At 63.1% G+C, this 101487-nt stretch carries 102 protein-coding genes and 1 tRNA gene (1 of these 103 cut by a window edge); 70 read left to right on the top strand and 33 right to left on the bottom strand.

Features of this window, described 5'->3' with window-relative positions:
- Positions 1 to 240: 240 nt before the first annotated feature.
- The 6 genes from ACIQTZ_RS14305 (at position 241) to ACIQTZ_RS14280 (ending at position 5495) form a co-directional block, all read left to right on the top strand.
- Entirely contained in the window at positions 241 to 837 is a 597-nt protein-coding gene (locus tag ACIQTZ_RS14305) for an RNA polymerase sigma factor (protein WP_402981801.1), read from the top strand.
- Entirely contained in the window at positions 834 to 1574 is a 741-nt protein-coding gene (locus tag ACIQTZ_RS14300) for a hypothetical protein (protein ID WP_402981799.1), read from the top strand. The genes ACIQTZ_RS14305 and ACIQTZ_RS14300 overlap by 4 nt, the downstream gene beginning before the upstream one ends.
- A 186-nt stretch (positions 1575 to 1760) precedes the next feature.
- A complete protein-coding gene (locus tag ACIQTZ_RS14295) occupies positions 1761 to 2183 on the top strand; it encodes a hypothetical protein (RefSeq protein ID WP_402946646.1) in 423 nt (140 codons plus the stop codon).
- 10 nt (positions 2184 to 2193) lie between these two features.
- Entirely contained in the window at positions 2194 to 2670 is a 477-nt protein-coding gene (locus tag ACIQTZ_RS14290; protein ID WP_402981797.1) for a hypothetical protein, read from the top strand.
- A gap of 223 nt (positions 2671 to 2893) precedes the next feature.
- Positions 2894 to 3847 (top strand): DUF808 domain-containing protein, encoded by a 954-nt coding sequence (locus ACIQTZ_RS14285; protein WP_402981795.1) that lies wholly within the window; start codon positions 2894 to 2896, stop codon positions 3845 to 3847.
- Positions 3848 to 3905: 58 nt separating this feature from the next.
- Positions 3906 to 5495, top strand: a complete 1590-nt coding sequence (locus ACIQTZ_RS14280; protein ID WP_402981793.1) for a molybdopterin-dependent oxidoreductase — start codon at positions 3906 to 3908, stop codon at positions 5493 to 5495.
- Here ACIQTZ_RS14280 and ACIQTZ_RS14275 read toward each other — a convergent pair.
- The gene (locus ACIQTZ_RS14275) at positions 5381 to 7246 is read right to left on the bottom strand and encodes a 2-isopropylmalate synthase (protein ID WP_402981791.1); all 1866 of its coding nucleotides are present in this window, start codon (positions 7244 to 7246) and stop codon (positions 5381 to 5383) included. The two genes, ACIQTZ_RS14280 and ACIQTZ_RS14275, sit on opposite strands and share 115 nt — an antisense overlap.
- A gap of 173 nt (positions 7247 to 7419) precedes the next feature.
- Between ACIQTZ_RS14275 and ACIQTZ_RS14270 the strand changes: the two genes are divergently transcribed.
- Positions 7420 to 8088, top strand: coding sequence for a FadR/GntR family transcriptional regulator (locus tag ACIQTZ_RS14270; protein ID WP_402981789.1), 669 nt, complete (start codon positions 7420 to 7422; stop codon positions 8086 to 8088).
- Positions 8089 to 8261: 173 nt separating this feature from the next.
- The gene (locus ACIQTZ_RS14265) at positions 8262 to 8693 is read left to right on the top strand and encodes a ChaB family protein (RefSeq protein WP_402981787.1); all 432 of its coding nucleotides are present in this window, start codon (positions 8262 to 8264) and stop codon (positions 8691 to 8693) included.
- A gap of 47 nt (positions 8694 to 8740) precedes the next feature.
- Here ACIQTZ_RS14265 and ACIQTZ_RS14260 read toward each other — a convergent pair whose 3' ends face one another.
- Positions 8741 to 9403, bottom strand: coding sequence for a TetR/AcrR family transcriptional regulator (locus ACIQTZ_RS14260; RefSeq protein WP_402981785.1), 663 nt, complete (start codon positions 9401 to 9403; stop codon positions 8741 to 8743).
- A gap of 149 nt (positions 9404 to 9552) precedes the next feature.
- On the opposite strand from ACIQTZ_RS14260, the gene ACIQTZ_RS14255 reads away from it, so the two are divergent.
- The 10 genes from ACIQTZ_RS14255 to ACIQTZ_RS14210 all read left to right on the top strand — a co-directional run bounded on the left by ACIQTZ_RS14255 (position 9553) and on the right by ACIQTZ_RS14210 (position 23802).
- The gene (locus ACIQTZ_RS14255; protein ID WP_402981783.1) at positions 9553 to 9780 is read left to right on the top strand and encodes a hypothetical protein; all 228 of its coding nucleotides are present in this window, start codon (positions 9553 to 9555) and stop codon (positions 9778 to 9780) included.
- 26 nt (positions 9781 to 9806) lie between these two features.
- On the top strand, positions 9807 to 11603 hold the full coding sequence (locus tag ACIQTZ_RS14250) for a sigma-54-dependent Fis family transcriptional regulator (RefSeq protein ID WP_402981781.1): 1797 nt from the start codon (positions 9807 to 9809) through the stop codon (positions 11601 to 11603).
- A gap of 316 nt (positions 11604 to 11919) precedes the next feature.
- Positions 11920 to 12867 (top strand): C-terminal binding protein, encoded by a 948-nt coding sequence (locus ACIQTZ_RS14245; RefSeq protein ID WP_402981779.1) that lies wholly within the window; start codon positions 11920 to 11922, stop codon positions 12865 to 12867.
- A gap of 54 nt (positions 12868 to 12921) precedes the next feature.
- Positions 12922 to 14217, top strand: a complete 1296-nt coding sequence (locus tag ACIQTZ_RS14240; RefSeq protein WP_402981777.1) for an aspartate aminotransferase family protein — start codon at positions 12922 to 12924, stop codon at positions 14215 to 14217.
- A 2-nt stretch (positions 14218 to 14219) separates the two neighbouring features.
- Positions 14220 to 15119: a fumarylacetoacetate hydrolase family protein gene (locus ACIQTZ_RS14235; RefSeq protein WP_402981775.1), complete on the top strand. Its 900-nt coding sequence runs from the start codon at positions 14220 to 14222 to the stop codon at positions 15117 to 15119.
- 33 nt (positions 15120 to 15152) lie between these two features.
- Positions 15153 to 17243, top strand: a complete 2091-nt coding sequence (locus tag ACIQTZ_RS14230) for a hydantoinase/oxoprolinase family protein (RefSeq protein WP_402981773.1) — start codon at positions 15153 to 15155, stop codon at positions 17241 to 17243.
- 2 nt (positions 17244 to 17245) lie between these two features.
- Entirely contained in the window at positions 17246 to 19006 is a 1761-nt protein-coding gene (locus ACIQTZ_RS14225) for a hydantoinase B/oxoprolinase family protein (RefSeq protein WP_402981771.1), read from the top strand.
- Between the two features lie 79 nt (positions 19007 to 19085).
- On the top strand, positions 19086 to 20219 hold the full coding sequence (locus tag ACIQTZ_RS14220) for a Gfo/Idh/MocA family protein (RefSeq protein WP_402981769.1): 1134 nt from the start codon (positions 19086 to 19088) through the stop codon (positions 20217 to 20219).
- A gap of 187 nt (positions 20220 to 20406) precedes the next feature.
- Positions 20407 to 22368 carry a 3D-(3,5/4)-trihydroxycyclohexane-1,2-dione acylhydrolase (decyclizing) gene (gene iolD, locus ACIQTZ_RS14215; RefSeq protein WP_402981767.1) on the top strand — a complete coding sequence of 654 codons (1962 nt, stop codon included), beginning with the start codon at positions 20407 to 20409 and terminating at the stop codon, positions 22366 to 22368.
- Between the two features lie 78 nt (positions 22369 to 22446).
- The gene (locus ACIQTZ_RS14210) at positions 22447 to 23802 is read left to right on the top strand and encodes an aldehyde dehydrogenase family protein (protein ID WP_402981765.1); all 1356 of its coding nucleotides are present in this window, start codon (positions 22447 to 22449) and stop codon (positions 23800 to 23802) included.
- Positions 23803 to 23862: 60 nt separating this feature from the next.
- Here ACIQTZ_RS14210 and ACIQTZ_RS14205 read toward each other — a convergent pair whose 3' ends face one another.
- The gene (locus ACIQTZ_RS14205) at positions 23863 to 25047 is read right to left on the bottom strand and encodes a Gfo/Idh/MocA family protein (protein ID WP_402981763.1); all 1185 of its coding nucleotides are present in this window, start codon (positions 25045 to 25047) and stop codon (positions 23863 to 23865) included.
- Between the two features lie 188 nt (positions 25048 to 25235).
- On the opposite strand from ACIQTZ_RS14205, the gene ACIQTZ_RS14200 reads away from it, so the two are divergent.
- The 16 genes from ACIQTZ_RS14200 (at position 25236) to ACIQTZ_RS14125 (ending at position 43505) form a co-directional block, all read left to right on the top strand.
- Positions 25236 to 26003, top strand: a complete 768-nt coding sequence (locus tag ACIQTZ_RS14200) for an SDR family NAD(P)-dependent oxidoreductase (protein WP_402981761.1) — start codon at positions 25236 to 25238, stop codon at positions 26001 to 26003.
- Positions 26004 to 26056: 53 nt separating this feature from the next.
- The gene (locus ACIQTZ_RS14195) at positions 26057 to 27814 is read left to right on the top strand and encodes an IlvD/Edd family dehydratase (RefSeq protein ID WP_402981759.1); all 1758 of its coding nucleotides are present in this window, start codon (positions 26057 to 26059) and stop codon (positions 27812 to 27814) included.
- A 9-nt stretch (positions 27815 to 27823) separates the two neighbouring features.
- Positions 27824 to 28870, top strand: a complete 1047-nt coding sequence (locus ACIQTZ_RS14190) for a D-2-hydroxyacid dehydrogenase (protein WP_402981757.1) — start codon at positions 27824 to 27826, stop codon at positions 28868 to 28870.
- Positions 28871 to 28902: 32 nt separating this feature from the next.
- A complete protein-coding gene (locus ACIQTZ_RS14185; RefSeq protein WP_402981755.1) occupies positions 28903 to 30363 on the top strand; it encodes an APC family permease in 1461 nt (486 codons plus the stop codon).
- A 26-nt stretch (positions 30364 to 30389) separates the two neighbouring features.
- Positions 30390 to 31400, top strand: coding sequence for an inositol 2-dehydrogenase (gene iolG, locus ACIQTZ_RS14180; RefSeq protein ID WP_402981753.1), 1011 nt, complete (start codon positions 30390 to 30392; stop codon positions 31398 to 31400).
- Between the two features lie 408 nt (positions 31401 to 31808).
- On the top strand, positions 31809 to 32624 hold the full coding sequence (locus ACIQTZ_RS14175; RefSeq protein ID WP_402981751.1) for an ATP-binding cassette domain-containing protein: 816 nt from the start codon (positions 31809 to 31811) through the stop codon (positions 32622 to 32624).
- A complete protein-coding gene (locus ACIQTZ_RS14170) occupies positions 32621 to 33619 on the top strand; it encodes an ABC transporter permease (RefSeq protein ID WP_402981749.1) in 999 nt (332 codons plus the stop codon). The genes ACIQTZ_RS14175 and ACIQTZ_RS14170 overlap by 4 nt, the downstream gene beginning before the upstream one ends.
- Positions 33620 to 33679: 60 nt before the next feature.
- Positions 33680 to 34648 (top strand): sugar ABC transporter substrate-binding protein, encoded by a 969-nt coding sequence (locus tag ACIQTZ_RS14165; protein WP_402946696.1) that lies wholly within the window; start codon positions 33680 to 33682, stop codon positions 34646 to 34648.
- Between the two features lie 126 nt (positions 34649 to 34774).
- The gene (locus ACIQTZ_RS14160) at positions 34775 to 37711 is read left to right on the top strand and encodes an FAD-binding and (Fe-S)-binding domain-containing protein (RefSeq protein WP_402981747.1); all 2937 of its coding nucleotides are present in this window, start codon (positions 34775 to 34777) and stop codon (positions 37709 to 37711) included.
- Positions 37712 to 37909, top strand: coding sequence for a hypothetical protein (locus ACIQTZ_RS14155; protein WP_402946700.1), 198 nt, complete (start codon positions 37712 to 37714; stop codon positions 37907 to 37909).
- A gap of 130 nt (positions 37910 to 38039) precedes the next feature.
- On the top strand, positions 38040 to 38237 hold the full coding sequence (locus tag ACIQTZ_RS14150) for a hypothetical protein (protein WP_144663148.1): 198 nt from the start codon (positions 38040 to 38042) through the stop codon (positions 38235 to 38237).
- 84 nt (positions 38238 to 38321) lie between these two features.
- Positions 38322 to 38783 carry a hypothetical protein gene (locus tag ACIQTZ_RS14145; protein WP_402946702.1) on the top strand — a complete coding sequence of 154 codons (462 nt, stop codon included), beginning with the start codon at positions 38322 to 38324 and terminating at the stop codon, positions 38781 to 38783.
- A gap of 35 nt (positions 38784 to 38818) precedes the next feature.
- Entirely contained in the window at positions 38819 to 39484 is a 666-nt protein-coding gene (locus ACIQTZ_RS14140) for a TetR/AcrR family transcriptional regulator (protein WP_402946704.1), read from the top strand.
- Positions 39485 to 39586: 102 nt separating this feature from the next.
- The gene (locus ACIQTZ_RS14135) at positions 39587 to 41050 is read left to right on the top strand and encodes an APC family permease (RefSeq protein WP_402946706.1); all 1464 of its coding nucleotides are present in this window, start codon (positions 39587 to 39589) and stop codon (positions 41048 to 41050) included.
- Positions 41051 to 41881: 831 nt separating this feature from the next.
- The gene (locus tag ACIQTZ_RS14130; RefSeq protein WP_402981745.1) at positions 41882 to 42475 is read left to right on the top strand and encodes an RNA polymerase sigma factor; all 594 of its coding nucleotides are present in this window, start codon (positions 41882 to 41884) and stop codon (positions 42473 to 42475) included.
- On the top strand, positions 42441 to 43505 hold the full coding sequence (locus tag ACIQTZ_RS14125) for a CU044_5270 family protein (protein ID WP_402946710.1): 1065 nt from the start codon (positions 42441 to 42443) through the stop codon (positions 43503 to 43505). Before ACIQTZ_RS14130 ends, ACIQTZ_RS14125 begins: the two co-directional genes overlap by 35 nt.
- A gap of 357 nt (positions 43506 to 43862) precedes the next feature.
- Here the strand turns inward: ACIQTZ_RS14125 and ACIQTZ_RS14120 are convergent, their stop codons facing one another.
- Both ACIQTZ_RS14120 and ACIQTZ_RS14115 read right to left on the bottom strand, forming a co-directional pair.
- A complete protein-coding gene (locus tag ACIQTZ_RS14120) occupies positions 43863 to 44588 on the bottom strand; it encodes a hypothetical protein (RefSeq protein WP_402981743.1) in 726 nt (241 codons plus the stop codon).
- Positions 44579 to 44944: a hypothetical protein gene (locus ACIQTZ_RS14115; RefSeq protein ID WP_402946714.1), complete on the bottom strand. Its 366-nt coding sequence runs from the start codon at positions 44942 to 44944 to the stop codon at positions 44579 to 44581. Before ACIQTZ_RS14115 ends, ACIQTZ_RS14120 begins: the two co-directional genes overlap by 10 nt.
- A 488-nt stretch (positions 44945 to 45432) precedes the next feature.
- Here ACIQTZ_RS14115 and ACIQTZ_RS14110 point away from each other — a divergent pair, with 488 nt between their 5' ends.
- Both ACIQTZ_RS14110 and ACIQTZ_RS14105 read left to right on the top strand, forming a co-directional pair.
- A complete protein-coding gene (locus ACIQTZ_RS14110) occupies positions 45433 to 45987 on the top strand; it encodes a recombinase family protein (protein WP_402946716.1) in 555 nt (184 codons plus the stop codon).
- Between the two features lie 531 nt (positions 45988 to 46518).
- Positions 46519 to 47040 (top strand): hypothetical protein, encoded by a 522-nt coding sequence (locus tag ACIQTZ_RS14105; RefSeq protein ID WP_402946718.1) that lies wholly within the window; start codon positions 46519 to 46521, stop codon positions 47038 to 47040.
- On the opposite strand, the gene ACIQTZ_RS14100 is transcribed toward ACIQTZ_RS14105, so the two are convergent.
- The 4 genes from ACIQTZ_RS14100 to ACIQTZ_RS14085 all read right to left on the bottom strand — a co-directional run bounded on the left by ACIQTZ_RS14100 (position 47037) and on the right by ACIQTZ_RS14085 (position 49032).
- Positions 47037 to 47180, bottom strand: a complete 144-nt coding sequence (locus ACIQTZ_RS14100; protein ID WP_402946720.1) for a hypothetical protein — start codon at positions 47178 to 47180, stop codon at positions 47037 to 47039. The two genes, ACIQTZ_RS14105 and ACIQTZ_RS14100, sit on opposite strands and share 4 nt — an antisense overlap.
- 316 nt (positions 47181 to 47496) lie before the next feature.
- Complete coding sequence (locus tag ACIQTZ_RS14095) at positions 47497 to 47964, bottom strand: hypothetical protein (protein ID WP_402981741.1); 468 nt, start codon at positions 47962 to 47964, stop codon at positions 47497 to 47499.
- 98 nt (positions 47965 to 48062) lie between these two features.
- Positions 48063 to 48434 (bottom strand): hypothetical protein, encoded by a 372-nt coding sequence (locus tag ACIQTZ_RS14090; RefSeq protein WP_402946724.1) that lies wholly within the window; start codon positions 48432 to 48434, stop codon positions 48063 to 48065.
- Between the two features lie 79 nt (positions 48435 to 48513).
- Positions 48514 to 49032, bottom strand: a complete 519-nt coding sequence (locus ACIQTZ_RS14085; RefSeq protein ID WP_402981739.1) for a hypothetical protein — start codon at positions 49030 to 49032, stop codon at positions 48514 to 48516.
- A 188-nt stretch (positions 49033 to 49220) separates the two neighbouring features.
- Between ACIQTZ_RS14085 and ACIQTZ_RS14080 the strand changes: the two genes are divergently transcribed.
- Entirely contained in the window at positions 49221 to 50033 is an 813-nt protein-coding gene (locus ACIQTZ_RS14080; protein WP_402946728.1) for a hypothetical protein, read from the top strand.
- Between the two features lie 108 nt (positions 50034 to 50141).
- Here the strand turns inward: ACIQTZ_RS14080 and ACIQTZ_RS14075 are convergent, their stop codons facing one another.
- From ACIQTZ_RS14075 to ACIQTZ_RS14055, 5 genes are all read right to left on the bottom strand, one after another.
- On the bottom strand, positions 50142 to 51098 hold the full coding sequence (locus ACIQTZ_RS14075; RefSeq protein WP_402981737.1) for a hypothetical protein: 957 nt from the start codon (positions 51096 to 51098) through the stop codon (positions 50142 to 50144).
- A 9-nt stretch (positions 51099 to 51107) separates the two neighbouring features.
- The gene (locus ACIQTZ_RS14070) at positions 51108 to 51506 is read right to left on the bottom strand and encodes a hypothetical protein (RefSeq protein WP_402946732.1); all 399 of its coding nucleotides are present in this window, start codon (positions 51504 to 51506) and stop codon (positions 51108 to 51110) included.
- Positions 51506 to 51796, bottom strand: coding sequence for a hypothetical protein (locus ACIQTZ_RS14065; protein ID WP_402981735.1), 291 nt, complete (start codon positions 51794 to 51796; stop codon positions 51506 to 51508). Before ACIQTZ_RS14065 ends, ACIQTZ_RS14070 begins: the two co-directional genes overlap by 1 nt.
- A gap of 163 nt (positions 51797 to 51959) precedes the next feature.
- Positions 51960 to 52199 carry a hypothetical protein gene (locus tag ACIQTZ_RS14060; RefSeq protein WP_402946734.1) on the bottom strand — a complete coding sequence of 80 codons (240 nt, stop codon included), beginning with the start codon at positions 52197 to 52199 and terminating at the stop codon, positions 51960 to 51962.
- An 891-nt stretch (positions 52200 to 53090) separates the two neighbouring features.
- Positions 53091 to 53477, bottom strand: coding sequence for a hypothetical protein (locus ACIQTZ_RS14055; RefSeq protein WP_402946736.1), 387 nt, complete (start codon positions 53475 to 53477; stop codon positions 53091 to 53093).
- 727 nt (positions 53478 to 54204) lie between these two features.
- Between ACIQTZ_RS14055 and ACIQTZ_RS14050 the strand changes: the two genes are divergently transcribed.
- The 3 genes from ACIQTZ_RS14050 to ACIQTZ_RS14040 all read left to right on the top strand — a co-directional run bounded on the left by ACIQTZ_RS14050 (position 54205) and on the right by ACIQTZ_RS14040 (position 55951).
- Entirely contained in the window at positions 54205 to 54555 is a 351-nt protein-coding gene (locus ACIQTZ_RS14050) for a hypothetical protein (RefSeq protein ID WP_402946738.1), read from the top strand.
- Between the two features lie 79 nt (positions 54556 to 54634).
- Positions 54635 to 55618: a DUF4192 domain-containing protein gene (locus tag ACIQTZ_RS14045; RefSeq protein ID WP_402981733.1), complete on the top strand. Its 984-nt coding sequence runs from the start codon at positions 54635 to 54637 to the stop codon at positions 55616 to 55618.
- 183 nt (positions 55619 to 55801) lie between these two features.
- Complete coding sequence (locus ACIQTZ_RS14040; RefSeq protein ID WP_402946742.1) at positions 55802 to 55951, top strand: hypothetical protein; 150 nt, start codon at positions 55802 to 55804, stop codon at positions 55949 to 55951.
- Positions 55952 to 56445: 494 nt separating this feature from the next.
- Here the strand turns inward: ACIQTZ_RS14040 and ACIQTZ_RS14035 are convergent, their stop codons facing one another.
- On the bottom strand, positions 56446 to 57411 hold the full coding sequence (locus ACIQTZ_RS14035; protein ID WP_402946744.1) for a matrixin family metalloprotease: 966 nt from the start codon (positions 57409 to 57411) through the stop codon (positions 56446 to 56448).
- 646 nt (positions 57412 to 58057) lie between these two features.
- On the opposite strand from ACIQTZ_RS14035, the gene ACIQTZ_RS14030 reads away from it, so the two are divergent.
- Together ACIQTZ_RS14030 and ACIQTZ_RS14025 are read left to right on the top strand one after the other, a co-directional pair.
- The gene (locus ACIQTZ_RS14030; protein WP_402981731.1) at positions 58058 to 59419 is read left to right on the top strand and encodes a ParB/RepB/Spo0J family partition protein; all 1362 of its coding nucleotides are present in this window, start codon (positions 58058 to 58060) and stop codon (positions 59417 to 59419) included.
- A gap of 279 nt (positions 59420 to 59698) precedes the next feature.
- A complete protein-coding gene (locus tag ACIQTZ_RS14025) occupies positions 59699 to 59944 on the top strand; it encodes a hypothetical protein (protein WP_402981729.1) in 246 nt (81 codons plus the stop codon).
- 483 nt (positions 59945 to 60427) lie between these two features.
- On the opposite strand, the gene ACIQTZ_RS14020 is transcribed toward ACIQTZ_RS14025, so the two are convergent.
- Positions 60428 to 60910, bottom strand: a complete 483-nt coding sequence (locus ACIQTZ_RS14020) for a hypothetical protein (protein ID WP_402981727.1) — start codon at positions 60908 to 60910, stop codon at positions 60428 to 60430.
- Between the two features lie 24 nt (positions 60911 to 60934).
- Entirely contained in the window at positions 60935 to 61885 is a 951-nt protein-coding gene (locus ACIQTZ_RS14015; RefSeq protein ID WP_402981725.1) for an A/G-specific adenine glycosylase, read from the bottom strand.
- A gap of 127 nt (positions 61886 to 62012) precedes the next feature.
- Here ACIQTZ_RS14015 and ACIQTZ_RS14010 point away from each other — a divergent pair, with 127 nt between their 5' ends.
- Positions 62013 to 62681 (top strand): hypothetical protein, encoded by a 669-nt coding sequence (locus ACIQTZ_RS14010; RefSeq protein ID WP_402946754.1) that lies wholly within the window; start codon positions 62013 to 62015, stop codon positions 62679 to 62681.
- A gap of 37 nt (positions 62682 to 62718) precedes the next feature.
- Here ACIQTZ_RS14010 and disA read toward each other — a convergent pair whose 3' ends face one another.
- A complete protein-coding gene (disA, locus tag ACIQTZ_RS14005; RefSeq protein ID WP_400335212.1) occupies positions 62719 to 63795 on the bottom strand; it encodes a DNA integrity scanning diadenylate cyclase DisA in 1077 nt (358 codons plus the stop codon).
- A 360-nt stretch (positions 63796 to 64155) separates the two neighbouring features.
- Between disA and ACIQTZ_RS14000 the strand changes: the two genes are divergently transcribed.
- Positions 64156 to 64779: a hypothetical protein gene (locus tag ACIQTZ_RS14000; protein ID WP_402981723.1), complete on the top strand. Its 624-nt coding sequence runs from the start codon at positions 64156 to 64158 to the stop codon at positions 64777 to 64779.
- A gap of 9 nt (positions 64780 to 64788) precedes the next feature.
- Here ACIQTZ_RS14000 and ACIQTZ_RS13995 read toward each other — a convergent pair whose 3' ends face one another.
- The 6 genes from ACIQTZ_RS13995 to ACIQTZ_RS13970 form a co-directional block, all read right to left on the bottom strand.
- Complete coding sequence (locus ACIQTZ_RS13995; protein WP_400335214.1) at positions 64789 to 65412, bottom strand: Pr6Pr family membrane protein; 624 nt, start codon at positions 65410 to 65412, stop codon at positions 64789 to 64791.
- A gap of 55 nt (positions 65413 to 65467) precedes the next feature.
- Positions 65468 to 66715: a glycoside hydrolase family 26 protein gene (locus tag ACIQTZ_RS13990; protein WP_402981721.1), complete on the bottom strand. Its 1248-nt coding sequence runs from the start codon at positions 66713 to 66715 to the stop codon at positions 65468 to 65470.
- A gap of 78 nt (positions 66716 to 66793) precedes the next feature.
- Positions 66794 to 68167: a DNA repair protein RadA gene (gene radA / locus ACIQTZ_RS13985; protein ID WP_402981719.1), complete on the bottom strand. Its 1374-nt coding sequence runs from the start codon at positions 68165 to 68167 to the stop codon at positions 66794 to 66796.
- Positions 68168 to 68257: 90 nt separating this feature from the next.
- The gene (locus tag ACIQTZ_RS13980) at positions 68258 to 69520 is read right to left on the bottom strand and encodes a choice-of-anchor P family protein (protein ID WP_400335218.1); all 1263 of its coding nucleotides are present in this window, start codon (positions 69518 to 69520) and stop codon (positions 68258 to 68260) included.
- 126 nt (positions 69521 to 69646) lie between these two features.
- Positions 69647 to 70354: a phosphatase PAP2 family protein gene (locus tag ACIQTZ_RS13975; RefSeq protein ID WP_402981716.1), complete on the bottom strand. Its 708-nt coding sequence runs from the start codon at positions 70352 to 70354 to the stop codon at positions 69647 to 69649.
- 44 nt (positions 70355 to 70398) lie between these two features.
- On the bottom strand, positions 70399 to 71526 hold the full coding sequence (locus tag ACIQTZ_RS13970; RefSeq protein ID WP_402981713.1) for an aromatic acid exporter family protein: 1128 nt from the start codon (positions 71524 to 71526) through the stop codon (positions 70399 to 70401).
- Between the two features lie 278 nt (positions 71527 to 71804).
- On the opposite strand from ACIQTZ_RS13970, the gene pstS reads away from it, so the two are divergent.
- The 4 genes from pstS to pstB all read left to right on the top strand — a co-directional run bounded on the left by pstS (position 71805) and on the right by pstB (position 75948).
- Positions 71805 to 72926 carry a phosphate ABC transporter substrate-binding protein PstS gene (gene pstS / locus ACIQTZ_RS13965; RefSeq protein WP_400335225.1) on the top strand — a complete coding sequence of 374 codons (1122 nt, stop codon included), beginning with the start codon at positions 71805 to 71807 and terminating at the stop codon, positions 72924 to 72926.
- Between the two features lie 139 nt (positions 72927 to 73065).
- Entirely contained in the window at positions 73066 to 73998 is a 933-nt protein-coding gene (gene pstC, locus ACIQTZ_RS13960) for a phosphate ABC transporter permease subunit PstC (protein WP_397325382.1), read from the top strand.
- Positions 73999 to 75102, top strand: a complete 1104-nt coding sequence (gene pstA / locus ACIQTZ_RS13955) for a phosphate ABC transporter permease PstA (RefSeq protein WP_400335228.1) — start codon at positions 73999 to 74001, stop codon at positions 75100 to 75102.
- Between the two features lie 66 nt (positions 75103 to 75168).
- Positions 75169 to 75948: a phosphate ABC transporter ATP-binding protein PstB gene (pstB, locus tag ACIQTZ_RS13950; protein ID WP_387438981.1), complete on the top strand. Its 780-nt coding sequence runs from the start codon at positions 75169 to 75171 to the stop codon at positions 75946 to 75948.
- 165 nt (positions 75949 to 76113) lie between these two features.
- Here pstB and ACIQTZ_RS13945 read toward each other — a convergent pair whose 3' ends face one another.
- Both ACIQTZ_RS13945 and ACIQTZ_RS13940 read right to left on the bottom strand, forming a co-directional pair.
- The gene (locus ACIQTZ_RS13945; protein WP_402981710.1) at positions 76114 to 77130 is read right to left on the bottom strand and encodes an anion permease; all 1017 of its coding nucleotides are present in this window, start codon (positions 77128 to 77130) and stop codon (positions 76114 to 76116) included.
- Between the two features lies 1 nt (position 77131).
- On the bottom strand, positions 77132 to 77749 hold the full coding sequence (locus tag ACIQTZ_RS13940) for a DUF47 domain-containing protein (RefSeq protein ID WP_400335232.1): 618 nt from the start codon (positions 77747 to 77749) through the stop codon (positions 77132 to 77134).
- A 209-nt stretch (positions 77750 to 77958) separates the two neighbouring features.
- Here ACIQTZ_RS13940 and ACIQTZ_RS13935 point away from each other — a divergent pair, with 209 nt between their 5' ends.
- Positions 77959 to 78675, top strand: coding sequence for a hypothetical protein (locus ACIQTZ_RS13935; protein ID WP_402981707.1), 717 nt, complete (start codon positions 77959 to 77961; stop codon positions 78673 to 78675).
- 189 nt (positions 78676 to 78864) lie between these two features.
- Here ACIQTZ_RS13935 and ACIQTZ_RS13930 read toward each other — a convergent pair whose 3' ends face one another.
- A complete protein-coding gene (locus tag ACIQTZ_RS13930; protein WP_400269924.1) occupies positions 78865 to 79524 on the bottom strand; it encodes a hypothetical protein in 660 nt (219 codons plus the stop codon).
- Positions 79525 to 80138: 614 nt separating this feature from the next.
- Between ACIQTZ_RS13930 and ACIQTZ_RS13925 the strand changes: the two genes are divergently transcribed.
- Positions 80139 to 80211 (top strand) — tRNA-Lys (locus tag ACIQTZ_RS13925).
- A gap of 154 nt (positions 80212 to 80365) precedes the next feature.
- Positions 80366 to 81889: an alpha-N-arabinofuranosidase gene (locus ACIQTZ_RS13920; protein WP_402981704.1), complete on the top strand. Its 1524-nt coding sequence runs from the start codon at positions 80366 to 80368 to the stop codon at positions 81887 to 81889.
- A gap of 7 nt (positions 81890 to 81896) precedes the next feature.
- Here ACIQTZ_RS13920 and ACIQTZ_RS13915 read toward each other — a convergent pair whose 3' ends face one another.
- Together ACIQTZ_RS13915 and ACIQTZ_RS13910 are read right to left on the bottom strand one after the other, a co-directional pair.
- Entirely contained in the window at positions 81897 to 82268 is a 372-nt protein-coding gene (locus ACIQTZ_RS13915; protein ID WP_400335238.1) for a hypothetical protein, read from the bottom strand.
- Positions 82269 to 82362: 94 nt separating this feature from the next.
- Positions 82363 to 82650, bottom strand: coding sequence for a hypothetical protein (locus ACIQTZ_RS13910; RefSeq protein WP_402946767.1), 288 nt, complete (start codon positions 82648 to 82650; stop codon positions 82363 to 82365).
- Positions 82651 to 82808: 158 nt separating this feature from the next.
- Between ACIQTZ_RS13910 and ACIQTZ_RS13905 the strand changes: the two genes are divergently transcribed.
- Together ACIQTZ_RS13905 and ACIQTZ_RS13900 are read left to right on the top strand one after the other, a co-directional pair.
- Positions 82809 to 83807: a LacI family DNA-binding transcriptional regulator gene (locus ACIQTZ_RS13905; RefSeq protein ID WP_402981701.1), complete on the top strand. Its 999-nt coding sequence runs from the start codon at positions 82809 to 82811 to the stop codon at positions 83805 to 83807.
- A gap of 16 nt (positions 83808 to 83823) precedes the next feature.
- Complete coding sequence (locus ACIQTZ_RS13900; RefSeq protein WP_402981698.1) at positions 83824 to 84927, top strand: D-TA family PLP-dependent enzyme; 1104 nt, start codon at positions 83824 to 83826, stop codon at positions 84925 to 84927.
- On the opposite strand, the gene ACIQTZ_RS13895 is transcribed toward ACIQTZ_RS13900, so the two are convergent.
- On the bottom strand, positions 84924 to 85145 hold the full coding sequence (locus tag ACIQTZ_RS13895; protein ID WP_400335246.1) for a hypothetical protein: 222 nt from the start codon (positions 85143 to 85145) through the stop codon (positions 84924 to 84926). The two genes, ACIQTZ_RS13900 and ACIQTZ_RS13895, sit on opposite strands and share 4 nt — an antisense overlap.
- A gap of 622 nt (positions 85146 to 85767) precedes the next feature.
- On the opposite strand from ACIQTZ_RS13895, the gene ACIQTZ_RS13890 reads away from it, so the two are divergent.
- The 5 genes from ACIQTZ_RS13890 (at position 85768) to ACIQTZ_RS13870 (ending at position 88961) form a co-directional block, all read left to right on the top strand.
- On the top strand, positions 85768 to 86109 hold the full coding sequence (locus tag ACIQTZ_RS13890; RefSeq protein WP_402946770.1) for a hypothetical protein: 342 nt from the start codon (positions 85768 to 85770) through the stop codon (positions 86107 to 86109).
- A gap of 71 nt (positions 86110 to 86180) precedes the next feature.
- On the top strand, positions 86181 to 86906 hold the full coding sequence (locus ACIQTZ_RS13885; RefSeq protein WP_402946772.1) for a CPBP family intramembrane glutamic endopeptidase: 726 nt from the start codon (positions 86181 to 86183) through the stop codon (positions 86904 to 86906).
- Positions 86903 to 87823, top strand: a complete 921-nt coding sequence (locus tag ACIQTZ_RS13880) for an ABC transporter ATP-binding protein (RefSeq protein ID WP_402946773.1) — start codon at positions 86903 to 86905, stop codon at positions 87821 to 87823. Before ACIQTZ_RS13885 ends, ACIQTZ_RS13880 begins: the two co-directional genes overlap by 4 nt.
- Positions 87820 to 88566 (top strand): hypothetical protein, encoded by a 747-nt coding sequence (locus ACIQTZ_RS13875; protein WP_402946775.1) that lies wholly within the window; start codon positions 87820 to 87822, stop codon positions 88564 to 88566. The genes ACIQTZ_RS13880 and ACIQTZ_RS13875 overlap by 4 nt, the downstream gene beginning before the upstream one ends.
- Positions 88567 to 88595: 29 nt before the next feature.
- Positions 88596 to 88961 (top strand): hypothetical protein, encoded by a 366-nt coding sequence (locus ACIQTZ_RS13870; RefSeq protein WP_402946777.1) that lies wholly within the window; start codon positions 88596 to 88598, stop codon positions 88959 to 88961.
- Positions 88962 to 89038: 77 nt separating this feature from the next.
- Here the strand turns inward: ACIQTZ_RS13870 and ACIQTZ_RS13865 are convergent, their stop codons facing one another.
- Together ACIQTZ_RS13865 and ACIQTZ_RS13860 are read right to left on the bottom strand one after the other, a co-directional pair.
- Positions 89039 to 89998, bottom strand: coding sequence for a 2-hydroxyacid dehydrogenase (locus ACIQTZ_RS13865; protein WP_402981695.1), 960 nt, complete (start codon positions 89996 to 89998; stop codon positions 89039 to 89041).
- Positions 89995 to 91194: a pyridoxal phosphate-dependent aminotransferase gene (locus ACIQTZ_RS13860; protein ID WP_402981692.1), complete on the bottom strand. Its 1200-nt coding sequence runs from the start codon at positions 91192 to 91194 to the stop codon at positions 89995 to 89997. The genes ACIQTZ_RS13865 and ACIQTZ_RS13860 overlap by 4 nt, the downstream gene beginning before the upstream one ends.
- 156 nt (positions 91195 to 91350) lie before the next feature.
- On the opposite strand from ACIQTZ_RS13860, the gene ACIQTZ_RS13855 reads away from it, so the two are divergent.
- The 9 genes from ACIQTZ_RS13855 (at position 91351) to ACIQTZ_RS13815 (ending at position 98410) form a co-directional block, all read left to right on the top strand.
- Positions 91351 to 91980: a DedA family protein gene (locus tag ACIQTZ_RS13855; RefSeq protein ID WP_402981689.1), complete on the top strand. Its 630-nt coding sequence runs from the start codon at positions 91351 to 91353 to the stop codon at positions 91978 to 91980.
- Between the two features lie 179 nt (positions 91981 to 92159).
- Complete coding sequence (locus ACIQTZ_RS13850) at positions 92160 to 92462, top strand: urease subunit gamma (RefSeq protein ID WP_284977070.1); 303 nt, start codon at positions 92160 to 92162, stop codon at positions 92460 to 92462.
- Positions 92463 to 92471: 9 nt separating this feature from the next.
- Entirely contained in the window at positions 92472 to 92825 is a 354-nt protein-coding gene (locus ACIQTZ_RS13845; RefSeq protein ID WP_402981686.1) for an urease subunit beta, read from the top strand.
- Complete coding sequence (ureC, locus tag ACIQTZ_RS13840) at positions 92822 to 94552, top strand: urease subunit alpha (protein ID WP_402981683.1); 1731 nt, start codon at positions 92822 to 92824, stop codon at positions 94550 to 94552. The genes ACIQTZ_RS13845 and ureC overlap by 4 nt, the downstream gene beginning before the upstream one ends.
- 7 nt (positions 94553 to 94559) lie before the next feature.
- Positions 94560 to 95036: an urease accessory protein UreE gene (gene ureE / locus ACIQTZ_RS13835; RefSeq protein ID WP_402981680.1), complete on the top strand. Its 477-nt coding sequence runs from the start codon at positions 94560 to 94562 to the stop codon at positions 95034 to 95036.
- On the top strand, positions 95017 to 95697 hold the full coding sequence (locus tag ACIQTZ_RS13830; RefSeq protein WP_402981677.1) for an urease accessory protein UreF: 681 nt from the start codon (positions 95017 to 95019) through the stop codon (positions 95695 to 95697). Before ureE ends, ACIQTZ_RS13830 begins: the two co-directional genes overlap by 20 nt.
- Before the next feature lie 13 nt (positions 95698 to 95710).
- On the top strand, positions 95711 to 96328 hold the full coding sequence (gene ureG / locus ACIQTZ_RS13825) for an urease accessory protein UreG (RefSeq protein ID WP_400335265.1): 618 nt from the start codon (positions 95711 to 95713) through the stop codon (positions 96326 to 96328).
- A gap of 337 nt (positions 96329 to 96665) precedes the next feature.
- Positions 96666 to 97367, top strand: coding sequence for an urease accessory protein UreD (locus ACIQTZ_RS13820; protein WP_402981674.1), 702 nt, complete (start codon positions 96666 to 96668; stop codon positions 97365 to 97367).
- A complete protein-coding gene (locus ACIQTZ_RS13815; RefSeq protein ID WP_402981671.1) occupies positions 97367 to 98410 on the top strand; it encodes a HoxN/HupN/NixA family nickel/cobalt transporter in 1044 nt (347 codons plus the stop codon). The genes ACIQTZ_RS13820 and ACIQTZ_RS13815 overlap by 1 nt, the downstream gene beginning before the upstream one ends.
- Positions 98411 to 98432: 22 nt before the next feature.
- On the opposite strand, the gene ACIQTZ_RS13810 is transcribed toward ACIQTZ_RS13815, so the two are convergent.
- Positions 98433 to 99410: a serine hydrolase domain-containing protein gene (locus ACIQTZ_RS13810; RefSeq protein WP_402981668.1), complete on the bottom strand. Its 978-nt coding sequence runs from the start codon at positions 99408 to 99410 to the stop codon at positions 98433 to 98435.
- Positions 99411 to 99611: 201 nt separating this feature from the next.
- Here ACIQTZ_RS13810 and ACIQTZ_RS13805 point away from each other — a divergent pair, with 201 nt between their 5' ends.
- From ACIQTZ_RS13805 to ACIQTZ_RS13795, 3 genes are all read left to right on the top strand, one after another.
- Positions 99612 to 100121, top strand: coding sequence for an RNA polymerase sigma factor (locus ACIQTZ_RS13805; protein ID WP_402981665.1), 510 nt, complete (start codon positions 99612 to 99614; stop codon positions 100119 to 100121).
- 2 nt (positions 100122 to 100123) lie between these two features.
- Entirely contained in the window at positions 100124 to 101143 is a 1020-nt protein-coding gene (locus tag ACIQTZ_RS13800) for a hypothetical protein (RefSeq protein ID WP_402981662.1), read from the top strand.
- 206 nt (positions 101144 to 101349) lie between these two features.
- On the top strand, positions 101350 to 101487 hold the 5' portion of the coding sequence (locus tag ACIQTZ_RS13795) for a hypothetical protein (protein ID WP_397325095.1). It continues 60 nt past the right edge of the window; the window shows 138 of its 198 coding nt (coding positions 1-138); it begins with the start codon at positions 101350 to 101352; its stop codon lies off the right edge, out of view.

The raw sequence follows: 101487 nt of genomic DNA, 5'->3' as shown, positions 1-101487 counted from the left end.
CTGGCTGACAAGAAATACTCTGACGGCCCCACCTCAAGACAGAACGCTGCAAACCCACAGCACCGCGTCAGGAAAACCTCAAGACTTCCTCAAGCCCCATCAGTCACAGTCGCCACACAACGCACAGGTATCCGGGCGTCGCAAGACCCGCGACTGGTACAACGTTCGTGGTGCAGAAGAGTTTCGAGAAAAATTTCTTCCGATCTGTAACTATCCGGGGTGTCCCGGACAATACAGGGCATGGAGGACGTTCAGCCGGGGGATGGCATCCTTTGGGCGGAGAGCCTGAAGGGTGACGCGGAGGCGTTCGGTCTGTTGTATGACCGGCACCGTGACCGCGTCTTTCGTCATGCCTATCGCCTGGCGGGCGGGTCTCAGGACGCCGAGGACACGACGGCGTCCGCTTTCCTCGAGTTGTGGCGGCGCCGGGAGAGCGTGAAACTCGTTGACGGCTCGATCCTGCCGTGGTTGTTGGTGACCACGACGAACACGGCGAGGAACCTTCAGCGGGCCAAGGCCCGCCATCGAAGGCTGCTGGCCGCGATTCCCCGCCGCAGTGAAGCCGACGCACATCTGGACCCGGCGCATTCGAGCCTCGCCTCTTCCATGAATGAGGAAGTCGCCCAGGCGTTGGCGGTCTTGAAGCCACTGGACCTGAAGCTGGTCAGTCTTGTCGTCTTCGAAGAATTGCCGCTGCCGGCGGCAGCTGAGGCGCTTGGTCTTTCCCATGGGGCGGCCAGGGTCCGGATGCACCGTGCCCGCCAGAAGCTGAAGGCTGCCCTGCCGGGCTCTCTTCACACTGCTTATGCATCAGCACTGAAAGGAGATCCGTCATGAACGATGTGCGCATTGATCCGCAGTTCGACCGGGCGCTCCGGGAAGTACTCCTTGAACAGGTTCGCAACAGCTCCCAACAGAAACCCCGCAAACGCTGGGCTCTGTTGCTCGCCGGCGCCTTGGCCGGAGCAGGAATGCTCGGTGGTGTGGGCGCGGCCGCCGCTGGATTCTTCAGCCTGCCTGGCGTGCCCGCCACCACGGTCCTGGCGTCCCCTTCGACCGCTGTTTACAGTGGCACGGCAACGGCTGATTTGGGACCGGCGCCCGAAGGAGCGACGGGTATTGAGGTGGAACTGACCTGCCTCACCGCCGGTACATTCATTTTCCCTGATGGCGCCAACGTTTCCTGCACGGCAGCCGACCTGGGAACGCACGGCGCCTGGTCCAAGTACGTGGTATCGGTCGACCCGTCCACGCGCGGGGTGACCATCACCACCGATCCGGGAAACAAGTGGCAGATCACCGGGACCTACATCTCCCAGGTGCCCACGGAGTGGAAGGTCAACGCGAAGGGCGAGACCTACGGCGTTGAGGTGCCAGGGCGTGGAGCACCTGACCTGATCGCCGTCATCGCCACCAACGGAGCCGCCGGGTACGCCTACACGAACCAGATGAAAGGGACCGATCCGGCAAGCCCGGAGGAAGCAGCCAAGAACCTGCCCAAACCCCAACGGGAAATCCCCGTGTACCTCAGCGATGGCACCACCCAGGTAGGTGTATTCATGGCCCCCGGATGATACGGACGAGCAATGTGTAACATTCAGAAAATTACCCGTCCTGGATATTTAGTGATAGCCAATCAACAGTCTTGACTATAGGCTGGCGTCGTCATTTTTAGTATCTATCAGGCGGGGGAAATGAATAACTCCAAGAGGGTTGGCAATCGTCGCTTTTCTGCGCAATTATGCAAGCGCATAGCGATAATGATCGCGACTTTTGTTGCCGCATTTTCTGTGATGTTCGGAGCCCAGGCGGCCTTCGCCTACGGTGCCGTGAACGGCTCCATGGCCCAGTACTACGTGGCAGGTCACTGGTACGACACGTATCCCACGGTCTACACGCAGCCCGCCTCATATGCGTTGGCCAGTACCCGGAGTTCCTTCACCGGTGGGGGTACGTATGCTGGGTGGGCTGGAGCCAGGGGGCGTCTTTTTACCTCGGATAACTATCTGAGCTGCGAAGGCGTGAATTCCTACAACCCCTCGCAGGGGAGCCTGGCTGAATCCTATTCGTGCTACAGGTACCAGCCCTATAACTGGTACAGCTGGGGCGTAGCCCGGGGCTGGAACGGCTCCGGCTACAACGATTTCTACACATCCGCGACCATTCTTCAAGGAAATTACTAAAGGGGGGATCATGAAATTCCAAACAATGTCCACCCGGGCCTTCGTCGTGGCCGTGGGTTTATGCGCAGTGCTCGGGCTGGGGGCCGGTGCTTCCATGGCGGCCGCCGCGGCAGGCGGTTTGGTCCCCTCCAGTGCGGCATCCCCGACGAAGCCCGCACCGGAGTATTCGAAGAACGCCGCGGGCAACACCTACGGTTCCGTCGTTGATTCCGTCTCGCCGGAAACGGAGCCGGACCTCATCGCCGCTGTCACGGCGGACGGCACGAAAGGCTACGTGTCCAAAGCCGAACTCGACATCGCCAACGGCACATCAGCTTCACGACATTTCAGGACTCCCGAGGACGCCATCACATGGATGGAAACCGAGGGACGCGCTGACCGGTCAATCCCCGTCTACGAAGCAGACGGGACCACGGTGATTGGCGAGTTCACCGTGGTGGGCCTCGATACACAGAGGGCCACCCGGGAACTCATCAACTCCCGTTGACCGGAAAGCCATTGGGGGGGTGGCGGGTGTGGGCCTTCTCCACACCCGCCATTTATCTATTGAGGCACGTGTCCGTGCCAGCCGGGCACCTGAACAACCCACCAGCGAACGGCATCTGCCTGCTCCCGACCAGGAGACCGTAGACTTTCAGCATGCCAATCGTGCTCCCCGCCCCGGACAATCACGCCTGCCTGCACCTACCCGTGCGGGATGGAGGTGAACTGTGAGCGGAGGCCTCGTAGCGCTGTTGGATGATGTCGCTGCCCTTGCTCGACTGGCGGCAGCGTCTGTCGATGATGTGGCGGCCGGTGCCGCGAAAGCGGGTGCCAAGGCTGCCGGCGTCGTCATCGATGACGCCGCGGTGACCCCGCAGTATGTGTCCGGAGCGGACCCGTCCCGGGAACTGCCCATGATCCGGAAGATCTTTTGGGGGTCGCTGAGGAACAAGCTGCTGGTCATCCTGCCGGCGCTGCTGTTGGTGAGCACTTTTGTCCCAGGGATCATTCCGGTGATCCTCCTGCTGGGTGGCACCTACCTTTGTTATGAGGGTGCCGAGAAGGTCTGGCACAAGCTTCGGGGACACTCCGAGGAGGGTCACGGCCCGGCCGTGGACCGAGGACCCGAAGCGGAAGCCAAGGTCACGCGAGGCGCAATCACCACCGACTTCATCCTCTCCTGCGAGATCATGGTCATCGCGTTGAATGAAGTAGCCAGCGAGTCCTTGTGGGTCCGGGCGTTCATCCTGGTTGTCGTCGCCATCATTATCACCGCGGCTGTGTACGGGGCCGTGGCACTCATCGTCAAGATGGACGATATAGGGCTTCACCTGACCACCAAAGACTCTCCGGCAACGCAGAGGACCGGGCGACTGCTGGTCGCCGCCATGCCGAAAGTGCTCTCCGTGATCACCGTCGTCGGGACGATCGCGATGCTCTGGGTAGGTGGCCATATCCTGCTGCAGGCCGCCCACGACCTTGGCTGGCACCTGCCTTATGACCTTGTCCATGCGCTGGAATCACCCATTGCGGGAATCCCGGCCGTGGGCGGCGCGCTGGCGTGGTTGGTCAATACGCTGTGCTCGGCCGTACTCGGCATCATTTGGGGTTCGGCCGTCATGGTTGTAGTCCAAGCGGTGTCGCGCGTGCTGCCGTCCGGAAAGAAGAAAGCAGCGCACTAAGGACGGGCTTGAGCCAAGTCTGACCGATCCCTCCACCGGGTGGCTCCGAATCATCTACATGATGAAGCACAGCCGCAGTACCAAGGGCACCAAGGTCATGGCAGCGTTGGCTGGGGTGGTCTCGGCAGCCGTCGTACTCGCCGTCGCGGAGTTGGCGGGCGCGTTCTTCACCGCCAGGGCAACGCCCTTTTTTGCCCTGGGATCTACGTTCATTGATTTCACGCCGCCATGGTTGAAGGACTTCGCGATCGCGACGTTCGGTACGAACGACAAGGCTGCCCTCTTCGTCGGGATGGGCTTGACCATCGCGGTCCTTGCCTGCGTGCTCGGCGTCGTCGCTTACCGGAAGTGGGCTCTCGGCGTCCTGGGCGTGCTGCTCATGGGTGCGGTGATTGTCGCTTGTGTCCTGACCCGGGCCGGCGTGCGACCCCTGGACGCCATCCCGTCGGTGGTGGGAACAGTGGCCGGGCTGGTGGTGCTGCGCCTGCTTCTCCGGCCGTTGTGGCGGTTGAAGGCCTGGCCGGAGGTCCCTGCGGACATGGCAGCCGACGCCGACGGGACGGATGAGCCGGCCGTCACCAGCCGCCGTCGTTTCTTTGCCGCCGCCGGAATGGCTGCCGTCGCGGCTGGTATCGCCGCCACCGGTGGCCGGTTGCTGAGTGCGGCCCGGAACAACATCGCCCAGGCCCGGGACGCACTCAAGCTTCCGGCCCCTCGCAGGGCTGCGGCCGCGGTACCCGCGGATGTGCAGTCCCCGGTGAAGGGCGTCTATCCGTGGCTGACGCCAAACAAGGATTTCTACCGGATCGACACGGCGTTGAGTGTTCCCGAGGTCAACATCGAAGACTGGAAACTACGGGTCCATGGAATGGTCGAAGAAGAAATCACGCTGACTTTCCAGGATCTGCTCGACGCCGATCTGATCGAATCGCATGTCACCCTCACCTGTGTCTCCAACCCTGTGGGCGGAAAACTGGTAGGCAACGCGAAGTGGCTGGGTATGCCCCTGCGAGATGTCTTGGCCAAAGCCCGGCCAAAAGACGGCGCTGACATGGTCCTCTCCCGCTCCATCGACGGTTTCAGCGCCTCCACTCCCTTGGACGTCCTCCAGGAGGATGACCGGGACGCCATGTTGGCCATCGGCATGAATGGCGAACCCTTGCCGGTAGAGCACGGCTATCCGGTACGCATGGTGGTTCCCGGACTGTACGGTTTTGTCTCGGCTACCAAGTGGGTGGTTGACCTGGAGGTGACGCGCTTCGCGGACAGCAAGGCGTACTGGACCGAGCGGGGCTGGTCCGAGCGTGGACCCATCAAGACCATGGCAAGGGTAGACGTCCCGGCATCCTTCGCGAAGCTACCGGCAGGAAAGGTCGCTGTTGGCGGTTCCGCCTGGGCCCAGACCCGAGGGATCACCAAGGTCGAAGTACAGATCGACGACGGCGACTGGGTAGAAGCGACGCTGTCCGCCGAAGCGTCCACCATCACCTGGCGGCAATGGTCCTACGAGTGGGACGCCACCCCAGGCATCCATTACGTCAAGGCCCGCGCGACGGACGGCACCGGCGAGGTGCAGACCGACAAACGCGCCGATCCCGTACCCGACGGAGCCTCCGGCTGGCCTTCAGTCATGGTCACCGTCGAGTAGCTGCCGGCGGCGTTTATTACTGCTGCCATGCTCGCCGCCAACACTGATCCTGCGCGGCCGGCCGCCCATGAGACGTCTCCGTCGAGGCGGTATTCGATGATCGTGAGCGCTTCGCTGTCGTTGCCATGTCCGAGGCTCGTCTGGTGCAGGTTGAGGATTTCGATGTGGATGTCCTCCGCCGCCAGCGCCGCAGTCAGGGCTTCGACGGGGCCAACTCCAGTGTGGGTGCTTGTGTGCTCATCACCTCGGATACGGAGGCTGAGGCGGGTGGTGCCCTCGCCGGCGGTCTCGGAGGTGTCGTAGCCGCAGAGCTCGACGGCGGAGGTGCTGAGGTAGCTGCGCTGGAAGATCTCCCAGATTTCGGGGGCGGTCATCTCGGCGCCGGAATCGTCGGTGTGCTGCTGGACGAGTCGGGCGAAGTCGATTTGCAGGCGCCTGGGCAGTTCAATCCCGTATTCGGTTTCGAGCAGGTAGGCGATGCCGCCTTTGCCGGACTGGGAGTTCACGCGGATCACGGCGTCGTAACTGCGGCCAAGATCGGCCGGGTCGATTGGCAGGTAGGGAACCTGCCATGCGATGTCCGATTCAGCCCGCCCTTCGGCCTTGGCTCGTGCACGGTGTTCGGCGAAGCCCTTTTTGATGGCGTCCTGGTGGGTACCGCTGAACGCCGTGTGCACCAGGTCGCCGACGTATGGATGCCTGGGGTGCACGTCGATTCGGTTGCAGTATTCCACCGTGCGACGGATCTCGTCGATGTCTGAGAAGTCGATCATGGGGTCGATGCCTTGTGCGTGCATGTTCAAAGCCAATGTAGCGATGTCAACATTGCCGGTGCGTTCTCCGTTTCCGAAGATGCAGCCTTCGACGCGCTGGGCGCCGGCAAGCACTGCCAGCTCTGCGCACGCGATCCCCGTGCCGCGGTCGTTGTGGGGGTGCACGGAAAGGATGACGCTGTCGCGCCGGGCGAGGTTCTTGTGCATGTACTCGATCTGGTCCGCATACACGTTGGGTGTCGCGATCTCGACCGTTGCAGGCAGGTTGAGGATCACGGGACGCTCCGGTCGGGCGTCCCAAAGCTCGGTCATCGCGTTGCAGACATCCAGCACGTAGTGGGGCTCGGTGAGGTTGAAGACCTCGGGTGAGAACTCAAACCTGACATTCGGCATATCGCCGGCGGCTTCGAGGAGGTCCCGGCCACCGCTGAGGATGAGTTCTTTCAAGTCAGCGGGGTTGTATCCGAGCACCATGTTCCGCCAGGCCGGTGCGGTCGCGGTGTACATATGGATAACGACGTCGTTGCGGATGCCCCTGATCGATTCAACGGTTCGTTTGATGAGGTCGCGCCGGGCAGGCGTGAAGACCACGATGGTGACATCCTCCGGGGCGATGTCCGTGTCAGCAATCAGGCGCACGAAGTCATAATCGGTCTGGGAAGCTGAGGGGTAGCCGACCTCGATTTCCTTGTAACCCATCGCGACCATCAGCTCGAAGAAGCGGCGCTTGCGTGCAGGGTTCATCGGCTCCGCAAGGGCCTGGTTGCCATCCCGCAGATCAACCGGAACCCACAGCGGTGCGGCCGTCAATCGTTTAGTCGGCCAGTCACGTTCGGTGAGCGGCACGTCGACCCGCGAATACACATCGGAGTAGCGGTGGGAAGGCATCTGGGAGTGACGCTGCCGGTTCCACGTTGGGGAAGAACCGGGCATGGTGCCTGCGGGAGTAGAGATGCGGGGGAAAGCTGAAGCTGTCATCGGTCGGTTTCCTTCGTGTTCAAGTCAAGGGACCGGCGCATGCTTCAGCTCCACGGAGGGGAGCCGGTCTTGGTCAGGCCCCGCCGTGGCAGCGAAGAAGAAGGAACTCGATGGAGAACATGGGTAGACTGTAACACAACACCTCAGACAAGCTGAGTAGTAAGGAAACTTTTATGGCGCAGGTCAAGCGCGTGTCGCTGGCAGATCAGGCCGCAGAAATCCTCCTTGAACGGGTGAAATCGGGGGAGTGGAAGCTCGGCGAGAGGCTGCCCGGAGAAACGACCCTCGCCCCGCAACTCGGCGTCGGGCGTTCCACGGTCCGCGAGGCCATCCGTCAACTGGCGGGGCGTGGCGTGCTCGACTCACGGCAGGGCGCGGGCGTTTTCGTCACCGCGCTGGATGTCTCGGACGAGTGGGATGAGGTGCTTCGCCGTGCCGATATCGTCGCAGTGGTGGAAGCCCGCATTGCCATCGAGACGGAAGCTGCAGCACTGGCAGCAGAACGCCGTACCCCGGCCGATCTATCCGCGATCCGTCGCGCCCTTGCCCTCCGTGATCAGCAACGCGATGACCCGGTGCAGCTTGTTGATGCGGACACCGCCTTTCACCGCGCGATCGTCGCAGCTGCCCACAACCCGATCCTCACCGAATTGTTCGACGGGTTCACTCCGCGGCTCCGGCGCGCGATGATTGAACTGCTCCACATCAGAAAGAATCACGCTGACGACGCAGACCACAAGGTGCACGCAGACCTGTTGCAAGCAATAACCGAGCGCAACGCCCCTGATGCAGTTCACGAGAGCCGGGCCCACTTGCTGAAAATCAAGGCCGCGCTCACCTGACGGTCTCGCGCGAACGCGCCTTCCGTTGCCTACGGTGCCAAACGCCGGACTTGGCGAAACGCGCGAACGCACCTGCCGCCGTCGTGGTCTTTCCTACCGCAGGACCGGAGGCTCGTGCGCATCGGAGGGCGCGCCTAGACTGGCGGACATACCGATCCAAGGAGGGGAGTCCGATGCCAAAGACCAGTAAGGCCGGGCACGCGCTCAAGGGCGAGTTGCCGTCGACGATCCGTCGCTCGGACCAGAAGGCCCAAGACACGTTCGCGAAGACGTACGACGCTGCGATGGAAACTTACGACGGCGACCAGCGCCGGGCGGCGCAGACGGCCTTCTCGTCGTTGAAGCACAGCTATGAGAAGGTGGGGGACCACTGGGAACCGAAGGAGGACCGCGGCCCCTCGGATGCCCGGGCGGCGGGCGGACCTGACACCCCGGCGCCGACGGCCGGTGGAGTGGATGCGAACGCAAGCAAGGCGCATCTGTACCAGCGGGCCAAGGAGTTGGACATCAAAGGCCGCTCCACCATGGACAAAGAGCAACTGGTTCAAGCACTGCAGAAGGCCAACGAACGGGCCACCCGGAAGGCGCGGGAAGAAGAAAGCTAGGGTCACGCGGCGGTGGCCCGCCGACGCCTACGGTGGCCCGCCGACGCCTACTTACTTGCGCGCTGGAAATCCACTGCCAGGATCGCCCGTGAAAGAGTGACGGCGCGGTCCGCCAACACGTCCAGTTCGGCGTCGTCGCAATCGGCTGGAGCCCACCGCGTGGCGCCCTCGAGCAGGGTCATGACCACCCGGACGTGTTCCTCGGCGTCGGGGCAGCCCATGTCCCGCGCCGCCGCAATGTACATCTCCTCGTGCAGGGTGACCCAGTCATCAACCTGGGCTCGCAGGTCCTTGGGCAGGACTCCCGCCATCCTGTCCGTGGCAACCAGGAGATCCCACAGATTGCTCTCCGGGAGCCTTACCTGCCTGGTGAAGTGGAGTTTGACCATGGCATCCCAGAACTCCTCCGCATTATCCGCCGGAGCAACGGCTTCGAGCAGGGCGACGCCGAACCGGTGGAAGTGCCAGCGCAGTGATTCGGCAACGATCTCGTCCCGGCCGTCCGGGAAGTGCGAGTAGAGGCTCGGCGGCTTGATGTTGACGGCGTTGGCGATGGTCCGCATGGAAACGGAATTGAATCCGTTGGCTATGGCGAGCTCCAGGAACGCTTCAAGGATGTTCTGCCGGCCCGCCCTTTGGCCCGTCCAGTTCCATTCCTTCAGTTGCGATTCGAAGGCGCGGGAGGCGGATTCGTAGGACCTGTCGCTCATAATGGGCCATCCTAACAGTCGTTAGCTTTTGTCCGCTCGAAGCCAGGAAAACTCTTCCCTAACGTCTGTTAGTTAGGTACGCTGGAAATGGCATCAGGCAGTACCGCTGCCGGTGCATCTCAAAGCGTTTGAGCGGGAAGAGAAAAGCAATGGTCACCGAAAATACGAGCCTGGGGGCCACTCGGAACAGCAACGTCATCCTCGGAAGCGGTCTTTCCGGAATGGTTGCCGCGTACATCGGCGCACGGGCGCTGGAAGACAACGCCGCGCAGGATGAGGCTTGGCAGGCGCAACTCGCGTTCCATCCCAAGCCCTCCCGGCGGCTGCGCCACAGAAAGACCACATCGGGCGGACCTGGCCCGGCACTGGCATCCTGAACCGCCAACCCAGAGAGAACCCACCCATGTCTGCAGAAGTACTGTCACCGTGGCCCTCCGAGACCCCACGCGAAACCAACAGGGTCCGTGAGCTCTTCCTGATGCAACCCCATGCCGACCTCAGCGGTATCCGTCCCATGGTGGCCCGCTCGTGGTACCGAAGCCGTGCCGCGGGCGTCGATGCCTTCGCCGACCGCGGGTTCTACGACGAAGGGCGGGTAGACGAGTACACGATCGCTGCGGCCGGCCCGCACCTGCAGAAACTGGATGAAGTCGCTGCCGATCTGGGCGGCTACGTCAACATCACCGCCCCGAACGGGGTGCTGGTCAAGGCCAACTTCCTGCGCGATGACGGGTTCCCCGCCGGGTACTCCCTGCTTGAGGAGAGCTGCGGAAGCAACGGCGAAGGCCTGGCTTTGGAAGAGGGGCGCGGCGTCTGGCTGGCCCCGGAAGAACACTTCCGTGAGGACATGCGCGGCAACTGGTGCTTTGCTTCCTTGGTCCGGGACCCGTTCCATAACCGCGTGCGGGCCGTGATCGGGCTGACGCTCCCGGCAAACCGGGTCAGCACTCTGGAACCATCGTCCACCCTGCTCATGTTGGAGGGCGTTGCCTCCCGGATTGAGCGGGACATTGAGGTCCGTACGTCATCCAAGGAGCGGGCACTCCTCAGCGAGTACCTCAGGATTTCGCGCAGGCGGGGCAACCGGGCAGTGATCGCGGTCGACGGCAAGAACTCGCTCCAGAACGCCTCGGCGACGGCGACGCTGGTGGACAGTGATTTCTCGATCGTCTCCGGCTACGCCAAGGCTGTGATGTCCTCCGGTCGCGAGATGAACTGTGAAGTCATGCTCCAAGGGCCAGGCTTGTCCACGTTGGAGATTTCCCCTGTGACGCTGTCCGCGGCGAACGTCGGGGCCATCGTCGTGGTCCGGCCCCATGCCCCGGCCAAGGACCGCGCCGTCACCCCCTCAAGCGCGCCACTCCAGTTGGCCTCTGCTCCGCAAGGGACCGCGGAACGGCTGCTGAAGCACGTTGACGGCACCAGCACGGAGTTCAAACGCACCCTCAACCTGGCCCGGAAAGCCGTGGACCAGGACAGGTCCGTGGTGATGATCGGTGAGCTCGGCAGCGGGAAGCTGCGGCTCGCCGGTGCCATCGCGTCCTTGCGCGGCGGGCAGATGGTGGTGGATGCCCGCAACGGAGACCTTAGGAACGCCAGCTTCAGGGATGTCCTGCACCGGGCGGCCACCGAGCTTCCCGCGACGCTGATTGTTGAACACGCCGATGAGCTCTCCCAGAACGAAGCCAGCGAGCTTGCCCGCAACCTCCGCGGCAACGCCACCACCAAGCTGATCTTTACCGTCACCCGCCCCACGGACGCCACCCTCCTGCTTTCGGAGGCCTTCGATGTCCTCGAGGTCTCCGTGGCGCCCTTGCGCAACAGGCGCGAGGACATCCCCCAACTGGCCAACGCCATCGCTGGAGAACTGGGGGAGCGGCGCTTGTCCCGGAGGCTCATCACTACCCTGACCCATGCCGACTGGCCCCGGAACATCGACCAGTTGCGCGCGGTGGTCTCCAACGCCGTCGAACGTGCCGAAGGTGCCGAAGTGACAGTCGACGACCTTCCCCAGGGATTCCATCGTGTCCTGACGAAGGGCCGGCTGTCCCGTCTGGAAGACGCCGAACTCAGCGAACTGCGAACTGCCCTCCAGGAAGCAAAGGGCAACCGCAGCCTGGCCGCGGAAACCCTGCAGATCGGGCGCTCTACCCTGTACCGGCGCATGGATTACTTCCGCAGCCGCGGCTTCGACCTCTGATTCCACGCGTCACGCAGCAGCCGGGCTCCTAAGGGGCCGGCTGCTGCGCGCTGCCCAAAAACGAAAGCCCGACGGCGGGTGGCCGCCTGTGTTGCCCGGCGAACCTCGGGCGGAGGAAGGCCCGACGGCGGGTGGCCGCTTTGCGCGCCCGGCGGCCCGGCCCCAGCCGCTGGGACAGTGTCCCACCGAGGTGTCTCGATCTGGCACGGATGGCCTCACCGATATCGCGTTGTACTGGAAATCACCCGACACCGGCACCCGTCCAAGGAGTGTCCGGCAGCGACCGAGGGTACCAACACGAACAGGACGACTGACTATGACCCGCGATGCCCAGGGAACCATTCTTGTGGCCCCTCACCATTTCCCGGACCTGGACCGTGAGCACGCGCTCGCGGAGGAGTTCGGTTACACACTCAACCCCGCGGCAGACACTGACGCCTTCCGCGACGGGCTGGCCGAAGCCGACATTGTGATGATCACGCCCTACGCCAAGCTCACTGCGGCGGACTTCCCGCTGATGGCCAAGTGCCGTGCAGTGATCAGGTACGGAATCGGCTACGACAACATCGACGTTGCCGCGGCCACCGAAGCGGGCATCCCGGTCTCGATCGTTCCCGGCACGGCGTCGGAGGAAGTTGCCTCCCACGCCTTCGCGATGGGCCTGGCGCTGGCCCGCCGCCTGCCCGCCGGCAACGCAGCGATCGACAACCTCGGCTGGGCCGGAACCATCGGCTACGACACCCCTGTCCTTTCCGAACTGGAGGTCGGCGTCCTGGGCATGGGACGCATCGGCCAGCACGTGGCCCGCATGTACTCGGCCGTGGGCGCCCGGGTCCGCGCCTACGATCCCTTCGTCACGGACAGCTTCGTGGAGATGGCCGGCCTGGAAGACATCCTGGAGAATTCCGACGTCGTTTCCCTCCACCTGCCGCTGAACGACGAGACGGCGAACCTCATCTCCACCGGCGTCCTCGCCACGATGCGCAAGGGCACCGTGATCGTCAACGTGTCCCGCGGCGGGCTTATCGATGAGGCCGCGCTCGCCGAGGCCTTGGTCTCCGGACACATCGCTGGCGCCGGCATCGACACCTTCGCGCAGGAGCCGCTCGCTGCTGAGCACCCCCTGCGCACGGCGCCGAACGCCATCCTCACACCGCACATTGCCTGGCGTTCCAACCGGTCGACGGGCGCACTGCAGGACGGCGCAGTGGAACGGGTCCGCCTTGCGCTCACCGACCAGCCACTCATCGACCTCGTCAACTGAAAAGACGCGTGAACTGAAACGACTTGTGACCTGAAAAGACTGGAGAACCCCGACTTGGCTACCACCAACCATCTTGAAGACCTCGCTGCGTTGCAGAACCCCGTGGAGGATCCGCACCTGCGCCGTGGGCCGCGTGGCTTCCCGCTGCTGCCCGGCGGTTACGGCCGGTCCACGTACTACACCGGCGCTCCCAGCCCCTACGCCATCAAGGGCGAGGGCTACCGGGTGTGGGATGACCGCGGCCGTGAACTGATCGACGCGAACAACAACTTCACTTCCTTGATCCACGGCAACGCCCACCCGGAAATCACCGAGGCCGCCACCAAGGCCCTCACCACCGGGGCGAGCTGGGGCATCCCGAACCTTTGCGAATGGGAACTTGCCGAACTCCTGCTCGGCCGCCTTCCCGAACTGGACCAGGTCCGCTTCGCGAATTCCGGCACCGAGGCCGTCATGTCCGCGATCCGCATCGCCCGGGCCAGCACCGGCCGTGAACGCGTCATTGTCACCAAGGGCGGCTACCACGGAACGTCCGAGGTTGCCCTGGTTCCCGGCGGACCGTCCTACCAGCGCGGCGTGACCCGCGGCGTGATCGACGACGTCACCGCGGTGCCGCTGAACGACGTCGACTTCCTGCGCCAGGCGGTTGAAGCCGCTCCGGACGCGTACGCCGCCATCATCCTGGACCTGCTGCCCAACCGTGCCGGCCTCCTCACGATCAATAAGGAGTTCGTCCGGACCGCCCGGGAACTGGCTACCCGCTACGGCATTGTGCTGATCATCGACGAGGTCATCAGCCTCCGTCTTGGCTACAGCGGCTTCAGCGGTGAGTATGGAGTTTCCCCGGACCTGCTGACCACGGGAAAGCTCATCGGCGGCGGTTTCCCCGTTGGTGCTGTTTGCGGCAAGGCCGAGCTCATGGCCGAGGTGGACCCCACCCGTCCGGGCAGCCTGCCGCACGGCGGAACGTTCTCCGGCAACCCGGTGAGCATGGCCGCCGGTTCCGTGGCCCTGCGCCTCTACACCGAAGAAGAAGTCACGCGCCTGAACCAGTTGGGTGACACCGCCCGCGAAACGGTCAACGCCAGGATTGCCGACGCCGGCTGGGAGATCCGCGGCCGCGGCTCGCTCCTCCGCGCGGTTCCTGCCGGTGCGGAGAAAGTGGACGAGCACACCCAGCACAAGTTGTGGTGGGCCTCCTACGAGCGCGGCCTGCTCGGCTCCCCGGCCAACCTGCTGTCCCTGTCCACGCCCATGGACGAAAAGGTGGTGGCCGATATTACCGACCGCCTGGCCGACGCCGTCCTGGCAGTCGCCTCGGATGCTCCCACTACGGAAGGTGCCAAGTAACCATGAAGATCGTTTCCTACGAACACGAATCCGGGATCCGCGGCGGCGTCCTGATTGATGACACCGTCTACGACTTGGAACTGCTCCTTCAAAGCTCCAAAGAGGCAGTGCACGGAGCCACCACGTCCGTCCGGGAATTCCTGGAACTCTACGGCGACCGGCTGGGGGCCATCTCCGCCGAGGTCAGCGCCTTGGCCGGCCAGGATCCGGAAGCCCACGTGGGTGCCCGGGCCGATGTCCGCCTGACCACGCCGGTGCCCGACCCCTCGAAGGTGCTCTGCATCGGCCTGAACTACAAGGACCACGTAGCCGAGACCGGCCGCGCGTTCCCGGAGTACCCGGACGTCTTCGCCAAGTTCGCCTCCACCATGGTGGGACCCGAAGAAGAGATCGGCGGCGCGAAGGTCAGCGAAAACCTCGACTTCGAGGGCGAACTGGCAGTAGTCATCGGGCGCAAGGCCAGCGAAGTCACCGAAGAAGAAGCGCTGAACTACGTTGCCGCGCTTGCCCCGCTCAACGATGTCACTGCCCGCGACCTTCAACACCGCGGCACCCAGTGGCTGGCAGGCAAGGCCGTTGACGGGTCAACGCCGTGGGGCCCGGCCTTGGTCACCCTGGACGAAGTGGGCGATCCCCAGAACCTGGACCTCACCACCCGCGTGAACGGCATCGAAGTGCAGCGTTCCAACACCAGCTACCAGATCTTCCCGATCGCGCGGATCGTCTCCTACCTCTCAAGCTTCCTCACCCTGGAACCCGGCGACGTCATCGCCACAGGAACCCCGCAGGGCATCGGTGCCAAGCGGAACCCGCCTGTCTGGCTGGAACCGGGAGACACGGTGGAAATCGACATCGACAAGGTAGGCCTGCTCCGCAACACCGTGGGCAAGCCCCAGCTCTAACCCCCTGCAAGCTCTACGAAAGTAATGAAGACCATGAGTGATGTACAAACAAAACCAGGCGAGGCCCGGTACCGCATCGCCGTCGACACCGGCGGTACCTTTACCGACGTCGTGGTCGGTTCCAACAGCGGTGACATGGCAGTCGGCAAGGCGCTGACCACCTACGACCGCGTGTTCACCGGCTTCGAAGCCTCGGTTCGCCGCGCGGCCGAGTCCGTTGGCTGGAGCGGCGACGACGTCCTGCGCAACGCTGACGTCATTGTCTACGGCACCACCCACGCCACCAACGCAGTGCTCACCGGCAAGGTCGCCAAAACAGCGCTGCTGACCACGGACGGTTTCGCCGATACCCTGCTGCTCCGCGAAGGTGGCCGCCGCGACGCCTTCGATTCCAAGGCTGCCTACCCGCCGCCCTACGTTCCCCGCCAGCTGACCTTCGAAATTACCGAGCGCATCTCCGCCGAGGGCGACGTCCTGGTGGAGCTGGACGAAGAGCAGGTCCGCGAAGTCCTCGGTTCCTTCAAGGAACAGGGCATCGAAGCCGTTGCCGTTTCCTTCCTTTGGTCCATCATCAACGACGCCCACGAGAAGCGGGTTGCCGAGCTGATCAAGGAAATCCTCCCTGGCGTTCCCTACACGCTCTCCAACGCGGCCAACCCCACCATCCGCGAATACCGCCGCTCCTCGGCAGCCTCGATCGACGCTTCCCTGAAGCCGCTCATGGCCGACCACCTGGGCAAGCTCCGCTCGGACCTCCAGGAATATGGCTTCGCGGGCGACCTCCTGGTAGTGACGTCCGAAGGTGCCGTCCTCGATGTCGCCGATGTCCTGGACCGTCCCGTCCTGCTGCTGAACTCCGGCCCGTCCATGGCACCGCTGGTGGGCGCGGCGGCGGCTCCAGACCACGACACCGTGGTTGTCTGCGACATGGGCGGCACCACCTTCGATGTGTCCCTGGTGGAGAATGGCGTGGTCCGCCACACCCGCGAAGCCTGGCTGGGCGAACCGTTCGTCGGTCACCTCACCGGCCTGTCTTCCGTCGCCGTGTCCAGCATCGGCGCCGGTGGCGGCAGCATCGCATGGATCGACGGCGGTGGCCTCCTTCGCGTGGGACCGCAGAGTGCGCGCAGTACTCCCGGTCCGGCAGCCTACGGCCGCGGCGGCGAAGAACCAACCGTCACCGACGCCTGCGTGGCGCTCGGCTACCTCGACACAGAGGGCTTCGAAGGTGGCTTCACCCTGAACCGCGAGGCCGCCATCAAGGCCATCGACACCCGCATCGCCGGGCCGTTGAAGATGGACACCCTGCAGGCCGCCCAGGCCATCCTGGATGTCTCCGCCAACCACATGGCCACTGCCATCCGCCAGTCTGCCCTCGAACAGGGCGTCGACCCCCGGGGCGCGCTCATTGTTGCCGGCGGTGGCGCAGGCGCCATGGTCGCAGCGATCATCGGCAGGCTCCTGGAAGCCGACACCGTACTCATCCCGGCGACTGCCGGCGTTTTGGCCGCCTACGGCGCCCACCGCGCCCCGATCGCCACCGAGTTCCTCTCCCCGCTGCACAACGACACCCGCAGTTTCGACGCCGGTTCGGCCTCCCGCGCTGTGGAGGACCTGACGGCCAAGGCTGAGCTCTTCGTGAAGCGCTTCGACGGTGTTGGCGAGGCGCCCAAGGTCACCTACTTTGTGGATGCCCGGTACCCGGGCCAGGCCTGGGACCTCCGCGTCTACCTCGACGCCGCCCCGGACACCTCCGGCGACGCGGCAGGCATCATTGAGCGCGCCTTCCACGAAGAGCACGACCGCCGCAACGGCACCCACGATCCGGACAGCCGCGTGGAGATCATCACCTGGGGTGTCCGCGTGGAGATCCCGCGTCCGGAGCACACCAAGTCCGAAAGCGAACTCAGCCGCACCGCGGAAATCCACCGCACGGACAGCATCGTCTTCGGTGGCGAACCCTTCAGCACCCAGCGCTACCGCGGCGTCACGCTCGCTCCGCGCGACAAGATCGTGGGACCGGCCGTCATCGACCAGCCCACCACCACCATCGTCGTACCGCCGGAATGGGACGCCACGCTCGATGAACGATCCAACATCTACCTCACCCGTAAGGAGGCGTAACCGTGACCCGCGAATTCGATCCCGTAAAGCTCTCGGTCCTTGCCAACGCATTCGACGGCATTGTCCGCGAGATGACCAGCGGCCTGCTCCGCTCCGCCCGCTCGTCCGTGATCAACACGGCCCGCGACTTCTCCTGTGCCGTGCTGACCGCGGACAACCAGCTGCTCGCCGCGGCCGAAGGTGTGCCGGTGCACGTCTTCGGTGCCGGCCCGCTGGGCGAGGACATGGTGGAACTGCACAAGGACATCCGCGAAGGCGACGCGTTCCTGCACAACGATCCCTACATGGGTAACTCCCACGCAGCGGACCATGTGATCCTGGTGCCCATCTTCATCCAGGGCCGCCACCTCTTCACCGCCGTGACCAAGGCCCACCAGGCCGACTGCGGCAACTCGCTTCCCACCACGTTCTTCGCCACCGCGCGGGACGTTTACGAGGAAGGCGCGTTGATCTTCCCGTGCGTGCGGATCCAGCGCGACTACACGGACATCGACGACATCATCCGCATGTGCCGGTCCCGCATCCGTGTTCCGGACCAGTGGTACGGCGACTACCTGGCCTCCGTCGGCGCCTCGCGCATCGCCGAGCGCCGCATCCACGAACTCGCTGAAAAGTTCGGCGTGGATGACCTGGTGGACTTCGTGGATGCCTGGTTCGACTACTCCGAACGCCTCACCGCCAGCGCGATCGAGAAGCTGCCCGAATACGTCCTCCACGGCACCTCCGCCCACGATCCGTTCCCCGGAACCGGCCCGGAGGGCGTGCAGCTTCAGGCAACCCTCGAGGTGAAGCCCAAGCAGGGCAAGGTGGTGATCGACCTGCGCGACAACCCGGACAACCTCCCCAACGGCCTGAACCTCACCAAGGCAACGGCCACGGGTGCCGCGCTGGCCGGCATCCTCTCCGGCATCCCGGAGAACCTGCCGAGCAACGCCGGAACCTTCCGCCGCGTCGAGGTGCTGTTGCGCGACGGCTGCGCCGTCGGTGTTCCCAAGCACCCGTACTCCTGCTCTTCCGGCACCACGAACCTCGCGGACCGCGTGGTCAACATCGTCCAGGCCGCTTTCTCCCAGATCGACGACGGCTACGGCACCGCCGAGGGCGCGGCCGGCCAGGCACCCGCCAAGTCGGTCATCTCCGGTACGGACGAACGCAACGGCAACCCCTACGTCAACCAGATCCTGGTGGGCGGCGTCGGCGGCCCGGCAACCCCGTACGTTGACGGCTGGCCCACCTACCAGCGCCCCGTGTGCGGCGCCCTGCTGTACCACGACAGCGTGGAAGTGGACGAGCAGCGCTACCCGATCCTGGTCCACGAACGCACCCTGGTGGCCGACTCCGGCGGAGCCGGACGCCAGCGCGGCGGACTCGCCACTCGCGTCACCATGGAGCCCCGCGGCGAGAGCGTCACCCTCACCTACGGCATCGAGGGCAAGATCAACCCGCCGAAGGGTGTCCGCGGCGGCCACGACGGCGCAGAGCCCGCTGCCTGGGTGGAAGACCTCAAGACCGGCGAACGTCGTGAAATTCCCGTGGTGGGCCGCTACGACCTGCAGTCGGGCGAAAAGGTTGTGTCCATCACCCCCGGCGGTGGCGGCTACGGCGACCCGCTGGAACGCGACGTCCTGGCAGTGCTCGACGACTACCGGGAGTCACGGGTGACCCTCGAAGCAGCGGCCGCACATTACGGCGTGGTCATTACCGACGGTGCCATCGACGAGGCAGCCACGGCGAAGACCCGCGAGGAACGCCTGGCCGGCTAAACGACAGCTATCGCACCACGTCCCGGGGCGAGGTATCCTCGCCCCGGGATGTTCCAACCATCATTAGACGGAGATTCACATGGAACCCATTCGAGTCGGCATCATCGGCGTCGGAAACGTCCTCAACCAATACCTGGACAAGATCGGCGTCCACCCTGACGTCGACATCGTGGCGCTCGCGGATGTGAACCCCGAGGCCGTGCGGAAGCGCGCCGCCGAGTACGACGTTCCCAAAGCCCTCACCCCCGACGAGTTGCTGGCGGACCAGGATGTGGAACTCGTCCTCAACCTCACGCCGCCCAAGCTGCATGCCCCGGTGACCCTGCAGGCCATCGCGGCCGGCAAGCACGTCCTCTCCGAGAAGCCGTTCGCCACATCCCTTGAGGAAGCGAAGCAGATCCTGGACGCGGCACGGGAAGCGGGCGTCAAGGTTGGCTCCGCGCCCACCACCTTCCTGGGCTCCGGCATGCAGACCAGCCGCAAGCTCATCGACGACGGCTGGATCGGTGAGCCTGTTGCGGCTTTCGCCTCCTTCGCCTGCCGCGGTTACGAGCACTGGCACCCGAACGTGGACCCCTTCTACAGCCCTGGAGCGGGTCCCATGCTGGACATCGGACCGTACCTCATCACCAACCTGGTGAACTTCTTCGGCCCCGTTTCCCGCGTCTCCGCGACCACGCCGCGTTCGTCCGAGACCCGTCCCCGCCCGGGCAAGGACGGTGAAGTCATCCAGATCCAGACCCCCACGCATGTCACTGGCACCCTCGATTTCGAGTCCGGCGCCACAGCTACGGTGATCGTCAGCTGGGACATCTGGAACCACAACCTGCCGCATCTGGAGATCTATGGCACCGGTGGTTCCCTGGCGGCACCGAACCCGGACCACTTCTCCGGCGCTCCCGTGCTGCGCCGCGGCGAGCCGGGCGACCTCGCGCTGGACATGACGCCGCCCGGCGGTGGCGACTGGCGCGAAACGCCCATCACCCACCGGGACGACGCTTACCGCGGCATCGGCCTGGCCGAATTCGGCTACGCCATCCGCAACGGCGTGGAACCCCGCACGGGCGGCGACTTCGCCTACCACGTCCTGGAAGTCCTCCTCGCTTTCGAGGCATCCTCGGAGCAGGGCAAGCACATCGCGATCGAAAGCACCTGCGAGCGGCCCCGGCCGCTGCCCTCCGTGGGACCGCAGGAGCCTTACCGCTTCGACTAAGACAAGCGAAAACCAACAGCAGCCGACGGCGGTACGCACGTACCGCCGTCGGCTGCTGTTTTTGCGTGTCCGGGCAGGTGTGCCGCGTCCCAAACTGGGACACTACTTTGCCTCTCCCCGGTGAAAACCTGATGTTCGGGCGAATCGGTTTGCAAATGCCGACGCACCTACGAATTTAGGAGAACGCATGACTAGCACAGCCGCTGCTGATATCGGCACCGAGGTCAATATCGCAGCCGATAAAAAGGCCGTCCGCCGCCGCACTGTCGCACAAGCGATCATCGAGTATTTGCAGGTCCAGTACAGCGAACTCGACGGCGAACAACGCCGCCTGATCGCCGGCATGTACGGCATCTTCGGGCACGGCAACTCCGTGGGCCTGGCCCAGGGCATCGACGAGTACGGCGTGGACTTCCCGCACTACCAGGGCAAGAACGAGCAATCCATGGTCCATGCGGCCATCGGCTTCGCCAAGGCCTCCAACCGTGCCGCCACCCTGGCTTGCACGGCCTCCGCCGGCCCGGGATCCACCAACATGGTCTCCGGTGCCGCCACGGCCACTACCAACCGCCTCCCCGTGCTGCTTTTCCCGGCCGACATCATCAACAACCGGTTCGGTGACCCGGTGCTGCAGCAGATCGAGCACCCGGTGGAACGCGACGTGTCCGCCAACGACTGCTTCCGTCCGGTGAGCCGCTACTTCGACCGCATCACGCACCCTGCGCAGTTGCTGTCCACGCTCCCGGAGGCCATGCGCGTCCTCACCGACCCCGTGGAAACCGGCGCCGTGGTGGTTTGCCTGCCGCAGGACATCCAGGGTACGGAGTTCGACTTCCCGGAGTCCTTCTTCACCCCGCGCGTCTGGCATATCCGCCGTCGTCCGGCTGTTGAGGACGAGCTCCGCGACGCCGCAGAAATCATCCGCAACGCCAAGCGCCCGCTGTTGATCGCCGGTGGCGGCGTCCGCTACTCCAAGGCGCAGGAAGAACTGGCACGGTTCAGCTCCGAGTTCGGCATCCCGGTCTCCGAGACCTACGCGGGCAAGGGCAGTGGGCCCCTCACCGACCTCAACCTCGGTGCGCTGGGCGTGACCGGAACCGTGGGCGCCAACGAGATCGCCGATGGTGCCGACTGCGTCATCACCGTGGGCTCGCGCCTGCAGGACTTCATCACTGCCTCGCACTCGCTGTTCCAGAACCCGGACGTGAAATTCGTGAACCTCAACGTGGGCTCGTTCGACGCCCACAAGATGGGCTCGTTCCCGGTGATCGGCGACGCCAAGCTTAACCTGGCCGCCCTGGGGGAGCGGCTCGCCGCCGTCGGATACTCGACGTCGGACGAGTTCCGCAGTGACATCGCGGACGCACGCAAGGCCACGCTGGAAGTGCGCAAGCACGACCTCCAGGATTTCGCCGGCGAACTGATGAGTCAGGCGCAGGTGATCGACGTCCTCAACAAACGCACCACCAGCGACGACGCCCTGATCCTTGGTTCCGGCGGTGTGGTCGAAGGCATCCACAAGGCCTGGGACCCGTCCAACGGCACCGAGATCCACTTCGAGTACGCCAACTCCTGCATGGGCCACGAAATCCCCGCAGGCCTGGGTTACCGGATTGCCCGCGATGACGCGCCCGGCGAGGTGTACGTCCTGATTGGTGACGGCACCTACTTCATGCAACCCACTGAACTGGTCACGGCCGTCCAGGAACGCAAGAAGATCATCACGATCGTCATCGACAACCGCGGCCACCAGTGCATTTGGCCGCTGCAGGTTGCCAAGGGCGGTCCGGGCCGCGAATTCGGCACACAGTACCGGGAACGCAGCAAGGAGTCCGGCCGCTTGGACGGGGCGGTACTCGAGTTCGACATCGCCGCCAACGCGGCCAGCATGGGCTGCGCAGCCTGGTCCACGACGACGGTCGAGGAGTTCTCTGCCGCCCTCGCCGAGGCGCAGGAAGCCGAGGGTCCCGCAGTGATCGTCGCCCGGGTGGAGCCGTGGCGCTACCTGTCCGGCAACGGCGCTTTCTGGGACGTCGGAGCTCCGATGACCTCGGAGCGGCCGGCCACCTTGGAGGGTGCTGCAAAGCACCTCAAGGGCCGTGAGCGCCAGCGCTTCTACGCTGCCACCACCGCACCTGAAACGCGCTAAGCGCACCGGGCGGGACCGCTCCATCCAGCGGTCCCGCCCGTCTCTTTTACGGGATTAATAGACCAAGGAGCATTCATCATGAGCGCATTTGCCGTTACTGATCCGGCCACCGGAACCATCCACGCCGAGTACCCTGCAGCCACCGACGCAGAGGTGGAAGCCGGGCTCAGCGCCGCACAACAGGCCTACCAGGAGTGGTCCCGCACCACCACAGTCGCCGAGCGCGCGGCCATGGCCAAACGCCTCGCGGAGCTGTTCGTTGAGCGCAAGGACAAGCTCGCCGCCATCATCAACCGCGAGATGGGCAAGCCGTTGCAGCAGGCCGCCGGCGAGGCCGAGTTCTCCGGCTCCATCGCTGCCGCCTTCGCCGAGCACGCCGAAGAATGGTTGGCCGATGAGCAACTGGAGGTAGCCGACGGGTTGCGGAGCTTCTTCCGCTACCAGGGCCTCGGCGTGATCCTTGGCATCATGCCGTGGAACTACCCGTACTACCAGGTGGCCCGGTTCGCGATTCCCAACATCATCCTGGGCAACACGGTGATCGTCCGGCACGCCAGCCAGTGCCCGGAGTCGGCGCTGGCGTTGGAGGAACTGTTCCGCGATGCAGGCTTCCCGGAGGGCGCCTACGTCAACCTCTTCGCCACACACCAGCAGATCTCCACCATGATCGCGGACGACCGCGTCCAGGGTGTCTCGCTGACCGGCTCCGAGCAGGTGGGAGCGATCGTGGCTGAGCAGGCCGGACGCGCGCTGAAGAAGTGCGTCCTGGAGCTTGGCGGCGCTGACGTGTTCCTGGTGCTCGATACGGACAATGTGGACCTTGCGGTGAAGAAGGCCGTCATGGGCCGCATGGGCAACACTGGCCAGTCGTGCAACGGTTCCAAGAGGATCGTGGTGCTGGACAAGTACTTCGACGAGTTCTCGGAGAAGTTCAAGGCTGCCATCGCCGGCCAGTCCTACGAGAACGGCGACTTCGGTCCGATGTCCTCGGATTCGGCCACCAGGTTCCTGGCTTCCCAGGTACAAGGCGCGCTGGATCAGGGCGCCGAGATCCTGGTGGGCAACAACGAGCCACAGGGCAATGTGTTCACCCCCACCGTGATCACCAACATCACGCCGGCCATGGACGTCTACAGCGAGGAGCTCTTTGGCCCCGTTGCGCAGCTGTACAAGGTCAGCAGTGACGCCGAAGCGATCAAGCTGGCCAACTCCTCGCCGTACGGCCTGGGTTCGGTAGTGATTTGCGACGACGTTGAGCGCGCCGAGCGCGTCGGTAACCAGCTCGACGTCGGCATGGTGTTCGTGGGTGCCTACGACCTCAGCGGTGCTGACGTGCCGTTCGGTGGCGTCAAGAAGTCCGGGTACGGCCGCGAACTGGGCAAGGTGGGCATGCTGGAATTCGCCAACAAGAAGCTGTTCCGCTTCGCGAAGTAGGTCCTGATACACAAGGAGGCCGGATCACTCTGATCCGGCCTCCTTCTTTGTCCCAGGAACCTAGGCTCCGTACGTGGTGATCCCTGTGACTGCCGGGACCTCCACCCAAGCTGAAGAGTCTGCGCTGCGCAGCGAGGCATCAACCAGCTCCGATGCCGACCAACCATCGGCCACAGAGGGGCCGAGCTGCTTGCCTTCGGCGACGGAGCGCAGGAACAGCGCAGCCTCAATCGTCTTCAGATCGTTGAACCCAATCCCGGGGCCGGCATTCGGCTGGAAGCGCCCGAACTCACCGTAGGACGGCGGCGTCATGATGGTCCGGTACCCGCTGCGGTCCGTGGCGACCTCCAGCTGGTTCATCCGCTCGAAGTTCCAGCGGACGGATCCTTCCGTGCCGTAAACCTCCACAATGTATTCGGCGTGCGGGCCGATCGCCACGCGCGTTGTCTCAAACATGCCCACTGCACCACCCTCGAACCGGGCAAGCATGGCCGTGTAGTCCTCGTTCTCCACCTCACGGGTCACATCCGAAGCTTCACCCTTGTCGAAGGAGTTCGACGACGTTCCGGCCGGCAGTGGACGTTCCTTGATGAAGGTTTCCGTGACCGCGTTGACCGAGGTAATGCGGCCAACCAGGAACTGGGCCAGGTCGAAACCGTGGCTCAGGATGTCGCCCAGGACGCCGGAACCAGCGCGGGCCTGCTCGTAGCGCCAGGTGAACACTTGGGTCGGGTCCGAGGCGTAGCTGGTCAGCAGGCGGATCTGCACGTTGGTCACCTTGCCCAGCGCCCCGGAACGGATCAACCGTCGTGCCTCGGCGATGGCCGGGGTGTGCCGGTAGTTGAAGCCCACCGAGGTAATCAGCCCGGCAGCTTCGGCGCCCTGGGCGATCTCCCTGGATTCCCGGGCACTGCGGCCCATGGGCTTCTCGATCCAGAAATGCTTGCCGGCTTCGATGGTGGCCAGGGCGATTTCGTGGTGCAGGAAGTTGGGGGAGCAGATGGAGACGACGTCGACGTCCGGGTTCTCCAGCACCTTCCTGTAATCGGTGGCCGTTTCCTTGTAACCGAGCGCGTCCTCGGCGTGGTGACGGCCGGCGTCGTCGGGGTCTGCGGCGATCACAAGCTCGGGGTGGCGCGGCAGTTCGGGGAAGAACTGCTTGGTGGCGAGGTAGGCGCGGGAATGCAGGCGCCCCATCCACCCCACCGAGATGAGGCCAACGCCAATGCGGTTCTGGTCTTCCAAAGTGGACTCCTTAGTTTGTGCCGCTCTCCGGCGGTGCTGTGCCGCACAGAAAGGCGGCATCTGCGGATCAGCCTATGGACGCCAGGAGTGTGCGCTGTGTCTCAATCTGAGACATCCGGCGAAGGCCTCCGGCTGTTTGAGTAGAACGTACTAGTCCAGTAACGCCAAGAAAGAGGAGCCCGTCGACGATGATGGACCGCAGCACGTGGAATCGAACGGAACCCCTGCGGGTGCTCGTCACAGGCGCGACGTCCGGCGTCGGAGAAGCGACCGCAAAACTCTTCGCAGCGCGGGGTGCGCGGGTGGCTCTTTTGGGTCGCCGCGCCGGAGAGCTGCAACGGGTTGCGGAGGAGATCGACGGCGGTGCACACCAGGTGGTTGCCGACGTCGCCGACGCCGAATCGGTCCGGAACGGTGTCCGGGGAGCGATCCATTCCCTCGGCGGGCTCGACGTGGCCATCAACGCCGCGGGGGTTGCCGGCTACGCGCCGCTCGAAGACCTGGACGAGCGCCGCTGGCGCGAGGTCCTGGACACCAACCTCTCCGGTACGTTCTACGTCGCCCGGGAGGCGGGGCTCCACCTGCGCCGGTCCGGGGGAGGGGCAATCGTCAACGTCGCGTCGGACCTCGCCACCATGGGCGTCGCCGGGCTGGCCCACTACTGCGCCGCTAAAGCCGGCGTCGTGGGACTCACCAAGGCGCTGGCCGTGGAACTGGCGCCCGATGTCCGCGTCAATGCAGTGTGCCCGGGCCCTATCGATACCCCCATGTTGCGGTCAGGACTTGAGTTCGAACCAGACCCCGTCCTGGCCCTCCAGCAGAAGGAAAGCACCGTGCCGCTCAACCGCCTCGCCGATCCGGAGGAGGTGGCGGCAGCCATCTACTTCCTGGCGGTCGAAGGCACCTTCGCCACCGGCACCAGCATGGCGTTCGACGGCGGCACGTCCGCCGCGTAGCTGGCCTCACCCACGTCTTTACAACGAGCACAAACCAAGGAGCTTTGAAGGATATGTCCGAGTCGAATTACAACGATCTCCGCAGCGCACGCTGGTTCGCGCCGCATGACCTCACGGGATTCGTGCACCGCACCGCCATCCAGGCCGAAGGCTTCTCACGCTTCGCCATCAAGGACCGGCCGGTGATCGGCATCGCCAACTCGTGGTCGGAGCTGGTCAACTGCAACATCCATTTCAAGCTGCTGGCCGAGGCCGTGAAGCGCGGCGTCCTGATGGCCGGGGGTTTGCCACTGGAGTTCCCCACCATCTCCCTGGGCGAGAGCCTCATGAAGCCCTCCGCCATGCAGTTCCGCAACCTGATGGCCATGGACGTGGAAGAATCCATCCGGGCCTACCCGCTGGATGCGATCGTGCTGCTGGGCGGCTGCGACAAGACGGTTCCTGCCCAGCTCATGGGCGCCGCCAGCGCCGATATTCCCACCATCATGCTCACCGGCGGCCCCCAGGAGCCGGCGCACTTCCGGGGCAAGCAGCTGGGCGTTGGCACGGACACGTGGAAGTACGCGGACGAGCTGCGTGCAGGCAAGATTACCGAGGCCGACTTTGACGAGCTCGAATCCGCGGCCAAGCCCTCTGCCGGACACTGCAGCGAAATGGGCACGGCCTCCACCATGACGTCGCTCGTTGAAGCGCTGGGCATGTGCCTTCCCGGCACTGCGTCCATTCCCGCCGTCGATTCACGCCGCGGGCAGGCAGCGGAAGCCACAGGCCGCCGGGCGGTGGAAATGGCCGTGTCGGGCCCGAAGCCCAGCGAAATCCTGACCAAGGAAGCGTTCGACAACGCCATCACGCTCCTCATGGCCGTGGGTGGCTCGACTAACGCCGTGGTCCACCTTCTGGCATTGGCGCGGAGGGTTGGCTACGAACTGCAGCTGGATCGTTTCCATGAAATCTCCCAGCGCACCCCGCGGATCGTCAACGTCCGCCCGTCCGGTGAGTACCTGGTGCAGCAATTGTTCCAGGTGGGCGGCATCTCCACCGTTCTCAAGGAACTGACACCACTCTTGAACAAGGATGCAATCACGGTCACCGGTGAGTCCCTCGAAAAGGGCTACCGTAACGCACCCGAGCCGGATGGCGTCGTCGTCAGTAAACTCGAGACGCCCTTTGACGCCTCCGGCGGCATCGCCGTCGTGCGTGGTTCCCTGGCCCCCAACGGTGCCGTGATCAAGCGCAGCGCCGCCTCCAAGGACCTGCTGCAGCACAAGGGCTCGGCAATTGTCTTTGACGACATTTACGATCTCGGACGGCGGATCGACGATCCGGACCTGGACATCACCGAGGACTCGGTCCTGGTGCTCCGCAACAGCGGTCCGGTCGGCGCGCCCGGCATGCCGGAGTGGGGCATGCTGCCCATCCCGGAGAAGTTGCTGCGCCGCGGCATCCGCGACATTGTGCGCATCTCCGACGCCCGCATGAGCGGCACCGCATTTGGCACAACCGTGCTACATGTCTCGCCCGAGGCCGCGGTAGGTGGTCCGCTGGCGATCGTCCGCGACGGCGATCCGATCGTGCTGGATGTCGAGAACCAGCGGCTGGACCTGGACCTCCCAGAGGAAGAAATCGAGGCCAGGCTTGCGGAGCTCAAGCTGCCCGAGCCCAAGTACCGGCGTGGCTATGGACGATTGTTCATCGACCACGTCAACCAAGCGCACGAAGGCTGCGACTTCGACTTCCTCAAGGGCCTGCCGGATGAGGAGCCCCAGCGGCTGCCCTACGGCCTGATGAGTGGCTGGCAAGGCGGCTGGTAGGAGGCCGCAATGACGAAGACGACCAACCAGGAGGAAGTAAGCGTGTCACGACCCAAGGTAATTGCAATAGTCCAAGAGGGCCGTCCGGTGCCTCCCGTAGAGCGCCTGAAGGATGACGCCGACGTGGTGGTGGTCCGGACGGCGGAAGAGTTCCGTGCCGCGCTGCCTGGAACGGAGATCCTGTTCCTCAACGACTTCCGCACCAAGCTGCTGCGCGAGGTGGGACCCGGGGAGTTGCGGTGGATCCACACCTCCAGCATCGGCGTGGACAGCCTCATGACCCAGGAGATCATCAACAGCGACATCGTGGTAAGCAACTCGCGGGGTGTCTGTGAACGCCCCATCGCCGAGTGGGTCCTGGGCGTGCTGCTGATGTTCACCAAGGACCTGCGCCGCACCATCGAGCTGCAGCAGGCCCGGGCGTGGCAGCACCGGGAGACCGAGCCGCTGCTGGGCCGCAAGGTGCTGGTGGTAGGACCGGGTCCGGTGGGACGCGAAACTGTGCTGCTGCTGCGTGCTGCGGGAATGGATGTGACCGTCGTAGGGCGGTCTGCCCGGGACGACGCCCAGCTCGGAGCGATTGCTTCTTTCGACGAGCTGGATGTGCTCCTCGGCGAGGCCCAGGACGTGGTGCTCACGGTCCCGCTCACCGAGGAAACCCGTGGGCTGTTCAACGCGGCCCGCTTCGACAAGATGCGTCCGGGTGCCCGCCTGGTCAACGTGGGCCGTGGGGCCGTGGTGGTGGAGCAGGACCTGCTCGATGCGGTCGATGCGGGGCACCTGGGCGCTGCGGCCTTGGATGTCTTCGAGAACGAGCCCTTGGCGGCCGAAAATCCGCTGTGGAGCCGCAGCAACATCCTGGTCTCGCCCCATGCGTCCGGGGACCTGATTGGATGGCGGGGCCGTGTGGTGGACTGCTTCGCGAAGAACCTCCAGCAGTGGAAAACGGGCCAGCCGCTGAACGACGTCGTCGACCTGAAAAAGCTGGGCGGAACCGCTCCAAATACGGTGTCCCAAGCTGGTACAGTGCTCCCACAATCCGCGTCGGTAGTGTGATTCAGCACTCTAAATTTCGTGACGAGGATTACATGTCTAGCTCAACAAAAGGGAAGCCGATAGCGCCTACCCAGACCCAGGAACACAAGCTCAGCGGCAACATGGGGGTGGGCGAGCTCGTGATGAACGTGCTCGCCTTCTCGTCCCCGCTGACCACCGTTGCAGGCACCCTGCCTGTGATGCTCCTGTTCAGCGGCCACACCGCTCCCGGAATCTACCTCCTGGTGACGTTGATGCTGCTGATCTTCTCGGTAGGCTTCGTCAAGATGAGCCGGAGTGTCGAAGCGCCCGGCGGCTTCTACTCCTTCGTCACAGCGGGCCTTGGAAAGCCTGCGGGTCTTGGCGGGGCCCTCCTGGCCCTGGTGGGGTATGTCTTCATCGGCTTCTTTGCGCCGTCCCTGTTTGCCCTGACGCTGCAGAGCTTCGTGGTAAACACCCTGGGCGGCCCGGACATCCCGTGGTACTGGTACGGGCTTGGCATCATTGCCGTCACCACCCTGCTGGCCTACAACCGCATCGACTTGTCCGCGAAAGTACTGACGGTCGTCATGCTGCTCGAATCCGCCGTGGTCATCATCTTCGACGTCGCCGCGTTCGCTTCCGGTGACGTTTCCCAAGGGGTCGGATTCTCCATGCCGTGGATAACCGACGCCGGATTGGGCCTCGCGCTGCTCTTCGCTGTTGGCAACTTCTTCGGCTTCGAAGCGACAGTCATTTACCGCGACGAGGTCAAGAATCCGGACCGGACCATTCCCCGGGCAACCTACTTGGCCGTCGTCGGCATTGGTCTGTTCTACGCGGTTGCGGCGTGGGCATACACGGCCTTCCTGGGAGCGGACAACGTCCAGGAAGAAGCCAAGGCGAATACCGTGAACCTGTTCAACGACGGCGCGATTGCCTTGGTGGGCAAGATCTTCGCGGACATCGGTGTGGTCCTGCTCATCACCTCCATCCTGGCTTCCATGCTTTCCATCCAGAACATCGCTGCGCGGTACAGTTTCTCGCTTGCCGCTGACGGCGCGCTTCCGAAGGCCCTGGGCCGGGTGCACCCGCGGCATAAGTCCCCTTACATTTCGGCAGTGGGCGTGGGCCTTGTCTGGGCTGTGGCCACCGTGGTGTTCACTCTGGTGGGAGTTGCTCCCGAGGCCCTTTACCCGATCGCCAGTGGCAGCGGCACGTTCTCTGTCCTGCTCCTGATGTTCATCACAAGCTTCGCCGTGCTGGTGTACTTTGTCCGCCGCCGCAGTTTCGCTCCGGAATCCGTATGGAAGACCATTGTGGCGCCGATAGTCAGCGTGATCTTCCTTGGCCTGATCACCTACTTGGCAATCGCGAATTACCCTGAGCTGATCGGCGGCTCCATGGTCATGACGGCCATTTTCATGACCTTCACTTTCGCCTTGTTCATTGGCGGAATTATCTACGCCTATTTCCTGCGCTCGAGGCGCCCGGATGTTTATGCGCGCCTGGGCCGGCAGAAGATCGAGCAATAAACCACCTCAACATCTGGAGACCTGCAATGACGCAACAGATCAGGGTTGGCCTGTTCGGGACCGGCAGGATCGGTCAAGTGCATGCCATGAGCCTTGCAACACTCGACGAAGCAACGTTGGCCTGGGTGTGCGACCCCTTCATTGAGGGTGCCAAGCAAACGGCCGCCGAGTTCGGAGGCCGCGTGAGCGACGATCCGGAGGAAGTGTTTGCCTCCGGGGAAGTCGATGCCGTCATTGTCGCTTCGCCGACGGCCACCCACGTGGACTTGATCGAACAGTCGATCGACGCCGGCATCCCGGTGCTGTGCGAGAAGCCCATCGACCTGGAGATCGGGCGCGTCGACGCCCTCCGGGCCAAGGCGGCTGCTACGGATGTACCGATCGCCCTGGGCTTCAACAAACGCTTCGACAGGCACTTCGTGGAGCTCAGGCGGCGTGTGGGGGCCGGTGAGATCGGTGCCCTGGAACAACTGATCATCACCAGCCGGGATCCAGGAGAGCCCCCTGCGGCCTATCTGCCCCAGTCCGGCGGAATCTTCCGGGACATGACCATCCATGACCTGGATATGGCCCGCTACTTCCTTCCGGACATCGTGGAGGTCTCGGCCCAGGGCGCCAACGTCTTCAGCGACGGTATCCGGCAGGCGGGCGACTTCGATTCCACTGTGGTCACCCTCCGGGGTTCCAAGGACGAACTCGTGACCATCTTCAACTCCAGGCATTCCGCGTATGGCTACGACCAGCGCATCGAGGCCTTCGGATCCACCGGCCTGCTCCAGGTGGCCAACAAGAACGACAGCCTGGTGCGGCATTGGGGTGCCCGGTCCGTGGAGGGGGCAGGCCCGTACCAGAACTTCTTCCTGGAACGCTACGCGGAGGCGTACCGGCTGGAAGTCGCCGAGTTCCTCCGCGCGGTCCGCGGCCTTCCCTCCCGGAGCCCCGGCTTCGAGGACGGCCGTGCTGCCTTGATCCTGGCCGACGCGGCGGAGAAGTCTGCCCGGACCGGAGCTGCCATAGCCGTGGAGCTGTCCGCGTAGCCCGTTGACTGCCCGGTTTGGGCACGGATTCTTTCGCAACAATCCGTGCCCGGGCCGGGCTTTGTCCTTTTAAGGGCTTAACGACTTATCGGCTTATCAGCAAAGAATTTGTTTCCCGCAGCAACAATTCCGGCGGGTCCGTGTTCCAAAGTGGCACACATACCGGGTTATCCCATCCGTCAAAGTTCAAGTAAGTGAAACAGTGTGGCGGAGGTCACGCAGTTATGGGGCTTTCTTGAATGACCCCGGATTCTGCAAAGTCGAACAACGTTGTTTGATGGTCCATCGCCAAAGGTGTTTCACCGGTTCATTTGCATGGCCCTATCAAACGAGGATGAGATGACCGACGCACCACCGGCGACAACTCCACTGGTCGCCCTAAAGGACATACACAAGACATTCGGGGCGGTGTCCGCTCTGCGCGGAGTCAGCATCGATGTCATGCCCGGCGAAACCTTCGCTCTTCTTGGAGACAACGCCGCCGGCAAATCAACGCTCATGAAAGTTCTGACGGGCGTCTACCAGCCCGATCGGGGCTCGATCGAGCTGGACGGGAAGGCCACTGCGTTCCCCACCCCATCGGCATCCCGGGACCAGGGTGTCGAGATGGTCTACCAGGACTTCGCCCTGGCCGACAACCTGGATGTCCGGACCAACATCTTCCTGGGCCGCGAGCCCCAGAAGAACATCCTGGGTCCGCTGTTGAGGATCATCGACAGGAAGAAGATGGAATCCGAGACCAAGCGCGTGCTGGAGCGCCTGGACATTCCCATCAACCCGCGGCTCAAGGTGAAGCGACTCTCCGGCGGCCAGCGGCAGGCTGTGGCGATCGGACGCGCGCTGGCCTTCGACGCCCGCTTGATCATCATGGACGAGCCCACCGCGAACCTGTCGGTGGCCAAGGTGGACAAGCTCATCGAGGTCACCCAGCGACTCAAGGACCTGGGCATCGCGGTCATCATCATTACGCACCGCCTCGACGAAGCCTTCGCAGTGGCGGACCGCTTCGCCGTCATGCGCCAAGGGCAGGTAGTGGGACGCTTCCGCGTGGGCGAGGTCTCCGAGGCCCAGGTGGCCCACCTGATTTCCCACGGCACCTTGGACGACTACGTCGACCACGGCAGCGGCATTCCCGAGGACCGCCGCAAGATCGGAAGCACTTCATCCATGGAAACCGTTGATGCCTTCTCCGCACGCGGTACCACCAACGGGAGCGGCTCATGAGCATCACCATGGACAACCTCAAGACCAAGCTGGGTCCCGCCGACCTTAAGGAAGGCCTCACCGCCACCAAGGTCAAGCGGTTCATCGGGGACTACGGCATCATCATCCTGTTCGTGGTGATCCTCGTCTTCCTCGCCGCAGCGGCCCCGAACTTCCTCACGCTGAACAACATCGTGAACGTGGTCAGGCAGTCCTCGATCATCGGGCTGATCGCGTTGGGAATGACCTTCATCATGATCACGGCAGGAATCGACCTGTCCGTGGGATCGGTAGTAGGCCTGGCCGGCATGACCTTCGCCCTGCTGGCCCCCGCCAGTGGCGGAGCCTTCTGGCTGCCGCTGGTCGCCGGCCTTGGCGTCGGCCTCCTGGTCGGTTTCCTCAGCGCAGCAATGGTGGTCTGGGGAGCCATCCTTCCCTTCCTGGCAACGCTGGCCACCATGGCCATAGCCCGCACGGCGGCGCTCGTGATCACTGATGGCCAAGTGGTCTCCGGCCTGAGCGGTCCGGCCGAGTGGTTGGGATCCGGGTTCATAGGCCCGGTCCCCGTTCCGGTCATCATCTTCCTGGTGGCTGCCATCATCTGCGAGTTCGTACTGAGCCGTACCAAGTTCGGTTCGCACGTCTACGCCGTGGGTGGCAATGAGGAATCTGCCAAGAAGGTTGGCATCTCAACAGGCCGGGTGCTCTTCATGGTCTACCTCATCGGTGGCGTTACCGCCGCCCTGGGTGGCCTGGTTCTCACAGCCCGTCTGGACGGCGCCGCGCCGGTGGCAGGTACCGGTTACGAACTCCAGGTGATTGCCGCCGTCGTGATTGGCGGAACGAGCCTCTTTGGTGGCGTCGGCACCATCCGCGGAACCGTCATCGGCGTGCTCCTGTTGGGCGTGGTGATGAACGGCATGAACCTGATGGGCGTTTCCTCCTACTTCCAGCAAGGCGTCCAGGGCGTGATCCTGGTGCTCGCCGTCCTGCTGAACCGCTGGAAGTCGGACTAACCAAAACACACGCAACAACAATCTCCCAACGCACAGACAAAACCACTGAAAGGAACAACCATGGGTATGCGACGTAAGATCGCCGCGGCGGTCGCCATGATGGCAGCGGGGGCACTGACCCTCACCGGCTGCGCGGGAAGCAGTAACGCGACCAGCAGCGGCGGGGCGGCCAAGACCTACAACATCGGCGTTGTGGTCCTTGACCTGCAGGACCCGGACCTGGCCCACATGACCGACGCCATGAAGAAGACGGCGGATGAAAAGGGCGTCAAGCTCAACATCACCGACTCCAAGAAGGATGTTGGCAGCGAACTGAACCAGGTTGAGGACCTCCTCACCCGCCAGGTGGATGCCGTGATCATGCAGCCCCTGGATGGCGATGCCAGCCAGAACGCGGCCAAGCGGGTCATTGCGGCCAACATCCCTCTGTTCATCCTGTCCACCGAGTTCGCCGAGGGCTCGGATGTGGGCTACAAGAGCTACATCGGCGTGGATGACACGGTGGCAGGCCAGATGCAGGCCGAATACCTCAACAAGCTGATGCCCAACGGCGGCAACCTCGTGTTCGCAGCTGGCATTTACGGTGCCTCGTGGACCGATCGCCGCAAGTCCGGCTTCGACAAGACCATCAACAAGAACTTCAAGATCGTGGCGGAATTCCAGGCCAAGGGCAGCCGCGATGACGCCAAGCGCAACATGGAGGACACCCTCCAGCGCTTCCCGTCCGGCCAGATTGACGCGGTTGTTGCCAACAATGACGAGATGGCCATTGGTGCCGCCTCCGCCATTGCCGACGCGGGCCGCACTGCCGAGTTCAAGGCCGTGGTGGGCGTCGACGGCACCGAGCCGGCGCTGCAGGACATCAAGGGTGGCACCATGTCAGCTACCGTCCGCCAGGACTCTGCGGGCCAGGGCGTCAAGGCCGTTGAGGTGGTCACCGACTTCCTCAACGGTGGAAACGTGGACAACCGCTACACGCTGCCGTTCACGCTCATCACCAAGGACAACCTGTCCGAGTTCCTGAAGTAACCACTCCGAACCAAGGAACGGGCACAGCGGATCCCTCCGCTGTGCCCGTTCTGTTTTGGCACACTCCGCCGGGGTGCCGTCCTGCCTAAACTTCCAGCGGACCACTACGAATTGGAGACGGCAAACATGCCCCACGGTGACGATGGAGACACGAAAGCAGAGCAGTTGCTTGCCGCCTTGCGCGCGCAGGGCATCGAGGTGGATGACTCTCCGCGACGGCTCTCCGAATACTCCTACGATGCTTCCAACTACCGTGTCCGGCCAGCCGCCGTCGCCTTTCCGGCAAGCATCAAGGACGTCAGGAAAGTGTTGCGCGCCTGTTCCACGCTTGGCGTCCCGGTCACCGCACGCGGCGGCGGAACGTCCATGGCAGGCAACGCAATCGGCCAATCCTTGGTGATCGACCTTTCGCGCCGCCTTACCTCAGTGGGAGAGCTCGACGGCGGCAAGGCGGCGGTCTGGGCGGACGCCGGCGTCATCCTTGGCGAACTGCGCTCCTACGTCGAGAAGGCGAGCGGCGGGGAGTTGACCTTTGCCCCGGACCCTTCATCCATGACCCGGGCCACCATTGGCGGCTCCATCGGCAACGACGCCTGCGGAAACCACTCAGTGGCCTACGGGCGCATGACCCAGCACGTGCAGGAAGTGGAACTCGTGACGGCGGACGGAGCGCACCTGCATGCGGGACGCGACTTTCTCCGGGCCGTGGACGCGGGTGACCAGCACTCCGTCGCCAAGGCCGCGGAACTGCTGGCGGGCCTGAAGGAGTTGGCCCAAGCCAACCTGGCCCCGCTGCGGGTTGAGCTGGGGAACATTCCCCGGCAGGTCTCCGGCTACCACCTGGGGCACCTCCTGCCGGAGAACGGCCTTGATGTGGCGGCCGCCTTGGCGGGCAGCGAAGGCACGTGCGCCCTGGTGGTCCGGGCCAAAGTGGGATTGGTGCCGAAGCCCCGGACCACGGCACTCCTGTGCCTTGGCTATGCAAACACCATCGACTCTGCCCGCGATGTGATGACCATCCTTGCTGCCAAGCCCAGCGCCATCGAGGGCCTGGACGCCTCGATCGTGGACATCATGCGCCACCGCCGGGGTGCCGCCAGTGTGGACTCCCTCCCGCAGGGCAAGGCGTTCCTGATGGTTGAGTTCCCGGCGGACAGCATCGAAGAAGCCGCGGCTGAGTGCGACCGGCTGCTGGAGAAACTCACAGCCGATGGCCGCGTGGTGGACCACGCGATCGTTACCGAGCCGGCAGAACGGGCCAAACTGTGGCGGGTCCGCGAAGATGGCGCAGGACTTTCCTCGCGCAGGATCGACGGAGTCCAGACCTGGCCCGGCTGGGAGGACTCCGCGGTCGCTCCCGAGCGCTTGGCGGACTACCTCGCGGAACTGCTGCCACTCGTGGAGAAATACGGCTACACGGCCTTCATGTACGGGCACTTCGGTGCGGGCTGCGTCCACATGCGCCTGGATTACGACCTCCGAAGCGATGCTGGCCGGGAGTCCTTTGAGAACTTCACCCGCGAAGCAGCGGCCCTCGTGGTGGCTCACGGCGGCTCGCTTTCCGGGGAACACGGGGACGGCCGGGCACGCAGCGAACTGCTGGACGTGATGTATTCGCCCGCGATGGTGGGCATCTTCAAAGCGTTCAAACACCTTTGGGATCCTGCCGGAATCCTGAACCCGGGAATCATCGTGGACCCCGAGCCCTTCGCTGCCTCGCTGGCTCTCGAAGGCGTGCCCCTGCCGGGGCCCGCGCACGGTGAGCCTTCCACGGCGCCGGGTGCCGCCGTCGTACTTTCTTCCGAAAACCGCAGCCTGCTCCCGGTGGTGAGCCCGTTCGTCGGCAACACCCACGCGTGCATCGGCGTGGGCCGCTGCCGGGCGACCACCGGCGGTTTCATGTGTCCCAGCTACCGCGCCACGAAGGACGAGAAGGACTCGACGCGGGGCCGGGCCCGTGTCCTGCAGGAACTGACCCGCACCAAAGGCACCAGCCACGGCGGCTGGTCCAGCCCCGAGGTGCGGGAAGCGCTGGATCTGTGCCTTTCCTGCAAGGCCTGCTCGGCCGACTGTCCCACGGGGGTGGACATCGCTGAAGCCAAGTCGGAGCTGGTGGATGAGCACTACCGCGGCAAGTTCCGGCCCTTTACGCATTATTCGATCGGGTGGCTGCCGCGGTGGCTGCCGCTGTTGACGCGCATCGCACCCCTCGCCAACGCGGGGACCGGCTTCCGTCCGTTCCGTTGGGTGGGTGAAAAGCTGGGCGTCAGCGCACGACGGCGGCTGCCGGACTTCGCGCCGTCGGGCCGCATCCGGCGGCGGGTACGGGAAGCGCAGTTCACGGACAACGCGGACGTCCTCCTGTTCATCGACAGTTTCACCCGAGCCTTCCGTCCCGAGGTGGTCCCGGCCGCCGCCCGGGTGCTGCGCGACTCGGGGAGCTCCGTGGGCTGCACGCCGGACGCCTGCTGCGGGCTGACGTGGATCTCCACCGGACAGCGCGACGGTGCCCGGCGCCGCTTGGCCCGGTTGATCAGCAGGCTCGACGACGGCACGGACCGGGACATTGTTGTGCTGGAACCGAGCTGCGCGGCAACCATCCGCGACGAGGGGCCCAAGATGGTGGGCGGGGCGGCGGCCGCGCGGGTGGCTGCCAGGGTCCGCTCGTTCTCCGTGGCAGTTGACGAGGCGATCAAGCGTGGCTGGAGGCCATCCGCCGTTCCACCCGAAACCGCCGTCCTGCAAACCCACTGCCACGAGCACGCCGTGTTTGGTTCGGGTGCCCAGAAACGGGTCCTGGAGGCATGGGGCGTGCCGAACCTCGTGGAATCGTCGTCGTGCTGTGGAGTGGCCGGAAACTTCGGTTTTGAGGCCGAGCACTTCGACATGTCCATGAAGGTGGCTGAACACTCCATGGTGCCGGCGCTGGAGAGCGGTGACGGGCTGGTGCTCACCGATGGGTTCAGCTGCGCCATGCAGGTCTCGCAGATTGATCCCGAGCGCTCCAGCAAGCATCTGGCGATTGCCCTGGATCCGCTGAGCGCCAAGTGGACGGAGGACTAAATGGTGTACCTCGGTATTTTCCTCATCCTCGCAGCGGCCGGACTGCGTTTGGCGGGCGGGCATTTCGCGGGGTCGTCCCGTGAAGCCCGGTCCACCGCCAGCTTCCGCGGCGTCCATGCGGTTCCTCTGGGAGCGGCGGCCTTCCTGGTTGCGGCGAGCGGTGTATTTATCGCCGCTGCGGGCATCAGCCTGGGCTGACTTGCGGCCGTCGCGGGCTGTGTCCAGAAGGTGGCCCAACCGTGTCCCAAACTGACACGGTTGGGCCAGGGTCCCGGGACGGATGCTGGAAGTAACCCAATAACCCCACCTACTTTGAGAGTTGATCTCGATGATGAACAAGAAGCTCGCACACGGACGGCACGTCGAGTGGCTGCGGGCGTCGGCACACTTCAACGAAACCGATCTCGGCGAACGGACCGACCTTCAGCTGAAGCGCTCCGGGAAACTTGTTCACCGCCTCCTTCAGGACATGGCAGAAGGCCGCGATACCAGCGACGCCTCGCCCTGGCCGACGCCTGGCTCCTGACACCCATAATCTGCGGTCCGTAGCGCTTGTTCCCTGGCACTGTGTTCAGGCGCTGCGGCCGCTTCTTCATTCCAGGAGGCAGAGATGGCCAGGCATGAATCCGGAGGGATGGCAGCCGCGTCCCCGGCAGGCTCGGCGCCGGGGGATGACCCGCCATCAACCCTCGTGATTCCCGTCGACTTCGGCGGTTCGGCGGGGCCGGACCTGGCGACGGCGTGCCTGCTTCTGGCCATGCCACCGCGAACGTTGATCAGGCGCCTGTGCCGGACCAAGCACACGGTCAGGTGGTTTTCGGCCCCTGCGGCCTCCGCCCTGATCGAAGTGCCGTGGGGGAGCGACTGGCACCAGATGGGCTATGCGGGGAGGCGCGTCAAGACAGTGCCCCAGGGTTCCCTCACGCTCTCGGCCCTTGGCGTCACCCTCACAAGCTGCGATGGATACACGGACGAGCTCGTAGTGGGCCGGGTAGGGAAGCGTTTTGCCGACTGCCTCATTGGGCGAGGCGACTCGGTGTGGCTGAGGTCTTCTCAAGCTAACGACTGTTAGTTAGACTCATTCTGTTACCACCCTTTGAGGATGAAATGAGTCCATCTCCGCGTGAGCAGGCGAACGCTGCTGTCCAGGAGTTCCTGTCGAAACGTGACTGGTCGTCGCAGACGCCCGCCCGGAAACGGATTCTTCTGGCTTTCCTTCGGCTGGCCGCCACGAACGGTTACAACTCGGTGAGCATGCGCACGCTCGGCCGCGAGTTGGGACTCAAGGCGCCGAGCCTCTACTCCAGTTTTCCGCAGGGCAAGGACCAGATTGTTGCCGAGTCGCTTCTCTGGTTTACCCATGGATTCGCCCGCGAGCTTCTGGAAGCCGTTCAGCATATTCCCTGCGCGGATGACTCTTGGGCGGCCCTTGTCCGCTTCCATGTTGCCCAGCAGGTAAGCAGGCCCGAGGCGGAGCTCTGGAACCTGCTGGTTGCCTCGGACAGGGTGGCGGGCTTCCTGGGTGAAGGCCTGCGTCATGAGTTGGTCTATTGGCAGAACCTGCACGAGCAGATGTATGCGGCCGCGGCGGAGGAGATGGGGTTGGCGGTAGGCCACCAAACCATTCAGGCCATTTTTACGCTGCTCGACGGCGCTGCCCATTGGTCCGCCTGGGACGGCACGGCTGCCCAGCTGGAAAGCCTGGCGGACCACGGGGTGGCGCTGTCCCGTTCCTTGCTCGACGTCGGCGCCGTAAGCCGCGCCGGTACGTAGCCGGCGCTGTCCCAACATGGCGCTGTCCCAACATGGCACACAGCCCTTCCCTACCCCGTCGCTACTGTGATGTGGAACTCAATATTCAGTGATGAGGATTACATGAATAACACCACCCTTGACGCACCAAAGGTGTCGCGTCAGACCCAGGAGAACCGGCTCAGCGGCAACATGGGAGTCGGAGAGCTCGTGATGAACGTGCTCGCCTTCTCCTCACCCCTGGCCACGGTAGCGGGAACCCTTCCAGTCCTGCTGATGTTCAGTGGGCAGACAGCGCCGGCCATTTATTTGCTGGTCACGCTCATGCTGCTGATCTTCTCCGTGGGATTCGTCAAGATGAGCCGAAGCGTCCAGGGTCCTGGTGGCTTCTACTCCTTCGTCACGGCGGGACTGGGCAAGCCGGCCGGCCTTGGAGGCGCCTTCCTCGCCCTCTTCGGCTATATCTTCATTGGCTTCTTCGCGCCGACCTTCTTTGGCGTGACGCTTCAGGGCTTCGTGGTCAACACCCTGGGAGGACCCGACATCCCCTGGTACTGGTACGCGCTGGCCATTACGGCCGTCACCACGCTGCTCGCCTACAACCGCATTGATCTTTCAGCCAAGCTGCTCACTATAGTCATGCTGCTCGAAGTGGCCGTCATTGTCGTGTTCGATGTGGCGTCCTTCTCGGCCAACGGACTGGAAGCGGTGCAGGGAGTGGGCTTCGCGCTGCCTTCGATCACCGACGCAACACTGGGCCTGGCGCTCCTTTTCGCAGTAGGCAACTTCTTCGGTTTCGAGGCAACGGTGATCTACCGGGACGAGGTCAAGAACCCGGACAAGACCATCTCCCGGGCCACGTATCTTGCCGTCGTGGGCATCGGTATCTTCTATGCAGTGGCAGCGTGGGCTTTCATCGCCTTCTTTGGTGCGGACGGAATCCAGGCCGAGGCCTCCAGCAACACCGTCAACCTCTTCAATGACGCGCTCGTGGGCCTCGTGGGACGGATCTTTGCCGACGTCGCCGTCATCCTGCTCATTACGTCAGTCCTGGCGTGCATGCTGTCCATCCAGAACATTGCCGCAAGGTACAGTTTTGCCCTTGCTTCAGACCGCGCCCTCCCCAGGTTCCTGGGACGCGTCCACCCGAAGCACAAGTCGCCGTACGTCTCGGCATTGGCCGTGGGCCTCGTCTGGGCGGCCGCAATCGTGTTGTTCACGGTCCTCGGCGTTGCCCCCGAGGTGCTCTATCCGATCGCCAGCGGCAGCGGAACCTTCGCTGTGCTGCTCCTGATGTTCATCACGAGCTTCGCCGTCCTGGTGTACTTCATCCGCCGCCGAGGGTTTGCGCCGGAATCGGTGTGGAAAACCATCGTTGCACCCATCATCAGCGTTTTGTTCCTTGGGGCCATCACCTACCTGGCCATTGCCAACTACCCGGAGCTCATCGGCGGATCGGCGGTCCTGACCCTGATCTTCATGACCTTCACATTCGCGCTTTTCTTCGGCGGCATCGTCTATGCCTTTTTCCTGCGGACCAAGCGACCCGACATCTACGCCCGCTTGGGCCGCCAGCGGATCGACTGAGCCGGAACGGGCGGCCGTGGGGGCACGGGGCCGCCTCAATCGACAGGTAGCCGGAACCCTGGCCGCAGGCTCTTACCCAGCCGGAGGAGACACTATAAGGCCAAGGGCCGGCACCCTTCGGCCAGAACCTCCAGGGGCTTGGGCGAAGGCCGTTGCAAGCCATCCAGGTACACGCGGTAGGACACCACGTTCGAGCTCGCCGGGCCCGTGGCGCAGTCGCACGAGTAGACATGCGGCATCCATGAATTGCCAAACAACGCCCGCATCCAGGCCTCGCACTCATTGGCCGAAAGCCTGGCAGGGAGCCCGCTCTCTCCAAGGCACGGTCTATGAAGCAACCGCCTTTGCAGTTCCCTTTATCGCAGCAGTTGCCGTTGGTGATGTCCCAGACTCGATCCGCGTACCCTTGCTGGCGCTCTTGGGGGACATCTCTATCGGAGGAAGCTACGCGGCTACGCACGGGTCTCACTCGGGTGCCTACGGAGATCAGGTAGGCGTCCTCGTCACTGAATCACTCGCCACTTCCATGAGACGCTTCACAACGCTACAAACGCCCGAGCTCGTAGCACTGGTCCAAGCGATCCAGTCACTTCTTGAACACTCAACCGACGCACACCGCGAGGCGGTTGAGTCCACAGTCGACTCTGCTCTCACGCTCGTTCAGCAGTAGAAGCGGCGCCCGTAAGCCGGTGGCTCTCCGCACGCCTCATAGTGTCCGATATGGACTTCTTCGCCGGGTGCGGCCTGGGCGAAGTACTCTTCGGTGTAATCGATTCGACATCGGGAAGGCCTCTCCGTGAACCCTTTTGCGGCCAGCGGGCAATACATAGTGTGAGCACAGATAACGACATCATCAGGCGGTCTCGGGACAGCCCCGAAGCTTTCGGGGAGTTGTACGACAGACACGCGTCCATCATTTATAGATTTGCAGCCAGAAGGGTAGGCGACTTCGTCGCTGACGACGTTACATCCGAAACCTTTCTGGTCGCATGGGAACAAGTTGAAAGCTACGACCTCGCCCGGGAGGATGCCCGGCCCTGGCTGTTCGGGATCACCACCAATCTGCTCCGACGCCACCGCCGTGCCGAAGCGACAGTACTGAGACACGCGGCGAGGGCTTCGTCCCGGGAGGCAATGGCAGACGAGACGGACCGGATAGCCGCCCAAGTCGATGCCGCCGTTGCCGCCGGGCGCATCGCCAAGACCCTCAAGGGCATGGCTGCCATCGATCGTGAAACGCTGCTGCTATACGCGTGGGCTGACCTGACCTATGAGGGCATCGCCCTGGCGATGGACATTCCCGTTGGCACTGTGCGGTCTCGCCTGAACCGTGCCCGCCGCGCACTTCGAACCCAGCTCAACCTGACACTTGATGAAACGGAGAAGGACCATGGACGACTTGCAGCTGCTCCGCGAAATGCGTAGCGACATCGGCTCGGCACCGCCGGCGACCTTGGCCCGTGGCAGGGAAAGAGTCATGGCCAGAATCGGCCAGGCACCCGCGACGTCGGCCCGGGGAGAAATCCTGGCAGAAAGCAACGTCAGGCAGGTCCGTTTCCGGCGTCGTGTCCTGCTGGCGTCAGCAGCCGCTGCCGTGCTCGTAGGTGGAATTGTCGTGGCCGATGTTGTCAGGCCCACACCCGGAGCTACGGCCGAAGCTGCCGAAGTCCTGAACAATGCGGCCCTGGCGACCATTCAGGCCTCCGACCCGGTCGTAGGGCCCGGACAGTACCTGAAAGTGGATACAAAGGCTGTCTACGCCTCAACTATCGCAAGAGAAGACGGCACAGCTGTCTCGTGGCTCGATAGCACGGGTGGTCAGGTCTACATCCCCGCTGACATTTCCGGCGAATGGGTCTGGAACCGTGAACCACGGATTCCGACGACGTTCTTCAACGAAGAATCCCGGGCAGAAGCCCAACGACAAACCGTCCGGCCGAGCAATCCGAACTCCGACGGCCCTCAGCTTGAGGGTATTATCCGCGGCCAGGCCGGTGCCTTCTACGGCGGCAGTCCTGAACAGATCCTTGGGACACCCCTCGTCGAGGCCATTAGTTCCTTCCCGCGTGACCCGCGAGAACTTCTGGATCTGATTTACGACAGGACCAAGGGCAAAGGCCCGTCGCCGGAGAGCGAGGCTCTGACCTCGATAGCTTCGGCACTTCGGACCGGTGTTATTCCGGCTGACTTGCGAGCCGCACTGTACAAGGCGGCAACTCTAATTCCCGGTGTCGTCGTCGCGGACAAACAAGCGACCCTCGATGGGAGGCAGGGAGTCGCCTTGGGCGTCTACTGGGCCGGTGGAAAGTTCCGCGAAGACATCATCATCGATCCGGCCAACGGCCAAATGATTGGGGAGCGCACGATGTTCCTTGTCGATGAGTCCGGGATTCCCGCCAACACGGCCGCTGGCTGGACCTCAGTGAAAACCTCCGTCGTGGACGCGGCTCCCTAGCCCTGAAGGGGAGTGAGGCGCCGTGCCGGCCGCTGTTTAGAGTTGAACGGCGAGCCGGAGCCGTCGCGGACGGGCGTTCTGCCCGAGCCGAATGGTGGGAGGAGATCACGCACTCGAGATGGCTCGCTCTTTGTCTAGCGTCGGAGCGTCCGCTAGAGGATCCTCTACCGGGCGCCGGACCCATACAGGTGAGGACGGGATCCATCCGGATAAGGCGTCCAGACTGGATGGTCGAGCCACACTCCTTGGGAAAGGAAATCCCTTCCTTCGCCGTCCGGATCACCCAAAAACCGGCCTGTAAATGTGCCCTCAAGGATCGTAGGGTGGCCCCGCCCGGTTTTGAGCGGGGCCACCCTACTACTGCTGGAACCAGACATCTCCAAGAAGTAGACCAGGTGGGCTCTGTTGTTGGATGGTTTCGAATTCATTGTTGGCAACAAAAAGCTGTGCTCTGACCGGATTTTCACCTCGGGCGTTGATGCCTTGTCCAACGGAGATCACCAGGCCTTCAGGAAGGCCCGCAAGCGCGTTACTGACCGCCGACACGTCTTCTGCGGTCCACGAAGCCGTGACCACAAGTAGATAGCCGCTCTCGAAGTAGGAGCCGAGGAGATGTTCCACCTCATTGCGGTCCTGTGCAGCGACCACCGTGACCTTCTCCCCGGGGCGCACAGTGAGCACTGTACGAGAAATAACCTTTCCCTCACCAAAGAGACTCTGGATCAGTTCCTCTCTTGCCTGTTGGGCTGCAGGGTTCAGGACCCGTTCCTTTGGCCTTCGCTGGGCGCTGAGCTGCTTGGTCAGCTGTACAACGCTTTCAGTAATAGGATCCGGTTTTGGTGGCTTTTCTTGCCAGGAAGTGACAACAAGACCCTCTCGTTCCCACCGGGCGTCCAGCTCGCCGTGCACGATGGTTCCGTTTGCGCCGGCAGGGACACCCTCGAGAACTTCAATGCCCGCCTTTGCTCCCGCGGGAAGCTGGGGTGCCCGGTGCGTGAACCAGGTGCGCTCATCTGCCTGGGTGAGCCAACCCTGTGCGTGGACCAGGGAATTAACCGGTATTAAGGAGTCCTCTAGCCGCATAGGGGTGCCGGTTCCTTGCTCGAACCTGCGCCGACCAATACGTCTGTACGAGGTCCACTGGTCTTCTCTGAAGTGGTTGGAGCGATGCAGCCGAAACCATCATCGATAAATGCGTCCATTGACCATTTGTCATCGCCTGGGCCGCGATAGCACTGGAAGCCTATCCAATCCGGCTGTGATTGGAGCATCCTGTTGCCTTGGCTCATACAGGTGGCTTCGCTGTAGAACCAGTTGTTGTAGTACCGCTGTTTGACTTCAAGCGCCTGTGCCGGCGCTGCCGCAACGAAAAAGAATCCCGCGACGAGAGCCAAAGCGGCGACGACCGACGTCAGAAAGCGACGTGGAGTGCTGTTCATCCTATATCCCCCTATGAATAGGTGTCCCACGTGGACACACCCACAACCTTTGCAGGGCGAATATCAGAGTCAAGTCAAATGGTCCCCAACTATTACTCTTAGGCAGCAGCCGGACAGCAAGCGGCGACCGTGCTCGTTTCGATCGAACTTGCCTTGCAGCAGAGTTGAACCAACGCACGACACCACTTGGCGGACCTTTGCCTCAATACTCCACAAAATCCGACAAGGCGGACGGGGGAGGTGCCCGAATGAAGGTTCACGGCAGTCTGCGGCGGTGGCGCGGCCCGCTAGTCGATCCTCAAACGGCACGTCAAAACCGCCAAACCGAGCTGTGAAAAGCCGCCATTCTGAACTAACAGTCACACGCTGGCGACACGCCGGTGAAAGTGCGACTTAAACGTGAGACACCCGTGGGGTGCGGACAAAACTGCATCCCACGGGTTTTTGTCTCTCCTGGTTAGGTTGGTGCCATTGAGGAAAGGGAAGCTATGGCACTGATTGGGTTGGTTCGCGTAAGCACCGACGCGCAGGAGACGCAGCGGCAACACGATGCGCTGGGCCCGATCTGTTGGCGGGTATTTGAGGAACGGGTCAGCGGCAAGCTCGCCGTTGACGAACGCCCCGGGCTGACGGCCGCCGTGAATGAGTTGCGGCCGGGGGACATGCTTACGGTGATCGAGGTGGACCGGCTGTCCCGAAACCTGCTTGACGGGCTGCTGACACTGAACGAGTTGTTCCAGCGCGGTGTGGCCGTGAAGATCCTGGACGGCATTGCGGCAGGCGAACACACTGAGCGTTCGTTCCTGTTGGATCTTGCCCTTGCCCTGGCTGAGGACCGGCGTCGGGATATTTCCCGCAAAACCAAGGACGGACTGGCCGCAGCTGCACGACGCGGCCGCCGAGGCGGACGGCCCTCCAAGATGACCCCTGACCGCCTGGAACAAGCCCGCCACATGCGCGCAGACAGAATCTCCTACCGCCGCATCGTCCAAGCCCTGGGCGTCAGCGAAATAACCATCCGCCGCGCCTTAGGAAGTATTTAGCGGACCCCGGACGCGGACACTCACCAAAGGCACCGACACGGCCAGCGTGTTTTATGACCGGTTGACTGGCACCTTAATCGGCAAATGACTAGCCTGACCGAAAACCGGAGGGGGAGCATGAGGCTCACGGTAAAAATTCGGAAAGCAACTGATGGCCGCTTGGAACTCCAAGTATTGGAAATGCCGGAACTTGAAGTCGTAGTGCGGAAATTCAAGGAGATCCCGCAAGCCGTCACTGATGCAGCGGCGGACCTGACAGGCCACCGCAAGGACGATTTCGAAGTGGAGGTTGGCTACTGAGTTCCTCCACAGCTTGGAATGGCAATGCCCGTGCATCGGCTGTGGTTAGCTTCACTCGTGAAGAGACCATCAGGGAAGAAGTGGCGGAGAGTCGGTTTCTTGGCGTTGTTGGGGGCACTGGCCGCTGCCGTAATAGTGCCAGCTCTCATGTGGCCCTCGGTGGCCTTGGCGCCCTCAGTTTCGGCCGCAGCGGCAGTGGTGTCCGCAGGAATAGCGGCCTGGAATGCCTATGTGAGCAGGGAGGACGCGAAACGGGCTGAAACTGCACAGAAGACCGCCGAGCGCGCCGCACGAGCGGCTCATCTGGGCCTTGCGTTCCAGGGCCGCCCGGACATTGGAGTGTGGTGGCACCGTCCAGCACCGCCCGAGGAATTCACCCACTGGAACTTGCATCTGACCGCTGATCGACCTGCCAAGGACATTGTGGCCGAGTGGCATTTTGTTGACGGCAGAGACCCGGTGAAAGGCAGCTGGCCAGAGATTGTGCCGAACCCAAACAATTTCCGCGGCATCCCCGATTCGCCCCTTGTTGTTCGTCTGATGATCCCGTCATCAGTAAAGCTAGCGGACATGCATCAGCACCTCCTGCGGGGAACGCTTGAATACACTGACGCGGCCGGGATGGCGCGATGGAAGAGAACGTGGCGTTACGTTCCTCTCGGTCCCGGGGATGACCCTCAATTATTGAACGCGCCGAAAGCGACGCATGAATGGAAGCTAGTGGAACTCCTCGAACTGCCCGACGTCGATTAGTCGCATCGGATCACAATCGCCTTTGATCCTTCCGGGATCAAAGCCTCGGCCGCCGTTTTGGCCTCCAGGTAGGTTTCCCCCTCGGCCTCGACGTGACCCTGTTCTCCGGTGCCGCTTTCTACGGTGAGACTTACTTTCACGCCCATATCCTAGGCCCGTCCACCCAGGGCCAGCGTGTTCTCCAATGCCGCGTTTCAGCCAGCACTTAACTGACCGCTTCCAGCAGCCAATCGGCGGCGGCCGGATCGAGGCGCAACAGAAAGGTCCGCAGGGCTGAGTTGGCTGAGAGCTTCATTATCTACCCTTGTCCTGGATTTCCACAGGTCAGGACGTACTGAAAGCCGTGGGCACGTAGGGCTCGTCCCAAGGCTCAGTTAGGAACGCCATTCGCATAGAGTGCGGGCAGTACTGGGTCCTGACTCGCAGGTGGCTGCCCCGCGAATGTTTCGGCGAAGACTACGGCTCGGGGTTTTTGCGAACGCCTCTACCCAGCCAGCCAGCGCTATGGGCTGCAAAGAACGTCCCAGCAGTACACACGACGGGGACGAAGAGAAAGACCAAGATGGCTTGGGCGCCGCCGCCGCCAACAAGGAGCGCGACGATGGCTATCCACCAGGACAACAAAGCTGTGAATCCGCAAAGGATTGCCACTATGGCCCCGGCCCGGCGTGAAGCGATGCTATGCCTGCGGATTGGCGGGGCTTTGATGTGTTTGGTCTGAGTATTCCCTGCTCGGCGCATGGCTATAAGCGCTACCCCGGTGACCAGGGCAGGAATCACGAGATACGGGGCGCCGGCAGCGTTGTATGCAGTCCCGGCGATACCAATCCACCAGCACAGGGCGGCCGTAAAGCCCCAGAGGATGCCCTTGACCGTCCTTGTAGAGGGACCCGTCCGAAACAACGGTTCAAGATTCTCGTTCATGTCTGCTCCATGCGTGAACCCGTCATCATTACTCATCAGAGCACGGTGAGGACTTCTTGGCGAGAGCCGGCTGTCGGAATCCCGGCTCTCGTCAATGATTAGGTCAGGCGACCACCGGAGTCGCCCCAGGCGTGGATGCCGCCCCAGGACCCTCCGTATGAGGTTGGGAAATAGGTTTGGGTGAAGTTCGCTGCCGAGCTCCAGCCGTAGCCGTTCCCCCAGTTATCACGGACGGCGCTGGTGACTTTGACGTTTCCGAACCAGCAGTAGTTACCGCTTTCGGAGGTTTGGGCTTTAGCCAGACCGTTCGGGAAGTCGTACCAGCTGGTTCCATAGAACGTTCCTGGGTTGCAGTTTGTGGGTTGTACGTACCAGCTCCCGCTGCCCCAGGCATTCGCGGCTTGGCTGGAGCCAAGCACTAGTGCTGTTCCGGCGAGTAGGGCTATTGAGACGCGTTTTACTACGTGCATGTGCGGTCCCATCCAATTCTTTACGTGGGTGAATGAAGATGCGGACTCGGCTAGCGTGTGCCAAGCTACGCTGTTGGGTTTAGCGGCTGGTTTCGTTCACGAGGAAGTTTGAGGCAGTGGCGTCCCACTTTCCGGGGTCGCTGGCTGCAGCAGCTTGAGTGCTGCCGGGGACGACAAGCCACGCTTCTTCGCTTTTATCAGGGTTGGCTACGCGGAGCCCGTATCCTTCAAATCCCTTGACGAAGGTGCAGCCCATCATTTGACCGGAGCCGTCATGTCCGGCCGTGACAATGCAGATCTGGTCGGTTCCCATTGCGGCCGCAAAATATTGAGCATTGGTGGTTTTGCCGACCAACCGGACCGACGCTAGATCGATGCCGGTTGGCGAAAAAGTCTTGGAAGCCGCCTCGGGTAACCGGTCCGACACTTGCTGTTGGACCCCCATCGCGGGAACGATGTCCAAAGCTTTTTCGACTGCGTTTTCAGACGGTGATGTTGCCGCAACCGCGGCTACACTGACGCCAGCAACGGCTACAACGGTGACCGCAATTTTCCATTTGCCATGCATTACTTCTGCCCCCAGAGAGAGTAAATCCATTGGATGGAGCAAGGGTAAGGCTTTGTTCGGCTCCCGGCAATAGCCAGCGAAGGATGCGGAATGGGGGTCGTACCCCGAACCTGAGGCGATGATTACGCATTCTGTCTTTCTGGAAGGTCTCGGGACCCGTTAGAGTCTGCCGTAGCCTGTGCAGCCCGACGGCGAATTCTGAACAGTGGGGGATCCAAATGGGGAACATACTTAGAGGCGGCATCGCAGCCGTGCTGGCGGCGCTCTTGGTCGTAGTGCTCGGGGTCCAACCAGCTCAAGCCTCGTGGTATGACTACCTGGTCGGCCACCCGCTCTATAGGGGCGTGCCCTGGGCCATTCGGTGCACTGGTAGCTATGTCATTTATGGCTCGAGCGGCACGTTCATCCTTACGGCCGGGCACTGTTTCAACCCAGCGGAGCGGGTATACGGCACAAGCGCCGGGTTCGGCACAATCGCCTATCAAAAGTGGACCACGACTACGGGGGACTCGGAACTCATCCAGACCGACTCGGGAGTGACGATGTACCAGACCATTGTTGATCCGACGACGGGGATCGGCCCTGGCCCCAATAACAGTGGCCACGTCACGGGAAAGATGTCCAACGACGAGCAGACTTATGGCACATTGGTAGGGAAAATGGGCGTCGCGACCGGCAAAACCGAAGGCACGATTCAGTACCGCTATGTCCCATGGAATGGGCTCACCGCCTATTGCGCCACTTATGCGCGAGCGACCCACGACTCTGGAGGACCAGTTTGGCGCTGGGATAGCCAAGGCCTACGAGCTGTTGGAATGCACGTCGGGAGGTTGGATTACGAGGGCGCCACCTATGGATGCTACTTACCGATTGATACTCTCCTAAGTCAGTGGGGCGCCAGCATGAATTTCTGGCCGATATCAGCAGCCCGTGGTCAGGCTCCATCGGAGGATCTGATGCCTGAAAGCGATAGCACCGAACTCCCACCGATACTCACCGTTGCCGATGGTGCAGTCTGGCAAAACGACTAACCTCTCTGGATCTAGGCAGACGCTTATCGGCGCAACGGGTATCTGGCTGACGATATCTGTGCCTGGCTTCCTTCACGCTGGTTTCGCCGGTCATTGCTCGATCGCTGGCTATTTTGCGACTGCAGGCGGTGACTCTGGTGCGGTGATCTCCCGAGCGGGCAGAACGGCGGCGTTCATGACTGTTCGGGTACCGAGTGGTCGTTGGAGATCGACTGTGAACGGTGTCGCTGGGTTTCCCTGGCACGAGGCCGTTTGTTTTCCGGACGGACGCACCCCTAAGACGATCTCGACCGCGGATTCGGTTTCGGTGAGCTTGACGACTTCCACCCGTCCTTCGGCGTTCTGACCCGAATTGCAGTCGAACTCCGTGACGAGCAGTGCCAGGCGGTCGGACTCAGGAACCGGCGGCGATGCGGGGTCGAGCGTGACTGCGCCAGCAGTCAGCTGGCCGAGGTCGAGCGTGGGAGTACAGGTCGATGACTCCACGACATCCCATATAGGTTTGCCTGGTTCCGATGCCATGGACTGGGTGGAAATGACAATGTACATGTAGTCGCGGACATCGCCGTTGCCGTGATCCTGAGGAGCTGCCAACTTGTTCATGAGCATCACACGATCGCTGCTCTCCTGCGCAATTAGCCAGGTGACCGGGTCAAAAGCTGAAACGCCTCGGCCTTGGAGAGCCGGCGCTGCCTCAGCTCCAAGCTCACTCGCCAGCCGCGGGTGCTTGAGTGCCTCAAGCGGCACCTCATTGCCTTGGCATAACACGAAGTCGGGCTGAACCTCTGCGGTAGGGCTAGCGACGGAAGGCAGGCTGGCGGCAGGTTGTCCCGGCGACGCGCACCCGGCCCCCAACAGCATCACAGCCCCGCTGGTCATTGAGACTCGTATTGCGACCGCAACTGACAGTTTCCCCATGCCGCTAAGGCTACGCCTTGGGTCAAGTAACGTCGCGTATTCGATTTGGGCCTTGGCCTGAGCTTTGGCTTCCTCGTATGTCGGGCCTTCGGCTTCGATGTGGCTGAGCTGACCGTCGCTGTTTTCTACGGTCAGGGTGACTTTCACTCCCATATGTTAGGCAACCGCCCGCGCAAGGGTGGTTTCCAGCGCCGTCACCAGGGCCGGTGCGTTGCCGGGCTGCAGTCGGTCGACCGGGCGTGCCCCGTCCAGGGCAGTGCAGGGGCTCATCATCCACAGGGCGATGTAGTTATGTGGGATCCGCTGTTCTATTGCCCGCTCGAACAGCCCGGTGACGACCGGGTTGAGGGATACGTCGGGTTGGAACTGGAACGCCGGACAGAATGTTTCCTGATCGATGAAGACCCGAAAGAGTTGGCGGATGACCGGCTCGGGATTCGGGAATCTCGTTGCGAGCCGTTCCCGGACCTGTTCCAGGGCGGGCAGGCCGAACTCGTCCCTGATCCTGTCCCACAGCTCGTCGGGGATGGGGGAGCGGTACGGGTTGGCCGGCATCAGCTAATGGATTCCAGCAGCCACTGCGTGGCCCCGGGGTTCCGTCGCAGCACGAACGTTCGCAAGGCAGCTCGCTGGGACAGCTTCACCTGTACCCTCCAAAATTCGATATCCACGATGTTCCCGACTCCTACCGGCGCTGTCCGCCGACGCTCCCACCACGCGTCCCGTTCGAACCAATGCACCGGTTCTTCGGTGACGACCCAGAGCCGGCCCTCATGCCTGATGGCCAACGGCCGCCCTGTCGGGCTGAATCGGACATCAACGCCGACGTTGAGGGTGGCTTCCAAGCGATGTCTTCAAACAAGTCGAAAAACAAGACGGTGAATCCCTGCCGGAGCAAATCACACTCAGCCAAGCCACCAAGTGAAAAGAGACGTTCGGGCGGGATGAGAGGCCCTGCCCGAACGCCTTTCCAATGTTCGCGAAGAAACGATTCGGGCGGGGGAGCCTCTAGCGGCGCTTGGAGAATGCGCGGAACGTCGCGAATACGGCCACCAGAAGTCCCAGTAACGCCAGAACCCAGGCCGACGGGTCCAGGCTTGAGGAGCATTGGCCCTCGGCCGATACTGCCATGGCGTAGTCGATGCAGTAGCCCGTTCGCATCCCAAACACAATCACCACTGCGACGAGGGAAAGCGTGGCAACCCCCAGCCACGACCATCTGATTCTTCTTGTCACGTCGCTGCGCATGGGCCCAGAATACGCTCGCCTGATTCCCGAACGGCAGCTAAGGTCGGTCTCGACTTGATACCGGTTCGGGATCCTTATGCACGGCTGCGAGGCGTTCCTGGACCTGCTCCAGGGTGTGGAGCGTGAACTCGTCGCGGCCCGAGCGCCCAGCGTTTTCTTGGGTACCGAGGGCTTCACAGTCTCGCTGGTGGCCGATAGCTGACGGAGGCCGCCAAACAGGGGTGACGGCCTCCGCTCCCGCTTAGGGGATGTTGTGCCAGAACCAGCGGGCTACATCAACGACAAGTCGGATGATGTTGACCACCAGGTTCCAGACGCCCCATGGTTCCTCGCGTTTCCGTTTGGAGCTCATACCGGGCACCTCCTCCCGAAGGAACAGGGCACGGTTCGCAGGTTAAGCACAACATCGTTGCGCCTTACGTGCGTAGGGCCATAGACTCAAAGTGCGAACAGTGAGGATATAGCCCTCTAACCGCACCAATGAGCGCGCCGCGCTGAACAAGGACCCGAGGCCAATCGGGTCCATTGTTCGTTAACGGCACACAGGCTGTTGCCTGATGATCCAAGCGTAACGGTCACCATCTTCGCTCACGATCAGAAACCAGCGAGCACGCTGGCCATCGTTGGGCCTTGGGACCGCTTGATCCAGGTCATCTATCCCGTTCACCTCTGCAAGGAGGGGAGGGGAGTTGGGTGCCGGCCGCCACGTGGTTTGAGAGGCCGGCACCCCCAGCGCGGGGGATCCTGGAAAGCTCCCGCCTGCCGTCAGTGTCGCCCCGCTCGTTCGAGAAAGGCGCGAACGGGGCGGGGCGACGCCCCAAGCTAAGCATGCTTACTGTCTGGAAGACAAGGATTCTGGGTGGGTCCGGATGGCCCGACGCCCAAGGATAGTCAGAGCTCGTTGAGAGGGCGCAGCTGGGGGTGGTCAACGCCGGCCGGCTTCATGATCGGGGATCGGCTCTCGTCCATGAAGACTTTGTAGTAGACCGTGGAAACCCGGCCCATGCCGCTGAGTGACCCCGCTCGGTAAAGGAACGGGAGAAGATCCTCACCGACGATTTCACTGATCCACGCATCACACTCACCGGAAGGCAGGGATATCCGTTCGCCCAGGATCTTGTGCCTGCCGGCGATGGAGAGGGTCATCACGTACCCGGACAGCTCCGGGTTCTCCTGCAGCCATGCCAGTTCTGCGACGTCGCCCACGACTGAGATGGCTGCGTGCCGGTCCGAGACTGACGGATGGCTGATGGACGGGAACGGGGACCTGCCATTCACAGGCTTGGTGTCTGGCCCGTTGCGCCCTTCCGGCCCGAGGACCGCGGCCCGGAATCGTTCTACCGACCTCGCGTGCCTGGTTCTGATCTTTGCCCGGAGTTCACCAACATTCATACCACCAACGTACCGGCGAGGACCGACAGCATTCCCCGGGACCAACCCATGGTGCGACGACGCAACAGGGAGAGGGCTTTACTGGGTTACTCCACCGCCCGGCGCGGGAAGTTTCACAACGCATCTCTCCGTCTGAGAAAAGTGTCCCGACAGGTGGGGGACCTGTCGGGACAGGGTCCACACCGTACCAGCCCTAATCGTCAGCCTAGGGAGAGCATGCTCGCAGGGCTCGCATTGATGGGCGTCCTCTCCGCTTCGCTCCGTGGCCGGCTGTTGGGCCCGGTCCCGGCCTCGCAGAGCTCCGCCGTGGCCCGGTCCTGTGTGTCTACGACGTTTTTTGGCTGCTGTCCTTCGGATTTTATGTGTCCGCTCCACCCCGTCTAGCCCCTCCGCAGGCTCCGGGGCCTGCGGTCCGGGAATTTCCCTACGGCGCTCCTGCGTCGCTTATTTCCTCCGGGAATTTCCCACACCTTGCCCAAGGGTAGACAGGCCTCCGTCGGCCACAGCTCCGCAAGCTTCGCCAGCAGCCAAAAAACAACGGGGGGAGAGGGGAAGCTGGCCGGTCACCACAGGTCGCCCCACCCACCAACTTCTCGGCAAAAGAAGGAGCAACATGCTTAACCACCTGATCGCGCTGTACGTCCCGGCGCGGCTGAGCGAAAGCGTCACCGTCCACAGCGTTGATGCCCGGCACACTAGCCTTCAGATCATCGTCGGCGGCGGACTGGAATGCATCGCCCGAGGCGACTGGCAGGTCTACCTGAACGCGGAAACGCAAACCACCGGAGCCTCAAACGTCCGCGCGGTGCAGCTGCTCCACGAAACCGGCCTTGACCTCCCGGTCACCGGGAACGCCGTGTTCCTGGGCAGGGCAGGCCTGAACCACGACACCGACGTGCCGGACTACCTCATCCGCAGGGCCGAAGCACTGTTCGATACCCGACTGATCCAACCAGCGGCCTAGCCGCCTACCGGTGGCCGGGAACCCGACGTTCCCGGCCACCCCAACCACTCACTTTCTCGGCAAAGGAAGGACACACATCGTGACTGAAAAACTTACCCTCAGCAGCCCCGCTGACCTGCTGGCCTACGTCCCGCACCTGCTCGGAGGAACCCCCACCGAATCCTTCGTCGTGCTGACCGCCACCGCCGGAGCACTTGGCGCCACGCTGCGCGTGGACGCACCCATGGACGCGGCCCCGCTGGGATTCGCCCAAACGGTGACCAGCCTCGCGGCACAGGACGAGAACGCCACGGCGTGCTACCTCATCGTCTACACCGACGAAACCAGCACCGATGCCCGGTTCCCCTACGCGGCCCACGTCGCGGCCCTGGGCAACGAACTGGCCACGGCGCGGATGCCCGTCCGCAAGGTCTACCTCGTCACCAGCACGCACTGGGCCGCTTACGGCAGCACGGAGCGCAACCCGCTGGATCAGATCAAGGACAGCAACGCCAACGCCACTTTGACCTTCAGGGGAAGCGCCCCGAACGTGGACGTCTATAACCCGGCGTTGCTGGGCAAATGGGTTGAGCCGGTTCAGGTGCCCGTCCGCACGGAGGAAACCGTCGAGGAAGCGCGCCGCGAATGGGGCACCGTACTGGAGGGCGCGGGCATGCCGGACCGTGAGACCACGCGGAAACTGGCGGCATGGTTCCAAGACACGTACATCAGGGACTTCCTCATGGCCGACATCATCACCACGAACAACGGCGTCGTCATTGACATCTTTTTGGGCAAGTTCGAGGGCCGCCCCGACTGGACGCGCGTGGACCACGCCGAAGCCATCGCTTTCGAACTGATGAAGGCCGTCCCGGAGGGCCAGCGTGCACCCATGCTGACCCTCATGGGTTGGCTGCAATGGCTCAAAGGCTCCGGAACACACGCCGAGCGATACCTGAAACTGGCCGTCGAGGACGTACCTGGTTACCGGTTCGCCGAACAGCTGTACGACCTGATAGGCAGCGTCTACATCGCAGAAGTCGCCAAGAACCAGGAAACCGCCTACAAACGCCCCACCAGCTAACCGGCACGACCGGGCAGGATCAGCAACGGTCCTGCCCGGCCCTTCAGGTAGCGGGGCGGCCTCCTCCGCTGGCGCTCCCCCGGCCGCCATAACGCTGGCGCGGGCGCAGCGGCAACCCAGCCAACGTAAAGGATCCACGGCTACAGTGAACTCCAACGAGAACACTGCACCAGGAGATCCAGCATGGGAACCGAATACACCCTGACCGAGGACGACAAACCCACACCAGGGGCGAGCTTCCTCGAAGACGTCATCGAGCTGCAGCTGCTCACCGCCAATGAATCCGTCGGACCGGTGGACTTCACCCACCCCCAGGAACACCACGACTTCTAACACCACGGCAGCAACGACGCTGCACCACAGATTTCCTTTTTGCCGAGGAACAACGAAGAGCCGGCCCCACCAGGTGCCGGCTCTTCCACCATTTAGGGCGGGCCGTTCGCCTTGGGAGTGGGGCGCTGCCGGTCCCGCAAGGCTCCTGCGCATGTTTACTGCTGGATTCCCAGCATTCATTCTGGGAAGCTTGGAATAAGTCAAGGGGGAAATATGAATGCTAAGAAAGTTCAATGGCCTTGGACGGAATACTGGCTTTGGTTAGTTTTGATTCTTCTTGGACTGATCGTCGCAGGATTTATTTGGATGCCGTCAGGGAGCTGTTCGATGTATTCCTCGGATTATGAGGGAGACACGTCCTGCAGGGTGGGTCCCGTACTCGGATTTCCGGGGACCTGGCTGGCCAGTGTCCTACCCGGAGCATTGTTGATTTGGTCTGTTCTTGGTTTGGCGCGGGCCGTCCGGTTGCGGTCGAAGGCCCGCGCCGCCCAACGTTAGTAGTGGTAGAGGGCGTATATGGACGCCAGGTCACCGGTTCCTAGCTGCGTATCGGTCCTTGTGCAGGAGGCTGCCTGTGCGCGCATAACCTGCTCTGATGTTTGCGGAGCGTGAGCGAGACCGAACGCGTGCCCAAACTCGTGCGCAGCTACTCCTTCGAGGATGAATTCTCCTGGGTCGCAGAGCAGATAGCCCATATCCCTCATTGCCCACATCACATTCTTATTGAAGGCAATGTCGGCTTCCCAGAGTCCCCCGGATACGCCGTAGTACCAGCACGTGTGCCCGAGCACATTCCCTGTCAGGGGCTTAAAGGTGATCACGGACGTCCAGTCCGGGGCGAGCTGGCAGCTAGTGTCGAAGGCTACGCCTGCGACCTTGGTAGTGGTCGTCTTGTAATTCGTAGATGCTTTATGGGTCGGGTAAGAGCCCGCACAGGCGGTGTTACGGTTCTGCCAGGCCTTGGAGCCGGCTTCGATGTTCCACACCGTCAGATCCGGTTGCCCGTAGGGGGTGGGATACGTTGCGGTGTCGGTGAGCCACCAGTCATAACTGATGCCGCTTGGCCATCCAGGACCATTAGTGTTTGCTGACGAGTAGGTACACTTTTGCGACGCCAGCGCCGCCTTTGAAGACGTTGTCGAAGTCTCACGTATTGTGATCGTCTCCTTGAGCTTGCTCTGCATCGAGGGATCACCAAAGAAATTGGTGACACCTGAGGGGTAGCGCTCAGCCAAAGCCACCTGACCGCTCGGTGAGGTCACGGAATAGGTTTCGGGGGCCTCCTTGAATCCGTCTTTGACGAGGCTGCTGGAAACGATGGTAACGCCAGGAACGGGTACCGTAGCGACCGCACCGGAGGGAAGCTGAATCTTTCTCCCCACTAAATCGCACCCGCCCTTACTGAAAACGGCAACGTCGCCGGGAGGCATGGCGCGGACCTTCGTGTTGGCTTCAGCCATAGCGGAATGGCAAGCAACTGAATTGGCCTGCCGTTTGAGCGGACACAGCCAAACCGGACAGCGTTATGACTGTAGTTGCTAAAACAGACATCAGTTTTTGCATAAGAATTTCTCCCAAAGAAAGTGACAGTATCTGAGTGGCATATGACGCATCAGGGCATGATAATTACAGCAAGTGGAAATAAAAGCAATGCCTAATGCTCACGATTCTTAGCCATTCCGGATTTTCACGCGGCGAATCAGTGCTCGCCAGGGCTCGCACCCCTTTTGGGCGTCCTCTCCGCTTCGCTCCGTGGCCGGCTGTTGGGCCCGGTCCCGGCCTCGCAGAGCTCCGCCGTGGCCCGGTCCTGTGTGTCTACGACGTTTTTTGGCTGCTGTCCTTCGGATTTTATGTGTCCGCTCCACCCCGTCTAGCCCCTCCGCAGGCTCCGGGGCCTGCGGTCCGGGAATTTCCCTACGGCGCTCCTGCGTCGCTTATTTCCTCCGGGAATTTCCCATACCTTGCCCAAGGGTAGACAGGCTTCCGTCGGCCACAGCTCCGCAAGCTTCGCCAGCAGCCAAAAAACAACGGGGGGAGAGGGGAAGCTGGCCGGTCACCACAGGTCGCCCCACCCACCAACTTCTCGGCAAGAGAAGGAGCAACACCATGAACGCAGCACCTACGCTGGAAATGATCGATCCCACCACCTTGACCGTTGACATCAACGTCCGCAAAGACGCCGCCCTGACCGCTGACTTTGTTGCCAGCATCAAGGAACACGGCGTGATGGAACCGGTCATTGCACACCGCAAGGACGACGGAAGCGTGCACGTGCTGATGGGACAACGCCGCACCCTCGGAGCCGTCGAAGCCCAGCGTCCCCTGATCCCGGTGATGATCATCAGCAGCCCGGAAGAAGCCGAACGCATCGTCACGCAGGTGGTGGACAACATCCAGCGCGCCGAGCTGACCGACGCGGACGAAGCCGACGCTTACCACCAGCTGTCCCTGATCGGCGTTTCAGCCGCAGCGATCGCCAAAAAGACCGGACGGAAGAAAGCCACCGTCGAAGGTGCCTTGAAGGCCAAGGCCTCCGAAGCCGGGACCGCCGCACTGGGCAGAGGCCACACCATCGAAGAAGCCCTGATCCTCGCCGAATTCGAAGGCGACGAGGAAGCCACCCTTGAACTGGAAACGGCCATTCAGGACGAACCCGACCAGTTGTTCCACGTCGCCCAGCAACTCCGGGACGAACGCGAACGCGCTGCCGCCCTCGCGGCATACACCGCAGAAGTTGCCGCTACCGGGACAACCATTGTTGAAAGGCCCGGTTACGACGACGAAGAAACAGCCAGTGTCACGTCCCTGAAGCGTGGGGATGGGGAACCGGCCACCGAGGACGACGCGAACGCCGTCTACATCAGTCAGGACTACCGCGGCGAGTTCTCCACTGTCCCGGTGATCGTCGGATGGAAGGAACTGGGCTTCACCGAGCGGTACACGTACCACTCGTCATCGGCCAACAAGGGTCCTATGACCGAGGAACAGAAGGCCGAGCGGAAAACACTGATCGCCAACAACAAGGCCATGGAATCGGCCACCACAGTGCGCCGGGAGTTCGTGAAATCCCTGCTGGCGAAAAAGCAGGCACCGAAGGGCTGGCAGTACTTCACCGTGCACGCGATCACGCACCACACCGACGTCGCCCGGACTTACGACGGAGAAGTGGCAGCCGAAATGGTCAGCGCCAAGATCGATGGAGAGAAGTCATGGGCTTGGAACCCTTTGAAGGATCACGTGGCTAAGTCCACGGCACGGCCTGAGTTCTCGCTGATCGCGCTGGTCTGCGCCGGATACGAAAAGACCATCGCCAAGGACTCATGGCGGTCCCCGTCCCAAAGCCACCGGGATTACCTGAATCAGCTCGTCACGTGGGGCTACACCCCGTCCGAGGTTGAGCAGATCATCATCGACAGCGGCGAACCAGCCGAAGAAGACACCGCCGAGGAAAGCACAGAAGCGGCCTAAGAACCCCTTGCCGGGCGGAACCCCCACCGCCCGGCAAGGCCCCCGGCCACTCACCACGAACAGGGCCAGGAACCTCCCGAACGGCGGGCGGTCCGCCGCCCAGGGCGAACCACAGCAACCAATCACCAGCGGCGGACCGCCGTTCTACGCCACCAGGCACCGACCCGCCGAAAGCCGCGCATCGCCGGGTCCCTGGCTACTCCATCGACTCACTACTGCCGAAGTTTTGTCGGCGGATCCCGTTAGGCTCATCCCAAGGCACCACAAACAGGAGTCCCCATGACCAGGCCACCAATACCGGATAACCCAATCAGCGACTTCATGAACGGCACCTTTACCGGTTCCCCGGACTCGTCGTTGCTGGCCATGGTCCTGGTCAGCACCCTGCTAGTCGGCGTGTACCTCATAGCCGCTGCGATCATCCGACGGAGAAAAGGCTCGTCAGGACTCAAGAACAAGGACCTCGCCTTCGCACTGACCATCGCTACACCACTCACGAGCCTTATCGTGCTGGGCCCCCGCTGACTGCCAGGCGGACTGATCTGTGCAGGACTCACTCTGGTCATCGGCCTGTACCTTACGGCCACATCCCGTACCGGCCACGACCAAGACCGAAAGATAGTCACACGCAAGATCCGCTAGACTGAATACAGATTTCCTTTTTGCCGAGGAACAAAGCAGGACCGGCCCGCGCCGGTCCTGCTTTGTTTAACCCACAAACACCGGGCACCTTCCCCATGGGTCAAGACAACCACCGTGGGGTCCATGCGGTACTGCTTGCGAACTGGATTGAGGCCGCCCGATTCCGAGGTCAGGGTTGTGAGAAAGCTCCGCAGTTCAAGGCCGTGTGTCCGTTGGATCTTGGCGGTCAACCCCATCACCGAAGCCGGAGGTGCGGGTTGTGCGTCGATGTGACTTTCCAAACCGTGCACGACGCCTCCCAAACGTTCATCACCCGGGCACAAGCGAGACTACTAGCCGGCAGTTTAATTAGCCATAGGAATGCGACTATTCCTGCCGCAAGCCTTCCGCGTCCAAAACGAGGCTCGCTGTCACGAACCTCTGGCACTGCTCGCCGAAGGGGTAGCTGCCCTTCGGCATGAACGTCAGTGCCCGCGCAGGCAATGGAGTACCTGAACGCGAGGTCCCGCCCACCGTTGCATCCATGGGCGTTTCAGAAAGGGCGGGCAATTCCAACGGGCCCCGCCGTGTGCCATCGAAGGACTGCGTTGCCGAACAGGCGCCTTCCTTGGTGCACCCTTGGTCCACGGCCACCGTGCCTGGTTGCAGTTCCAGATCCCGCTCCGTGCATACGCCATCCTGGCAGGCTTTGACATGCAGCGTTCCCACCGACTCCGCATAGCTCGCGGCAACCGTTACAGACAACCCCGTGACCTGCCCCATCGCCGGACACGCAACAGGCCCAAGAGAGCAGCCGCCAAGCAAGGCAGCTGTCCCCGCGAAGGCTAAGACCACCCCAATTTTCCCCATGGCTTCAGGGTAGGACGGTGGCGCCTACACCGGAAGCCGCAGGCCGCCGTCGTGCATTTCCGCCAGGCCGTCCCGCAGCAGTCCGTCCAGGGCCCGCTCCAGCTGTTCCGGTGCTGAGTTCAGCCGGTGCAGCGCAGCCAGCGGAATCCCGACGCCGGACGGTGCGAACCCGAGATCGGCTGGCGGCTGTTCGAACATCTCGCGCGGAACCGGCGTGGCAGCTTCGCGGAGGACCGCCATCACGGCGCCGCGGACCTGGCGGTCGGTGCCGTGCCATGCCTGGCCCTTGGGAACGTACGACGGCGGCGGCTCACCAGCCGCGAGCCAGGCGCAGCTTGCGCGGACGGGACAGTCGGCGCACTTGGGGCTGCGTGCTGTGCACACCATGGCGCCGAGTTCCATGACGGAGGCGTTCCAGCGAACCGAGAGCTTGCGGTCCTCGGGGAGGAGGGCGTCGGCCATGCGCATTTCGGCGGCCGTGAGCGTTGGGGCCGGCAGGGCGTGGCCGGAAATGAGCCGGGCGTGCACGCGCCGGATGTTGGTGTCCACCACGGTCTCGCGACGGCCAAAGGCAAAGGCGGCGACGGCGGCAGCCGTGTAATTGCCGACGCCCGGCAGGTCCAACAGCTCGGGATAGTTGTCCGGCACCTCGCCGCCGTGGTCATCCCGGATGGCGACGGCGGCCGCGTGCAGCCTGAGGGCCCGGCGCGGGTATCCCAGCCTGCCCCAATGCCGGACGGCTTCACCCGAAGGCTCACTGGCCAGATGCGACGGTGTGGGCCAGCGCTCCATCCAATCGAGCCACACGGGAAGGACCCGGACCACGGGTGTTTGTTGGAGCATGACTTCGCTGACCAGGATCCCCCACGGGCTGCAGGCCGGATCGCGCCACGGAAGGTCGCGGGCGGTCCGGGCAAACCACTGGTCCAAAGCCTCGTGGAGCTGCGTCAATTCATCGGTGTCTGGGAGTGCCATGCTGCCCTCTACTGTAGTGGAATCCGTGGTGTCGTCAGGCTTCGCAGTGGCCCATGGTGGACGTCACATTGCCGGCTGGCGGCGTGGTGGTGGGGTGCATGGAGGGCCGTCCGCCTAGCCTAGAAACATGGCCACCCAGGGTAAGCAGCAGTCGTCCGCGCGCTCCGCCGCGCCGACGCAAAGGCGACGCCCCAGCCCCGCCGTGTACCGCCGTCGTCGTCTGGTGGTGCTCATCGGCCTGCTGGTAGTGATCGCCCTGCTGGTTGCCGGTATCTCGGCCATCACCCGTGCCATCGCCGGCGGCAGTGAGCCCCAGGCCGTGAGCACGCCTCCCGCGACCACCGCCCCCACGCCCGTCAGCACACCGTCGGCAGGGGCAGCGACGCCGTCGGCCTCGCCCACTCCGGTGTGCGACTTCAATCTCATGACCGTTGCTGCGAAAACGGACAAAGCCGCTTACGCCGCCGAGGAGCTTCCGCTGCTCACCATGACCATCACCAATGGCGGATCGGCGCCGTGTGAGGTTAACGTGGGCACCTCGCAAATGGAGTACGTGATCATGAGCGGCGCGGACCGGATCTTCTCGTCCAAGGACTGCCAGACCGGTGGCGTGGACCTGATCAAGACCATCCAGCCCGGAAAGAGCGAGACCGCCAACTTCCCGTGGCAGCGCAACCGCACGTTGGAAGGCTGCGGCGCCATCACTGCCAAGCCGGGTGCCGGCGGCGCGTATTACACGTTCGAGGCGCGGCTGGGTAACAAGGCGAGCCCGAAGGCCGTCTTCCAGCTGAACTAGCGCTGCTTGAGCGGGACGTACGACGGCGGCAGTCGCCTTAGAGGAACCGGTCCAGGAGGCTTGCTTCTGCCATCCGGCTGAGCCCCTCGCGGACCGTACGGGCGCGCTGGTCGCCGATGCCGTCCACCGTCATAAGATCGTCGATGGTTGCCGCCATGAGGTTCTGGAGTCCGCCGAAGTAGTCCACCAAACGGTCGGCCACCGCCTTCGGTACGGACTTGAGGCCGGAAAGCAGGCGGTAGCCACGGGGCTGGACCACTGCGTCCAACTGTTCCACGCCACCGGCAAAACCGATGATGTGGGCAATCTTGCTGAGGTCGATCAACTCGGTGGGACCCAGGTTCAGCAGGGCCTGGACGGCCTCTTCGATCTCCTCAGGTGTGGCGTCCGGGTCCGAATAGTCGCGGATGATGACGTCGCTGCCCGGACCGCGGCCCGTGGTGAGTTCCTCGAGCTGCAGGGAGAGCAGACGGCCATCCTCGCCAAGTTCCAGGACGTACTGGGCGATTTCCTCCGAGATGCGGCGGACCATCTCCTGCCGCTGCAAGGTCACGGCAACATCCCTGACGGTGACCAGCGCTTCGATTTCCAAGGCTGAGAGCGAGCTGGTGACTTGGTCCAGCCTGGCACTGTACCGTTCCAAGGTTGCGAGGGCCTGGTTTGCGCGGGCCAGCACTTTCTCGGAGCCCTCCAACACATGGCGGAGGCCGTTCACGTACAGGGCGATGATCTGCATGGACTGGCTCACCGAGATCACCGGGACACCTGTCTGGATGGCCACTCGCTCAGCCGTGCGGTGTCGGGTGCCGGATTCCTGGGTTTCGATGCTTGAATCCGGAACCAGCTGGACCGCGGCCTTGATGATGTTGCTGGCGTCCTTGTCGCACACGATCGCACCGTCCATCTTGGCCAGCTCACGAAGGCGCGTGGGGGAGAACTCGATGCCGATCTCGAAACCACCCGAACAGATGGAGTCGATGGTGCGGTCCGAGCCCAGCACGATCAGTGCGCCGGTGCGGCCGCGAAGGATCCGTTCCAGTCCGTCACGCAACGGCGTTCCGGGCGCGACTCTGGCCAGAGTCGCCTTGAGCGATTCTTCCGGGCTCCGGGCCATGGGGTTTCCCTTCGAAGGTGCAAGCCTCGGCTCACAGACAAGCTGAATCCGGCATCGGGAGGCACCCGTGAAAATGCCCTGATGACGACAAGCACCATGATATGGCTTCCCGGCACCGTTAACCGCACCAGCAAGCCCCAAAGTGGGCCATTTTGTTATGGACTTGTGGCGCCCGGAAGTTCCGTTTCGGCCGCCTTGGCACCAACTCATTTTGTGCTGTCTTGGCGGCCATTGTGGTCGACTGTCACATTGACGTAGATGTGGCTTTCTGTCCCCAGACGTGTTCAGGAACTTTCCCGGACGCCGACTACAGTATTTGTGCGGGCACCGACCCGTCGTATCGAAATAAAAGGAACAACAGTGGCGAGACGTGATCCCGAGCCTGCAGTATTTCCCGCGTTGCGGCCGGGTGAGGACGAACGCGACTGGGAGCGCCGTGCCCGTCCGTTCGTACGACGGTTTGCTCCAATGCCGGAAAATCCGAGGCTGCGTTCGGCGTTTTACGGTTTCAAAGCACGGAAGTTGGCTCCCACGCTGCTCCTTCTTCTTGGCCTTGTCCTTTTGCTGGTGGGCAGCAGTTCTCTCTCGAGCTCAGCTACCTTGTTCGGCGACTCGGCAATCGTCGGGAGTCTGCCGGTGACATCGATCCGGTACGACGCAGACGGCAAGGATGTAGCCGCGAACGTACTGATCGGGGGCGAAGAGGTACGTGTGGACTTTTCGGGAACCGTGAGCCACCCAATAGGTGAACCGATCGCTGTGAGGTACGTCGAGGGAGACAGCCCCCGCGCACTCGTGGCCAGCGTTAAGCGGGAACGGTACGAGGGATCGCAGTGGATCTTGGTGTCGGTCGGCCTGGGCGTGCTGGTCATCGTCGCATTATGGCGCCCGTTCTTCCGCCGAATGGCCGTGCGGAAGTATATGCCGGAGGCCCTGGCCGCACTGAAGGTTGGGAATCCCCTTCCCCCACGCGTGGATGTTTAGGCCGCTCGGCTAGTAATCCACTTGGCGCTTCAGCTTGTTGCCGAGCCACAGCATCGCGAGGCTCACTATGAGGAAGCCAACGGCGATCGCGATGGCGTACACCACCACGCCGACCCAGCCTCCGGCACGGTCCGGATTGATGAACCAATACGGATACCAGTTCACGATCGATCCCCGGATGAGGCTGTAGACCAGGTACGCAATGGGATAGATCAGCCAGTACGGGATATGCCGGAGTTCCAGCTTTGCCCGGGGCGGCTGGAAGAGCCAGTCGGCCACCATCACCACGGGCATCAGGTAATGCACCACGAAGTTGACCCACGGCACCATGGAGCCCAGATCCTCGCCGGCCAGCAGTGCACCGAAGACTATCCCCACCACGGCCATGGCGATCGTCGCCGTTCCGCGGGTGACGTCGTCCGCCTCGCTGGGACGTTTCCGGATGAGCACCCGGTAACCGCTGATCAGCAGGACGACGGCGGCGAAGATGTTGGACAGGTTGGTGAAATAACTGAAGAAGTTTCCGACGTCGTACCCAAGCCCTATGTGGACCACGAGTTGCGTCGCCACGGCAACCAGGGTCAGAAGGCCAAAGAAAAAGCGTCCCCCTATAAGCACAGTTCTTTTGGTCATGCGTCTTATCCTTGCCGACGCCGCTGCTGACCAGGGCTCGACACCCCGACTGACCTTACGGTTGCGGCTGGCAGGATTGGCTGGGGCCATAGCGCAACCAGTCCGGCAGCGCCGAGGTGAACTCTTCCCGCACCATCGGAGTGTTGGTGATGGTCCAGTCCACCCGGCCCTTGACCTCTACCTCGTTCTTGTCCCACTCGAACCAGTTGATCATCTTGAGCCGCGGGAATTGTTGGTGGACGGACGGATCAAAGAGTTGCTTCCACCAGGACTGCTTGATGGCCATCTCCTGTTCGCCTCCGGCGGCCGGTGCGTAGAGGGCGGCCGTTTCGGGGATCGCCACAGGTTTGCCGTGTTGCACGCCGTAGACGTCGTAGAAATCGGGGAGGAGGCTGTTGTCGCCGTTGGCGCCCACGTACTTTCCGGTGAGTTGGTCCGTGAACTTGTTGGCCTCGGGGAGTTCATTCTCGCCCCACGGGTACTTGGCGCCCCAGTGATACAAAGACATCCCTACCCAGTCCACGGCGTCATCACCCGGGTAATAGGGGGTATAGGCGTCGTCCTGCATGGTCAGGGCACCGTCACCGTTGGTATCCAGCGCCGCGAACTCGGCCGTGCCCGGTTTGGCCTCAAAAGCGCCACCGGAGAATGGATAGCCACCGCCATAGTTGGGTGCCCACATCATGGCCGATCCGGGCGCCAGGCTGTGGACGGCGGTGGCAAGCGTCTGGAACGACGCGATGTACTTTTGGGGCTGCTGGGACCACGCATACCAGGAGCCATTCATCTCGTGGGCGAAACGGACAATGACCGGGACACCCTCCTTATTGAACCGGTCCAGGTCCTTGGCGAGTGCGTTGGCCGTTTCCTCGGTGACAGTGGACAGGCCGGCAGCCGGTTCCAGCGTCAGCAGCATCATGTGGCCGTCAGCCCTGATCTGCTGGACAGCCTGCTCAAGATCGTCCTCGTCCTTGCTTGTCAGAGGGAAGCCGGTGAAGGATACGCTGACAGCCGGTTTGTGGCCCAGGTCCTTGGCGAATGTGGCCAGGGGCTTGGAGTGCCAGTCCAGGTTCACGCCAAAGAGAGTTCCACCGTCGGGGACCAGATCGGTACGGGGCACCACTTCGCAGGAGGGCAGCGTCAAGGCGGACTGGGACTGCTTTTCCGCCAACCCGTTCGCGAAGTTCACGCCGGCGATGCCCAGCACCACCAAGCCAATAATGACGGGAAGCGTGAAGGCCCTCCACAGTTCGGCGCGGTTTTCCTTGCGTGACTCAGGGCTGTCCACGGATTGTTCCCCCACTACAAACACCAGGCCTTCCTGAACTGCAGTTTTGTCCCATCCTAAAGACGCCGGAGCCGGGGCTCAATCGTGTGACGCTCAGGTGATGAGCAGTTCCAATGCTTCCGCCAGATGCCCCACTTCGCGGACCGAGAAGCCATCAGGGATCACCCCGGCACCCGCCGGACTGGCCGGAACAATTGCGTGCGTGAAGCCCAGGCGGTGGGCCTCCTGGATCCGTTGGTTGATACCCGGGACAGGCCGCACTTCGCCGGCCAACCCAACCTCGCCAAAAGCAATGAGCCGCTGGGGGAGTGCCTTCCGGGACTTGGCGGACGCGACGGCCAACGCAACGGCAAGGTCCGTGGCCGGTTCGGTAAGTTTCACGCCGCCAACAGTGGCAACGTAGGAGTCGTCCTTGTGCAGCATGCAGCCGGCCCGCTGTTGCAGGACGGCCAGGAGCATGGCCACCCTGGAACTCTCAAGACCACTGGTGGCACGCCGAGGCTGGGCATTCGCGCTTTCCGCCAGGAGGGACTGCACCTCGGCCAGCAGGGGCCGACGGCCCTCCATGGTCACCGTGATGCAGGTACCGGAGACGGGCTCGCGCGTCCGTGACACGAAGAGCCCGCTTGGATCGGCCAGGCCCTCGATACCGGCCTCGTTCAGGTCAAAGCATCCGACGTCGTCCGTGGCGCCGTAGCGGTTCTTGACGGCTCGGAGCAGCCTCAACCGGGAATGGCGCTCGCCTTCGAACTGGCACACCACATCAACCAGGTGTTCCAGCAGGCGCGGACCGGCGATGGTCCCTTCCTTGGTGACGTGGCCCACCAGCAGCGTGGTCATGTTGCGCCGCTTGGCAGCAGCGATGATGGAAGCCGCCACCTCGCGGACCTGCGAGACGCCGCCGGCGCTGCCCTCGACGTCCGCACTGCTCAGGGTCTGCACGGAGTCCACGATGAGGAGCTTGGGTTCGAGCTTCTCCACCTGCCCCAGTGCCTGCCCGAGGTCTGTTTCCGCCGACAGATACAGGGTGTGGGCGACGGCATCGATCCGCTCGGCCCGCAGCTTCACCTGCGCCGCCGATTCCTCGCCTGTGACGTACAGGACGTCCTGCCCGGTGCGCGCGAACTTCGCGGCTACATCCAGCAGGAGCGTGGACTTCCCGACGCCGGGTTCCCCGGCAAGCAGGATCACGGCACCCGGGACGAGCCCTCCACCCAGGACGCGGTCAAGTTCGTCCACCCCGGTGGGCAGGAAGGCCGCCGTCGTCCCATCCACCTCGGCGATGCGGCGGGCTGGCTCCAAAACGGTGGCAGCGGCCGTGGTGCGGGCAACCGTGGCGCCGTACTCCTCAACGGTTCCCCACGACTGGCACTCGCCGCAACGACCCACCCATTTGATGGCGGTCCAGCCGCATTCGGCACATTTGTACGCAGGGGTCTTGGAAGCACGGGAGGTCTTTGAAGCCATGGATCCAAGGTTAGTGCGGACCACTGACAGAAAAGGACGGCCCGCCAACCCCGAAGGGCTGACGGGCCGGCCTGTTCCAGTTTGGACTGCTTACTGGACGACGCCCGTGCTCGAGTAACCGATCTGGATCCTCGAGCCCGTTGGCAGCGCCCCAATCGGCTGGCTGATGACTACATCAATCATGGTGACGATGATGCTGGTGGATGACTTGCTGACCTTGTGCAGGGTGACCGTGCCCAGGCCTGCCACATTGACCACCGTGTTCGGTGCAACCGATGCATTGATGGCCGGCAAGCCCGCAACCCTCAGGTTGGTGAACGTGGACGTATCAGTCAACGTCACCGTTGTACCGGTCGCTGCCCTCGTTGCGCTGGTCTCCGCCTTGATGCCGTCCACCTGGATTGCCCCATTGAGGAGGTTGAGCCCCGCAATCGTATTGGTGACCGTGACCTTTGGCTGTGGTGTCAGGACTCCCGTGGTTGCCGTTGAGGAAGCCCCGGCGGTTGCAAGCCCCAGGATGTTGGTGGAAGCCAGGTTGGCATTGTTGGTTCCGCCACCGCACTTGGCGTAGGCCAAGGCCGTGGGGTTGGACCCCAGCAAACCGTTGGCCAGGACAGCCCGCGTGCTGAAGCCCGTTCCGGCCAAGTAGCCGGTCTGTGCCGGACCCAGGCCGGCGGTGCTGACGCCAACGCGGATGTCCGTTCCCACCTTGAGCCCGGCGAGCCCTGTCTTGAGGATTTCCACCCGCAGCGCCGTAGTCGTGACGATGTAGCCGCCGGTGACGGCCCGTTTCTCCTGGCCGTTGAGGGTCACCTTGCCCACCGACCCCACCAGCGGAACGTTCAGGTCAAGGACCGTGTTGGGTGCCGGATTGGCGTTGACAGGAAGGCCCAGGACCTTGAGGTCGGCGATGGTTGTGGCGTTGGTGCCAGAGAAAGCACCACTGGTGTTCTTGTCGGCGGAGCTGGCCGAGGTGATGGTCCCCGCGGTGATGAGCCCGCCAAGCAGGTTGGTGCCGGCGACGGTCGATTGCGCTTCAATGCGTTTTCCTGTGGCTGTCAACAGGGTCTTCACGCTCGTTGACGCGGCGCCCACAGTTCCCACGGCGGGAACGTTCAATCCTGCGGCGGTGTTGGTGGCAGTCCTTCCGGTAGCACCTGTGCAGCTGACGCCCGAATTCGCTGTTGGACCCGAAGTCAGCGTCTTGTCTGCGTTGAAAATGTAGGAACCGTAAGCCGATCCGGAAAATCCGGTGGCTACTTGTGCTGGTGTTGTGGCGGCTGTGGCCGGCGCCATGGGCCCGGCAAGTGCAACAGCCAAAGCACCCGTTAAAGCAAGCAAGGAACGTTTCATGTATGTCTCCCCAGATGATTACATGCGAACCCGTGAATGTGCTCACGATGGTGCATAGGCTACCGAGTAGTTGCCTTCGCAACAATAAGAATGGGGGGAGGAATTTAGGCCGGCCGGCGGGAAGTGCTAGGCGGACCTTCCGTGCCGTGCCGCGTCAACGAACACCGCCAGGCCCAGCACACCCAGGGCCACCCCCAGCGATGCCACCACGTCGGTGAGCCAGTGGTACCCCAGGTAGAGCCGGCTGTAGGCGACCACCAGCGTGACCAAAGCGGCACCGGCATAGGCGAGCACCGCCGTCGTACGTGTTCCGGAACGCGAGACGAGCAAATAAGCGAGGACCGACGCGAAAACCGCGGCACCGAGCGTGTGGCCGGAGGGGAAGGACAGGGCATCGTCGGGGCCCAGGAGGAAGTCCGACGACGGCGGGCGGGAACGCGACACCTCCAGCTTGATGACCGTGGCCAGGACCACTGAGAGAACCATGGACCCCAGCAGGACGGCGGGTCGCCAGAATTCGCGCTTCCAAACGGCCCACACGATGGCGACGAGGCCGCCAATCACGGACATCACCGTTGGCGAGGTGACCTCGGTAACCGCGCTGAGGAAGGCCGTGGAAAGGTGGTTGCGGGAGTCCACCACAAACGTGTGGACGGCGCCGTCGAGGGTTGCCAGGCCACTGGAGGACAGGACGGCGGCGAACATCAGCCAGAACACCACATCCCCGGCAACGAACAGCGCTCCGGCCCACAGGAACAGCAGTCGCTGGCGCAGCCGCAAGGCTGGTGCCGGCCTGAAGCGCAGGGATGGGCGCACGGGGGTAGCAGGAAGCATCGCTCCATTGTCCCCGGCGGAAATGTGTCTTTGCTGGGAGGACCCTACAACGGAGGGAGGACAGCGCGGGCTTCCTCGGGTTCCAGCCCACTCGCTTCCAGCAGGTCCACCATGAGCGGCCGGAACAGCATCACCACGGTTTCGCCCTCCAGCCGGTGCACGTCCAGCATCTTGGGGTGGAGCCGTGAAGCGATCATGGTCAGGTCGGACCGGGCGCGGCGCAAATGGGCCCGACGCGTTCCTTCGCTCTGCTCCGAGAGCCCGATGGTCAGTTCGTCCACCGCAGCGGCAGTCTCCATGAGGACTTCAGAGATGCTGTCGATAGCTTCGTCGGAGACCGCAGCGTGGTTGATGGCGCTGGTCAGCCGGCGGGCGAAGACCCGGCTGTTACGCAGCGCGAGGTCGATGTACTCCAGGGAATGTTCCAAGCTGGCGAGTTCGTCCCGGTGCCGGCGGTGGGCAGGAGCGAGCGTGGCCACCTCGCCTGATGCCCGCAGGGTCTGCCGCATCCGATCCACCAGCGGCTGGCAATTTCGGCCCCGGATCAAGGCATGCCAGGCGGTTGTCGAGTCACTGTCCAGCATCGCCTTGGCGCACTCGCGCAGAATCTCGGCGAGTTCGTGCAGGATTTTCTGGACGTCCTTCCTGGGCTCCTGGCGCGGATCCTTCGGGACCAGGATGGTCACCAGCAAGGCGGCCACGCCGCCCACCACGGCATCCAGGCTGCGCGTGAACGGTCCGCCGGCAGGTGCCGGCAGCAGCACCACCAGCAGCGACTGCAACCCCAGTTGCGTGGTGAAGATCGTGCCGCTGTCCAGGAACCTGGCCAGCAGGATGGAGAAAAGAAGGACGACGGCGGCCTGCCAGATTCCGGCGCCCAGCCAGTGGAGCAGGAGGTCGCCAACCACGATACCCAAGGTGCAGCCCAGGCCCACCTCGATCACGCGGCGCAGGCGCGGATCGCGGGAGAAGCCCAGGGCTATCAAGGAAGAGGTGGCGGCAAACAGGGGACCTTGGTGGCCAAGCACATATTCGGCGAAGGCGTAGGCGCCCACCGCGCAGACCGTCATCTGGACTGCCGGTACCAGGGAAGTCCGGCTCCGGACGAGTCCCGTCCGCAAGCGGGTACGGACAAACCTCTTGCTTACGGAGAGTCCCTTCGAAGCGGCCATGTCCTCCAGTCTATTTGCCGGACTGCCTCCGGACTGCCCGGCCGCGGGTTCGCATCGCGGTCCCGCACCCACCGAACCGCGACCCACGTCACGCTCAAGGTGGCGCGCGCCACATAACCCAATGGTCCGCCGTCGTTCACTTCCCGTTCACTTTTCCCCACAGGTCCCGTTACCTGCGCTCCTTACTTTCAATAAAGGCACATAAAAGGTCCATAGATCACTCACGCCGGAATCTCCGTTCGGCAGCATCTGAAAATCCCTGGAAGGGGCACATTCAAGTGAAGGCAACTCACTTCGGCCGCAACGCGGCTATCGCGGTCATCGCAGCTGGCGCTCTCGCGCTCACCGCTTGTGGTTCGGACAACGCAACCGGTACCACTGCGGGCACCCAGTCGGCCGCTTCGGGCACCAAGGTTACCGGCACCCTGACCGGCATCGGCGCTTCCTCCACCGGCGCTGCAATGGATTCCTGGAAGGCCGGCTTCGCTACCGCCAACCAGGGTGCCACCGTTCAGTACTCCCCGGATGGTTCCGGCGCAGGCCGCAAGGCCATCATCGACGGCTCGGCCCAGTTCGCCGGTTCAGACGCCTACCTCAAGGACGACGAGCTCGAGGCTTCCAAGGCCAAGTGCGGCCCCGAGGGTGCCATCAACATCCCGGTCTACATCTCCCCGATCGCCGTTGCCTTCAACGTCCCGGGCATCACCGACCTGAAGCTTGACGCCACCACGGTTGCCAAGATCTTCCGCGGCCAGATCACCAACTGGAACGATCCCGCCATCGCAGCCCTGAACGCCGGTGTCACCCTGCCGGACCTCAAGGTCACCCCGGTCAACCGCTCTGATGACTCCGGCACCACCTCCAACTTCACCGACTACCTCGCAGCAGCTGCTCCCGAGGTATGGACCGACAAGGCTGCAGGTGTTTGGCCCGCATCCCTGAAGGGCGAGAACGCCAAGGGCACCTCCGGTGTGGTCAAGACCGTTACCGACACCGCCGGTGCCGTGACCTACGCCGACGACTCCGCTGTCTCCGGCAAGCTGGGCACCGCTTCCATCAAGGTTGGCGAAGAGTTCGTGAAGATCTCCGCTGACGCCGCCGCCAAGGCTGTTGAAGCCGGCAAGCCCGTTGACGGCCGTGCCACCAACGACGTTGCCATCAAGCTGGACCGCAAGACCACTGTTTCCGGCGCCTACCCGGTGGTGCTCGTTTCCTACCACGTCGTGTGCACCACCTACGAAACCAAGGCTGTTGCTGACCTGGTCAAGGCCTTCGAAACCTACGTCGTCTCCGACGAGGGCCAGAAGACCGCCGCTGACGCCGCAAAGTCCGCACCGCTCTCCAAGACGCTGCAGGACAAGGCCAAGGCCGCCATCGAAACCATCAAGGCCAAGTCCTAGGGTTTCCCGGCGGGTTTTGACCGAACCCGGCTGAACATCGAAGTTCCCTGTCCCGCTTGCCAGTGGCCGAAGCGCCGCTGGCCGGGGCAGGGAACTTAGCCATGTAAGACCAGTTCACTCCAGACTGAAGGATCGTGAAGTGACCACCAACTCCCTGACAACCTCCCAAGGCGCAGGCCGCGCCGGGGACAAGGTTTTCTCCGGGGCCGCCATGGCCGCAGGGTGCCTGATTCTCGCGGTTCTCTTCGGAGTCGCGTTGTTCCTTGTGGTTCAGGCCATCCCGGCGCTCGTCGCTCCGCCGGAGAACATCCAAGGCGGGCACGGCTTCTTTGCCTACATCGCCCCGATCGTGGTGGGCACGCTGATCGCCGCCGTGATCGCCCTCGTCATTGCCACCCCCGTGGCCATTGGCGTGGCACTGTTCATCTCGCACTACGCACCCCGCCGGCTCGCTTCGGGCCTGGGCTACGTGGTGGACCTGCTCGCTGCCATCCCGTCCGTTGTCTACGGTGCCTGGGGTGCGGCGTTCCTGGCCAAGGAAATCTCCCCGGCCTACGACTGGCTGGCCAACAACCTGGGCTGGATCCCGCTCTTCCAAGGCCCCGCCTCCGCTACGGGCAAGACCATCCTGACCGCAGGCATCGTCCTGTCCGTCATGGTCTTGCCGATCATTACCTCCCTCTCCCGCGAAATCTTCCTGCAGACCCCCAAGCTGCACGAGGAAGCCGCCCTGGCACTGGGAGCCACCCGCTGGGAAATGATCAAGATGGCCGTGCTGCCCTTCGGCCGTCCGGGCATCATCAGCGCGATCATGCTGGGACTGGGCCGCGCGCTTGGTGAAACCATGGCCGTAGCCCTGGTGCTCTCCTCCGGTGTGCTGACCGCGAGCCTGATCCAGTCCGGCAACCAGACCATCGCCGCCGAGATTGCCCTGAACTTCCCCGAAGCCAGCGGCATCAAGGTGAACACGCTGATCGCCGCCGGCCTGGTGCTGTTCGTCATCACCCTTGGCGTGAACATGATCGCCCGCTGGATCATCAGCAAGCACAAAGAATTCTCGGGAGCCAACTAAATGACCGCCACAGTAGTCCGCAAGCGCTCAGCGCTCACCAAGGGCCAACTGCCCAAGTTCGCGCCCTACATCGTCCTTGCCGTCGCCCTGATCCTTGGTGCCGCCATCCTGGCACTGATCGGCTTCAACGCCTTCGGCTGGGGATTGGTCTCGGCCATCCTGTTCACCGTTGGCCTGGTCGCCTGGAGCGGCGCAGTTGAAGGTGCCCGCAAGGCCAAGGACAAGCTGGCCACCTGCCTGGTGGTCGGTGCCTTCCTGATCGCACTCCTGCCACTGGTCTCAGTCATCTGGACGGTGCTGGTCAATGGCATTCCCGGCCTGGTCACCCCCGGCTTCCTTGGCACCTCCATGAACGGCGTGACCGGCGCCTTCGACAACAAGGCAGTGGAAGAGGGCGGCAAGGTCCTCGGCGGTATCTACCACGCGCTGCTTGGCACCATCCAGATCACCCTGCTGGCCACCGTCATCTCGGTGCCCGTTGGGCTGCTGACCGCGATCTACCTGGTGGAGTACGGAAACGACCGCCCGCTGGCCCGCGCCATCACGTTCTTCGTGGACGTCATGACCGGCATCCCGTCCATCGTGGCAGGCCTCTTCGCGGCAGCGTTCTTCTTCGCCATCGTGGGGCCCGGAACCAAGACCGGTGCGGTAGCCGCCGTCGCGCTTTCCGTCCTCATGATCCCGGTGGTTGTCCGCTCCAGCGAGGAAATGCTCAAGATCGTCCCGAACGAGCTCCGCGAAGCGTCCTACGCGCTGGGCGTCCGCAAGTGGCGCACCATCGTGAAGGTGGTCATTCCGACGGCGATCTCCGGCATCGCGTCCGGCGTCACCTTGGCAATCGCCCGCGTGATCGGTGAAACCGCGCCGATCCTGGTCACCGCCGGCTTCGCCACCACCATCAACAACAACGTGTTCGGCGGCTGGATGGCCTCCCTCCCCACGTTCATCTACACGCAGATCCTCAACCCGACGTCGCCGTCCAACCCTGGCCCCTCGGACCAGCGTGCTTGGGGCGCCGCCCTGGTGCTGATCATCCTGGTGATGCTCCTGAACCTCGGAGCACGCCTCATCGCCCGCATCTTCGCTCCGAAAACAGGACGCTAGCCGGGCCGGCAGCTCCGACGCTGCTACGTCAAAAACTTCCAGACCCCCAAGGAACAAAGGAACACCATGTCCAAGCGCATCGACGTCAAAGACTTGAATGTCTACTACGGCAACTTCCTTGCCGTTGAAGGCGTCAACATCAACATCGAAGCCAAGTCCGTCACGGCCTTCATCGGCCCGTCCGGCTGTGGCAAGTCCACCTTCCTGCGCACCCTGAACCGCATGCACGAGGTCCTTCCGGGTGCCCGTGTTGAGGGTGAAGTCCTTCTCGACGGCGACAACCTCTATGGCCCCGGCGTGGATCCCGTCACCGTCCGGACGCAAGTTGGCATGGTCTTCCAGCGCCCCAACCCGTTCCCCACCATGTCCATCCGGGACAACGTGCTGGCCGGCGTGAAGCTGAACAACAAGAAGATCTCCAAGGGCGCGGCCGACGCTCTGGTTGAGAAGTCCCTGGTGGGCGCCAACCTTTGGAACGAAGTCAAGGACCGGCTGGACAAGCCCGGATCCGGCCTTTCCGGTGGCCAGCAGCAGCGTCTGTGCATCGCCCGCGCCATCGCCGTTGAGCCCCAGGTGATCCTCATGGACGAGCCGTGCTCCGCCTTGGACCCCATCTCCACCCTGGCCGTTGAAGACCTCATCAACGAGCTCAAGGACCAGTACACCGTGGTGATCGTGACCCACAACATGCAGCAGGCGGCCCGCGTCTCTGACAAGACCGCGTTCTTCAACATCGCCGGCACGGGCAAGCCGGGCAAACTCATCGAGTTCGCCGACACCACGTCCATCTTCAACAACCCGTCCCAGAAGGCCACTGAGGACTACGTGTCCGGCCGCTTCGGATAAGGGTTCCGCAGGCTCCGGCTTCCATGGGGGAACCGGCGAATTACGACGGCGGCCGTCGCCTTGGGGGTACGGCCGCCGTCGCTTTTTTGTACCCAACTAAGTCGCATTTGTGCGCGTTTTGAACCCTCAAAACGCGCACAAATGCGACCCAGTTGGGTGAGGGGTTTAGAGGTCCGCGAGGGGCGAGAAGGCCAGCTCGAGGATGAAAGCCACGACCGCCGTGATGACCGGGGTGACCAGCCAGAAAAGGAGGATCCGGCGCACCAGCCGGCGGTTGGTCACGTGGAAGCGCTGGTTGGTTCCCGCACCCAGGGCCGAGGCCGTGAGGGTGTGCGTGGTGGACAACGGGAAGTGCAGGCCGATCGCGCCGACAAACAGCATCACCGACGTCAGGGTTTGCGCGACGAAGCCCCGCAGCGGGTCGATCCGGATCATCCTGTACCCGAGGTTGTGCGAGATCCGCCAGCCCCCGAACAGTGTTCCGGCCGTCAGCATGAGGGCCGTGACGAAGAGGATCCAGAAGGGTACGCCCGCGCCGGATTCGAGTCCCGCCGCCACCAGCGCCAGGAGGAGCACCGCCGTCGTGCGTTGTCCGTCCTGCAGGCCGTGGCCGAACGCAACCGCCGCTGAGGAGACAGCCTGTGCCCGGCGGAACCGCCGGTTGATGACATTGGGCTGGGCGTAACGGGCGGCCCACGTCACCGGCCACACCAGCAGGTAAGCGGCAACGAACGCGATCACGGGGGACACCAGCAGCGGGAGCACAACCTGTGTGATGAGTACGGAGTCCACGCCGTCGATGAAGTTGCCGCCCACCAGGACACTCGCGGCCCCGGCCCCGATCAAGCCGCCCATGAGCGAGTTCGTGGAAGACAGGGGAATGCCCCGCCACCAGGCATAGACGCCCCAGAGGATTGCTGCGGCCAGGGCGGAAGCGAGCATGGTCAAACCACTGGTGCCGGACGGCAGGGTGATCCAGTCCTGGGTAAACGAGAGCACGAAGCTGCCGCTCAGCATGGCTCCTACGAAGTTGAAAATGACCGCCAGGAGCACGGCAATGGACGGCGTGAGGGCACGCGTCCTGGTGGAAAGCGCTACGGCGTTCGAGACGTCACGGAAGCCGTTCAGGAACGCGAATCCTGCGGCCAAGCCCACCACGAGGACCAGGATGGCAGTGGTCACGTCATGATTCCTTGACGATGATGCTGCCTACCTGCGTAGCGATTTTCCGCATGTCCTTGGTGACTTCCACCAGTTCGTTGGCGATGTCCCGGTGCCGGGCGTACTGGGTGGACTTCATGTCCTTGAGCATCTCGGCTACCCAGGTCCGGTGCGTCCGCTCGGCCCGCTTGGCAAGCCGCAGGATTTCGATCCAGTAGTCCTCGAGTTCGTCCAGGTCCTCGAGCTTGCGCATGGCATCAACGGTGAGCTCGGCCTGCCGGCTGATGATTTCCAGCTGGTCGGCGGCACGCTTGGGCAGGCGGTCCAGTTTGTACAGCGCCACGAGTTCACCGACAGCGTCAAGCTTTTCCATGGCCTCGTTGAGGTGGCGGGACAGTGTGTACATGTCCTCGCGGGGGAGCGGGTTCACAAAGCTGGTGCGCATGTGCGTCAGGAGCGCAAAGTGCAGGTCCAACGACTTGGACTCGTGCTCGTGCAGTTCCTCGCTGAGCCGCTCGTGCTCGCTGGCGGGCGCGCCGAGGATCTCCGAGAGCGTACCCGTTGCCGTCACAATGACACCGGCCATCTGCGCGAGAAGTACCAGCCCGGCAGGCTCCTGGGGGAAAAGGCGCAGCTTCATGTCGCTTCCGGTCGGGGGTCGGATGGGCGGCGGGCAGCTTGACTTGACGCTTCCCGTTTCGGTCACAACTTTACCTGTACGCAGGGCGCTGCCGTGTTATGTGGCTTTCCCGGATTGCCGACACGCGGGCACTTCTCCCCATGGCAACTCCCCCGCGTTTTATGGAAATCTAGTGACGTTACCGAATTAATCAACTCAATGGGGGAATTGTGCGTATCAACAATGTAGTTAAGATCACCGGCATCGCCTTTGCCGGAATGCTGGCCTTGAGTGCCTGCGGCGGCGGTTCAAGCACGACGGCGGCAGGTTCCGAATCGTCGTCGTCCTCCTCGTCGTCGGCTTCTACGGCTGCCTCGCCGTCTGCCTCTGCCTCCGCTGATGGTGCCTCTTCGGGCGCCTACAAAGCCGCTTCCTGGGCCCTCCCGATTTCGGACGCGGGAGACAAGCTCGGCAGCATCAAGGGCGAGAGCTTCAGCGTGGACATCTACCAGGTGGCCACGGACGTTGCCTCCAAGGACAGCATGTTCGTGGACAAGGACACCAAGGAGAACCTGCTCAAGAAGGGCGCTCCCGTGGTTTACGTGAACTACGTAGTGACCAACACTTCCTCGGCGGAGATTCCCCTGAGCCACTCGCTCATCACGCCGAACGCCAAGTACACGGACTGGAAGTACCTGGGTGGCATGCCCTCGGATTCCAGCAGCGACCAGTTCAAGAAGCATGGGCTGACCAGTTCAGGGATCAAGCTGAAGGAAGAGGCTCCATTCAAGTTGGCCCCGGGGGAGTCCTTCAACATTGCCGAGAACTTCGCCTACACAGCGGGTAAGGAAGCCGAGGTCTCAGCAACCATGACGCCGGCGGGTGCTGACGGGAAGCTGGATCACGACAAGAAGGAACAAGCGGAAACGAAGATCACCCTGAAGTAGGGCATAAAAATGGTGCCGAACCGGATACGCCTCTCGGCGGTAGGCCGCTCGAAGCGGCTATAAGTTGAAGCCCGGGGGTTTCGCGGTTCGACACCAACTTCAGTTTTCTACGTAGCCGGAGCTAAGTCAACATTGACAGCAGGGGCCGGAAGTGGGTAACTTCCGGCCCCTGTGTTGGCTGTTCCATCGCTAATCGAGTTCGCCCAAACGCCAAGCATTTGCTGCGTGTTCCAGGTCTTCTGCGGTCTTCACGAGTTGATGGGAATTGCGGGTCAGCTTGCTGGCGTGACCCTCGTTGCTGTGCTCGGCACCATCGGCAAGCGTCGCCTGGCCGAGTGCCACCACCCGGCAAAACGCGGCGGAACGTTCCAGCGCGACGTCGAAATCGCCGTCGAACGCTCCGGACAAAATGGCGTCCGCCATGGTCTTCATTTCATCGGCGCCTGGTGGTTCGGCTGCGCCTGCCACAACGTTGGATACCTGCGCCGTGTCCCGGCCGGCCCGGAAGTAGACGGAGATGCGTTCGGGGTTCTGGATGGTCGCGGCACGGAGTGCGTAGAGCCGCCACAGTGCGCCGGGCAGCGAGCGTGCCGGGCTTTCGGCCCACATCTCGGCTATGGCGTCGAGGCCCTGTTCGTCGGCGAGTTTGACCAGCCTGCGCGTGACTTTGGGGTCGTCGCTGTCGCGGCCACGCCTGACCAGCGCCTGGGCCGCGAGGTGGGCGGCTTCCGAGACGCGGGCGGGGTCGGCGCCACCGGCGAACGGTTCGAAATCTATGGGCGCGAAGGGCTTGGGTTTGTGGTGCCTGTTGGCTCCGCCGTATGCGCGTGGTCCTGGCTGTTCGCTCATGAGTTCACCGTACTCCTGTGCCCTGACGCGGTCGAGTAACGGTTGGCTGGGGCTGCCTGGGCTGCGTGGGGCTGCCTGGGTGTGCCGCTGCGACCTGCTTTGGCGCCGATGGTGGGCCGACACGCCGGCGTGGCCGCGCGCCGCCGTCGTACGCTGCCCAAAGTGGGTGGCGGCGGCACGCGAGGTTCCGCGGTCGGCTGGGTGTACCGCTGGCACCTGTTTTGCCGCCGGCGGTGGGCCGACACGCCGCCGTGGCCGCGCGCCGCCGTCGTGCGCTGCCAAAGTGGGTCGTCACGGTACGCGAGGTTCCGCGGTCGGCTGGGTGTACTGCTGCGACCTGTTTTGCCGCCGATGGTGGGCCGACACGCCGCCGTGGCCGCGCGCCGCCGTCGTGCGCTGCCCAAAGTGGGTCGTCACGGTACGCGAGGTTCCGCGGTCGGCTGGGTGTACTGCTGCGACCTGTTTTGCCGCCGGCGGTGGGCCGACACGCCGCCCTGGCCGCGCGCCGCCGTCGTGAGCTGCCCAAAGTGGGTCGTCACGGTACGCGAGGTTACTGCGTTCTACTGCCCCGCGTGCTGTGATGTACAGTATTCATGGCTGTTTAGACAGCTGGAGGGCCTTTAGCTCAGTTGGTAGAGCATCGGACTTTTAATCCGTGGGTCGTGGGTTCGATCCCCACAGGGCCCACCCTCCGAAAACCCCGGGACCACGTGGTTCCGGGGTTTTCTTTTCCCTCGCAGGAGACCAAACCCTTGACGCGCACCCCAAGGCACCCGCAGCATAGTTTCTACAACGTTGTAAACCAGCAAACAGCAGACCAGAACTCAAAAGGACACCCCGCTTGGAAACCCCAGAAAACCCCACTGCCAAAATCACCATTGACCCCGCGTTCGTCGTAGGCCCCGTTCGCAGGAAGACCTTCGGGGCCTTCGTTGAGCACCTGGGCCGCTGCGTGTACACCGGAATCTTCGAGCCGGAGCATCCCACCGCAGATGAAGACGGATTCCGCACGGACGTCCTGGAACTCACCAAGGAACTCGGCGTCTCAACCGTGCGCTACCCGGGTGGCAACTTCGTCTCCGGCTACCGCTGGGAGGACGGCGTAGGACCCAAGGAGGAGCGCCCCGCACGGCTGGACCTCGCCTGGCACTCCACGGACCCCAACCTGGTGGGCGTGGATGAGTTCGCAAAGTGGTCAGCGAAGGCCGGCGTCGAGCCCATGATGGCCGTCAACCTCGGCACGCGGGGAACCCAGGAAGCCTTGGATCTCCTGGAGTACTCCAACATCAAGGGTGGAACGGCCCTCTCCGAACAGCGCAAGGCAAATGGCGCCGTCGAGCCCCACAACATCACCATGTGGTGCTTGGGCAACGAGATGGACGGCTTCTGGCAGATCGGCCACAAGAAGGCGGGGGAGTACGCGCGGGTGGCCGCCGAAACGGCGCGGGCCATGCGCATGGTCAACCCGGACCTGGAATTGGTGGCCTGCGGCAGCTCCGCACCGAGCATGCCCACCTTCGGCGAATGGGAACGCGTGGTCCTCAACGAGACCTACGAGTTGGTGGACCTCATCTCCGCCCACCAGTATTTCGAGGACTTCGGCGACCTCCAGGAGCACCTCTCCGCGGGCCACCGGATGGAAGCTTTCATCAAGGACCTCACGTCCCACATCGACCACGTGAAGTCGGTACTGAAGTCCGAAAAGCAGGTCAATATCTCGTTCGACGAGTGGAACGTGTGGCACATGTCCCGTGACGAATCGAAGGCGCCCACCGGAGATGACTGGCCCGTGGCTCCCGTGCTGCTGGAGGACCGCTATACCGTTGCCGATGCCGTGGTGGTGGGCGACCTCCTCATCACCCTCCTGCGTAACACGGACCGCGTCCACGCGGCCAGCCTCGCGCAGTTGGTCAACGTCATCGCCCCGATCATGACCGAGCCGGGTGGCCGTTCCTGGAAGCAGACCACGTTCCACCCGTTTGCGCTCACCTCCCGGCATGCCTCGGGAACTGTGCTGAACCTCGCCGTCGAGTCCCCGCTGCTGGACAGTGACAAGACGTCCGGTTTCCCAGCGCTGTCGGCCGTGGCGACGCTCGACGCCGAGGCCAACGAAGCCGTAGTCTTCGCCGTCAACCGCTCGACGACGGATTCGCTCACCTTGGCTGCCGCCGTCGGAAGCCTCGGGGCAAGCAAGGTCATCGAAGCGGTGACCTACGCGAACAAGGACCCGTACTGGCAGGCGACGGCAGACGATTCAACCTCGGTCCTGCCGTCGGAAAACGTGAGTGTAAAGCTCGACGGCGGCAAACTCACCGCTGAACTGCCGGCGGTCAGCTGGAGCATGATCCGCCTGCAGCTGGGCTAAGCGGACACTAGGCGATCGCCTGCGAGCCATCCTGGAAGATGGGGAAGATCGAGATGGGCGTGACGGTGGCCCCGGTGACTGGCTCCGGTTCCTCGACGGGGACCGGGGCCGGGCTGCCGGCTGGGACTACGTCCACGGACTCCATGTCCAGGAGCCTCCGGTTCCCGCCCTCATCCTGCAGCCAGAACAGTCCCGTGCCCGCGACTGTTTTCACCACCACGCCCCGGTGGAAAAGGCGGCCATTGTGCCAGGCCTCGATATGTTCCCCTGCGTTCAGGGCGTGCGGCTCGGCTTCGCTGCCCGGCAATGTGCCGAAAGCCTGCGCCAAGCTGGCCTGTGTCTTCAGCGCCTGGAAAAGGTCTGTGTTTGCGATGCCCATGGTTGCTCCCCTCGGCTGGCTTCTTTGGCTCTTGGCCCAGCCTCTCGCATTCATGTTGCAGGCTCGTTGCAGGGGTATGAGCGGTGTGTGACAGCTACGGGGTCAGGGGCTCTTCCGGCGTAAAGGGACCAAGTTCATCGGTGTAGGGGGCGTGTGGTCCCGCGGGGCTGTCCCACAGCTCGTTGGCCGCGAAGGCGAGGATGTCGCGCTGGAACGCAGGTACGGAGAGAAGGCCTTGAAGGTACGCCTCGACTTCGAGTTCGCCCATGGATCCGCCGACACTGACGTAGTGCAGCCATAGGGATTCGGTACTGATGCTTCCGGCTGTCAGCACTGCTTGGAGCCCCCGGCTCTGCTCAGGTTCATTGCTGTCGAAGCCCATGTCCCGCGCCTTGACGATCGCCGGCGCCCGGCAATCGCTAGACAGCCGAGCATTTCTTACAGCCTAAACCGTTACGCGCGGGTAGGCACAGTTTCCTAGGATGTATCCCAACGATTCCGTGCATCTGCAACGTTCGAACCCGAACCGAAGGAGTGGCTTTGGCCGTCACCATGAACGACGTCGCGCGGGCCGCCGGCGTGTCCCTGAAGACGGTCTCCAACGTCATCAACAACTACGAGTTCATCCGTCCCGCCACCAAGCAACGCGTCCTGGACGCCATCGATGAGCTCGGCTACGAGACCAACCTGACTGCCCGCAGCCTCCGTTCCGGCAAGACGAGCATGTTGGGCCTGGTCCTGGCCGACCTCAACATCCCGTACTACGCGGAGCTGGCCTCGGATGTCATGAAGGCCGCATGGCAGCGCGGATACCGGGTGCTGGTGGAACAGTCCGGCAACGAGGCGAGCCACGAGCGGGCGGCACTCCAGGGCCAGTTCCGCAGCCTCACCGACGGCCTGCTGTTCATCCCGCTGGCCTTGGACGCGGACCAGATCATCGAGTCCGCGGGCAAGAAGCCCTTGGTCCTCCTCGGCGAGTTCGTCCAGGATCCCCGGCTGGATATGGTGCTCATCCGAAACCTCGACGCGGCAGCGGCGGTCACCACGCACTTGCTCTCGGCCGGCCGCCGTCGTCTTGCCGTTTTGGGAGCGCACGACGGCGATACCACCGGTACTGGAGGCCTCCGCCTCACCGGGTACAAGGCTGCGCTCGCTGCCGCCGGTGTGGAATATGACCCCGCCCTGGTGGTGCCCTGCGATTGGCGGCGGGACGGCGGCGCGGAGGCGATCGGACGCTTGCTGGACAGCGGCGTGGACTTCGATGCCGTCTTCGGATTGAACGACGCCGTTGCCTTGGGCGCGCTGCACGCGCTGTTGGTGCGGGGCATGAAGGTTCCGGAAGAGATTGCGGTTGCCGGCTTCGATGACATCGACGAGGCCCGCTTCTCCTCGCCGTCCCTCACTACCGTGGCGCCGGGCCGTACGGAAATCGCGGAGCGCGCCGTCGAACTCTTGATCGAGCGGATCGAAGGCAAGGGCAGCGCCGTGGAGCAGCCCGAAGCGGCGTTCTCCCTGCGCGTCCGGCAGTCCGCGCCGTAGGCGTTACTGTCGAGGGATGAACCAGTTTGTCCCTGCTGAAGTTGTCACGCCCGCCGTCATGATCGACGTCGATATCCTCGATCGGAACATCGAACGCCTGGCGGCAAGCACGCTCAAACGCGGGCTGCGGCTCAGGCCGCACGTCAAGACACACAAAACCCTGGAGATCGCCGCCAAGCAGCTCGCTGCCGGAGCGGTGGGCCTCACGGTGGCGACGATTGGTGAGGCCGAGGTGTTCGCCGACGGCGGCGCGACGGACATCTTCATTGCCTACCCGCTGTGGGTGGAGGCTTCGCACGCGGAGCGGCTGCGGAAACTCGCGATGAAATGCTCCCTTGCTGTGGGCGTGGATTCGGCGGAGAGTGCGTCGCAACTTGGCAGCCAGTTGGGGCCGGACGCCCCGGACATCAGTGTCCTGATCGAGGTGGACAGTGGCCATCACCGCAGTGGCGTCCTGCCCACGGAAGTGGTGGAGGTGGCGAAAGCTGCCGCTGCGGCCGGGCTCTCCGTCGCCGGAGTCTTCACGTTCCCTGGACACAGCTACAAGCCGGGCATGCCCACGGGCGCGGCCAGCAACGAAAACGAAGCGCTTGGCGCGGCCGCGACTGCCTTGGCTGAAGCCGGGTTCGAGGTGCGGATCATCAGCGGGGGATCGACTCCGACTGCCCTCATCGACGCGGAAACCGTCGCGACGGAGCTGCGGCCGGGCGTCTACGTTTTCGGCGACGCCCAGCAATTGGAACTGGAACGGTGTTCGTGGGAGGACATTGCCCTCACCGTGGCGGCCACCGTGGTGAGCCGGCACGAGGCAAGCGGAGGAAACGTGCGCCGGGTCGTTGTGGATGCGGGAAGCAAGATCCTTGGCAGCGACCGGCCGGATTGGGCGACGGGGTACGGGCGGCTGCCGGAGTTTCCCGAGGCGCGGATCACGGCTCTTTCCGAGCACCACGCGACTGTTGTGTGGCCTGAGTCGGAGCAACTGCCGGAGCTGGGCCAGCGCCTACGGGTGATCCCCAACCACGTGTGCCTGACGATGAACCTGGTGGACGAGGTGTTCGCTGTCCAAGCCGGGGCCGTTGCGGATACGTGGAAGGTCGCGGCCCGGGGCAGGAATAACTAGGCTCCGATGAGGTGACCCGTGAAGTAGCGGGAGTGCGTCTTCTTGACAGTTTCCAAGGAATCGCTGTTAAGGGATACGATCTCCCACTCGCGGCTTTCGCGCTCCCGCTCGAGCTCCAGACGGAGCTTGAGGGCTTCCCTGTGCCCCAGCCGTCCTGGAAACTCCTTGACGATCCGATCGCCAGTACGCCTGTTGTACTTGATGACGAAACCAGCCAATTGATCATCACCTTCCTGTCTCTCGACCTTTTCCACGTGGAGGCAGAGAGCACGCTTGCTCTCTCAGACTACTTTGGTGCGGTCCTGGAACGCGCCCTAGTGCCAACTAGAAGATCAGCAGGACCGTCTCAGCAACTGCAGAACGGGCTCAAACGGACCCTGTAAGCCCGCGACAATTGCCCTAGCCGCTGTCGTCGGCCGCCACTGACTAGATCGGTCTCAGTCACTGCCGGTGACCCCTTGCCGTTAAGTCCATCGGAGGGCTGGCAAATATAAAGCCTGCTGATGGTCTTCGGTCGGTCAGTGCATTTGCGGCAGATTTCTGCTTCCGCACCCCGGAATTACGCGGTTTTTACCAGTCCAGTAAGAATGCTGATCAAATTTGCCAATTACCCACCTTTTAGAGAATTTCAAATTTAAATTGACAGGATTTTGATCCTTAATTTACTTTAATGAGACGCCCAAGGTGGGTGTGATGATTGGGGAGGTAGTGGGTTTGCTTCAATTTTTACCTAATACGGTCAATTATGGCAAAAGGCTGGTTGCGGCCGTGTTGGCGGGAGTAATTCTCCTGTCAGCGCCGGCAGCCGTTCGGAGTGCTTCAATTTCAAGCGTTTCCTCGGTGGCGACCAATATTGGCGTCTCAACTCCTGTGGTGGGGGCGCAAAGCGCAACGTACGTCGCGGCGGCGGCCGCTTCGGCATTGGCGCCGGACTCGTTCGTTGATCCGTCTGCGGCTGACGCCCAGAAGCGGATAAATATCAAGCCGATCCTGGACTGGATTCGGTGGGCGGCACCTTATGTATGGAATGCGATGGTGGACGCAGTCAAGTGGGGCTGGGGTGCTTTCGTGGGCTGGTGGAACGGCTTGGCTGGCTGGATTCGAAGCACCATCAACTGGTTCATTGGTGGGGCCGTGTGGGAGTTCTACGTCGAACTGCGCCGATACTTCTTCGGCTGGTAAGTAGTGGGTTGTCGGCCGACTGGACTCGCTGGCAAGCCCAGTCGGCCGGCAACTGCTCTGAAGCGAGGTGAATGATCAAGCGACTATTCACGAATGCCATCGCAGTCGCCACTCTACTTAGCGGAACTGTGGTCGTGGGCCTGGTTCTCTCGTATCTCGTACTGTGGGCGGCAGGTGTCGCCGATGAGTTCATTGTTCCTATCGCACTAGGAATTGTCGGTGGTCTAGCTATGGCCATCGGGTACTTCCGATTCCATTTCAACCCGCTGACGGTCGGTTCTCTTGGTGAAACGAAGTGGCGGATACACGCAGTACTTGTCGCTGTCGGCGCCGTGGTGCTTGTGCTGATGAATGTACTGCATGAAAGTCAACTACCACTGGCGTTGACTGCCCCAGTAGTTGTAGTGCTGGAAGAGATCATTTTTCGAGGGATGCCGCTATCTCTATTGTCTCGTTTGCAATGTTCGAGTGGCGTCCGCATCGGTGTAGTCTTTGTGTTCGCACTCGCATTTTCGGTGCTCCACGTTTCACCATTCGTGTCGATGTTTCTTGACCGACTCGTCTTTGCGGTGCTTGCGCAGACTCTTGCGATCAGGTGGCAGTCCCTGTGGCCCAGTGTCATCTTTCACTTGTTTTCCAATGCCATAGCCCTGTCTGCCGCCCCGCCGCAGAATGAAGGAGACTGTTGGTTCTTTATAGGTATCGATTTTGTACTATTTTTTCTGATGTATATGATGTCGGCACTAATCAGGTCCATGGGACCTATCTCTGAAATGGATCAGGGTGCGCGCAGATGACGCTGAAACTGGAAAATGTCTCGAAGTCTTACGGCAAAGTCAAGGCCGTCCGGAATGTCAGCTTCTCCTGTCAACCTGGCACGATCACCGGCTTCGTCGGGCCAAATGGATCAGGTAAGTCGACGACCCTAAGGATGATTGCCGGTCTCACCCGGCCGGATGGGGGCTCAATAGCCATCCAAGGAATCCACTTTAAGGACCTAAGAAATCCGGGGACGGAGATCGGTTTTCTTCTGGATCCTTCTGCCCACCATCCGGGTCGTTCAGTCCGAGAAACTGTGGGTATGGCGGCCATCATGATGGGGCTCTCGTTCCAGCGCGTTGACGAGGTTGTGCAATCCGTCGGTCTGTCCAACGCCGCCAGGAGGCAAGTACGCTCGCTTTCCCTGGGAATGCGCCAACGGCTCAGCCTGGCCATCGCCTTGCTTGGCAACCCCAAGTATTTGGTTCTTGATGAGCCCGCTAACGGCTTGGACGTTGAGGGAATGAGATGGCTTAAGTCATCGATCCGTGCGTTCGCCTCGGGTGGTGGCGCTGTACTCATTTCGAGTCACCTTCTGAACGAGCTTGAATCGTACGTTGACCGGGTGGTGATCATTGACCGGGGTTCTGTCATTTCGGACTCGACGATCCGCGAACTCGGTGGTGTCGATGTTACTGAGGTTGCTGGCCCTCAATTACTGGACATCCAACGAGTCCTCCGTGCTGAAGGTATCAGCCTGAGAGATGAAGGTAGTACTCAGGGACGCCCTCTCCTGGTCGAGTCCACCCCAGACCGTATTGGCGAGATACTTTGGCGGTACAACCTTCAAATTAGCCTGTTGCAGCCAAGCCGCGCTGTGTCATTAGAGCACTACTACTCAGAATTGACTTCTCCAGAATTTGTCGCCATCCCACCAAGAAGGGACGGGCAATGAACACCTTGCGCACCCCAGCAAAGAATCCCATGGTGGTTGCCATTCATGTTGAGTTGCGAAAGCTGACAAATACCCGCAGCTCCAGATGGATCCTTGCATCCATGGTGTTTCTAGGCATTCTCATGGTTGCTGTGTTTGTCAGCACGTCTATCACCCGTGGTGAGCCGATCGATACCTCAATGATGCTGGCTGCGTTGGCATTGCCTGCCGGAATAGGTGCGCCGATCGTTTCAATCCTGGCGGTCACATCCGATTGGCAACATCGGGATGTCATCAAGTTCTTCGTCCTCCAGCCGCGACGTGGACTGCTGCTCATCGCCAAGTACATAGCTGTGTCGACCTTTGCTCTCGGCATCATCCTCTCGGTATGCGCGGTCTCGTTCGCGGGTTCCTTGGCGCTCTCTGCGGTGGCGGGAACCGATGTCGTCTATGGAGACGTAGTCAGGAGTCTCTGGCTGCTGACGTGTGTGACTGTTGTTGGAACGATAGCCGGTGCAGCCGTCGCGTCGGCACTGCTATCAACGCCGCTGGCTATTGTGTTCGTCCTGTTCCAGTCGTTCGTCTTCGACTCGTTGATCGGTCTCTTTGCCGGGACGGCTACTCCGTTTCTCCAGTCAGCCACACTGACCAATGTGCTGACCGAAGGCGGAAACGCAATGGCAGCGGTTTCCTCCGCGGCAATTTGGATCATCGTTCCGGGGGCTATCGGAGCGTGGCGGAACCGGATAAAGGACGTAGCCTAGCCGCAGGGCGTCAGGAATGGAGTGTAAGCATGGAATCATCGGTGAAACGGAATATTGCCTATGCGCTGAGGAGGAAGGGGATTGCCGAGCCAGAAATTCCCCGGCACATACGCGACGCAACGAACCTCCAGGAGAGCATGGGCGAGCGGTTCAGTACTGCCGACTTTGTGGCGGGAACTCCTCGTGGAACGCATACCTCCAAGGGGGCAATAGTTGGCCGCATCGCCGCGGCATTCCTCCTGCTTGGTATCGGTCTGCACCTGCTCTTGAGCGGCGTGTTTGGAGTGCACTTGGGTGTCATGGGCCTGGTGCTTTATTACATAGGAGTTCTGCTGGGTCTGGCAGCACTCGTGTTCTCTGCGTACTACCTGGACCGTAAGTTGCCTGAAAGCTAGCCGTTCAGCGAACCAGTTGGCCAATAACAAAAGCGGCGAGTGGGCATTGCCCTCCCGCCGCTTTGTTGTTGTGTCGGTTAGTTGATGGGTGTGGGTGGTTGTTCGCCGCCGAGGATGGCGAGGGTGTTGGTGGCTGCGAGGACGGCCATGGCGGTGCGGGTTTCGACGGTGGCGGAGCCCAGGTGCGGGACGAGGGCTACGTTTTCGAGCTCAAGGAGCCAGGGGTGGACTTTGGGTTCTTGTTCGAAGACGTCCAGTCCGGCGCCGGCGATCTGGCCTTCGCGCAGGGCGAGGGCGAGGGCTGCTTCGTCGATGATGGGTCCGCGTGCGGTGTTGACCAGGTACGCGGTGTCCTTCATGGCGGCGAGTTGTTCGGCGCCGATGAGGTGGTGGGTGGTCGGTCCGTAGGGGCAGTGCAGGGAAACGACGTCGGAGATCGTCAGGAGCTCGTCGAGTTCCACGCGGCGGGCACCGAGTTCGGCGGCGATGGTGGGGTCGATTTCGCTGCGGGATTGGTAGACGATTTCCATGCCGAAGGCCTTGGCACGGCGCGCGGTGGCGATACCGATGCCGCCCATGCCCACGACGCCCAGGGTTTTGCCTTGCAGGCTGGAGCCGAGCAGGAAGAACATGCCCCACTTCCAGGGCTGGCCGGCACGGATGAGCCGTTCGCCTTCGCCGAGCCGGCGGGTGGCCATGAGGATGAGCCCGAAGGCGATGTCGGCGGTGGCTTCGGTGAGCACGCCGGGGGTGTTGGTGGCGGTGATCCCGCGTTCGGTGCAGGCCGGGACGTCGATGTTGTCGTAGCCCACGGCGACGTTGGAGACGACTTTCAGCTGCGGCCCGGCGGCGTCGAGCAGTTCGGCGTCGACGCGTTCGGTGAGGAGGCTGACGATGGCGTCGGCTCCGGCCACGCGGCGGAGGAGTTCTTCGCGGCTGATGGACCCTTCACCTTCCCAGGCGAGGACGTCGTGGTTGGCGCGGAGGTTTTCGAGGGCGGCTTCGGGGATGCGTCCCGTGACGACGACGCGGCTCATGCGCTTGCGATCCATTCACGCAGGCGGCCCAGGCCTTCTTGGATGGCGGGGACTTCGATGCCGGAGTAGGCCAGGCGGATGTATTGGCGGTCTTCGCCGGGCAGGCGTCGGCCGAAGTGCTCGCGGGTGCAGAAGGACACCCCGGTCTTGTAGAGGGCGTCGGAGGCAAAATCGCCTACGGCCGTGTAGCCCAGGCGGGCCATGGCGTCGGTGACGTCTGGGAACAGGTAGAACGTGGACTGCGGAACAGCCACGCTCATGCCGGGGATGCTGTTGACGATCTCACAGGCAGCGTCGCGGCGGCCCTTGAGGATGTCCAGCATGTCCTGGACGGGTTCCTGGGGTCCGCGCAGGGCTTCGATGCCTGCCCACTGCACGTAGTGGGTGGTGCAGGATTCGTCGTTGGTGTTAAGCGTGGACAGGACCTGGGCGATCTCCTTGGGGGCCACGGCGCAGCCCAGCCGGGAGCCGGTCATCGCGAACTTCTTGGAGAACGTGTAGAGGATGACGGTGCGTTCGGCCATGCCCGGGATGGAGGTGATGGAGGAGGAGACGCCCTCGTAGCGGGTTTCGAAGTAGGCCTCGTCGGAGAGGACCCAGAGGTCGTGCTCGATCGCGATCTGGGCGATCGCTTCGCGTTCGGCCGCGGTGGACTCTGCGGAGATGGGGTTCTGCAGGTCGTTGTAGATGATCGCTGTGGTGTTCGGGGTGATCGAGGCCCGGACCTGGTCCAGGCCGATCGCGAAGCCCTGGGACGTGGGCACGTAGCGGTAGGGCACGGCCGTGCCGCCCAAGTATTCGATCTGGGATTCGTAGATCGGGAAGCCGGGGTTGGGGTAGAGGACCTCTTCGCCGGGGTTCATCACGGCCTGCAGGAACTTGGTGATCACAGGCTTGCCGCCGGTCATGACCACCACGTTCTCCGGGGAGAACTCGATGCCGCGGCGGGATCCGATGTCCTCCGCCAGAGCCTCCCGCAACTGCGGGATGCCCGGGCCCGGGCAGTAACCGGTGTACCCATCGGCGATGGCCTTGTTCATCGCGTCAATGATGTGCGGGGCCGTCGGGATGTTGATATCGCCAAGGTGGAAGGGGTACACGAGGTTGCCCTTCGCCTTCCAGGCAGCGGCGGCCTGCGCGACGCTGAAAGCAGTTTCGGTGCCCAGGCGTTCAAGCCGGTGTGCGAGTTTCTGCATGTGCTGTATAACTCCTCGTCGAGCTGGTCACGCTTGTAGCGTGAAGTACGCAACTAGTATATTAGTGATGTATTAGGCTGTCCATGGGTTGCCCGAGAATTAAGCGCTGCCCGCCGGACCTCCCCGCGCGGCCCGATTTCTGCCACACTCGGAGCCATGCAGTCGCTGCTCGAGGGGCTCCTCCATGCCAGTCCCCTGGTGGTGGCCTGTATTGTCTTCGCCTTGGTCTTCGCCGAAGATGCGCTCTTCATCGGCTTCGTCATCCCCGGGGAAACGGCCGCGGTCATCGGCGGAGTCTTCGCCAGCCAAGGTGACCTGCCGTTGTGGGTCATGATCCTGGTGGTGGTATCTGCCGCCATCCTCGGTGACACCGTGGGATACGAAATCGGGAAACACCTGGGCCCGCGGATCATGCGGATGAAGATCCTGGACAAGCGACGTGCCCGACTGCAAAAAGCAGAGGACTTCCTCGCCCGGCGGGGTGGCCTGGCCGTCTTCCTTGGACGCTTCACGGCGTTTTTCCGTGCCGTCATGCCCGCTCTCGCCGGCTTGAGCCAAATGCCCTACCGGCGTTTCGCCACGTGGAACTTTACCGGCGGCATTGTTTGGGGCAGCCTGTTCGTCACCATCGGCTTCCTTGCGGGGAGTTCCTACGAGGAAGTTGCCCGCACCTTCGGCCGTGGCGCCGCGCTGGTAGTCGCGGGCATCGCCGTCGTACTTCTCGTGATCTGGCAGGTGCGGAAGCACCGGGCCGAGGGGAAATCGAAGGCCGGTCCGCAGGACTAGGAAACGCGGACGAAACTTTGCAAGTCATACGCTGGTCGCAATTCGTTGGCGGGGATCTCAAGTAGATATGTCAGACGTTTGGGGCTATAAGAGAAGTAGCGCCCGACGTCCTCGGCTGTTCCAGCCTCGAGTGATCAGACGTCCGTCTGCGCAGCACCAGGAAGTTTGAAGGAGAACCTATGCATCTTTTGCCGCGTGAGCAGGAAAAACTCATGATCGTGGTGGCGGCTGATCTCGCCCGGCGCAGGCAGGCCCGCGGGTTGAAGCTGAACTACCCCGAGGCAGTCGCGATCATCAGCTACGAGCTCATTGAGGGTGCCCGCGATGGTAAGACCGTGGCCGAGCTCATGAGTTACGGAACCACATTGCTCCGCCGCGAGGACGTGATGGAAGGCGTCCCCGAGATGATCCACGACGTCCAGATCGAAGCCACTTTCCCCGACGGCACCAAGCTCGTGACCGTCCACGACCCCATCCGCTAGGAGCCCCGCATGATCCCCGGAGAGTACCGGCTCCAAACCGGAGCCATCGTCTGCAACAGCGGCCGTGACGCGATCGCCGTCGAGGTAGTGAACCGCGGCGACCGACCCGTCCAGATCGGTTCGCACTACCACTTTGCTGAAGCGAACGGCGCCCTCGAATTCGACCGCGAGGCCGCCTATGGCCGCCGCCTCGACATCCCTGCCGGCACCGCAGCACGCTTCGAACCCGGCGACACCAAGACCGTCCACTTGATCAATTTGGCGGGTACGCGCGAAGTCTTCGGGCTGCGTAACGCAGTTAATGGAAAGCTCGACGGCGGCACGCGCCCGGGTGCGCCCGTCACCGAAGGAGACGCTGAATGAGCTTCGAGATTTCACGCAAGCAATACTCCGAGCTTTACGGCCCCACCACCGGCGATGCCATCCGCTTGGCGGACACGGAGCTGTTCCTCGAGATCGAGAAGGATTACACAGCGTACGGCGAGGAAGTGGTGTTCGGCGGCGGCAAGGTGATCCGCGACGGCATGGGCCAGAACGGGCAGTTGACCCGCGCGGAGGACATTCCGGATACCGTCATCACCAACGTGATCGTGTTGGACTACACCGGTATCTACAAGGCCGATGTTGCCCTCAAGGATGGCCACATCTTCAAGATCGGCAAGGCCGGCAACCCGCAGATCACCGATGGCGTGGACATCGTGATCGGTGCCAGTACCGAGATCATCGCCGGGGAACGGAAGATCCTCACCGCCGGCGGCATCGATACCCACATCCACTACATCTCCCCCGAGCAGGTCCCCACCGCGCTCTGCAACGGCGTGACCACCATGGTCGGTGGCGGAACCGGGCCCGCCGAGGGCAGCAAGGCCACCACCATCACCCCCGGCCCTTGGCACATCTCCCGGATGCTGCAGGCCGTCGAAGGACTGCCCATCAATATCGGCATCTTCGGGAAGGGTCACGCGTCCGCCGTCGAGCCCCTCGCAGAGCAGATCCGCGCCGGTGCCGTCGGCCTCAAAGTCCATGAGGACTGGGGCGCCACCACCTCGTCCATCGATATGTCCCTGAGGGTTGCCGACGAATACGACATCCAGGTGGCCATCCACACGGACACCCTGAACGAGTGCGGCTTCGTGGAAGACACCATTGCCGCGATCGACGGACGGGTCATCCACACCTTCCACACCGAAGGCGCCGGCGGCGGCCACGCCCCGGACATCATCAAGATCGCCGGGCTGCCCAACGTCCTTCCGGCTTCCACCAATCCCACGCTGCCGTACACGAAGAACACCATCGAAGAGCACCTGGACATGCTCATGGTCTGCCACCACCTCAACCCGGACATTCCCGAGGACGTGGCGTTCGCGGACTCCCGCATCCGGGCCGAAACCATCGCCGCCGAAGACGTGCTCCACGATCTTGGCGTCTTCGCGATCACCTCCTCCGACTCCCAGGCCATGGGCCGCGTGGGCGAAGTGGTCACACGGACTTGGCAAGTGGCCGACGCGATGAAGCGCCAACGCGGAGTTCTGCAGGATCCTTCCGGTGCAGTGCATGGCTCGCCGGACAGCGACAACTTCCGACTCAAGCGCTACGTGGCCAAATACACCATCAACCCGGCCATCGCGCAGGGCATGGCGGACAGCATCGGCTCGGTGGAACCCGGAAAGTTCGCCGACCTGGTGCTGTGGGACCCGGCGTTCTTCGGTGTGAAACCGGAAGTGGTGATCAAGGGCGGCCAGATCGCCTATGCCCTCATGGGCGATTCCAACGGCTCCATCCCTACACCCCAGCCACGCACCATGCGGCCCATGTTCGCTACGTACGGCAAGGCCCTCCAGCAGTCGTCCATCACGTTCCTGTCCAAGGCTGCCATTGAGGCCGGGGTCCCCGGGGAACTTGGCCTGGAACGGGTCATCCGGCCTGTCAGCGGAATCCGCGACGTACGCAAAGCGGATTTGAAGCACAACGGCGAAACCCCGGACATCGTGGTGGATCCCGAAACCTACAAGGTCACCGTGGACGGCGTCGAAGCAACCTGCGAACCCTCCGATGTGCTGCCCATGGCGCAGCGCTACTTCCTCTTCTAGGACAACCATGATCATCGAAAAAATCCTGGGCAACCTCCACGAGCTGCCCCACAACACCTACGCGGGACACCACAAGGAAAAAGTGGTGCTCCCCAGCGCGCTGTTGGTCAAGCGCATCCAACGCGTTACCACGGACCACGGCAAGGAACTCGGCATCCGCCTCCCTTCCGGAACCGGCGACCTTCGCGACGGAGACATCCTCGCCATCGAAGAGGCCAACCTGATTGTCATCTCCGTGCTGCCCACCGACGTGCTGGTCATTGCGCCCCGCACCATCCACGAAATGGGCGTCGTGGCGCACTCCCTGGGCAACCGGCACTTGCAGGCACAATTCTTTGAGGCGTCCTCCGAATACGGCGCCGAAGTCATGGTGTGCCAGTACGACCACACCGTCGAGGACTATCTCAAGCATGTTGGCGTGCCCTATGAGAGGCAGGAACGGGTGATGCCGGTGCCCTTCCGCCATGCAGAACACACGCACTGATTACCAGCTGGCGCTTCAGCAACTGACCGACTCCGCGTTGCCGACAGGTGCTTTTGCCCATTCCCTCGGATTCGAAACGTACATCGATCGCGAACTCGTGGCGGACGAGGCCTCCTTTGGACGTTGGCTGGGTGCTTTCGTGGCACAACAGCTGACGTACTCGGAAGGCCTGGCAATCAGGTTCCACTATGAAGGCGTTGACCTGGCGGAGCTGGACCAGATCCTGAGCGGAACCCTCCTGGCGCGCGAGGTTCGCGAGGCCTCCTGCAAAATGGGTGGCCGTTTGCTCGAGATCGGGCGCGAGGTGTTCCCTTCTCCCGAGCTCGACACCTACCGCACCTTGGTGAGTGGAGGCCGTGCCGCTGGTCATCAGCCGCTGGCGTTCGCCGTCGTCGCGCGTTCGCTCGGGGTGCCGCTCGGCGAGGCATTGGCCGCGTACTTCTTCGCGACCGTCACCTCACTCACGCAAAACGCGGTACGCGCCATTCCGCTCGGCCAGAACGCCGGGCAGCGGGTGCTGCGGAACGCGCACGACGCCGTTGCTGCCGCCGTCGAGGTTGTCCCGCACCTGAGCTGGGACGACTTCGGGGCAGTGAGCCCCGGACTGGAAATTTCACAAATGCGGCACGAGCGGCAACGCGCCCGCATGTTCATGAGCTAACCAAGGAGGACACATGACTGAGCCCATCATCATCGGCATCGGCGGACCCGTCGGAGCGGGAAAGACCCAACTCGTGGAGCGCATCACCCGCCACATGAGCGGCGACATCTCCATGGCCGCCATCACCAACGACATCTACACGATCGAGGACGCCAAAATCCTCGCCGCCAACGGCATCCTGCCCGAGGACCGGATCATCGGCGTCGAAACCGGCGGGTGCCCGCACACCGCCATCCGCGAAGACACGTCCATGAACACCGCCGCGATCGAGCAGCTCAAACAGCGGCATCCGGACCTGCAGGTGATCTTCGTCGAATCCGGCGGCGACAACCTCTCCGCCACGTTCAGCCCCGAACTGGTGGACTTCTCGATCTACATCATTGACGTAGCGCAGGGCGAGAAGATTCCGCGCAAGGCCGGGCAGGGCATGATCAAATCCGATCTGTTCATCATCAACAAGACGGACCTGGCCCCGCACGTTGGTGCGGACCTGTCCATCATGGAACGGGACTCCAAGGAATTCCGCGGCAACAAGCCGTTCTGCTTTACGAACCTGAAGACGGATGAGGGGCTGGAGGAGGTCCTGGGCTGGATCAAGCGGGACGTCCTCATGCTCGACTTGGCACAGTGAGGGTGCTGGGGACGGCGGCTTCGCCGGATTTTGGGCCGTGCCCGCTTCGCGATGCCCGCCACGCCGCGGCCCAAAAATCCGGCTCAGCCGCCTCTGCGACCAGGTCACGGTGCGAGGGTCGCGCGTGAACGCGCCGTCCCAGACCTCGACCGCCTCTTTGGGGAACGTAGAGCCTCGCGCGAGGTTGGCTGCTGTGGGTCGGCCTGTGCGGGGGCGGTTGGAGTTTGGCGTCAGTGTGCGGGGTGGGCGGTCCGTTGCTTCGCGGCAGTTCCATGAGGGGGCTTTGCGGGTTTTGCGGCCGCACTACCTCGATGGGTCTGGGCAGGTTTGCTATGTCATGGTCAATCCTGGTGGGGCCTATTTGGGGGCGGACCTGTTCCTGATCGATGTGGAGGTTGAGGCCGGGGCTGACCTGCTTCTCACTACGCAGTCGGCCACCAAGATCTATCGGACACCGGGCTCGTTTGCCGAGCAGCGCATGACCCTCCGGCTGGGGGAGGGTGCGCGGCTGGAGCTGGTTCCGGACCAGCTCATTGCGTACCGGGAGGCCAGCTACAGGCAGGTTTCGCACATCAGCCTCCACCCGACGTCGAGCCTTCTCATGGCCGAAGTCATCACGCCGGGCTGGTCGCCCGACGGCGCCGACTTCAAGTACGAGGAATTGCGGCTCCGGAACGAGATCCGGGTCGAAACCCCGGACGGCGCCAAGCTGCTTGCCCTCGACAACCTCCTGGTCCGTCCTCCACTAAGTGACGTGACGGGCATGGGGTTCATGGAGGGCTTCAGCCACCTGGGATCCCTGATCGTGGTGGACCCGCGGGTGGACCAGGAGTTGGCCGACCAACTGGACCTGGTAACCCGTGACTACAACGCACATTCGGGTGTTTCATTGACCATCAGCGTCGGCGGGACCACCGGCCTGATATTGCGCTCGTTGTCGAACAGCACCCAGGAACTCAACGAATTGCTGGGCGCCTGCACAGGCCTTCTGCGGAAGCGCTGGTTTGGGCAGGAGCCCTTGAACCTAAGGAAGTATTAATGACAACACTGACTGAGTTCGCCGCCATGTACCGGGAGCGGGACACGCTGTCCTTGCGAACCCGGCTGCTTTTCACGTTCGGTGCCGTAGCCGCTTTGCATGCTGCCGCCGTCGTGCTTCTGCTGGTGGGCTCGGCCGGAAGCGCGCAACCGCTGGCTCTTGGCCTGGTGGTCACCGCGTACGTGGCCGGCATCAAGCACAGCTACGACTGGGACCACATCGCCGCGATCGACAACTCCACCCGGAAGTTCGTGGCGCAACGCAAGGACCCGGTGAGTGTCGGTTTCGCTTTCAGCCTGGGCCACAGTTCCGTGGTGGTCCTGGCCGGTTTGCTGGTGGTGGCGGGTGCCACGATGATCGGGCAGTTCATGGAGGACGGCACCACCGGCAACAAGGTCCTGGGGCTGATCGGCAGCGGTGTGTCCGGCCTGTTCCTGCTGGTCATGGGGTTGTTCAACGGCTCGGCATTTATTCGCGCAACCCAGGTCTACCGCAACGTCCAGTCCGGGGGTGAGGTCCGCCCGGAGGATCTCGAAGCGAAAGGCTTCGTGGCCCGGCTCCTCGCCAAGCCGCTGTCCAAGGTGCAGCGGCCGCGGAACATCTACGTGATCGGTTTCCTGTTCGGCCTGGGATTCGATACCGCCACCACCATCGGGCTGCTGGTCATCACCACGACGGCGTCGCTCGCCGGAGTCTCGCCCCTCGCGTTGATGGCCCTCCCGCTGGCATTCACCGCGGCCATGACCCTGTGCGACTCCGCGAACGGCGTGGCCATGATGAGGATGTACACATCGGCCATCCACAACCCGCAGCGCAAACTGGGCTTCAACGCCGTGATCACGGGCATCTCTGCGGTTTCGGCCCTGTTCATCTCAGTCATCACGCTGGGCGGGTTCGTGAACGCCGCCTTTGACCTCGAAGATCCCCTGACCACGTGGCTCGGGGAGATCGACCTCGGCGACGCCGGCTTGATCCTGGTGGCTTTGCTGCTGCTGGTGTGGGCTGTCTCAGCCTGGCGAGGGCGAGCCAAGCCCGCTGCCTGACCCACCTGCGACGTACTTGGGGCTAGGACGCAGCCACTGCGTTCAACAGTTCGGTGGTGTCCACTCCAAGGTCCGGCGTGTCCAACACGTTCGTCAGGAATACGACGCAGCGGTCCTGTTCGGGCAGCATCCACCACTCGGTGCCGGACCATCCGGGATGTCCGTGGATCTCTCTCGCCGAGAGTTCGGATTCGTTGGCCGGCATTTGGAAGCCGAGGCCGGTGTGGCGCCGAGGGCTGGGCAGGACACTGATGAAGGGGACGTCCTTGGTCCGGGGCCGACGCATGGCCGCATAGGTCGCGGGCTGGACCGCCTTGCCGGAGTCGCGCAGGAGTTCGGTGCCCAGGCTGAGCAGGTCGGTGGCCGTTCCGAAGAGCCCGGCGCCGGGATGCCGGTTCTTGTGCATCGTCTCCACGTTCAGGCCGGGCGTGCTGTCCACGTGCACTGTGTGTGGATTGCGATCGGCGTCAAAAGTCAGGCCGTGGGCGCCGGTGTCTGCTGCGAGGGCAAGGAGTTGCTGCTCGAACGGCAGCTCGCCGGCCCACTCGGCCATCGCCGCAGCACCTTCGAATGCGAGGTTGCAGTACTGGACCAACGAGCCCGCGTAGAAAGTGTGCCCCGCTTGGGTGAGCGCTTCGCGGAGGGGAGTGCCGCCGTCGATATCCGGATCCGTGATCCCGGAACGGTGGCTGAGCAAATGCTCCAAGGTCACGGTGTCCGTCCGGTCCGCGCCGAAGCCGGGAACGGCCGCAGACAATGGCGTGCCAAGGGTCAGGCGCCCCAGCTCCACCTGCCGCATGACCGTCAAAGCTGTGATGGGTTTCGTCACGGAGAAGAGCGCGAAATGGTCATCCGTTGCGGCCTGGCGGCCGGCGTCGCTGCCGAAGGCCACGATGTCCTCGATGCCTTGCCTGGAAGCGATGCCGAGAACCCCCACCGGCACACGTCCCCGGTCTACTTGCTTGCGTGCCCAGTCAACGGCCGGTCCTGTAGTCGCCATGGGTTGAATCTATCTGGCCGTGGACAGATTTTGCTGGATCATTCGCCTGGCTCCGCAAGTAAGCCGCGTAAATCCGGGCTCCTTTCGAGTGCGGTTGCGAATGATCCAGCAGAATCTTCGGGGAGCCTGTAACCCTGGCGACCCGGCCGGAAACTATAGGGGTATCCTGCAGTTCCGGGCACTAAATATCAGGGGGAAATCGTGCTTTCCGAGCGCGAATTGGCGTTTATCGCCATTCATAAAGACAGCTACCCAGCCGTCTTCAGGTTTGTTGGCCGACGCGTCGAGTCGGTAGAGGTGGCAGAGGAAATCGCCGCCGATGTCTTTCGTGTGGTGTGGCAGAAATGGTCCGATGACAGCCGGCCAGAGCTTCCCTATTTGTTGAGCATCGCCCGCAACCTGGTAGGTAATGCCTACCGCAGCCGCGACCGCCAGCACGCACTCCAGGAAAAGTTGCATACGACGGCGGTGCAGCGCTTCGGGGACGAGTCCGGCAACGTGGCGGTCCAGGACGCGATGGCGCGGCTGCGTGAGAAGGACCGCGACATCCTCCAACTCGCCTACTGGGACGGATTGGGCACCACCGAGATCGCCGGCGTGCTCCAGTGCAGCGAATCGGCCGCTAAGGTCCGGCTGCACCGAGCCCGGACCGCTTTCCGGAAACAACTGCCTGCAGGTTCCGAGACGACTACAGAAAAGTTGGGGGTCTGACCATGGATCCGATCAAGAACCAGATTGCCGCAATCGACCCGTTCGATCCCGCCACGGAGCCAAACGGTGAGGAAGCCCTGCACAAGATGCTCTCCGGCTCCACGGTTTACAGCGACACGAACCCGCTGAAGAGCGTCCCGTCGCTGGAGGAACGCCGACTCCGCAAAGCGCGGATTGCTGGCGGCCTGCTGTTGGGGGCGGCCGCAGTCACGGCCGGTGTGTTGGTGGCCTCGAACTTCGGCCCGGCCAGCTCCATGCCTGCGCCGGCAGTGACCGTGGATACGCCCACTCCCACCGCTTCGGCTACGGCATCGGCCACACCCACACCATCCGCGACGCCTTCGGAAACCCCGACGGCGGCAAGCACCCAAGTGCCGACGCCCACCACATCCGCTGTGGCCACGGCTCCGGTCGTCCCGCCGGTGCAGGCTCCAACACTCAAAACGTTCACCTTCCCTGACGGGCATCTGTCCTTCACCTATCCGGCTGGTTGGACTGTAACGACGGAGCAGGGGCCATACCTTTCGGAGGAGGCCAAGGCTGCGTCCGTTGGAGCGACCATCTTCGACGAGTCGGGCGCCAAGGTGGCGATCATCAACAGCGGCATGTACGGAGATGGCACGGCAGGCAATGTGGACCGAACGGTGTACGACCGTGCCGTGGTTTCCGGTGTAAAAGCAACCACAGGGGAGCGGGTGGAGTTTGGATTCTTCTCGAACCACTCGCAATACGTCCCGTACGACGGCCCGGCCTATGAGGGAATGCCTTCGCCGCGCACTGGACCTGTTGACGGGCCTTCGTACTACGCGATGGACGTGCGGGTTGCTTCCATGCTGGAACCCGGGCTCACAACATCCGGCACCAACCAGGTTCCGGTGGGGAACGGCATGATGAACGCCTACGTGTACTTCGACTTCGAAAAGCAGCCCACCTTCGCTACCCCCGCCGCAGCGAAGGCCTGGATGGGCACGCAGCAGTACGCGCAGCTCAAGGCGATGCTGCTCAGCCTGAGCTACAAGTAGAAGCAAAACGAAGGCCTGCAGGACCCCGATGTGGGGACCTGCGGGCCTTTTGGCGTATCAAGCGCTCGATTGTGCTGGTCAAGTGCACGGCACTGTGCACAAACCTTATGCATTTGCCCATAACAAAGGGCGTCCAAGTTTCATAGGGTTGAGGAGATCTGCTTCACACTGCACCATACCCCAGCTACCAAGGATGAGATTCAACGATGAAGAGCATCGCCCTCCTGCGCGAACGAGCCACCCGCGTCATGCCCACCGGTTCCCACTGCCCGGCGTCGGGCTTGTGGAGCCCGGATTCCGAGCCGGATGCCGTCCAGGTTTTCCCGGAGGGGCACGTCCTGCCG

Source organism: Paenarthrobacter sp. NPDC090520 (genome assembly GCF_044769205.1).
Taxonomy (GTDB): domain Bacteria; phylum Actinomycetota; class Actinomycetes; order Actinomycetales; family Micrococcaceae; genus Arthrobacter.
The sequence above is the reverse complement of the archived record's forward strand: the minus strand, read 5'-3'. Positions and strand labels throughout refer to the sequence as shown.

What these genes read in the sequence shown, in the direction of transcription:
- ACIQTZ_RS14305 (WP_402981801.1), top strand. Translation starts at nt 241, where the DNA reads ATGGAGGACGTTCAGCCGGGGGATGGCATCCTTTGGGCGGAGAGCCTG.
- ACIQTZ_RS14300 (WP_402981799.1), top strand. Translation starts at nt 834, where the DNA reads ATGAACGATGTGCGCATTGATCCGCAGTTCGACCGGGCGCTCCGGGAA.
- ACIQTZ_RS14295 (WP_402946646.1), top strand. Translation starts at nt 1,761, where the DNA reads ATGATCGCGACTTTTGTTGCCGCATTTTCTGTGATGTTCGGAGCCCAG.
- ACIQTZ_RS14290 (WP_402981797.1), top strand. Translation starts at nt 2,194, where the DNA reads ATGAAATTCCAAACAATGTCCACCCGGGCCTTCGTCGTGGCCGTGGGT.
- ACIQTZ_RS14280 (WP_402981793.1), top strand. Translation starts at nt 3,906, where the DNA reads ATGATGAAGCACAGCCGCAGTACCAAGGGCACCAAGGTCATGGCAGCG.
- ACIQTZ_RS14275 (WP_402981791.1), bottom strand. Translation starts at nt 7,246, where the DNA reads ATGACAGCTTCAGCTTTCCCCCGCATCTCTACTCCCGCAGGCACCATG.
- ACIQTZ_RS14270 (WP_402981789.1), top strand. Translation starts at nt 7,420, where the DNA reads ATGGCGCAGGTCAAGCGCGTGTCGCTGGCAGATCAGGCCGCAGAAATC.
- ACIQTZ_RS14265 (WP_402981787.1), top strand. Translation starts at nt 8,262, where the DNA reads ATGCCAAAGACCAGTAAGGCCGGGCACGCGCTCAAGGGCGAGTTGCCG.
- ACIQTZ_RS14260 (WP_402981785.1), bottom strand. Translation starts at nt 9,403, where the DNA reads ATGAGCGACAGGTCCTACGAATCCGCCTCCCGCGCCTTCGAATCGCAA.
- ACIQTZ_RS14255 (WP_402981783.1), top strand. Translation starts at nt 9,553, where the DNA reads ATGGTCACCGAAAATACGAGCCTGGGGGCCACTCGGAACAGCAACGTC.
- ACIQTZ_RS14250 (WP_402981781.1), top strand. Translation starts at nt 9,807, where the DNA reads ATGTCTGCAGAAGTACTGTCACCGTGGCCCTCCGAGACCCCACGCGAA.
- ACIQTZ_RS14245 (WP_402981779.1), top strand. Translation starts at nt 11,920, where the DNA reads ATGACCCGCGATGCCCAGGGAACCATTCTTGTGGCCCCTCACCATTTC.
- ACIQTZ_RS14235 (WP_402981775.1), top strand. Translation starts at nt 14,220, where the DNA reads ATGAAGATCGTTTCCTACGAACACGAATCCGGGATCCGCGGCGGCGTC.
- ACIQTZ_RS14230 (WP_402981773.1), top strand. Translation starts at nt 15,153, where the DNA reads ATGAGTGATGTACAAACAAAACCAGGCGAGGCCCGGTACCGCATCGCC.
- ACIQTZ_RS14220 (WP_402981769.1), top strand. Translation starts at nt 19,086, where the DNA reads ATGGAACCCATTCGAGTCGGCATCATCGGCGTCGGAAACGTCCTCAAC.
- iolD (WP_402981767.1), top strand. Translation starts at nt 20,407, where the DNA reads ATGACTAGCACAGCCGCTGCTGATATCGGCACCGAGGTCAATATCGCA.
- ACIQTZ_RS14210 (WP_402981765.1), top strand. Translation starts at nt 22,447, where the DNA reads ATGAGCGCATTTGCCGTTACTGATCCGGCCACCGGAACCATCCACGCC.
- ACIQTZ_RS14200 (WP_402981761.1), top strand. Translation starts at nt 25,236, where the DNA reads ATGATGGACCGCAGCACGTGGAATCGAACGGAACCCCTGCGGGTGCTC.
- ACIQTZ_RS14195 (WP_402981759.1), top strand. Translation starts at nt 26,057, where the DNA reads ATGTCCGAGTCGAATTACAACGATCTCCGCAGCGCACGCTGGTTCGCG.
- ACIQTZ_RS14190 (WP_402981757.1), top strand. Translation starts at nt 27,824, where the DNA reads ATGACGAAGACGACCAACCAGGAGGAAGTAAGCGTGTCACGACCCAAG.
- ACIQTZ_RS14185 (WP_402981755.1), top strand. Translation starts at nt 28,903, where the DNA reads ATGTCTAGCTCAACAAAAGGGAAGCCGATAGCGCCTACCCAGACCCAG.
- iolG (WP_402981753.1), top strand. Translation starts at nt 30,390, where the DNA reads ATGACGCAACAGATCAGGGTTGGCCTGTTCGGGACCGGCAGGATCGGT.
- ACIQTZ_RS14170 (WP_402981749.1), top strand. Translation starts at nt 32,621, where the DNA reads ATGAGCATCACCATGGACAACCTCAAGACCAAGCTGGGTCCCGCCGAC.
- ACIQTZ_RS14165 (WP_402946696.1), top strand. Translation starts at nt 33,680, where the DNA reads ATGGGTATGCGACGTAAGATCGCCGCGGCGGTCGCCATGATGGCAGCG.
- ACIQTZ_RS14160 (WP_402981747.1), top strand. Translation starts at nt 34,775, where the DNA reads ATGCCCCACGGTGACGATGGAGACACGAAAGCAGAGCAGTTGCTTGCC.
- ACIQTZ_RS14155 (WP_402946700.1), top strand. Translation starts at nt 37,712, where the DNA reads ATGGTGTACCTCGGTATTTTCCTCATCCTCGCAGCGGCCGGACTGCGT.
- ACIQTZ_RS14150 (WP_144663148.1), top strand. Translation starts at nt 38,040, where the DNA reads ATGATGAACAAGAAGCTCGCACACGGACGGCACGTCGAGTGGCTGCGG.
- ACIQTZ_RS14145 (WP_402946702.1), top strand. Translation starts at nt 38,322, where the DNA reads ATGGCCAGGCATGAATCCGGAGGGATGGCAGCCGCGTCCCCGGCAGGC.
- ACIQTZ_RS14140 (WP_402946704.1), top strand. Translation starts at nt 38,819, where the DNA reads ATGAGTCCATCTCCGCGTGAGCAGGCGAACGCTGCTGTCCAGGAGTTC.
- ACIQTZ_RS14135 (WP_402946706.1), top strand. Translation starts at nt 39,587, where the DNA reads ATGAATAACACCACCCTTGACGCACCAAAGGTGTCGCGTCAGACCCAG.
- ACIQTZ_RS14125 (WP_402946710.1), top strand. Translation starts at nt 42,441, where the DNA reads ATGGACGACTTGCAGCTGCTCCGCGAAATGCGTAGCGACATCGGCTCG.
- ACIQTZ_RS14120 (WP_402981743.1), bottom strand. Translation starts at nt 44,588, where the DNA reads ATGCGGCTAGAGGACTCCTTAATACCGGTTAATTCCCTGGTCCACGCA.
- ACIQTZ_RS14115 (WP_402946714.1), bottom strand. Translation starts at nt 44,944, where the DNA reads ATGAACAGCACTCCACGTCGCTTTCTGACGTCGGTCGTCGCCGCTTTG.
- ACIQTZ_RS14110 (WP_402946716.1), top strand. Translation starts at nt 45,433, where the DNA reads ATGGCACTGATTGGGTTGGTTCGCGTAAGCACCGACGCGCAGGAGACG.
- ACIQTZ_RS14095 (WP_402981741.1), bottom strand. Translation starts at nt 47,964, where the DNA reads ATGAACGAGAATCTTGAACCGTTGTTTCGGACGGGTCCCTCTACAAGG.
- ACIQTZ_RS14090 (WP_402946724.1), bottom strand. Translation starts at nt 48,434, where the DNA reads ATGCACGTAGTAAAACGCGTCTCAATAGCCCTACTCGCCGGAACAGCA.
- ACIQTZ_RS14085 (WP_402981739.1), bottom strand. Translation starts at nt 49,032, where the DNA reads ATGGATTTACTCTCTCTGGGGGCAGAAGTAATGCATGGCAAATGGAAA.
- ACIQTZ_RS14080 (WP_402946728.1), top strand. Translation starts at nt 49,221, where the DNA reads ATGGGGAACATACTTAGAGGCGGCATCGCAGCCGTGCTGGCGGCGCTC.
- ACIQTZ_RS14070 (WP_402946732.1), bottom strand. Translation starts at nt 51,506, where the DNA reads ATGCCGGCCAACCCGTACCGCTCCCCCATCCCCGACGAGCTGTGGGAC.
- ACIQTZ_RS14060 (WP_402946734.1), bottom strand. Translation starts at nt 52,199, where the DNA reads ATGCGCAGCGACGTGACAAGAAGAATCAGATGGTCGTGGCTGGGGGTT.
- ACIQTZ_RS14050 (WP_402946738.1), top strand. Translation starts at nt 54,205, where the DNA reads ATGCTTAACCACCTGATCGCGCTGTACGTCCCGGCGCGGCTGAGCGAA.
- ACIQTZ_RS14040 (WP_402946742.1), top strand. Translation starts at nt 55,802, where the DNA reads ATGGGAACCGAATACACCCTGACCGAGGACGACAAACCCACACCAGGG.
- ACIQTZ_RS14035 (WP_402946744.1), bottom strand. Translation starts at nt 57,411, where the DNA reads ATGGCTGAAGCCAACACGAAGGTCCGCGCCATGCCTCCCGGCGACGTT.
- ACIQTZ_RS14030 (WP_402981731.1), top strand. Translation starts at nt 58,058, where the DNA reads ATGAACGCAGCACCTACGCTGGAAATGATCGATCCCACCACCTTGACC.
- ACIQTZ_RS14025 (WP_402981729.1), top strand. Translation starts at nt 59,699, where the DNA reads ATGACCAGGCCACCAATACCGGATAACCCAATCAGCGACTTCATGAAC.
- ACIQTZ_RS14020 (WP_402981727.1), bottom strand. Translation starts at nt 60,910, where the DNA reads ATGGGGAAAATTGGGGTGGTCTTAGCCTTCGCGGGGACAGCTGCCTTG.
- ACIQTZ_RS14015 (WP_402981725.1), bottom strand. Translation starts at nt 61,885, where the DNA reads ATGGCACTCCCAGACACCGATGAATTGACGCAGCTCCACGAGGCTTTG.
- ACIQTZ_RS14010 (WP_402946754.1), top strand. Translation starts at nt 62,013, where the DNA reads ATGGCCACCCAGGGTAAGCAGCAGTCGTCCGCGCGCTCCGCCGCGCCG.
- disA (WP_400335212.1), bottom strand. Translation starts at nt 63,795, where the DNA reads ATGGCCCGGAGCCCGGAAGAATCGCTCAAGGCGACTCTGGCCAGAGTC.
- ACIQTZ_RS13995 (WP_400335214.1), bottom strand. Translation starts at nt 65,412, where the DNA reads ATGACCAAAAGAACTGTGCTTATAGGGGGACGCTTTTTCTTTGGCCTT.
- radA (WP_402981719.1), bottom strand. Translation starts at nt 68,167, where the DNA reads ATGGCTTCAAAGACCTCCCGTGCTTCCAAGACCCCTGCGTACAAATGT.
- ACIQTZ_RS13980 (WP_400335218.1), bottom strand. Translation starts at nt 69,520, where the DNA reads ATGAAACGTTCCTTGCTTGCTTTAACGGGTGCTTTGGCTGTTGCACTT.
- ACIQTZ_RS13975 (WP_402981716.1), bottom strand. Translation starts at nt 70,354, where the DNA reads ATGCTTCCTGCTACCCCCGTGCGCCCATCCCTGCGCTTCAGGCCGGCA.
- ACIQTZ_RS13970 (WP_402981713.1), bottom strand. Translation starts at nt 71,526, where the DNA reads ATGGCCGCTTCGAAGGGACTCTCCGTAAGCAAGAGGTTTGTCCGTACC.
- pstA (WP_400335228.1), top strand. Translation starts at nt 73,999, where the DNA reads ATGACCGCCACAGTAGTCCGCAAGCGCTCAGCGCTCACCAAGGGCCAA.
- pstB (WP_387438981.1), top strand. Translation starts at nt 75,169, where the DNA reads ATGTCCAAGCGCATCGACGTCAAAGACTTGAATGTCTACTACGGCAAC.
- ACIQTZ_RS13940 (WP_400335232.1), bottom strand. Translation starts at nt 77,749, where the DNA reads ATGAAGCTGCGCCTTTTCCCCCAGGAGCCTGCCGGGCTGGTACTTCTC.
- ACIQTZ_RS13930 (WP_400269924.1), bottom strand. Translation starts at nt 79,524, where the DNA reads ATGAGCGAACAGCCAGGACCACGCGCATACGGCGGAGCCAACAGGCAC.
- ACIQTZ_RS13915 (WP_400335238.1), bottom strand. Translation starts at nt 82,268, where the DNA reads ATGGGCATCGCAAACACAGACCTTTTCCAGGCGCTGAAGACACAGGCC.
- ACIQTZ_RS13910 (WP_402946767.1), bottom strand. Translation starts at nt 82,650, where the DNA reads ATGGGCTTCGACAGCAATGAACCTGAGCAGAGCCGGGGGCTCCAAGCA.
- ACIQTZ_RS13900 (WP_402981698.1), top strand. Translation starts at nt 83,824, where the DNA reads ATGAACCAGTTTGTCCCTGCTGAAGTTGTCACGCCCGCCGTCATGATC.
- ACIQTZ_RS13885 (WP_402946772.1), top strand. Translation starts at nt 86,181, where the DNA reads ATGATCAAGCGACTATTCACGAATGCCATCGCAGTCGCCACTCTACTT.
- ACIQTZ_RS13880 (WP_402946773.1), top strand. Translation starts at nt 86,903, where the DNA reads ATGACGCTGAAACTGGAAAATGTCTCGAAGTCTTACGGCAAAGTCAAG.
- ACIQTZ_RS13875 (WP_402946775.1), top strand. Translation starts at nt 87,820, where the DNA reads ATGAACACCTTGCGCACCCCAGCAAAGAATCCCATGGTGGTTGCCATT.
- ACIQTZ_RS13870 (WP_402946777.1), top strand. Translation starts at nt 88,596, where the DNA reads ATGGAATCATCGGTGAAACGGAATATTGCCTATGCGCTGAGGAGGAAG.
- ACIQTZ_RS13865 (WP_402981695.1), bottom strand. Translation starts at nt 89,998, where the DNA reads ATGAGCCGCGTCGTCGTCACGGGACGCATCCCCGAAGCCGCCCTCGAA.
- ACIQTZ_RS13860 (WP_402981692.1), bottom strand. Translation starts at nt 91,194, where the DNA reads ATGCAGAAACTCGCACACCGGCTTGAACGCCTGGGCACCGAAACTGCT.
- ACIQTZ_RS13855 (WP_402981689.1), top strand. Translation starts at nt 91,351, where the DNA reads ATGCAGTCGCTGCTCGAGGGGCTCCTCCATGCCAGTCCCCTGGTGGTG.
- ACIQTZ_RS13850 (WP_284977070.1), top strand. Translation starts at nt 92,160, where the DNA reads ATGCATCTTTTGCCGCGTGAGCAGGAAAAACTCATGATCGTGGTGGCG.
- ACIQTZ_RS13845 (WP_402981686.1), top strand. Translation starts at nt 92,472, where the DNA reads ATGATCCCCGGAGAGTACCGGCTCCAAACCGGAGCCATCGTCTGCAAC.
- ureC (WP_402981683.1), top strand. Translation starts at nt 92,822, where the DNA reads ATGAGCTTCGAGATTTCACGCAAGCAATACTCCGAGCTTTACGGCCCC.
- ureE (WP_402981680.1), top strand. Translation starts at nt 94,560, where the DNA reads ATGATCATCGAAAAAATCCTGGGCAACCTCCACGAGCTGCCCCACAAC.
- ACIQTZ_RS13830 (WP_402981677.1), top strand. Translation starts at nt 95,017, where the DNA reads ATGCAGAACACACGCACTGATTACCAGCTGGCGCTTCAGCAACTGACC.
- ureG (WP_400335265.1), top strand. Translation starts at nt 95,711, where the DNA reads ATGACTGAGCCCATCATCATCGGCATCGGCGGACCCGTCGGAGCGGGA.
- ACIQTZ_RS13820 (WP_402981674.1), top strand. Translation starts at nt 96,666, where the DNA reads ATGGTCAATCCTGGTGGGGCCTATTTGGGGGCGGACCTGTTCCTGATC.
- ACIQTZ_RS13815 (WP_402981671.1), top strand. Translation starts at nt 97,367, where the DNA reads ATGACAACACTGACTGAGTTCGCCGCCATGTACCGGGAGCGGGACACG.
- ACIQTZ_RS13810 (WP_402981668.1), bottom strand. Translation starts at nt 99,410, where the DNA reads ATGGCGACTACAGGACCGGCCGTTGACTGGGCACGCAAGCAAGTAGAC.
- ACIQTZ_RS13800 (WP_402981662.1), top strand. Translation starts at nt 100,124, where the DNA reads ATGGATCCGATCAAGAACCAGATTGCCGCAATCGACCCGTTCGATCCC.